We start from the raw sequence: 115,343 nt of genomic DNA, 5'->3' as shown, positions 1-115,343 counted from the left end.
GCTGAACGACGCTCGCAGCCGGGCGAACAGGCCGCTGTTGTGCTCGGACTGCGCCGACATCACCTCGGCGCGTTCACCGGTGCGCATGCCCTTGTACTTGCGCAACAGATCGGTGGTCTTGGCGTCGAGTTTGGTCGGCACCACGATGTCCAGATGCGCGAGCAGATCACCGCGTGCACCGGAGCGCAGCCGCGGCATGCCGTGGCCGCGCAGCACCGAGATCTCACCCGGCTGGGTGCCCGGCGGAATGGTCAGCTCGGTCGGGCCGTCCAGGATGGTGTCGATGACAACGGTGGTGCCGAGTGCGGCATCCACCATCGGCACCCGGACGGTGCAGTGCAGATCATCGCCGTCGCGAACGAAGACATCGTGCGGCTGCTCGACGATCTCCACATATAGATCGCCCGCGTGCCCACCACCGGGACCGACCTCGCCCTGTGCGGCCAGCCGCACCCGCATGCCATTGGCGACACCGGCCGGAATCGGCGCGGCGATCTCGCGACGCGCCCGCACCCGGCCGTCGCCGCCGCACTTGTGGCACGGATCGGGAATGGTCTCACCCGCACCACGACAGGTCGGACACGGACGCGAGGTCAGCACCTGACCGAGGAACGAACGCTGCACCGACTGGACCTCACCCGCACCACCACAGGTTTCACAGCGCACCGCCTTGGACTTGCCGTTGGTGCCGGCGCCGTGGCAGATATCGCAGAGGATGGCGGTGTCGACGGTCAGGTGTTTGGTCACACCGACCGCGCATTCGGCCAAGCTGAGCCGGGTCCGCAGCAGCGAATCCGCGCCGGGCTGCACCCGGCCGCGCGGCTTGCGCGTCCCGCCGGTGCTGCCGCTCATACCGCCGAAGAAGGCCTCGAAGACGTCGCCGAGCCCACCGAAACCGGCGCCGGAGAAGCCCGCTCCGCCACCACCGGATTCCAACGGGTCGCCGCCCATATCGACGACGCGCCGCTTCTCCGGGTCCGACAGCACCTCGTAGGCGGCCGACACGTCCTTGAACTTGGCCTGCGCCGCCTCGTCGGGGTTGACGTCGGGGTGGAGCTCCCGCGCAAGCTTGCGGTAGGCGCGCTTGATCTCCTGGTCGGTCGCGTTCTTCGCGACGCCGAGCAGTCCGTAGTAGTCCCGTGCCACTTGAGTTCTCTAGTCCTTGGTTTGCAACAGCATTAGTCGGATGCACTCAACTTTATCCGCCGAAGAATCGAGCGTATCAGCGGCGGGGGCCCTCAGCGCTCCGCGAGCACCTCACCGATATAACGGGCAACGGCCGCGACCGATGCGATCGTTCCCGGATAGTCCATTCGGGTCGGACCGAGCACGCCCATACCGCCGAGCACCGCACCCGCAGCACCGTAGCCGGTCGACACCACCGAGGTTCCGCGCATCTGCTCGACCTGCGTCTCCTCGCCGATGCGCACCGTGACGGTACCCGGATGCTGTGCGGCGGCGAGCAGCTTCAGCACTATCACCTGCTCTTCCAATGCCTCGAGCACATCACGTAGCGAACCAGGGAAAACGAAGTCGGCGGCATTGCGGGTCAGATTGGCGGTGCCGCCCAGGACCAACCGCTCCTCCGGATGCTCCACCAGGGTCTCGACGAGCACGGTCGAGACGCGCACCAGCACATCCCTCAGGCGCACCGGCGCCCGCTCGGGCAGTTCGGCGACGGCCGCGGAGGCGTCGGACAGGCGCTTGCCATCCATCGCGCCACCGAGCATGCCCCGCAGTGCGGCGAGGTCCTGGTCATCGATGAGCGCGCCGAGTTCCACCAGACGCTGGTCGACGCGACCGGTATCGGTGATCACGACCAGCAGCAACCGAGCCGGATTCAGCGCGACCACCTCGATGTGGCGGACCGTGGAGGCCGACACCGTCGGATACTGAACGACCGCGACCTGGCGGGTCAGCTGAGCAAGCAGCCGGACACCGCGGCGCAGCACGTCGTCGAGATCGACACCGGACTCCAGGAATTCCATGATCGCCCGGCGCTCGGCCGGCGAAAGCGGCTTCACCTCGGAAATGCGGTCGACGAACTGCCGGTAGCCCTTATCGGTCGGAATGCGACCGGAACTGGTGTGCGGCTGGGTGATGTAGCCCTCAGCCTCCAACACCGCCATATCGTTGCGGACCGTCGCGCTGGATACCCCGAGATTGTGCCGCTCCACCAGGGTCTTCGACCCGATCGGCTCCTTGGTCGAGACATAGTCCGCGACGATCGCACGCAGGACCTCGAAGCGCCGATCTTCGGTGCTCGACATGGGCCCCACCTCCTCGCTCGTACTCGGGTAGGTCGTAACGGTCACGTGCGCACCGTCCGCATCGACCCGAATTCGATGCAGGTTACTTGGTACGTCTGTTTATCCAGTCTAATTGCCTACTCGACAATTGCCCGTTCGCACACCATGGACGCTTGTGACCCAGGTCTCCTCGGGGCCGACTGACGTTGCGCCGGAGCGAGATCCGACCGCTACTCTCGCCGCAGGCAGCGTCACAGGGGGATTCGAAAGCCGCGAACAACCTCCCAAATCACCAGATGGATCGACCGCGCGCCCTCCAAAAGCCTCGGAGGAACGGCGCAGCAACACCTGGTAGCGCTCATGCGTGTGCGCCGAGTCGAATCAAGTGGTCGTGGTCAAGGCGGGGGCGAACCACCATGAGACTCGCCTCGATGGCGGAGCCCAGGAGCGGACGCCGGTGCTGAGCAATCTGCGGACGCTTCCGGAGCCGTCAGCGGGCCGCACTCTCTACTACAGCGGCGACCTCGTTGGGATGGGAGACCAAGGAGGCGTGGGAGGCGCCGATCTCCGACATATGCGCACCCATGCGGTTTGCCATGAAGCGTTGGGAGGCAGGGGGAATTACGCGGTCGTCGGCTGAGACGAGATACCAGCTGGGGGTCGAGGACCAGGAGGGGGCGCCCGAGGGTTCGAGGTTGGCGGATACGGCCAGGGAGTGTTGGTGGGCGATCATGTCGGCGGCTACTTCGGGGGATACGTCTTGGGCGAAGACGGAGTTGAAGTATTCGGGGGCCACGTAGCCGTCGAGGTTCCTGCCTGCCACGCCATTTGGATCGTCGACGAGGCGCACCTGGAGCGCCGGGGGCAGCAACTGACTGCCGGGGAAGCTGATGGGGTTGATTTCGAGGAGTGCGGATTCGCCTTGTACCGGCGCGAAGGCCGCAATGTATACCAGCGCTTGAACTTTCGTGTCGTGGATATTGCTGATGACGAAGCCGCCATACGAATGGCCCACCAGGACAACGGGTCCGGAGACGGTGTCGAGGGTTCGCTGGATGGCCGCGGCGTCGTAGGCAGGGCCGCGCAGCGGATTGTCGGGAACCACCACCTGGTAACCGTGGTCGCGCAGCGTCGCGGCTACGCCGTTCCAACTCGTGGTATCGGCGAAGGCGCCGTGCACGAGCACGATCGTCGGGAAGGGTTCGGCGGTCGCGGGCGCGGCCACGAGCACGGGTGTAAAAGCTGAGATGAGCGCCGCGATGCAGGCGCGGAGAATACGGGTGATATTCATCTGAGTCCTGCCTGTCGGTCGTTGATAGCTGTCGGCTCTTGATGTTGTCACCTTTTGCCGAGCACCAACAGATAACCGGACCGCCAGGTCGGTTACACCGCGTGGGGACGAACGCCCACTACGACCATTCGCGACAGATCATCAGCCGCCCGTATTCGGGCGTGTATCAACGCCCGGGAGCAGCCGTCGCTGCGGAATCTCACCCTACGAGCGACGGCACGCCACCGCGACGGACCCGCAGCTACAGCTCGGACCCGGTTCTTGCCATCTTGCCCGCCAGCGCATCGAGGCCGAGCATGGCGAGTAAGGACTCGCAATCAGCCGCGTCCTGGGAGTGACTGGCGACCGTCCGGGCCGCTATCGCGCACTGCCGCGCAGTTTCGGCCTTCTCCGCTGCCCGCGCCTCGGCGAACTCGCTTTGCTCGGAGATAAGGGTGATGTGTCGTGCCGTTGGCATAGGACTCCTTGGGTTGATCCGCAGCCTACGCGTCTTTACCGATCTGTGATAGCGCAACGGGCAGCGTCCTATCGACGCGGCAGTGAAGTGGGAAGAATTCACTATGCCGCGCCGAGCCGGGCCCGGCGATACACCACGCGCGAAGATCGGAATACGCTCAGGTCAGGAGGTCTCGGACGACGCCGTCGGCGAGTAGGCGGCCACGGTCGGTGAGGACCAGACGGTCAGCGGAGCGAACTGCCAGACCGTCGGCGATGATTCGGGTTGCGGCGGCGGATTCCATTGAGGCCAATTCGTTCAGCGGCAGACCGGTGCGCAGGCGGATGGCGAGCATGACACGTTCGGTGTGCTGCTCGTCAGCGGTGAGGACTTCCCAGCCCGCGGCCGGGAAACCGCCGTGCGCGACGGTATCGGCATAGCGCGCAGGGTGTTTGACGTTCCACCAGCGGACCCCGCCGACGTGACTGTGCGCGCCGGGGCCCGCACCGAGCCAGTCACCGCCGTCCCAGTAGCCGAGGTTGTGCCGACAGCGCGCGGAATCGCCTGCGGCCCAATTGGAGACCTCGTACCAGGTGAGGCCCGCGGCATCGAGACGTGAGTCGATGCGTTCGTAGCGGGCGGCCAGCACATCGTCGTCGGGGGCGGGAAGTTCGCCGCGGCGCACGCGGCGGGCCAGTGCGGTGCCATCCTCGACGATGAGCGAATAGGCCGAGACATGGTCGACGCCCGCGTTCAGCACCGCGTCCAGGCTCGCGTCCAGATCGCTGTCACGTTCGCCCGGCGTGCCGTAGATCAGGTCGAGATTCACATGCTCGAATCCGGCAGCGCGTGCTTCTTTCGCAGCGGCCACCGCCCGGCCCGGCGTATGGGTGCGGTCCAATACCTTCAGCACGTGCTGGGCCGCGGATTGCATGCCGAGCGAGACCCGGGTGAACCCGGCCGCGCGAATGCGTTCGAAGAACTGTGATGAAGTCGACTCCGGATTGGATTCGGTAGTCACCTCGGCATCGGCCGCGAGGGTGAAGTTCGCGCGCACCGAGTCCAATACATCCGCCAAGCCGTCACCACCGAGCAGTGACGGCGTGCCACCGCCGACGAAGATCGTCGCCACCTCGGGCGTGGCGGTCGGCAGCGCAGCGAACCGTTCGGCCGCCGTCGCCAACTCACCGCGCAGCGCCGCGAGCCAGGACTGCGGCGACGCCGAGGTGCCCAGCTCACCCGCGGTATAGGTGTTGAAATCGCAATACCCGCAGCGTGTGGCACAGAACGGCACGTGGATGTAAATCCCGAACGGGCCGCCGCCGAAGTCGCGCAGCACCAGGGCAGGCGCTTCGGTTTCGATCGGGGCGATGGAACTCACCCCTCCAGTGTGACCGCCGCTCCCCTCGACCGTTGCGGGCGGGTTCAGTCGGCGACCACGGTGTTCTGGTTGGCGGTGAGCAGCCAGCGGCCGTCTTCCTTGGCCATGACGTACATCGGCGAACCCTGACCGGACAGCTGACCGTCCCCGTCGAAGTACCGCTGGACCACCTTGACCGCGGCGACGTCCGGCCGGATGAAAAGCACGTGCTCGACCTCGTAGGTCGCGGTACCGTCCCGCATCGCACCCGGCAGCACCCGTGCGGTGAACTCTGCGATGGCCGCGCGGCCGAACAGGCGTTTGCCGCCTCCGGTCGTCCAAATCGCATCCTCGCGGAACAGGCCGACGAATTCGTCGACGAGCTCGTTTTGCTGGGAGTGCTGGATGGTGGCGACAACCTCGCGGATGGCGTCGAGATCGGTATCGGTGCTCATGCCCCAGAGCTTGCTACCTGAACCCAACTCGAGGTCAATCCGAGTGACCCGGTTCACCGGCGACGATCTTGACGAATCATGCGACGCATTCAGGCCGCTAAGTATGACAGCCGTCACAATCAGCTCGCATAGTCCAGGGAATTTCCCTCGATTTCGCGGGAAATATGGCCGCGCGGTCGGAAGGGCCACTCTGACGTGGCACAATAGCCGCATGCGCGGATCTGGAGTACGACTTGTGGCACGTCGCCACGTCGACTACAAGCGCGTCTGCAGTGCCTGCTGTCTGCCCGGTTCCCACCGGTAGCTCAGCGGCGCGCATTCCCGGGTTTGCCCGGTGATCTCCCGATTTCGACGGACATCGGCCCGCTGACACCGCAGGCGTGAGTCAGCCCCTCACGTCTTCAGCACGGATGTACCCCCACCCTGCAGGAGCGACCCCATGACGTCGAGCACCGACGCCGGTCCAACGGATCAGCCCCAGCCGGAATCCCGGCCTGGGCAGCACGCGCGGCCGGTCCGCCCGGCCTCCGAACGACGCGTCCGTCCGGATCGTCCCCGGACCGAGGCAGCGACGGGCCCGCGGGTCCGCACGGGTAAGCCGGTGCGCCGCAAGGCCGAGGGCCAGTGGGCGCTCGGCTACCGCGAGCCGCTGAACCCGAACGAGCAGTCCAAAAAGGACGACAACCCGCTCAATGTCCGGGCCCGGATCGAGAACATTTACTCCAAGCAAGGCTTCGACAGCATCGACAAGGGCGATCTGCGCGGCCGGTTCCGCTGGTGGGGTCTCTACACCCAGCGCGAACAGGGCTACGACGGCACCTGGACCGGTGACGAGAACATCGACATTCTCGAAGCCAGGTACTTCATGATGCGAATCCGCTGCGATGGCGGCGCATTGAATGTCGCGCAACTGAAGACCCTCGGCGGGATCTCCACCGAATTCGCCCGCGACACCGCCGACCTGTCCGATCGCGAGAATGTCCAGTACCACTGGATCGAGGTCGAGAACGTCCCCGAGATCTGGAAGCGGATCGAAGGCGTCGGCCTCGAGACCACCGAGGCGTGCGGCGACTGCCCGCGTGTCGTGCTCGGCTCGCCGCTGGCCGGTGAATCGCTGACCGAGGTCATCGACCCGACCCCCGCGATCGACGAGATCGTGCGCCGCTACATCGGCAAGAAGGAATACTCCAATCTGCCGCGCAAGTTCAAGACCGCAATCTCGGGCCAGCAGGATGTGGTGCACGAGATCAACGATGTCGCGTTCGTCGGGGTGAATCACCCGGAGCACGGCCCGGGGCTGGATCTGTGGGTCGGCGGCGGTCTGTCGACGAATCCGATGCTCGCCCAGCGCGTCGGCGTATGGGTGCCGCTGGAGGAGGTTCCCGATGTGTGGGAGGCCGTCGTCTCGGTCTTCCGCGATTACGGCTACCGCCGCCTGCGCACCAAGGCCCGGTTGAAGTTCCTGATCAAGGACTGGGGCATCGAGAAGTTCCGTCAGGTGCTCGAAGACGAGTACCTGAAGCGCAAGCTGATCGACGGTCCGGCGCCGGAGCAGCCCAAGAAGCCGATCGATCACGTCGGCGTGCAGAAGCTGCGCAACGGGCTCAATGCGATCGGGTTCTCCCCCATCGCGGGCCGGGTTTCGGGCACCGTGCTGACCAAGGTCGCCGAGGCGGCCGAGAAGTACGGTTCGGACCGGATCCGGTTCACCCCGTACCAGAAGCTGATCGTTCTCGATATCGCCGACGATAAGGTCGACGCACTGATCGACGAGCTGGAACCCCTTGGGCTGCAGGCACGTCCGTCGCTGTGGCGCCGGAACCTGATGGCTTGCTCCGGAATCGAATTCTGCAAACTGTCCTTCGCCGAGACCCGCAAGCGATCCCAGGCGCTGGTGCCGGAGTTGGAGGAGCGGCTCGCGGATCTCAATGCGCAGTTGGATGTTCCGGTGACCATCAATATCAACGGCTGCCCGAACTCCTGCGCGCGTGCGCAGGTCGCCGATATCGGCTTCAAGGGTCAGCTGATCGATGACGGCTCCGGGAACCATGTCGAGGGTTTCCAGGTTCATCTCGGTGGCAGCCTCGGCTTCGACAGCGCCTTCGGTCGCAAACTGCGTCAGCACAAGGTGACCACCAACGAGCTCGGTGACTACATCGAACGGGTGGTGCGCAACTTCATCAAGCACCGCGAGGACGGCGAACGGTTCGCCCAGTGGGCCGTTCGTGCCGACGAGGCCGACCTTCGGTGAATGGGAGACCAAGCGTGACAACAGATCAAGTAACGGCGGACCTGCCCGCGAAGCTGTCCGAAGACGAGTTGCGGGCGATCGCCGAAAAAGGCGCGGCCGAACTAGGGCCCGATGCCACCGCACTGGATTTGCTGCGATGGACCGAGGACACCTTCGGCACCGGCTACATCGTCGCCTCGAATATGCAGGACGGCGTCCTGGTTCACCTTGCCGCCCAAGTGCATTCGGGTGTGGATGTGTTGTTCCTGGATACCGGCTACCACTTCGCCGAGACCATCGGCACCCGCGATGCGGTTGAGGCCGTATACGGCGTGAATGTGATCAATGTGCGGCCGGAAAACACTGTGGCCGAACAGGATCAGCTGCTCGGCAAGGATTTGTTCGCGCGTGATGCCGGTGAATGCTGCCGGTTGCGCAAGGTTGTGCCGCTGCAGCGCTCGCTCGGCGGCTACAACGCCTGGGTCACCGGCATCCGCCGCGTGGAAGCCCCGACCCGGGCCAATGCCCCGCTCATCTCGTTCGACGAGGCGTTCGGACTGGTGAAGATCAACCCGATCGCCGCCTGGTCCGATGACGAGATGCAGGCCTATATCGAACAGCACGGCATCCTCGTCAATCCCCTGGTGGAAGAGGGATATCCGTCCATCGGCTGCGCTCCGTGCACACGGAAGCCACAGCCGGGTTCCGATCCGCGAAGCGGCCGCTGGGCCGGCCTCGCCAAGACCGAATGCGGGTTGCACACAGCATGACCGAGTCAGGGCCCGGAGGAGGCAGCCTGCGTAACCACGGAGGGCCCCTCGGGCATGCAGAAATGGGACACAGCATGACCGAGTCAGGGCCCGGAGGAGGCAGCCTGCGTAACCACGTAGGGCCCCTCGGGCATGCAAAGAAGGACACAGCATGACCGAAACCATCAGCGCACGTTCCTTGGGCATCACCGATTTCGACACCCTCGCGGCGTTGGAGTCGGAGTCGATCCACATCTTCCGTGAGGTGGCAGGCGAATTCGAGCGGCCGGTGATCCTGTTCTCCGGCGGTAAGGATTCCACGGTGCTGCTGCACTTGGCGCTCAAGGCCTTCTGGCCCGCGCCGCTGCCCTTCGCGCTGCTGCACGTCGACACCGGGCACAACCTGCCCGAGGTTCTCGAATTCCGCGACAAGATAGTCGAAAAGTATGGCCTGCGACTGCATGTCGCGAAGGTCGAGGACTACCTGGCCGACGGTCGGCTCACCGAGCGCCCGGACGGTATCCGCAATCCGCTGCAGACAGTTCCGCTGCTGGACGCCATCACCGAGCACCGCTTCGACGCGGTCTTCGGCGGTGGTCGTCGCGATGAAGAGCGTTCGCGCGCCAAGGAGCGAATCTTCTCGCTGCGCAACGCCTTCGGGCAGTGGGATCCGAAGCGGCAGCGACCCGAGCTGTGGAATCTGTACAACGGCAAGCACGCTCCCGGCGAGCACGTCCGGGTGTTCCCGCTGAGCAACTGGACCGAACTCGATATCTGGCGCTACATCGCGCGTGAGGATATCGATCTGGCGAGCATCTACTACTCGCATGAGCGTCCGGTCTATCAGCGCGACGGCATGTGGATGACGCCCGGTGTCTGGGGCGGCCCGCGCGACGGCGAGGTACTGGAGACCCGTTCGGTGCGCTACCGCACCGTCGGCGACGGATCATCCACCGGCGCAATTCTTTCCGACGCGACCGATAACGAGGCGATTCTCGCCGAGGTGGCCGCGTCCCGATTGACCGAACGCGGCGCCACCCGCGGCGACGACCGAGTGTCCGAGGCCGCCATGGAAGACCGCAAGAGAGAGGGATATTTCTGATATGTCCGACCTACTGAGGCTGGCCACCGCCGGTTCTGTCGACGACGGTAAGTCCACCCTGGTCGGACGGCTGCTCTACGATACGAAATCCGTACTGGCCGACCAGATCGACGCCGTCACCCGCGCGTCGGTGGACAAAGGTCTTGCCACGCCGGATCTTTCGCTGCTCGTGGACGGGCTGCGCGCGGAACGCGAGCAAGGCATCACCATCGATGTCGCCTACCGCTACTTCGCAACGCCCAAGCGGTCTTTCGTGCTCGCGGATACGCCCGGGCATGTGCAGTACACCCGCAATACCGTCTCCGGCGCGTCCACCGCGCAGCTGGTGATCCTGCTCGTCGACGCGCGCAAGGGCGTCATCGAGCAGACCCGTCGGCATGCCGCGGTACTCGCACTGCTCGGCGTGCCCAAGCTGGTGCTCGCGGTGAACAAGATCGACCTGGTCGATGATCCGGCGACCGTATTCGCCGCGATCTCGGCCGAATTCAATACCCTCACCAGCACACTCGGCTGGGCCAGCGAGGATGTGCTGGAGATTCCGGTCTCCGCGCTGCATGGTGACAATATCGCCTCGCGCTCGGCGAACACCGCTTACTACGACGGGCCTTCGCTGATCGAGCACCTCGAATCGGTGCCGGTGGATGCCGACAGTTCGGGTGAGCATGCGCTCGGCCTGCGCTTCCCGGTGCAGTACGTGATTCGTCCGCGCACCGCCGAATACCCGGACTACCGCGGCTACGCGGGCCAGATCGCGGCGGGCTCGGTTTCGCCGGGCGACGAAATCGTGGTGCTGCCCTCGGGCATTCGCTCCACGGTCGAGCGGGTCGATACCCCCGATGGTGAGCTTGCCGTCGCACAGGTCGGCCGCAGCGTCACGCTGATCCTGGCCGACGATGTGGACATCTCGCGCGGTGACATCATCGCCTCTCCCGCCGATGCGCCGGAGCCGATCGACTCCTTCGACGCGACCGTCTGCTGGCTCGGCGATAAGCCGCTGCGTCCCGGCGCGCGACTGCTGCTCAAGCACGGCACCCGCACCACGCAGGCGATCGTCGGCGCGCTCGTCGAGCGGTTCGACGAGCAGAATCTGACCGCGCAGGCGAGCCCGGAGTCGTTGACGCTCAACGATATCGGCCGCATCTCCGTGCGCGTCGCCGAGCCGATCGCGGCCGACGACTACCGCGTCAACCGGCATACCGGCAGCTTCCTGCTCATCGATCCGGCGGGCGGCAATACCCTCGCGGCCGGTCTGGTCGGTGACGTGCTGACCGCGGTCGAGGTCGGAGTCTGAGGTGAATTCGCCCGGCGGTATCGGCTCGGTGGCGTGGCTGCCGGGCGGGTCCATGTGGGCGGAGCTGGAGCGCCTATCGGGTCACCGGCGCGGACCGAATAGACCGATGTTCGGGCCTGTTCGTGTTAGCCCGATCAGCGGATATGCACACCCAAGACCGGCGCTCATCGCGGTGGCGCACGGCAGTCGGGATCCGCGCTCGCCCGCGACCATGTCGGCGGTCGTCGCCGATATCGCCGCCGCCCGGCCGGATATCGATGTGCGGCTCGCATTCCTCGATCTGAATGCGCCATCGGTCGAGCAGGTCGCGAAGGCCGTTGCTGTGCAAGGACATACGCATGCCGTTGTGGCACCGCTGCTGCTGGGCAGCGCTTATCACGCGCGAGTCGATCTCCCCGGATTGCTCGCCGCTGCCCGCACCGACCACCCACAGCTCGTGCTCACCCAAGCCGATGTTCTCGGACCGGACCCGCGGCTCATCACCACCCTCCGCGACCGCACTTCGGCTGCGCTGGAACCGGCGGGTGGCAGGCGGCCGCTCGGAGTCGTCGTAGCGGCGGTTGGGGCGGCATCGGCGGCGGCGAATGCACGGACCAGCGAGGTTGCGCGACAGCTCGCGAGAATGACCGGCTGGCTTACCGAGATCTGCTTCGCGACCGCCGAACCCTCTGTCACCCAAGCGATTTCGCGTTTGCGCGCCAGGGGTGCCGAAGAGGTGCTGGTGGCGCCGTGGTTCCTCGCGCCGGGGCTGCTCACCGATCGCCTGATGGCCGCTGCGCCCGATGTGATGCATGCGCAGGTCATCGGGCCGGATACGGCGCTTACCGAAATTGTTTGGGACCGTTACGACACCGCGCTCAGCGCTACATTGAGCCTGTCCGCCTGATCTTCGAACGGTCTCGGAGCAGTTCCGTTCGGACAATCACTTCTCGTACGACTCAGCGCCGCACGCTAACCCGCCGCTCCGGCCAGCGATCGCTGAATTCGACATACCCGCACGGGACTGCGCACCCGCGAATTCCGGCACACCGCACGCCGGGCCCCGGCGGAACGCGCCCTGCTCGCCGCGCAGGACCACTGCACCGAATATCTACCTCACCGCGGGGCGATCGCGTCCAGATCGGCCGTCGCGGGTCCCGCAGCAATGCGCCGGTCGATGGCGGCAAGCGCAAACTCTCCCCAGCGAATGTTCTCCTGCTCGAAGGAGATTCCGCGCAATAACGTCAGGTAGGGGCCGATGCGCTCGGCCTCGGCCAGGTACGCCTGCTCGCTGCGTCCGTCGAGTAAGCGGGCGCGTAGGCGATCGTAGCGGGCCAATTTCGCCTTCGACCATGCCAGCTTTTCGGCCACCGCAGCGCGCACGGTCGGCGCGTTGTCGGTGTCCATGCCCTGCACCTTGACCATCAATTCGTCGCGAACGGCGGTCGGCTTGGCGGGCTCGGCGATGAAGGTATGCAACGCGGCGCGCCCGGCCGCGGTAATGGCATGCAGACGCTTGTTCGGGCGACGCTCCTGCTGCACCACCCGAGTCTCGATCAGGCCGTCGGCGGCCATCCGCTCGAGTTCCTTGTACAGCTGCTGGGGCGTCGCCATCCAGAAGTTGGCCACCGAGGCGTCGAAGCCCTTGGCCAGGTCATAGCCGGACGCCTCCCCTTCCAGCAGAGCGGCCAGCACCGCGTCACGTAACGCCATCCGCTCACGTTACCACTTTCGATGATTATTCAAATTATTGTCTAATCAACACTGGACAGCGATTCGCGTACGCCGATACTGTCCGAACTTGATAAGCAAATAATTGACTATGACAGGTGGAGTTATGCATCCCTTCCGCGCAGCCGTGGAGGCCCGCGACGAGACCGCTATCGAGGCACTGCTGGCCGATGACGTGGTCTTCACCAGTCCGGTCGCGTTCAAGCCGTATCCGGGCAAGGCGATCACCGCGGCCATTCTGCGCGCCGTCATCCGCGTCTTCGAGGACTTCCGCTACGTGCGCGAGATCGCCGACGCGAACGGCCGCGACCATGCCTTCGTCTTCGAGGCCACCGTCGACGGCAAGCAGCTCACCGGCTGCGACTTCCTGCATTTCGACGAACACGGCAAGATCGATGACTTCATGGTGATGGTGCGTCCACTGTCGGCCGCGCAGGCGTTGGCCGCGCGGATGGGCGAGCAGTTCGAGCGGATCAAGGCCGAGGCCACCGAGCAACTGCAGCGTGCGGCGACCGAAGCCTGAGCGGCTTCGGAGATTCAGGCCGCAGTGTCCGGCAGTGCGTCGATCGGCGGCAGGGGCCGCTGACAGATCTCGCGCGCCTCGTCTGCGGGAATGCCGAACATGCGCAGCAGATCCTCGGTGACCTCGTCCGCGGCCGCGGCATCGTCGCGTTCCGGTTTGTCGTGCAGGAGCTGACCCAGGCATAGCGAGGCACCTGCGACGATGGTCATGGCCAATTCCACATCGCGAACCTGGAACCGTCCCGCGCGAACCGCGGCCTCGATATCGCGGCGCGCGCGGGGCGCGAGGCCCTTCGTGGAACTGACCAGAGCCAGACCGTGATTGAGCAGCACCTTGCTCAACGTGGGACTTCTGCGGTGCAGGCGCCCGGTCAACCGAAAACTCTGCGCGAAGATATGCGCGGGATCGTCCATCCCCTCGGTCAGCATGTCGAGGGTTGAGCCGTGTCGATCGAGCGCCTCCTCGATCGCGGCGCGGAACAAATCCTCGCGACTTTCGAAGTGGTTGTAGAACGACCCCATCCCGACATCAGCCGCCTGGGTGATCTCCAGGATCGGCACATTCGGTTTCCCGGCGGCGAGGAAGGACTGAGCCGCACCGACCAGCGCTGCCCGGGTGCGTGCCTTGCGCCGCTCCAAGCGATTGAGTTCGGTACCGGTTTGCTCGCCCATCGCCTCTCCCTGGTCCATCCCGTCATCCTAGCTCGTCGAGTCAGTAATGACGAATTCCTCAGCACCTCTTGACTGAATATGCACTCGTAAGTGACGATATATTCAGTTAGTGAAGGGAGAGGGCGATGATCGACCAGCATGACCCGCATACGGGTCTGCACAGCGAGTTCGGCGCCGCACCGGGCGAGCATCCGGGGCGGGCCAGGAATCCGATCATCAAGGTGCACGACCTGGCGTGGCTGGAGTTCGAGAAGCCCGACCTGGCTGCCGCCGAAATCTTCGCTTGCGCGTTCGGTTTCACAACCGTGCTGCGCACCGCGGACGAACTGCAGTTGCGTGGCACCGACCCGGGTGCGCCGTGTGTGGTCATCCGCCGGGGCAGCCGGTCGAGGTTCATCGGTCCCGCATTCCAAGCGGCAGGTTCGACGGACCTGTTCCGGCTCGCCCAGGCCAACGGACCCGAGCCGGTACCGCTGCCGGAGAGCATCGGTGGCGTCGCCGTGGACCTGCCGGACCCGAGCGGATTGCGGGTGCGGGTGGTCGCCGATACCCATGTGCTCGCCGCCCTGCCCGCCCAGCAGCCACACACCTTCAATTTCGGCCACGAAACGCCGCGCGCCAACCAGACCCAACGCCCGACGCGCGAACCCGCGAAGGTGCAGCGGCTCGGGCATGTGGTGGTGCAGACGACCCGCTACCGGGAGACGCTCGACTGGTACCTGAAACACCTGGGCCTGATCGTCAGCGATTTCCTCTACTACCCGAAACAACGTGACCGCGGCCCGATCATGAGCTTCATCCGTTGTGACCGCGGCCGCACCCCCGCCGACCATCACACGCTCGCGCTGGTGCTCGGCCCGGTCAACCGGTATGTGCACTCCGCCTATCAGGTCGCCGACCTAGATGCCCTGGCGGCGGGCGGGGAATACCTGCTCGACCACGGGTACCACCGGTCGTGGGGTATCGGCAGGCATATCCAGGGCAGCCAGATATTCGATTACTGGCGCGACCCGGACGGGTTCCTGGTCGAGCACTTCAGCGATGGCGACATGTTCGACTCCACGCTGGAGCCCGGCTGGGCGCCGATGACCGCATCCGGGCTGGCCCAATGGGGACCGCCCGCCACCAAGGACTTCCTCGGCCTCAAACCCGGCCGGGAATCGGTCCGCGAATTGCGCGGCGTATTCGACGCGCTGCGTGCCGACAACGAATTCGATCTGCACCGCCTACGCGGTCTACTGAAAGTTGCCAACTCATGACCATTTCCGTTCTCCGAACCGCCGACGCCTGGTGGGTATCGACGCCGGCTGGGGCCGCGCGGGTGGATACCGCGGCGACCACCACCGGTCAGTTGCTCGCCGACCGGCAGGCGCTGGCGGCGAGTGCATCGAGTACCGAGATCGTCCCTGTCGAGAGCCTCGCGCTGGTGTCACCGGTGACCGCACCGTGCCGGGTGGTCGCACAGATGACGAATTTCGCGTCCCACGTGCGGGATTCGGGCGCAGACCCGGAGACCGTACCGTTGACGTTCTTCCGCAAATCCTCGGGTTCGATCAGCGGCCCGCTCGACGATGTCATCCGGCCCGCGCATGTGCGGCTGCTGGATTACGAGGTGGAGATCGGACTGGTCTTCGGTAAGGTGATGCCGGTCGGGACCGCCATCACCGCCGAAAATATCGGCGATTACGTCGCCGGTCTCGTTGTGACCAATGATGTTTCGGCACGCGATGTGCAATTGCCGAAAACCCAGTTCTACGAGGCGAAGTCGTATCCGACCTTTACACCGGTCGGTCCGGCGCTGGTGCTGCTCGATGCCGACGAGCTGAAGCGATTCACCGATCTGCGGTTGCGGCTGTGGGTCAATGGTGAAGTGCGCCAGGACATGACGGTCGCCGATATGATCTACTCCCCCGTCGAGACACTGCAGGCGCTGACCCGATTCCAGCGACTCGATGCGGGCGATCTGCTGCTAACCGGCACCCCTATCGGCACCGCGATCAGTGCCCCGCCGAAGCCGGTCGAGATCATCGCCTCCCTGCTCCCGGCGGCGACGAAGTGGAAGCTGTTCTTCAAGGGTCAGGCCAAGAACCCTAAGTATCTGCGCGACGGCGATGTCATCGAGGCCACCGTGGCCACCGATGACGGCGCGATCGACCTGGGTCGCCAGCGCACGGTTGTGCGGTACGCACGGTGAACATGACGACAACGGATCTGCTGTGGCCGCGCTACTGCGGCCCCGGCGACCTGGCCGAGATCGAATCCGTGCCACTGGCCGAACGCGGCCTGCCGGAATCGACCTACGCACTGCTGGTCCGGGCCACCGAACTCTGGTCCGATCGAAACGCGCTCACCGTACTGCCGGAGGCGGCTCGGTGGCGAGAACCCGTGCGGCGCAGTTACTCCGAACTCCTTGCCGAGGTGCACCGCTATGCGAATCTGCTGTACCGGTTGGGTATCCGACGCGACGATGCGGTCGCATTGATGTCGCCCAACTGCGCGGAGTTGATTCCCGCGACGCTCGCCGCGCAGCTGGCCGGTATCGCCGCACCCATCAATGGCGCGATGTCCGGTCGGCACATCGTGGAGCTGCTGCGCCGCTCCGGTGCCAGAGTGCTGATCGCGTCCGGGCCCGAACTCGCCACCGAGACATGGGAATCCGCGCTCGCGCTGGCGAATGACGCACTGCTCGACGCCGTATTCGTACTGCGCCCCACCGGCGCCGCCGAGCCGCACCCGCTGCCGGTGATCGACGGTGTACACCTCGGCTATCTGGATGAGCTCGCCGCCGAGGAAGATTCGGACACATTCGCCGGACAGCTCCCGCCTCCGACGATCTAGCCGCGCTGTTCCACACCGGCGGCACCACTGGTGTACCGAAACTGGCCGCCCACACCCACTCCGGTGAGATCGCCAATGCGTGGATGATCGCCGCCAACTCCCTGCTCGACGCGGATGCGACGATCTTCGCCGCACTCCCGCTGTTCCATGTCAATGCCCTGGTGGTGACGCTGCTCGCGCCGCTGTTCAAGGGGCAGCCGGTGGTGTGGGCCGGACCGCTCGGCTACCGCGATCTCGCGCTGTACGGCGAATTCTGGAAGATCGTGGCGCACTATAGTGTGGCCGCGATGAGCGCGGTCCCGACCGTATATGCCGTGCTGGCGCAATGCCCGGTCGACGCCGAGATCAGCAGTCTGCGCTATGCGATGGTCGGCGCGTCACCGCTGCCGCCCGCGACGCGGGCGAACTTCCAGACACACACCGGTGTCACCCTGGTCGAAGGCTACGGACTCACCGAGGCGACCTGCGCGAGCGCGCGCAGTTATCCGGACGTTCCGCGACCGGGTGCGGTCGGGCAGCGGATGCCCTACCAGCAGGTGCGTGTGGTGCGCGCGGGCGACCGGGAGCCGCTGTCCGCCGGCGCGATCGGAGTACTGGAGATCAGTGGCCCAACAGTTTTCGCCGGCTACGTGACCGGCCGCGATGAGCGCGGCCACATTCTCGACGGGCTCGGCACCACGGTCGACGGCTGGCTCGATACCGGCGACCTCGCGCACATCGATGCGGACGGTTTCATCCACCTGCACGGCCGCGCCAAGGATCTCATCATCCGTGGCGGGCACAATATCGACCCGGCGCTGATCGAGGACGCCCTGCTGGCACATCCGCAGGTGACCGCGGCCGGTGCGGTCGGACGTCCCGATGTCCACGCCGGTGAAGTACCTATCGCCTATGTCACGCTCGGAGCCGGTGCCGATATCACCGAATCCGAACTGCTCGCGTGGGCGGGCGAGCGGGTGCCCGAACCGGCGGCGGTGCCGAAATCCGTTGTGATCCTGGACGCTTTGCCCGTTACCGATGTCGGTAAGCCGTACAAGCTCGGGCTGCGCGCGGATGCTACTCGACGGGAACTGCAGGACGCACTCGAGCAGGTCGCCGGCGTGCGGTCCGTCACGGCGGCAGTAGAAGACGGGGCGATCGTCGCGACCGTCGAAGTGGACCCCACCGCCGAAGATGCCGCCGCCGAAGATGCCGCGGCCGAGGTCCTCGGCCGATACGCCATCCGCTGGAAAGTCGTGGTCCGGCAATGAATCTCGTGAGTGGAGCGAGCCGATGAACGCGGTTCCGGTGGTCGTCGTCGGCGCGGGCCCCACGGGGCTCACCGTGGCGACACTACTGGCCGAATACGGTATCGAAACCCTGGTGCTGGAACGGTGGAACGACATATACCCGCAGCCACGGGCGGTCCATCTCGACGGCGAAATCCGCCGGATCCTGGCACGTCTCGGCGTCGGCGACGACTTCGACGCGATCTCGCGCCCCGCGCTCGGCCTGCGGTTGATCGATCCCGATATGCGGGTACTCGCTCAATTCGATCGCGATCGGGCGGGCGGCGCCAATGGGTACCCGGAGGCGAACCTATTCGACCAACCGGAGCTCGAAGCAATCCTGCGCGCGAATGTGCGACGGTATCCCGGCATCACCCTCCGCGGCAATGCCGAGGTCGTCACCGTGACGCAGGAAAATGATTGCGTGCGTGTTGATTTCACCGATCGCGTCATTGGTGCCGTCGAGTCGGTCCTGGCCGGATATGTGCTCGGCTGCGACGGCGCCAACAGCGTGGTCCGCTCCGCCATCGGAGCCACGCTGCGCGACCTGAACTTCGCGCAGCGCTGGCTCGTCATCGATGTCGACACCACTGCCGACTTCGGAGAATGGGAAGGCGTACACCAGGTTTGCGATCCTGTTCGCGCCGCGACCTATATGCGAATCGGAACCACGCGCTACCGCTGGGAATTCCGGCTCGGTCCCGGTGAAACCGCCACAGATTACCGCGATTTGACGAGCCTGCAGCCACTGATCGCGCCGTGGATCGGGAACACCCCGGCCGAGGAACTGCGGCTCGTGCGAGTCGCAGAATACACCTTCCGCGCCCAGCTCGCCGACCGCTGGCGTTGCGGCCGGATCTTCCTGCTCGGCGACGCGGCCCACCTGACCCCACCGTTCATCGGCCAGGGCATGGGCGCTGGGCTACGCGATGCGACCAACCTCGCCTGGAAGCTCGCGGGCGTTCTCAGCGAAGACCTGCCCGCGAGCGTGCTCGATACCTACGAGATCGAGCGAAAGCCGCACGCGCACGCCATGATTCGGCTCGCCAAGTTCATCGGACGTGCCATGACCGACGGCGGCGAATTCGGAAATCTGCTGCGCCGACTCATCGCGCCACGGTTGCACCGGTTGCCCGGCTTCGCCGAGCTGGTCACCAATGGCCAGACGCCGCCGCTACACCGATCCGAACTTGTTGTGGCGCATCGCTTCTACCGAGGTCTGGCGGGCAAACTCGTCCCGAACGCACTGCTCGACGGCCGTCGTTTCGACGATATCGCGGCGGGCCGTTTCGCGATCGTCACCGCTATCCACCCGACACCGGCACAGCGCCGCGAGATCGAACAGCGCGGCGGTGTGGTCGTTATCGCTAGGACCGACCTGCGACGCTGGCTCAGGCGCGGACGCGGTGCTCTGGTCCGTCCGGACGGCACCGTGCTGCGAACCGGCCGTCAGCTGTCCGAACTCATCGCCGATTTGCCGCGATTCACCGCACCTGCTCCAGATCACGCCTACTGAGTCCCGGTGCGTAAGCACGCATCGGTGGATGTCGCAGGGAGCTCAGCTCAGTAGCGCGTTCACGATGGTGTGCGCGGTGGCGACACCGCGCTCATCACCCATCTGTTGGGCGGTATTGGCTGCGCTGATCACCGCGTCGAATTCGAAAGCCATGGCATCGGCGTCGCGGTCGGTGAGATCGCCTTGTTCCTGAGCGCGCCGAATCTGCTTGGCCAAGAAGTCGAGCCATTCGCTGTGATCCTCGGCGATGGCGTCGCGGACGGGTCCGGGCCTGCTGTCGAATTCGGCGATGGTGGCCACCCGGAAGCACCCGCCCGGGAATGTCGGGTCGGTGATGTGGTCGAACCAGCGATCCATGAGGGCGCGCAGGCGCAGTAAGCCGCGCGGTTCGGCGAGGCTCGGCGCGATCACTCGTTCGACGAAGGCCTCGCGAGCCACCTTCACCGCTGCGACCTGCAGTGCTTCCTTGGTGCCGAACAGGGTGGCTATACCGCTTTTGCTGATGCCGAGGTCGGTCGCCAGACGGCCGATGCTCAAGCCCGTCAACCCTTCGATGGAGGCGACGTCGGCGGCATGTCTGGCAATCGAGGCCCGGGAACGAGCGCCTTTGGCGAGGCGCTGATCAGTGCCCTGCGTGGTGGTTATCGACTCTGCCATGTCGTCATTCTTCCACTATCGGGTTGCGAATACGAACGGACGGTCGTACTTTTATTGCACGAACGGTCGTACGTTTAGATTTCGCCTCACCGAAGGATCTCCCCCATGACCGAAGTGTCCGCGCGGACCGACAGTCCGCCGACCTCGAAGGCCGCCGTGCGCACGCTCGTCATCGCCTGTGGCGCAGCGTTCATCGCCTTCCTGGATCTGTCCGTCGTCAATATCGCCTTCCCCTCGATCGCCCGCGACTTTCCCGGTACCGCGACAACCACGCTGACCTGGGTGGTCAGCGGATATGCCATCGCCTTCGCGGCACTGCTCACCCCCGCGGGCCGCTTCGCCGACACCATCGGACGGCGCAGACTGTTCCTGATCGCACTGGTCGGTTTCGCCGTGACATCCTTGCTGTGCGGCCTGGCGCCCACCGCGGGCTGGCTCATCGCCGGACGCCTGCTGCAAGGTGCCACGGCCGCGCTGATGGTGCCATCGGCACTCGGACTCGTCCTCACCGTTACGCCGCGGGAAAAGATTGGCGCGGCCATCGGAGCCTGGTCGGCCGCAGGCGGTTTCGCCGCCGTGGTCGGTCCGGCGATCGGCGGCGCGCTGGTCGAGACATTCGGCTGGCGAGCGGTATTCGTCATCAATATCCCGGTGGCGATCGCGCTGATCGTGCCTGGGCTGCGAGTTCCGGTGCCCGACACCCGCCAACCCGGCAGTGCGCTGCCCGACCCGGTCGGCACAATTGCCATTGCCATGGGACTCGGCGGTGTGGTCGCCGCAGTCACCGAGGGGCAGCGATGGGGTTGGACCGCACCCGGCACACTCGCCGCGCTCGGCGTCGGCGCACTGCTGATCCTGGCCGCGCTGGTTCGCTCCGCGCGTCACCATAATCCGGCCATCGCGGTCGAGTTGTGGCAGAGCAGGCCGTATGCGCTGGCCAATGCCGCCTCGTTCGTGTTCGGTGCGACCATGTTCGCCTGGCTGCTCGCCGGACCGCTGTTCCTCGATGCGATCTGGCAGTATTCGGTGCTCGGTTCGGCGGCCGCATTGACGGTGGGCGCGGTGTCCTCGATGGTGACCGCGACGATCGCCGGTCGCGTCACGGCGGCGAGCACTCGGCGCTGGCTCGGTGTCCTCGGGGCGCTGATGTACACCGGCACCAATGTCTGGATGAGCACCGATGCCTTCGGACCGACACCGGCACTGTGGTCCGCGTGGGTACCGGCCGGGCTATTCGGTGGCGGCGGCGTCGGGATCGTCGTGACGGTGCTCGGCACCGCGGCCGCGAGTTCGATTCCGCCGCAACGCTTTGCGGCTGGAATCGGGATGAATCTGACGGCCAGACAGGTGGGGGGCGCGCTCGGTGTCGCGGTGCTTGCCGCGGTATTCGCCGCCAATGCCGACGATGCGCTGGCCGCCTTCCACACGCTGTTCGCTGTTTGCGCGGGCATCGGTATCGCGTCCGCATTGGTAATCGCGATTCCAGCGCGCGTCCGTGTTGCCGTTCCCGCTCAAAGCTAGGAGTCACCTTGACACACGAAGATATTCGGACCGAAGCCAACGATCCGATGCTGTTGTCGCGCACCGCCGCACTCGAACTGCTCGCCGATGCGACCTGGCAGCGCTACGCGGTACTCGGGGATTCGATCGCCCAGGGCGTCGGCGATCCGTGTCCCGGGTACGACACCACCGGATGGGCAGATCGCGTCGCCACGGTGTTGACGGCGGCCAATCCCGCTCTGGCCTATTTGAATACCGGCCGGATCGGCGCAACATCCGCACAGGTGCGCGCCGACCAACTGCCGCGGGTGCTCGAATTCGCGCCGGACCTGGTGCACATCAGCTGCGGCGGAAACGATCTGTTCGCTCCCGGCGGCAATCTCGACGAGCTGCGCGCGAATCTCGACTCGATCTTCGGCGCGCTGGCCCGCAGCGGAGCGCAGGTGAGCACCTTCACCCTCGCCGATGTGTGGGAAGTGGAGCGGATGGCCGCGATGCGCCCGATGCGGGAACGGATGGCGGCGCTCAACGACATCACCCGCGAGTTGGCCACGCGTTACGACGCCGTGCTGGTGGAGTTATGGGACCATCCGCTGCGGCTGCGGCCGGATGTGATGAGCGCTGATCTCATCCATTTCACGATGAGCGGGCATGCGGTAGTGGCCACTGAGATGGTGCGCGCACTGCACGGACTGCTACCCCAACCGGCACACTGATCGGACCGGACGGGCCGCGTCTACTCGGACGCGGCCCAGCGGTCTTCCTCCTCGGCGTTTGCGTACGCCGAGTGCGCATCTTCTCGGCGTTTGCACCCGCCGAGCCTGATACCTGATCGGCGCTCGCAAACGCCGAACCCCTAGTGAATGCAAGTCAGGGCAGCACCTGCGGGATGGCGTCCGGCGCGCATTGGCCCGACGTCGTATTTATCGACTGGCCGTCCGCGATGAACCGGCTGAAACTATTTATAGCGGACTGCTTTGCAATGGTAAATCCCTGTGACACAAGCGTTTTCATTAGTCGCGAAGCGCATATCGTGATCACTCGCGGTGCACGAATCGATCTGCGAGATTCGATTCGCCGCGCGGTCACTCACGGTATCGATCGACGAGTTCGGCGCCGAGCACGGCCAACTCCGCCTGTACGGATCGCGGTGCCAGCACCTCGATTTCGGCACCCCAGCCCGCCAATTGTTGGGCGATCATGCGCGGGGTCGGCGCGGTAATACGGACCTGAACGCGTCCGTCGGCGACCGGACCGTCCACCGCACAATGTCGCCCCTGCTGCTTGCGCAGAATCGGAAGTAGTTGCGGCGCAATGAGTGCGATGGCCGATGTCGCGGCACGACGTTGTTCGACCTCGCCGACGACCGCCTGCCACGCCGTGGACAGATCAAAATCAACTGGGCGGTGGGCAATTTCGTCTGTTATCGCGGCATCGACGATTCGGTCGACGCGGAAGGTGCGCCTACCACGGTCGGTGCCTGCGATGAGATACCAGGTGGCGTCCTTGTCGACCAGGCCCCACGGGTCGACGACGCGCCGGGTACGCTCCCCCGGCCGCTGATATGTCAGTTGCACCTTGCGGCGCTCGACCACCGCGCGCTGCAACAATTCGACGAGCTTCGGCCGAGCTTGATCGCGCTCACCCCAGCGCGCGGGATCGATCACGATCGCGTCGGCCGCGGCCTGCGCATCGGTGCGGAAGGTCCGCGGGAGGGCACGCACCAGTTTGCGCAGCGCCGATTTAACCTCGGGCACCGCGCTCGCGGACGGTCCGGCCAAAAGGAACAGCGCCCGCGCCTCCGGTTCGGTCAGGCCGCTGAGATCCGTGCGTGCGCCGCCCACCAGCGACCAGCCACCACCGCGGCCCGACTGCGGATAGACCGGAACTCCTGCCGCCGAGAGCGCCTCCAGATCCCGGCGCGCGGTCGCGACCGAAACCTCGAGTTCGGCGGCGATCTCGGCAGCCGTCACGCGCCCACGGGTCTGCATCAGCAACAGGGTCGCCACCAATCGGTCTGCTCGCATGAGCACAATTCTGCCGCTTAAAGTGCTCATTCGGTGAGCACTTTAGGCGCAACTATGGATCACAAGACCCCGATCAGAGGAGACCAAGATGTTGCGAGGAATGGCCACCGTTTCGTTCTATGCCGACGACCTCGAGGCCGCGAAAGACTGGTACACCGACCTGCTCGGCTACGCCCCGTACTACGCAGTGCCCGGCGGATACTACGAATTCCGCATCGGCGACTACCAGCACGAACTGGGAATCATCAACCGCAAATTCGCACCCGCCGGTGCGCAGAACGCACCTGGCGGATCCATCCTGCACTGGCATGTCGACGATGTGCAGGCAAGCTTCGACCGCCTACTCGCCCTCGGAGCCGAGGAGTACGAGCCGATCACCCCACGCGGCAACGGAGATTTCATCACCGCATCAGTGGTCGACCCCTTCGGCAACATCCTCGGCATCATGCAAAACCCCCACTACCTGGCGATACTCAGCCGCCCCTAAAGCGCCTGCCCCAGCTGCCCGAGAATGCAATGGCAGGCGTTCGCGCGGTTTGCCCACCTTCGCGCCAAGGCATACCTTGCCCCGAGAATGCTTGGCAGCCCGGCGCTCTCGCTGGTTGCTCGCCCTTTCGCGACGCCTGCCAAGGTTCACTTGCTCTGAGAATGGCGAAGTTGCTCGCATGATCTACCCACCCAACCACCCCTCCGCGACGCCCCGAAGCATGCCCTGCCCCGAGAATCCTCGGTGGCGGGGCACCCTCGCCGTTCGCCCCTCCGTGACAGCACCCGAGACATGCCCTGCCCCCGATACTGACGGCGGTGACGGGCCTTTCTCAGGCTTTGCCCACTCCTTCACGACGCCACCCTGAGCATGCCGTGCCTCGGAATGCTTGGCAGCCCGGCGCTCTCGAGGTTTTGCCCGCGCTTACCAACCCCGCCCGAGGTTCACTTTGCTCTGAAGAAGGCAACGGTGGCGGCAGTGCTCGCAGATCCGCCCGCCCTCGCAATCCCACCCGAACTCTTCACCACCCCGAGAAGCATTGGTGGTCGCACATTCTCGAGTACCGCCTCTCCACAGGCCCATGGCTCGCCTTGCCTCGAGAATGCTCTGGTTGAGGGGCTCTCTCGATGTTTGCCGCCACCAACGCATGGTGAGCAACGGTCCAGGTCAGTGGACGAACCAGCGTTCCAGGATTTTGGCGACGCCGTCTTCGGCGACATCGTCGGCGATTTCGTCGGCCCAGGTGTGGACCTCGTTCGGGGCATTCGCCATTGCTACGGAATGTCCTGCCCAGTGCAGCATTTCGCGGTCGTTGTAGCCGTCGCCGATGGCGAGGGTGGCGGCGCGGGGGATGCAGAGTGCGGTGCGTAGCCGCTCCAATGCCCACCCCTTGGAGACGCCGCGACGGGAAACGGTAAGCCACGGGCCGAATTCGCCGTGCACCCAGCTGGCACCCGGTACCCGCAGTCGGGTGAGCAGGCGCAGCATCTCTTCCAGGGAACCGTCGGGCCACCAGCCGTTGAGTCGAGGGGTGGGCTCGCTGCTCAATGCGCCGTCATCGACGAGAACGTATTCGCCGATCGAGAATTCACCCGGACTCGCCCCCGTCGCCCAGGTGCCGATGCCGACCTTCTCCACCGCGAAGATCATCTCGGGAAACAGCGCGCGCAAGGCCACGACCGCGGGGGCCGGGTCGAAGGTCTGCACCGCCACCGGCTCCCCCTTCGCCACATCAATGTGCACTGCGCCGTTGGAACACAACGCATGTCCGTCGATCAGCCCGAGCTCCTGCAGCACAGGCCGCGTCGTCATCAATGTCCGCCCGGTCGTCACAACCACATGCGCCCCCGCCTCCACCGCCGCCCGCACCGCACCGATCACCCGTTCACTGACCGGCGATCCCGTCTGCAGCAACGTTCCATCGACATCCAGCGCAATAAGCTGAGGTCCCCCATGTACCACCAACCCATTGTGCATCGCTATGGCACTCGGCGTCACCGGAATTCGACCGGTCCGAATCTCCCCACCCCTCGCCGATACCCCGCACGTCAACAGCAGCACTTCTTCATCGAGACCGCCCCTCTTCCCAGCGCCACAAGATGTGCGACTCCCGACAACAGTGCTGATCAACGCCGTCACGTGACCGTCCGCCGCGCAACCAACAGCCGTCCAGACCAGCGACTTTCACCCAACCGCCGACCCTGCGGCGGTGATATCTTCCTGGCTCGCGCCCCACTGCGTACTTGCGGACTCCAACCTCGGCTAGGCCACATCCACTGGAGCAGCTCCACTCTGATCACCAAAGGATTTCGGCACGAAGTGCCACCGCACCAAAACAGCTGTAAGGCCGCCTATGCACCGACGGCACGAACAGCAGCATCCCATCTCGAGATTCGCGCACTTCTAGCGCCCGTCTCGGCCACCCGCGCGGCGGGACGATCGCGCCTCTTGTGAGGCTGCGCCGCGCAAGCCTAGGCACTGCTGAAACGCCCGAAAGTTAGTGCCGGACGGTCACCCTGCGGGCCACGCCCACAATCGGCCAATGCCCGTTCCGCCGATCGGAGCCATAGCAGGCTCCGACCCCCTCGGGCTCGCTCAGTGGACGATCGCAGTTCGGTGCGTAGAGGCGTTGCGGGTCGCTCGAGCAGTACTACAGCGGACTACCTGCGGGCACCGCCGCCGCCACCGAAGCCGCCCGTACCGTGTGAGGAAATCCCGCCGGACGAGGTGCCACCGGTGCTACCGCCGGAAGTGGTCCCGCCGGAGGACCTTCCGCTGCCCGAGGTGCCTCCGGCCGAACCGACGCTGGTCCCGCCTGAGGTGCCGCCACCGGTCGAACCGCCGAACCTGCCGCCATTGGTCGAGTCGCCCGACATACCACCGCTCGTCGAACCTCCCGAAGCACCACCGCTGGTGGAGCCTCCGGAGGCACCGCCATTCGCCGAACCACCCAAAGCGCCACCTCCAGTCGAGCCCGAGGCACTGCCATTCGCCGAACCACCCGAAGCATCACCACCAGTCGAGCCCGAGGCACCATTGCTCGCCGAACCACCGCCACCAGTCGAGCTCGAAGCACCATTGCTCGCCGAACCACCCGAGGTACTGCCGCCCGTCGAACCACCTGAAGTGCCAGTATTTGTCGCCCCATCGGCGGTACTTTCCGACGAACCGCCGCTCGTGGAATCCCCCGACGTTGCACCGCTGGTGCCCGAAGTCGCACCGCCGGATGCATTACCCGGGCTACCGCCGGACCCGCTGCCGCCCGATGTCGCAGTTTCGGTGGATGTTTCGTTCGTCGTCGAGCCCGGTGCACCGTCAACAGTCGAGGTACCGCCAGTCGCCGGAATTCCGGTACCCGGGGTCGTCGCGGTGCCACCGGGTACCGAATTACCCGGGGCGGGAACCGAGCCCGGAAGGCTAACGCTCGGAATAGGCGTGCCAACAGCGGGCGCGGCTGGGATCGCCCGCGGACTTCGGGTGAAGGGCAGGGGGTTCAGGAACTGCGCCGGGTTGGCGTAGGTGCCACCACCGGAATATGCGGTCCCACCGCGTGGTTCGCTGTGTCGTCCGCCATGTGATTCGGCTACGGAGGGGCCGATCGATGGTCCGAGAGGTGTCGTATGGGCGACGGGCGCGATCCCGTATGCCGGTCGGCCGGAAGAGCCGAAGCCCGCCGCTGTGCTCGCCCAACCAACCGCAGCGGAACCGGCCCCGGCGAGCGCCTCGACATGGGGCTCGAACAGAAAGTTGTCCATCGGGAAGCTGCCCGGCGAGGCATCCACCAGGGACGGCATCTGCGAAATATTCGGGCCGCCGAATACCGTGACGGCCGATACCGCCACTGCGGAAGCCACTGCGGCACTGGAGAATACGGCTATCTTCGGCGCTCGATGCCGACCACCGGTCGCGAGTGGGGCGAAGGTGCGGGCCGCATAGCTGGCGGCCCCGACGGCGACGGTCTGGCCCGGATCGGTCGACATCACCACCGGTCGGCCGAGTTCGGCGAGAGTCCGCGCGACATCGACGGGACGGGTGGCACCGCCGACCAGCAGGATGCAGCTGATATCGGACAGGCACCGCCCCGTCGATTCCACGCATTCGTGCACCACATCGAGGGAATCCCGGATGTGCTGGTCGCGCATACTCGTGATATCGACAATCGAGGTCATCTGCAGCATCGAACCGTTGTCGCCGGGTTCGGCGACCCGGGCATAGCGCGCGATCATCGAACCGAGCGGTCGACCGCCGAAATCGTATGAGCGCACGGACTTTCCGACGATCGGATGATCGTCCCAATCGGGTCCTACCCGCACCATCGACACATCGAGGCTGGACCCACCGAGGTCGTACACCAGCACGAATCCGGACTCCAGCGGTCCGCGTTCCTGTTCGAGCCACTCCGCGGCCGCGACTGGTTCGGGTACGAGCAGCACATCCGCGGCCCCGGCTAGATTCAATGCCTGCTGCAGCAGCGACAGCTGCTTATCGGAATAGCATGCGGGATAGGTGGCCACGGCTCCCGCGGTCGGCGGGAAGGATTCGAGCAGGCCGTTCACCACGGCGGCGACCAGGTTCGCGGGCGACCAGAAGCGACCGCCCACGATGACCGACTCCGGATCTCGCGCCAGATCAGCGAAATCCGTCACCGCCATATCGAATTGGGGGATTCCACCGATTCGGATGCCACCCGCACTGTCGAAGGTCACCGCCGTGCGGCGCGTCCGCACCGACGACAACGGTCGCTCGCCGGTCACCATGGCGGAAACAGAGTTCACTGAACCGATGCTGAAACCCAGACCTGTAGTCATTCGCTATCCCGTCAACGCACCGAGACCACGTCCATCACATAGGAGATCCATGTGGCCGCGGTCGCTTCCCAAACAGCACCCACAGGTTAGCTGCTACCGGATTGATTCGGATGTCGAATTGATATGAAACGTTTGACTTCCGTTGACTCTCCGTCAAATCCCCAGCTAGATCGCACGAGAAAGATTCATTCAGTCCTCTGGACGATCGGCGTTTCGCGACCGAAGGCCCGATTCCACTGCAGTAAGCCAGATTCCGCTACCGCACAGTAACTCGAACCGGGCCCCTCATCTGCCTTAAACAATCGAACCGCCCAGAACCGACAACCCACACCGACTGGTCGGTAACCAAATCATTGCCAACGCTATTGATTTCATAGTGCGAGCATCCCGAACACGGGAGCATGACACATCAAATGTAACGGCTGATTTCCGCTAGCACTACCACTCCCCGCCCAGTTGACTGGATTCAGCGATGAGCGAGCGCACGGACGAAACAACATCCCACGCCATCTCATCGACCATGAAATCATCAGGGCGAGAAGGGAATTCGAAAACGATGTCTACGCGTTTCGCGGACAAGGTGGTGCTCATCACCGGGGCCAGCTCGGGTGTCGGCAAGGCGGTGGCCACGCGAGCGGCGGCCGAGGGTGCGGCGGTGGTACTCGGCGCCCGTGGTAAAGACGCGGGCGAGCAGGTCGCGACCGATATCCGCGCGGCGGGCGGCCGGGCGATCTTCGTACCGACCGATGTCACCATCGAGGACGATGTGGCCCGACTGACGCAGGCGGCAATCACCGAATACGGGCGTCTGGACGCGGCATTCAACAATGCGGGCGCCGTCAACGCCTTCGGCCCGGTCGAGCAGATCGACGAGGCGGGGTGGCGCGCCGACCTCGAACTCAATCTGACCAGCGTGTTCTACGGTCTGCGCCACCAGGTTCCGGCCATTGTCGCCTCGGGCGGCGGCGCGATCCTCAACAACGCCTCGAACCTCGGTGTGGTCGGCATGGGTTCGGTGGCACCGTATGTGGCGGCCAAACACGGTGTCGTCGGGCTGACTCGCGCGGTGGCGCTAGAGGCCGCTGAACAGGGCGTTCGCGTCAACGCGCTGGTCTCCGGCGCGGTCGACACGCCAGCTTTCCGCAACTCGATGGGCGCGACCCCCGAGGGTGAAGCGGCCATCGCCGCACTGCACCCGCTCGGCCGGATCAGCACGCCGGAGGAGATCGCCTCGTTCTGCGCCTACCTGCTCAGCGATGAGGCCAGCTTCATCACCGGCGCGGCACTCGCGATCGACGGTGGATTCACCGCCAAATAGTCGCCAATCGGCACCTCGGCCCGGCACTCGCCCTCATCGCGTCGCCGTGCGCCGAGGTGCCAACCGTCGTCACGGACCCTACCGCGCAACCATCATGTCGACGGGGGGCGAAATCCGTTACACAGCTCGAATGAGACATGGGCGCGCATGCGCCGCTAGGCGCGGGCGAACAGACGGCGCACGATACCGGTTCGTACCGCGATTCGGCGAGCCACGACCGAGGGCCGACGACGATGCACCAGATGGTCGAAATCCGTTGCGCTACTGGCGGGTTCACGCAGCCTACCGGCGTTGAAATCATCGGCCAACTGCCGAACCGTCTCCTGCGCACAGGATTTGTTGGTGCCGATGAATCCGGTGGGACCGCGCTTGATCCAGCCGGTGACATAGATTCCGGGCAGCACCGCACCACCGGACTGTTCCAGCACGCGACCGTTCAGGTTCGGGATCACGGCGGCCTGCTCGTCGAACGGCAAGCCGGGCACAGCAACACCGCGATAACCCACCGAGGTGAGCACCAGCCCGGCATCCAACCGCTCGGTCTCCCCCGTCGCCACCGCACGAACGCGACCATCCGGATCGGTGACGAGTTCGTTGCGGCTCACCTCGATACCGGCTACCTCGTCCGTGCCGAGAATCGCGGTCGGCGCGGCCAGATACCGGAAGACGATCCGCTTGCGCGCGCCGAGCGGCCGCTCGGCCACGCTGTGCAGTAACCGTAGCTTCTGCTCGACCTGATACGGCAGCTCGTCGGTCACCGCAGGCAGTTCGCCCTCGATGACGATATCGACATCTGCACCGAGCAGTCCTACGAATTCCGGTACGGTGAAAGCGGATTCGAGAGGACCGCGCCGACCGAGCACGACCACTTCCTCGACCTTGCTCTCCCGCAGTGCCTTCAGCGCATGCGGTGCAATATCGGTGCCCGCCAATGTCTCCGGATTGCTGGCCAGAATGCGCGCCACATCGAGAGCCACATTGCCATTGCCCACGATGACCGCCCGACGTTGCGACAGATCGAAGGTTCGCTCGGCGTGATCCGGATGTCCGTTGTACCAGGCGACGAAGTCGGTGGCGGATACATTGCCCGCCAACCCTTCTCCTGCAACGCCGAGCTTACGATCCGAGGACGCACCGACCGCGTAGATCACCGCGTGGAAGTGCGCGAGCAGATCCGCATGCGAAATATGTTTGCCCACTTCGATATTCAGATACGACCCGAAACCGGGCTGTGCCGAGATGATATCGAAGAGCTTATTCACCTGCCGGGTCCTGTCATGATCCGGCGCGACGCCGTATCTGGCGAGTCCATGGGGTACCGGAAGTCGATCGAAGACCGTCACAGTGACGTCGGGCTGGGTCAGCAGTTCGTCGGCCGCGTACATGGCCGAGGGGCCGGATCCGACGATCGCCACCCGCAGCGGCTGACGCTCGGTGTGGATCTCGGCCGCGGGCACCGGCTTCGCCAGCAGCGGGCGCAGGCGCGCCTGCCGATAGAAGTCGGCATTGATCTCGATGAACGGCTTCTGCTCGTCGGTCAGCTTCTTCGACGATGTGATGGCATCGACCGGGCACGCACTCGCACACGCGCCGCAGTCCACGCACGCCTGCGGGTCGACATACAGCATCTCCGCCGTCAGAAAATCGGGTTCGTCTGGCGTGGGATGGATACAGTTGACCGGGCAGGCGTAGACGCAGGACGCATCGCTACAGCAGGACTGCGTGACGACGTACGGCACGTCAGCCGGCCTTGGCCGAGCGCAGCGGCTCGGAGCGGTAGCGGGTGGTGTGGCCGTCGATCTTCAGCAACTTCCAGACCGCCTTGCCGATGGGGTTCATCAGGCCGATGTCAGCGGCCAATGTGCGTACATCGCCGAAGAAGTCGCTGAACTCCCGCTTGGCCTGCTCAGAGCCGTAGAACAGCTCCTTGCGCACCTCCTCCGGAATATCGAACTCCTTGAAGAACGACCGGGGCGGGGTGTAAATCGAGCGACCGAGGATGAACATGACGATCGGCATAACGATCGAGAGCACCAGCTTATTGGCCGCATTCTTCTCGGGCACATGCTGCTGGAGGAATTCGTGCGCGAAGGAAATGTGGCGCGCCTCCTCGGCGACGTGAATCGCCATCACGCCCCGCATGATCGGATGCACATCCTCCCCCGAGCGCAGGATCGCCTTCTGAATGTGGTCGATCGGCTCCTCACCCGCGAGCACGGCCATGAAGAAAAGGTTCGGGAACAGCGCGGCCACCGGCGCGCCGATGTACTTGAATTTGCGCACGAGCGGTCCCATACCGGGAACGTCGATGCCGATCCGGTTGACCATCTCCTGGAACATAAGGGTGTGGTTGTGCTCCTCGATCATTTCGTGGGAGCAGTAGCGGAATTCGGGCGAACCGTTGGGCAGGCCGAAGCTGTGCGTGACCATACCGCTGATCAGGATGGATTCGAACTGCAGACCGACCTTGGCGACGTTGGCTTGGCGGTACTTGCCGATCGCGATCTTCCGCTCCAGCGGCAGCGCCTGGTACCAGGGATGGCGACCGAGCGCATCTCCGGATACGGGGAGCACCCAGCGCTCTTCACCGGCATCCGCGGCAAAATCCGGATTGTCCCAGTCGATGTCCTCGAAGGGGTCGAAGTGCTTGTTCACCGAACCTTCGGAGAGCAGCAGCAGCTTGGCGGCATACTCCTGCGCCTTCGCCAGTTCGGGATCGACTGCGGGCGTCACGGCTGCAGACATCGTCGTCACTGCCTCTCCTCGTAAGACACATTTACTGTATCCCATAGTTACACCTACGAGGAGTCACGTCAACCTGGCGCATATTCGGCATCCCCGGCGACGCTGCGGTACGCCGCCGGGTCTGCCTTTACCGCAGCCCGAGTTGCGACAGTCCCGCGACCACCGTGTCGGCGGGCAGCGCCAGCGCGAGCGCCACTCCTGCGGCCGACATCCCTGCCGCGATCGCCACCCGGGTCAAGCGGCGCCTGGTGCGCCGGGAAAGTAAGAGGGCGCGCGTCGTCGCTGCGCGTGCTGTGCGCCGATGATGATGTCCGGTCGCCTCCTTGTCCGCGGCAACGGCGCGACGCGCCAGGATGGCGGCGCCGTCGGCGATCGTGCGTTCCGGATCCGGGGCTGTGATCACCGGACGCGCCAGTTCACCGGCGAGCACCTGGGCCACTTCGACCGGCCGGGCCGCGCCGCCGACCACCAGGACGCAGTCCACATCGGCCATGGTCACATCCGCCATCCGCAGACAGCGATAGATCAACTTCAACGAGGATCGGATATGGATGGCGCGCAATTCGTCGGCGGTGGCCACACCGGAGATAGAGGCGGGCACGGTCCCGTTCCCGGCCCGTGCGGCGACCAGCGCGCCGAACGCCCGCCCGCCGAAGTCCGTCGAGCGGATCGGTACGCCGACAATCGGATTGCGCGGACGGCCCGCGCCGACTCGCACCAGCGTGATATCGAGGCTGGCACCGCCTAGGTCATAAACCAGGGCTAGACCCGGCATCAACGGCCCGCGTTCGGCCTCGAGCCAGGTGGCCGCCGCAACGGGTTCAGCAACCATCGCGACATGAGATAAGCCGATCGCGTCCAGCGCCGCGCGCAACTCCTTCACGTGTCCCTCGGCGTAGCCCGCCGGATGTGTCAGCATGACCCCCGCACCGTCCGCGCGACGATCACGCCGCGCCTCGGCGATCAGGCATTCCGCGACGACAGCGATCAGATCGGCCGCGGTCAGCGCGCGGTGCCCGACCCTGGCCTGCTTGGTCTTGCGTTGACTCAGATCGGCGAATTCGGTGATGGCGCGCCCGTGGCGCGGAATCATGCCGACCCTGGCCATTCCGTTGCTGTCGAAGGTGAGGGTGGTGCGGCGGGTGACGGCGGGCGAGCGTTCGGCGGCGGAGCGGCGACCGGGTGGAGCCTTGGCCGAACCCTCCTCCGCCAGAGCGGAAACCGTGTTCACCGTGCCTATGCTCAAACCGAGACCAACCGCCATCGCAATCCTCTGATCGCCGAGTCGATTTGCTTCGAACCCTTTTCACGCAACCACTCCGCGACCAGCCTGCCAACTACCGGACATACGGTTGTCCGCATGCCGCCGCCATTGACGCGGGCGGCATCGGACCAGCACCGACCCCGCTCACCTGGCACGAAACGTGAACCGCGGATGTCGCGGCCGGATCTCCTTACGGCGTGGCGGAATTCAACGATGACCTCTCGCAGTTTGCCAGCCGGTGACCACCCTGCCGTCTTGGTTGTCGATATACGAGCTCACATGCGAAAACAGCGACAAATCAACTACCCATCGAGGTTGCCGAACAGGCCGCGATGAGCCGACCCGAACCATGTCGATACCGACCAGTCCGCGACCGGCCGGACGAGCCCGATCCAGCAACGAGTTGCGACTCCCCGCACCGGAATTCGCAAGCGATTCCGGTGCGGGAAATCAAAACCATTGCGGCCATCGGCAACTGATCAGCAACATCCCAGCACCGCTTTGGCGCTCGCCGCCCGTCGCACCGGTGCCTGCCGCGGTCCGAGCAACCGCGAGACCATCTGCGCGGCTTGCTCCTGCCACCGCGCGTACGCCGTCGGAAAGCCCGAGCGCTGCGCGGCCTGCGCGGCCTGCCACAGCGGCATCGCCCGGTAGTCCGGCGCGTGGACCAGCAGTGCGTCCAGGAATCGCTCGGTCGCATAACGCAGATCGATGAGCTGCTCGGGCGTACCCCAGCCCGCGGACGGGCGCTGCTGGAACACCCCGAGCGAGTCGTAATCGACCGCCTCGGTCAGATTGCGCAGCAATGATTCCTGCAGTGCGGTGGCCAGCGCGACCACCGCCGCATAGGCGGGCATATCGCGACGCAGGACCACTTCGACAATCGTCCGCGCGTTATCCCATTGCTCCGGATTCGGCGTGAAATGCCGCTGCTCGCCCTCGATTCCGTGCGGTATCAACTGCGCCGGAGTCAGACCGCCATATGAGTTCGGGATCGGCTTCCCCACCGATTCCGGACCGATTGTGGCTACCCCGGGCGAGTCCGCGGGAATCTCGGTGATAACCGGGCCATCCGGTGCCCGCACGGCCGGCGTTCCGGGTGGTGGTGCGGCGATTGCCGGACCGGATTGGATTATCACCGCCGCGCCGGCAGCGGCCAGCGCGAGAAACATCTGTCTTCGAATTGACATGGTGATCGATCAACTTCCCGCCGCCCACATAAGGGCCGCGTTCGACGACCATTGCGAATGCTCACATCGGATTACGTCCCGATAATTCACCGGAACCCACTAGCATGTTTCGCATTCAGCACAATATGAGACGTGGAAACCGGAGTTCGGTTTCGACACGCCATGAATGGCCACGGATTTCACGCATGCGGAATCCGCAGCCATAAAGCGGAGTCGAATTCGCGGCGTGTGCGGCGCGCCCAGAGGCGGTAGCGGAGCGTAACCGCGGACGGCGCCGCGAATCGACAGTGCCCTTATCCCGCAGGCAGTTCCGGAATACGGGTGGCACGCGCGTACACGGTTTCCCCGTCGCTGAGCTGCAGCGCCTCGGCATCACCGCGGGTCACCTGAGCGGCGAACAGATCGCCGGTCGCCGCATTACGCAACTCGACGCGCACCTCGAAACCGAGGTGCACAACGCGTTCCACAGTGGCACGGGTGACGCCCGCCGATTCCGCAGTGCCCTCGTTCTTGGCCAGCGCCATGCTGGCATCGCGGCCGACGCGAATATCGTGCGGACGCACCAGATGTCCATTGAGCCGGGCCACCGCGCCCAGGAAGGACATGACGAATTCGTTGGCGGGCCGGTCGTAGACATCCTCCGGGCTGCCGACCTGTTCGATACGGCCCTTGTTCATCACCGCGATCCGATCGGCGACATCGAGTGCCTCCTCCTGGTCGTGAGTAACCAGCACGGTGGTCACGTGGACCTCCTCGTGCAGCCTGCGCAGCCAGGTGCGCAGATCGGCGCGCACCTTGGCATCGAGCGCGCCGAACGGCTCGTCCAGCAGCAGCACCTGCGGGTCGACCGCGAGCGCGCGAGCCAGTGCCATGCGCTGACGCTGACCGCCGGAAAGCTGGGCCGGGTAACGGTGCTGGAAGCCGTCGAGGCCGACGATGCCGAGCAATTCGTCGACGCGCTTGGCGATTTCGCCCTTGGGGCGCTTGCGGATCTTGAGGCCGAAGGCGACGTTATCGCGCACGGTCATATGTTTGAACGCGGCGTAATGCTGGAATACAAAGCCGATATCGCGCTTCTGCGGCGGCACGTGCGTGACATCGTTGCCCGCGATGGTGACGATGCCCCCGTCCAGCGACTCCAGGCCCGCGATCGAGCGCAGCAGGGTCGACTTGCCCGAACCCGACGGGCCGAGCAACGCGGTCAGCTCCCCCGACGGGATCTCGATGCTGACATCGTTCAGGGCGGCGAAGGAACCATAGTTCTTCTTCGCATTGGTCACGGTGATCACTTGGTGCCCCGCTTACGCTCGAGGAGGGTCATCAACAGGAGGACTACGAGGGCGAGGCCCATCAGCAGAGTCGCGGCGGAATAGGCGCCGAAGATGTTGTGGTCGTTGATGTATCGACCGTGTACGAGCAGAGTCAGCGTCTGCGATTTACCCGGCAGCGCCGAGGACACCATGATCACCGCGCCGAATTCACCGAGTGCACGCGCGACGGTCAACACGACACCGTAGGTCAGACCCCAGCGGATAGCGGGCAGGGTGATCCGCCAGAACGTCTGCCAGCGGGACGCGCCGAGGGTGGCCGCGGCCTGCTCCTGATCGTCGCCGATCTCGTGCAGCACCGGCTCGACCTCGCGCACCACGAACGGCAGCGTGACGAAGATCGTCGCGATCACCATGCCGGGCAGATTGAAGATCACCTTGAAACCGACGTCTTCGAGTCCGCCGAACCAGCCGTCCGCACCCCACAGCAGGATCAGCGCGACGCCCACCACGACCGGCGAGACGGCGAAGGGCAGATCCACAATGCCCTGCACCAGCGTGCGGCCCGGGAACTTGCCGCGCACCAGGGCGATCGCGGTGACTATGCCGAAGATGACATTCACCGGGACCACGATCACCACGATGAGGACCGACAGCTGGAATGCCGAGATCGCCGCGGGCGTGGAGATCGAGTCGATGAACGCGCCGATGCCCTTCTCGAAGGTGCGCCACAGAATGATGACCAGGGGTAGCACCAGCAGGACGAACAGGTAGCCGAGCGCAACCACGCGCAGCGAAATACGGGTCGGCCAGGACAGATTCATCGCGCCTCCTGCTCTTTGCGCGCCGTACGCTCGGCCCACAGCCGCAGTACCAGCAGGGTCGCGAACGAGATGACCAGCAGTGCGACCGAGACCGCAGCCGCATTCACCGGCCGGTCGATCTCGATCTGCTTCTGGATGTACTGCGAGGCCATTTCGGTCTTGCGTGGAATGGCGCCGCCGATCAGCACCACCGAACCGTATTCGCCGATGGCGCGGGCGAAGGCAAGGCCGCCGCCGCTGATGATGGCGGGGGCCAGGGTCGGCAAGACGACGCGGCGGAAGGTGGTCCAGCTGTCCGCACCGAGAGACAGCGCGGCCTGCTCGACCTCCCGGTCCGCCTCGATGAGCACCGGCTGCACCGAGCGGACCACGAACGGAAGCGTGACGAAGGCCAGTGCCACCACGAGGCCGGGCTGGGTGGCGTTGAGGTGGATATCAATCGGACTCTGCGGCCCGTAGAGCGACAGCAGCACGATGCTCGCGACGATCGTCGGTAGCGCGAACGGAAGGTCGATGAGCGCGTTGACGATGCTCTTGCCCGGGAACTCGTCGCGGACCAGCACCCAGGCGATCAGCGTGCCCATCACGACATTGATGATCGCCACCACCACGGAGACGAGCACCGTGATGCGCAGCGAGTCGATGGCCGCAGGTGCGGTGATCGCATCCCAGAACCCGGACCAGCCGTCATCGAATGAGGTGACGGTCAGCGCGGCCAGCGGTAGCAGCACGATGATGCTGAGCCAGAGCACCGCGGTGGCGATGCCGAGCGGACCCACCGAACCGGTTACCCGCAGCCACGACCAGTTCCGGCCTGCTGCCTTGGGTGTGGCGTCTTCGGAGCCGCCGGGAGCGGGCGCATGCCCGATCCCGGCGCTGCTGCTGTCAGTCACGATCGTCCAGTATCCTGCTTCGATTTGCGGTGTGCGCGGGGCCCTTCGTGGTTATGCGAGCTGCTTACTCCGGGCCCGTCGCACACACCGCAGGGTGTTTCGGATCACCGAATTACTTGGTGGCCTTGTCGTAGATGACCGCGACGGAGCCGGTGTTCGGGGTGAACAGGTCCTTGTCGACGGTCTTCCAGCCACCGAGATCGGCGATGGTCCACAGCTTCTGCGGAGTCGGGAAGTCCTTGGCGTAGTCGGCGGCCACCTTCGGGTCGACCGGGCGGAATCCCGCCGAGGCCCAAGCCTTTTGGCCCTCGGTGGTGAACAGGAAGTCGCGGAAGGCGTTCGCCGTGTCCAGATGCTTGCTGTTCTTCAGTACCGCGACCGGGTTCTCGATCTTGAAGGTGGTCGGCGGCACGATGTGCTCGATCGGATCGCCATTGCGCTCGGAGAAGATCGCCTCGTTCTCGTAGCTCAGCAGCACGTCACCGGTGCCCTGCAGGAAGGTCTCGGTGGCCTCACGGCCCGACTTCGGCTGCACCTGCACATGCTCCTTGGAGATGAGCTGGCTCAGGTAATCCAGACCCGCCTGCGGGTTCTTGCCGCCGTCGCTCTTGGCCGCGTACGGCGCGAGCAGATTCCACTTGGCCGAACCCGAGCTGAACGGGTTCGGGGTGACGACCTGGACGCCTGGCTTCAGCAGATCGTCCCAGTCCTTGATGCCCTTCGGGTTGCCCTTGCGCACCACGATCGCGACGACCGAGCCGAACGGAATTCCCTTGGTAGCGTCGGCATTCCAGCTCGGGTCGACCAGACCGGCGTCGACCAGGCGGGTGATATCGGGCTCGACCGAGAAGTTGACGATATCGGCCTCGGCGCCGTCCTTGACCTTGCGGGACTGATCGCCCGACGCGCCGTAGGAGCCGTTGATCTGGACGCCCTTGCCCTTATCGGTCTTGTTGAACTCGGGGACGACCTTGTCGAAACCAGGCTTCGGGACGGCGTAGGCGTACAGGTTGAGGGTGCCGCCGCTACCGTCGGCGCCACCGCCGCCGACGGTGTCACTCGCTCCACCACCGCAGGCGGCGAGCACAACGGCGGCGACGGCCGTTAGTGCCGCGATCACCGGGCGACGGTGCGATCGGGACGATCCGAGGAGCAAGGACCTGGGTGACATGGGTGGAACCTTTCCTATGCGCTCCGCCACGACATGGACTAGTTGTCGCGGCGGTAGAACTGCGGCGCGACTTGTCGACCGAAGGTCGGGGTACGGACACTGCTGCGAAAAGTTTGCGCGCCAGTCTAGAGAAAGATGGGTGCGCAGCAGCGCCCGGAGCCGATCAGCGACAGAGAATGTCCGCGACCGCGAGGTTGCCGACAGCGATCAACGCCAGTTCATGGCGGACCTGCGGGACGGCACTCGAAGACACGGGCAGACTGTAGCAGAGGAAACGTCACCAGTTCGAATCAACGCTAGCTATCCGCTTGCAGGCGGCAAAAACCGACAAAGTTCCTGGAAGAGGGGGGTTTCATCCTATGACTACCAGCCCGGACCGCGTACGCACCCGGTTCCCCGATATCAGCACTCGGGCATGGGAGCATCCCGCCGACCGCACCGCGTTGGTGACGCTGCGCTCGCTCGCCGGGTTCGACACCGTTTTACGAACCTTGTCCGGATTGCTGCAGGAACGCCAGCACCGGCTGCTGTACCTCGCGACCGCGGTCCGGGTGGACGAACGCCAGTTCCGTTCGCTGCACCAGTTGCGTCAGGACTGTGTGGAGGTACTGGACGCGCGCACCACACCCGAGATGTTCGTGCTGCAGAGCCCGCATGTGAACGCCTTCACGATCGGCATGGACCAGCCGTTCATCGTGCTGACGACCGGGCTGATCGATCTGATGGACACCGAGGAGCTGCGCTTCGTCGTCGGTCACGAAATCGGGCACGCGCTGTCCGGACATGCGGTGTACCGCACCATGCTCATGCATCTGCTGCGCATTTCGGCCAACCTGGGCTGGGTGCCGGTGGGTGGCTGGGCACTGCGCGCGATCGTTGCCGCACTGATGGAGTGGAGCCGCAAGTCCGAGTTGTCCGGCGATCGGGCCGGGCTGCTGTGTGGTCAGGATGTCGAGGCGTCGGTGCGGGTGCACATGAAGACCGCGGGCGGCACCTGGATCAAGGAGATGAACCACGGCGCGTTCCTGCAGCAGGCCGATGACTACGAGCGCTCCGGCGATCTGCGCGACGGTGTGCTGAAGCTGCTCAATCTGGAACTGCAGAGTCATCCGTTCTCAGTGCTGCGGGCCGCGGAGCTGCGCCGCTGGATCCAATCCGGCGAATACAACCGCGTGCTCGGCGGCGATTACCCGCGCCGCGAACACGATAAGAACACCAGGATCAGCGATGAGATCAAGGATGCCGCACGCATCTACCGGCAGAACTTCGACCAGTCGGAGGATCCGCTGATCCGCACCGTACGAAATCTCGGGCGTGATGTCGGATCGGCGGTGAGCACGGTCGGTCAGGAGGTCGGCGAAACCGTCTCCAAGATCGGCAAGCGGTTCAACGACTGGCGCACCGGTGCGGACCGGGACGCTAACGAGTAATAAGCCAGGCGATAACCACGAGCACGAGCAGGGCGATCAAGGCGAGCTGAACACGGGAACGCGGCATCAACGCGCCCCGCTCTGCGCGGTCTCGCGCACGGCAACCGGCGGCGCGATCGGCTCGGGCATGAGGACGGGCTCGGTGCCCACGACATCCTGCGCGGTGAGTGCCGTCGAGGCCATGGGATTACGGCCGAGCAGTTGCAGCGAGATCCGCAGCAATCTGTCCAGCAGATAGGCGATGGCGAAGCTGACCGGAACCATGCCGACCAACACCACGACGAACTGCGGGATAAACGGCAATCCCGCGACCCACAGTTCGAAGCCGTCCCACCACCCTGCGATCTGATGCACGGCACCAGCCTAGCCGTGTTGAATTTGCCGCGCCGTCGGCACCGCGTGGTGGTCGGGTTTCGGCGCGCGCGGTGGACGATACGGGCAGACGGACCGAAGATAAGGTATGGCGTCTTCCGATGATCTGACCGTCGACGAACCTGCCGACCTGCCTGTGCTCAGTCAGTTGACCGAGGTGCGCCAGCACGCCACCTATCCGCCGATCGACGATTACGCATTCCTGTCCGACTGTGAGACCAGCTGTCTGATCGCCAGCAATGGCGGCGTCGAGTGGATGTGTGTGCCACGACCCGATTCGCCGAGCATCTTCGGCGCGATGCTCGATCGCAGCGCCGGACATTTCCGGATCGGCCCGTATGGGGTAAATGTGCCCGCATCGCGGCGGTATCTGCCCGGCGGCATGATCCTGGAAACCACCTGGCAGACCGAGACCGGCTGGCTGATCGTGCGGGACGCACTGGTGCTCGGCCCATGGCACAACAATGAGCAGCGCAGCAAGACCCATCGCCGCACGCCAATGGATTGGGATGCCGAGCACGTCCTGCTGCGCACGGTGAAGTGCGTGAACGGCACGGTCGAGCTGGAGATGAGCTGCGAACCCGCCTTCGACTACCACCGCGCCCCGGCCCGCTGGGAGTACACCGGCAAGGTGTACGAGGAGGCCACCGCGGTGCGCACCACCGATCCGAGTGCGGGCCCGACATTGGTGCTGACCACCGACCTGCGGCTCGGACTCGAGGGCCGCGAGGCCCGCGCCAGGACCAGGATGAAGGAGGGCGACGAGGTGTTCGTCGCGCTGACCTGGTCGGAGTTGCCCGCACCGCGCACCTTCGAAGAGGCGGCGCAGAAGATGTGGCAGACCACCGAATGCTGGCGGCAGTGGATCACCCTCGGCGATTTCCCGGATCATCCGTGGCGCAACTACTTGCAGCGCAGCGCACTGACGCTCAAGGGACTCACCTACGCGCCGACCGGTGCGCTGATGGCCGCGGCAACCACCTCACTGCCCGAAACCCCTGGCGGCCAACGCAATTGGGACTACCGCTATACCTGGGTGCGTGATTCCAGTTTCGCGCTGTGGGGTCTGTACACACTCGGTCTGGACCGCGAGGCCAACGACTTCTTCGCCTTCCTGAGGGACGCCACCACCGGTGACAACGGCGAACCCGTTCCGCTGCAGGTGCTCTACGGTATCGGCGGCGAACGCGACCTCACCGAGACCACCCTCGACAACCTGACCGGCTACGACGGCGCCAAACCCGTGCGCATCGGCAACGGAGCGTACAACCAGGACCAGCACGATATCTGGGGCACCATGCTCGATGCGGTGTACCTGCACGTGAAATCCCGCCAACACGTGCCGGAGTCGCTGTGGCCACTGTTGGAGCGCCAGGTCGAGGCAACCATCGCGCGCTGGCGGGAGCCCGACCGCGGCATCTGGGAGGTGCGCGGTGAGCCACAGCATTTCACCTCGTCGAAGGTGATGTGCTGGGTGGCACTGGACCGCGGCGCGAAGCTGGCCGAACTGCACGGCGAATACGAGCGGGCCACCGAGTGGTACACCATCGCCGACCAGATCAAGGCCGATATCCTCACCAACGGCGTGAATGCCGACGGTGTCTTCACCCAGACTTACGGTGGCGACACCCTGGACGCGTCACTGCTGCTGGTGGTGCTGAACCGCTTCCTGCCGCCCACCGACCATCGGGTGCGCGCCACCGTGCTCTCGATCGCCGACCGGCTCACCGAGAACGGTCTGGTGCTGCGCTACCGGACCGAGACCACCGATGACGGATTGACCGGCGCGGAGGGCACCTTCACGATCTGCTCGTTCTGGTTGGTCTCCGCACTGGTGGAAATCGGCGAAGTACAGCGGGCCCGACATCTGTGCGAGCGGCTGCTCGGCTATGCGAGTCCGTTGCGGCTCTACGCCGAGGAAATCGATTCGCGCAGTGGGCGTCATCTCGGCAACTTCCCGCAGGCATTCACCCATCTGGCGCTGATCAATGCGGTAACGCACGTGATCAGGGCCGAGCAGTCACACCACTCCGGCGGGTTCCAGCCAGCGCACACACCGGCGAGCATTCCGACCTGAGGCCGTGAAGCGTACGGTCTTGCCTACGCGGCCGCGCTGACCCCATCGACCTCGGCGCGCAGCCCCCGCAGCCTGGCGAGTTGCACATCGAGGTCGGCGATGCGCTCCTCGCGGTGGTCGCCGTATTTGCCGTAGGCCACCTCCGCGACCCGCAAACGTTCGTCGGCGGTGCGGAGTACGTCGGTGGCGATATCGGTGAAGTGATCGCGCAGGGAGCGTTGCATGGCGCGCAACCGGTTTCGCGATTCCTTGCCGACCTGGAAGATCACATCGTCCATCAGTCTGGCCACCGAAACCCTGGCCTCGGCCTGACGGCGCTGCTTGCGCGCCTTGCGGTCGTCCCACAGGGCGTTGGCGCCGAGCAGCAGGGCGGCGGCGGCCGAGTACCAGTTCACCAGTGGCATTTTCAGGAGGCTGGTGAGTACACCGACCATCAGCAGGCCACCGTAGGACCCGCGCATGACGGTCAGGAATTGGCCGAGCACACCGGCTTTCCCGCTGATCAGCGGATCCAGCGGCGCGACTTGGTCGAGCACTTCACCGGGATTCTCCAGGCGTAGGTCCGGTAGCGGCGGGGTGCGGTGATCGGCGGGGAATTTGGCCGCAACCTGTTCGGACAGCTCAACCGCCCGGTAGTGCGCCACCACGAAATTCTCTTCGACGGCCTCGCAGATGCGCGCATCCAGATCCGCGCCGAAATCCTGCCAGCCGCGGGCCGGATCGGTCTGGGCGATCTCGGCCTCGGCATCGCGCACCAGACTGCGCAGCCGGTGCCGCAAATCGTGTTCGATATCGGCCATCAGCTCGGTGCTGCCGTCACCGAGGGTGACCTGCCAGTTGGCCGAACGTTGTCGCAGCTGATCGGCCCGGTCGCGGGCGGCGACCAGTTGTTCGGTGATTTCCACCCGGCGGCGCGGATCGCGCAGCGCCTCGGCCTCGGTCCGCAGGGTCACGGCCAAGTGGTCGGCGACCAACCGGATGTCGTTGGCCGCGGCTTCCAGCACCAGGCTGTCGGCCCGTGCCAGCACGTAGTCGCGCAGGTGGTCGACCAGTTGGGGCACGCCGGACTCCATATCGCGCTGATAATCGCCCGCCTGCAGATGCAGCAGCGCGGACACCGGTGCCACCGCGAAGCCGAGACCGGCCGCGTCCAATAGCTCGCGATTGCGTTGCTGGGTGTGCTGCCAATGCGGGTGCAGGTCGATCTTGTTCAGCGCGCAGATGACCGTCGGACAGAGCTGCTGGATGCGCTCGAGGTAACCGATCTGTTCCGCGCTGAATTCGATTCCGGCGTCACCGACGTAGAGCACCGCATCCGCGGCGGCGATCATCGACCAGGTGGTGTGGTCGTCGCCGTTGGAACCCGGTGCATCCATCAGGACGAGGCCCTCGGCCAGCAGGGGGCTCGGCTCGGTGAATTCGGCGCGGATCACCCCGTCGGCGGCCAGCGCAGGCCCGGGGTCCAGCGGATCGACAGCCTGACGTTCGATCTGGCCCGCGCCCAGCGATTTCACCAGCACGGCGCTCGGCTCCGGTCCGAACTCCACGATCACCGGCACACTCAGCGCACTCTCGGTGGCGCTCACCCGCGCCCCGATCAGACCGTTGACCAGGGTGCTCATACCGTTCTTCGCGGCACCTACGACCACCAGGCGCAGCCGTGTGTCACCGACCCGGGCCCGGACCATACTCAGTCGGCCACCCAGGTCTTGCCGGCCCGCGGAGCGAGTCATCTCCTGCAGTTGATCGAGGATTCCGATGACCGGCGCCATCGCCTCCGGATGTTTCACCGTGGCGGCCTCCAGCCCGGCTGCGGCAGACAACCGCTCCTCCTAACTGTCGTGCGGATATCGCGTTCGACGATGACATGCGCCAGCGCGACGGGTGCGCGCGACCCCCATGCGGCTTCCTAGATCAGGGTGATATCCAAGCCCGGCACGAGGTGGTGGCCGTCGTCGACACCCGGATCGGGCAGCAGCGGGGTAGACAGCCCGGCGGCCATGAGGCTCAGCGCCGCATGATCGGGCTCGTACACCGGGTGCGCGAAACCGGCCGGATCGCTGATTTCGGCGGCGATCGGGTGCGTCGGCGGCTTGATCGGGGTGACCGGGGCGGGCATCGTCGGCGCAGGCACGTGCGGCTGCTGAGTCGGGATCGGCGCCGGGGAGTTCGCGGTCGGGATATCGATATCCGGGGTCGGTGCGACCGTCGGTGCGGAGTGGGTGACCGTCGGCACCGAGACGGTCGGGACATCCACGGTCGGGTCGTCGACTTCCGGCTGGGTGGTGTGTGTATTCGGGATGGAGTTGCCGCCGTTTACGGTGCTCGGAGTGGTCCCGCCGTTGTGGCCGGTGCTGGTTCCACCACCGTTGCCGGTGCTCGGGAGTGTCACATCGTCGTCGTCCGGTGTCGTCGGCGTAGCGGTGTGGGTCGGTACCTGCGTGGTGGGGGCCTGTGTGGTCGGCGCGTGGGTGGCGGTCGGGATCTTCGTCGTCCCGCTGATATCCGGATCCGGAACCGTGGTGTGGCCGGGCCTGGTGCTGCCCGTATCGGGCGCCTTGGTCGGATGCCCGGTGGTGTTGTCGGCGGGGATCGGCACCGTCTTGGTGACAGTGGTCGGGATGCTGGTCACCGGCGTGGTGGTCGAATGCGAATCATCGACCACGACCGGATGCTTCGCCGGAACCGGCCGCGGCTCGAATAGCGCGGGCACCGTCGCGGCGGGTGCGGTCAGCGGCGACGGCCCCTGCGGCGCGACAAGGACATTGGCGACCGGGGTGCTCGCCACATCCGGCTGAATCGTGGTCTGCAGCGGGGTGGCCGCGACCGGCGCTGCCACCGCCGCGGGCGCGACGACCGCGGGGGCCACCGCCGCGGGCGCGACGGCCGGTGCGATCGGGGCGGGCAGCGGCGCCGCGAACGGCTGCACAGGCTGCACCGCGACGGGCTGCACGGCCGAGTACGGGGATCCGCCCACAGGCTGGGCGCCGACCGGGTTGACCGTGCCATGCGTGCCGGAATTGTCGAGTCCGGAACGTCCGGTGGTGCCGGGGGTTTGGCCGAGCCAATCGGAGAACCTGTCGATATTGTCACCGACTCGGCCCGCGCCCACCTCGATCTTCAGCGCGCCGTCGACCTCGACCTTGGACTGCGTGGCCAGGTACATCCCGTTCGGGCCGACGCTGAAGTCGACTTCGAGCTCGGTATGCACGCTGAACGCGGCCTCTGCATTGATGAATACGCCGACGGCATCCGGATTACCGACACCGTGGAACATATCGGCGCCGTGGAAGGCGTCATTGCCGTGGTACGCGTCGTCACCGTGGAACAGCGCACCACTGCCCCCGGTCGCGCCGCTGTGGAACATGTTTCCGCCGTAGAACGGAACGTTGCTCGCGACCGCATCGCCGTCGTCGGCGCTTTCGGCATCGCTGCTCACCGACTCGCTGATCGCCGTGTTGTGGGCCGTCGCCGACGTCGGAACACGGGGCAGGGTAAAGGGATTCGAACCCGGAGCGAGGAAGCTGTTCGGGTCGGGGAGGTGGAAACCATGGTCGCCCTGACCGAGGTCGAATCCGGGCAGTTTGCCGAAGCCGCCGGGCACGTGTCCGGTACCGAGATCGAGCCCGGACTGCGGTGAATCGCTGTGCAGATCGAGTCCGGACCGTTCGCTTTCGGTTCCGAGACCGAGTCCGGGCTGATAACTGTTGCCGTACCCGGTGTTCTGCCACGGCTGTACTGAATGCTGCTGCGGCACAGGCCCGATGTACACGCCGGAATTGGGCACATTCGGGATGGTGAACGGCGCGTTGACGCTGACATCGCGCGGGGTGGGCGTCGACGAATGCACTGGCGCGGACGGTGTCGAATTCGGGTCCGGATCCGGGAAGGTGACCACCGGACTCGGCGCGCCAGCATCGGGGTCGCGGGTGTAGGCCGAAGTCCAACTGTCGAGCCGTTGCCCGCCGGGATGGACAGGTGCGGGACCGCCATTGGTGGCGACCAGCGCGCCGCCGGTGACGTACGCGCCCGCCCGCGCTACCCGCGCGACGCCGGTGGCAACGCGATAGGCGGTATCGCCCGCACGATCGTCAGCTTCGGTGGCATCGCTGTCGAAGGGCAGGTCACTCGTCATGCAAGCTCCACTCTCAGGTTTCCAGCATCCTCACCACGCCGGGCAGACCGAGTGAAGATCACCTAACGATATTCCGGAAAACCCAACTGTCACATTCTGCAGGTCCGCAGAGCATACGACTGTGACGAGCAACATAACCTTGCCATTGCGGAAACCAGAACGGAAGCCCTGTTTCTGCGGGCATCACGAACGGGGGCAGGTATCACCATCCGACCTGCTCGAGCGCTCCGGGCCCACGACCCGAAACCGTGTCGACGAGACTAACTCGGCGGCGGCCAGGCGTACAGCCCGAAGTTCGATGCGCCGCAAGAGATCTCTAATGATTGCTCAAGAGATGGTGAAGTTCGGCTCTCTAGCGTCGGTCTCGCCGGGACAACCCGGTATCGACGCGAAGGAGATCGCATCATGACCGCACCTTTCGGACGCGGCCGAGCCCGTATTCTCACCATCGTCACCGGTACCGCATTCGCCGCCACCGCGGCCGCGCTGGTCGCGGGTACCGCCTCGGCCCGGCCGCCGCTGCCTGCGCCGGGCGGCCCGAGCGTGACGTGTGTGCTGGACGGTCCGGGCGATACACATGTCCTGATCCAGCGCAGGCCGGGTCAGGAACTCGCCGTTCCGGCCACACCGCTGCCGCCGGGTGCCGCGCTGCCCGACTGCCCGGATATCGATCCATCCGGACCGGTCATCGTCGGACCCGGTGGTCCGCAGGTGATGATCGAACCTGGCGGGCCCGGCGTCGTGCATGTCCATCCCGCGCATCCGGCTCATACCGGCAGCAGCGGCAGCTGACCGAGCAACGGTTCTATCGTGACCCCATGACGGAAGCGTCGGGCAGCGATTGGGCGAGGGGTGCCGGGTGACGGGTGGACAGCGCATCTTGGTCGTGGACGATGAGGTTCGAGTTCTCGCGTCGCTGCGGCGCGGACTCGAACTCTCGGACTTCGAAGTGGTCACCGCGGGGGACGGTGCCGAGGCGCTGTCGATGGTCCACAGCGCCGAACCGGACGCCATGGTGCTCGATGTGAATATGCCGAATCTCGATGGGGCCGGCGTGGTTACGGCATTGCGCGCGATGGGCAACGACATTCCGATCTGCGTGCTCAGTGCGCGAACCGCGGTCAGCGATCGCATCGCGGCTCTGGAGCGCGGTGCCGACGATTACCTGACCAAACCTTTCGACCTCGGTGAACTGGTTGCCCGGCTGCATGCGCTGTTGCGCCGTCGGCCCGGGACGATCCGGCCGCACGGCAACGATCAACGCCACGTCGGACAGGTGCGGGTCGATCGGGCCGGACATCGGGTCTTCGCGAGCGGACAGCAGGTGGAGCTGACCAAACGGGAATTCGAGGTGCTCGCACTGCTGGCCGAGAACATCGGCATCGTCCTCAGCCGCGAGCAGATCCTTTCCGCTGTCTGGGGTTACGACTTCACCACCGACACCAATGTGGTGGATGTGTTCGTCTCGTATCTGCGACGGAAGTTGGAGGCGCACGGTGCGGCGCGAGTGATCCACACCGTGCGCGGAGTGGGTTTTGTACTGCGGGAGGAAGCGTGAGCGAGGGTCGGAGCCAGCGCTGGGCATCGCGAAAACGGCGGTCGTGGTGAATGACTGCCGAGGGAAAGCGCGTCCTCGCGCACGGCGGAATCGACCGCTGATGAAGTGGGAGCCATGCGTGAGCTTCAGCTAGGTGAACCAACGTCGCAGTGCGCCCGCACGCACAGCGAAGCCCAACATCGACGAGCCGGAGCCATGAATGAGCCTCGGCAAGAGCACCCAACAACACCGTGCACCCTCGCACACAGCGAAGCCCAACATCGACGAGCCGGAGCCATGAATGAGCTCCGGCGAGAGCACCCAACGACACGGTGCGCCTTGGCGCACAGCGGAATCGAGCGGCAACGAAGTGGAGTTATGAACGAGTACGCATCCCCGTGTGGAGCCGGACGGTGAGGGCGACGACGGTGTCATTATCGTTGCGCGCCCGGGTCGCACTGGTATCGGGCGTCGTGGCCGCGCTGGTGGCGGTCACGCTCGGCATCGCCTACACCGCCCTGCTCGACGCCACCGGATCTCGACAGTTCGACGAGACCGTGTCGACGATGGGCGTCGCGGTCGTGCAACGGTTCGATGTGCCACCGCACGCGGGGATTCCGGCACTTCCGCCACTTCCGCCGCCGCCACTGCCGGGACCCGCGGTGTCCGGGCCGGTGCTCGTCGGTCCCGACGGCGTCCGCACCACCGTGGCGGGTGCGCCCGGATTGGTGGTGCGGCTCGATCCCGATCGCGCACTGGTTGATTCGGCCATCCGCCGCAGCCAGCTGATCGGCGTCGGGATCGGCATCGCCGGCGTGCTGCTCGCCGCAGTGCTCGGCTGGTTCCTGGCCGGTTACGCCGCGCGGCCACTGCGCAGACTGGCCGCCGCGACGCACGGCATCGATACCCTCGAACAGCTCCCGCCGCTGAGCGGCCGCGGAGCCCGTGAGGCGGAGGAACTTTCCGACGCGATCACCCGCATGCTCGCACGACTGGAGGCGGCACACGGTGCCACCAACCGCGCACTCGCCAGTGCCAGGGACTTCGCCGCGGTCTGCGCTCATGAGTTGCGCACACCGCTCACCGCGATGCGCACCGACCTGGAAGTCCTGGCCACCAAGAAATTACCCGCCGACCAGCAGCGCGCGGTACTCGCCGATGTCCTGCTCGCCGAACGCCAGATCGAGAACACCCTGACCGATCTGGAACAACTCGCCGTCGGCGAACTCACCGAATCCGACGCCTTCGAACCCTTCGAACTCTGCGAAACCCTGGACCGCGCAGTGCAAGACGCCCGCCGCCGACACCCCGAAGTCCGCATCGATCTCACCGAATGCACCCCGACAACGCTGACCGGCCTACCAGGCGGACTGATGCTGATCGTCACCAATGCGGTCGCCAACGCCGTCCAGCACGGTCACGCGCGCACCATCACGATCGCCGCCCGTCGCTGCAATCCGAGCACCACCGCGACGAACCCAACCGATCCGCGCGTGGCTGGTCCAGGCCCCGCTGGCGTGAGCACCGCCGCTGCGAACACCCCGAATCCGAGCGTGGCCGTCGCAACCCCTACCGATTCAAGCTCTGACTGTCCGAGCACCGCAGGTACAACCCCTGCCGAAGCGAACCCGGCTGATCCGAGCATGGCCGGTCCAACCCCCACCGAGCCGAACACCGCCGGTACAAGCCCGGCTGAGGTGAACGCCGCGGATCCGAACGCCTATGTGCCCCCGGCCAATTCGAATGCACTCCACCACAACGTCGCCGACGCAACCTTGGGAGTCGAGATCATCATCGACGACGACGGCACCGGCATCCCCGAAACCCTGCGCCGCACCGCCTTCGACCGCTTCGTCAAAGGTCCCGGCTCGCCCGGCTCCGGCCTCGGCCTGGCCCTGGTCCGCCAGCAAGCCGAACTCCACTCCGGCACAGCAGAACTCGGCCCCAGCCCGTTAGGCGGCGTTCGCTTGCACGTGCGGATCGCGCTCCCGCGACCAAGCTGAAGCTCAGTCGCCCATGTCTTTGAGCGACTCGGTATCGAGCGTGATGCCCACCGGCTCTGGGAGGCTCACCGCCCGCCCGAATGCATAGCTGTGCACGTCCTGGTAGCCATCCTCATCAGGCTGGCTGTGCACGACTACCTTGCCGGTCTGGCGATCGATGAGCAGATAGATCGGGATCCCAGCTCGCGCATAGGCGATCGGCTTGTCGACTCGATCGCGCCGGTTGGTGTCCGGATCATGAGACGTGACTTCCACCGTCATCACCACGGCATCAGGTGAGGCCCACTCACCCGCGCCGGCGAAGGCATCCGGTGGCGCCAGAATGCCGTCGGGACGAGCTCGCCCCTAGCCGTACGACCCAACTGCCAAACCCTGCCCGATGACATGCAGAAACAGCCCCGGATTCAACGGCACCAGCAGCAAGAGCAGCCAGTTGAGTATCCGGCCATGGTCGCCATCGGGCACTCGTTTGACGACCAGTCGTCCGCCGATGAGTTCAACCTGCACGCCTGCGGTCTCACGCTCGACGGCCCGAGCGATCGACTCGAACTCGGTCGTGAGGATGGGCCCCTCTTCCGACACACGAGTCGGGTCTTCGTGCACCGCAGTCACAGCCCGCCGCCTCGGTTTCTGCCCACCTGACAACGGATCCTGCCTCATAGTCCCTCCCTATGAGACAGGATCCCGCATTTTGCCGACCGCCGCCGGAGTGGCGAACCTACTTCTGGCCCTTCGGCTTATCGGAGGCGGCATCAGAGGAGAGGGCGGCTACGAAGGCTTCCTGAGGGACATCGACGCGGCCGATGGTCTTCATGCGCTTCTTGCCCTCCTTCTGCTTCTCGAGCAGTTTGCGCTTGCGGCTGATGTCACCGCCGTAGCACTTGGCGAGCACGTCCTTGCGGATAGCGCGGATATTCTCGCGGGCAATGATTTTCGAGCCGATGGCGGCCTGGATGGGCACCTCGAACTGTTGGCGCGGGATGAGTTCGCGCAGTTTGGTGGTCATCTTGTTGCCATAGGCCTGGGCAGCGTCGCGGTGCACGATCGCGCTGAACGCGTCCACCGCCTCGCCCTGCAGCAGAATGTCCACCTTGACCAGATGCGACTCCTGCACGCCCGACTCCTCGTAGTCGAGGCTGGCATAGCCGCGGGTGCGCGACTTCAGCGAGTCGAAGAAGTCGAAGATGATCTCCGCCATCGGCATGGTGTAGCGCAGCTCGACCCGGGTCTCGGACAGATAGTCCATGCCGCCGAGTTCGCCGCGGCGACCCTGGCACAGCTCCATGATCGAACCGATGAATTCGCTCGGCGAGATGACGGTGCACTTGACCACCGGCTCGTACACATGGCGCACCTTGCCCTCCGGCCAGTAGGACGGATTGGTGACAACGTGCTCGCTGCCGTCCTCCATCTCCACCTTGTAGACCACGTTGGGCGCGGTGGAGATCAGGTCCAGATCGAATTCGCGCTGCAGACGCTCGCGGGTGATCTCCATATGCAGCAGGCCGAGGAAGCCACAGCGGAACCCGAAACCGAGCGCCACCGAGGTCTCCGGCTCATAGGTCAGCGCGGCGTCGTTGAGCTGGAGCTTGTCGAGCGCATCGCGCAGGTCCGGGTAGTCCGAACCGTCGACCGGGTACAGCCCGGAGTACACCATCGGGCGCGGCTCGCGATAGCCGGTGAGCGGTTCGGTGGCACCGCCACGCGCGGAGGTCACGGTATCGCCGACCTTCGACTGGCGCACATCCTTCACGCCGGTGATCAGATAACCGACCTCGCCCACGCCGAGACCCTGGGTGGGCTTGGGCTCCGGCGAGACGATGCCGACCTCGAGCAACTCGTGAGTCGCACCGGTGGACATCATCTTGATCTTCTCGCGCGGAACGATCCTGCCGTCCACCACACGGACATAGGTGACCACGCCGCGATAGGTGTCGTAGACCGAGTCGAAGATCATGGCGCGCGCGGGTGCGTCCGGATCGCCGACGGGCGGGGGCACCTGCTTGATGACCTCGTTCAGCAACTCGACCACGCCCACGCCGGTCTTACCGGAGACCCGCAGCACATCATCGGGTTCGCAGCCGACGATATGCGCGATCTCGGCGGCGTAGCGGTCCGGATCGGCGGCGGGCAGGTCGATCTTGTTCAGCACCGGGATGATCGTCAGATCCTTGTCCAGCGCCAGGTACAGATTCGCCAGCGTCTGCGCCTCGATGCCCTGCGCCGCATCGACCAGTAGCACCGCACCCTCGCACGCCTCGAGCGCACGCGACACTTCGTAGGTGAAGTCGACGTGGCCGGGCGTATCGATCAGATGCAGTACGTAGTCGGTGCCGTCGACCTGCCAGGGCAGCCGCACATTCTGCGCCTTGATGGTGATGCCGCGCTCGCGCTCGATGTCCATCCGGTCCAGGTACTGGGCGCGCATCGCCCGCTCCTCGACCACACCGGTGAGCTGCAGCATGCGGTCGGCCAGCGTCGACTTGCCGTGGTCGATGTGCGCGATGATGCAGAAGTTCCGGATCCGGGCGGGATCGGTGAACGTCGTGTCGGCGAAGCTGGCGGGCACTCCACTCCTCATGGGTATCGGCAAACTGCTATCCATCGTCCCATGCGCGAGGTAGCGGCACTGTCAGCGGTTCACTGTTCAGGGTTCCGTACCACTTTTCAGCCGCGATAGCCGGTGCCGGGGATGCGGTGCGCGTAGTCGGTGCACAGGTAGGTCTCGGGTACCTGCTCGGTCACCGGTACCTCGAAATAGTCGTCCTTGGTGCGGACCGCGAGGTACTGGTCCTTGGCATCGCGATGACACCACATGCCGGTGAGGCCGTGGCCGTACGGCGAGTAATCGGAGAACAGGCATGTTATGCAGGACAGCAGGCGGATGTCGTCCGGGAACTGCTGTCCGAGTCGGAACAACGCGTCCTCGAAGTATCTATCGGTGCCCTGGTAGGTCAGTCCGTCGATGTCGATGGCGAGTTCGAGTGACTCCCCCGCCCCGCCGGGGGGCAGGATCAGCCGGAAGTGGATCACGCCGGGGTGTCGCTGGTCGTGCGCCTGCACCGAGCAGGGCAGTTCGCCGGAGAAGACGCAGCCCGAGATGGCGTCCCACTCGTCGACAGGCAGTCCGGCCCGAAGCGCGGCGCTCTTGTCATAGGGACCGAGCGCGTCGAAGTCCGGACCCGCCACCGGAACGCCACGGATCACCGTGCGGATATCGAACCGGTTCGGACCCCAGTGCCGCGATGGCCCGATCCGCCACATGATGCGATCGGTACCGTGATCGTCGGTGTAGGTTCCCGGAAAAACCTGCGGTTGCACAGCTGGATCCTTCTCCCGCGACGAATTGCCCGACTCTAACCGAGAATTCGACGTATTTTCGGCGGGTGGAGAAAATGGTCTTCGTCCTGCGCCGATCCGATGCCGAGGCAACCGAGTCGTGGTGTGAATCGCTGCGCACCACCGTGGCCGCGCAACTGGTCGACCTGGGGGTTGCGGGTGTCACTGTCTATGTACGTGATGCGGCGGTCCAGGCCGCATTGATGCGGATGGTCACGCTGGATCCGCCGATCGCCGCGGCGGTCACGGTCTGGGTCGAGCAGAGCTATGGTCCCGAGGCCACGGCCGCGGCGGAGATTCTCGCCGAATTCGCTACCGCGGCACACGGCTATCTGGTGACCGAGTCGGTGCCGATGCGGCTCGACGATTCGGTCCCGACCCGCACCGAGGGCTTCGGCAACCTCGCCTTTCTGCGCAAGCCCGCCGAACTCACGCGGGCGGAATGGCTGAGTGACTGGCAGGGACGGCATACCGCGGTGGCCATCGAGACGCAGTCGACGTTCGGCTATTCCCAGAACGTCGTGGTACGGGCGATCACACCGGACGCGCCCGCCATCGATGCCATTGTCGAGGAACAGTTTCCGGCGGCGGCGCTCACCGATCCATTGGTCTGGTACGGCGCGCGCGACGCGGCCGAGTTCCAGGACCGGGTGCGGCGCATGCTCGACTCGGTCACCCGGATCGGCGCCGATCGCGACCTCGATACCGTCTCCGCCAGCAGATATCCGGTGCTGCAACCGTTTTCGACACGGACATATCAGCGTACCGACGCATAGTGCGCGAACTCTCGCTACCGGGCGGTAGGCAGCGCTGATGAGAACACGAGATCGCGCCGTTACCATCCAAGGATGGCCCGAACTTGGAACACGATCGGCAAGCAGCTAGGCCTCATCGCGAAGCAGCAGGGTCCCAAGATCGTCAAGCAGCAGGGACCGAAGCTGGTCGACAAGCTGCAGCGCTCATCGCTGCTCGAGCGCGCGGTCGGGTCGCTGGCGACGCGTAAGGCGCCCCCGGTCGCGATCCGGCCGACCGCTTCGACCCCGGTGCCGACTGTCGAGCGGGCCAGGCAGGTCGTCTACTGCCCGCAGCTGGACGGTCGCGCCGATCCGGGCGAGATCGTGTGGACCTGGGTGCCCTTCGAGGAGGACCCGGCTAACGGCAAGGACCGCCCGGTGCTCGTCGTCGGCCGCGACCGCAGGACCCTGCTCGGGCTGATGCTGTCGTCGAATCCGGAACGCGCCCACGATCGCGACTGGGTCGGAATCGGCAGTGGCAGTTGGGATCACGAGGGCAGGCCGAGCTGGGTTCGCCTCGATCGAGTACTCGATGTCCCGGAGGACGGCATCCGTCGCGAAGGCGCGATCCTGGCCCGCAAGACCTTCGACCTGGTCGCCCACCGCCTGTGCGCCGAATACAGCTGGCACTGACCGTGAATCGCGCCCCGAAGCTACGAGAGGCGGTCAGGCGATCATTTCCCGGGAGCGGCCGAACAGCAGACCGTAGATCAGTGCGCCGAGTACGCCGCCGATGAGCGGGAACACCACGAACACCCAGACCTGCGGTCCCGCGCCGTCCTGGTAGAAGGCGACGGCGAGGCTGCGGGCCGGATTCACCGAGGTGTTGTCCACCGGGATGGAGATCAGGTGGATGACCGTCAGGGTGACACCGATCGACAGACCGGCCAGCGGAATATCGGAGATCTGGTCGGTGGAGGCCAGCACCACGAATACCAGCAGCGCGGTCAGCATGACCTCGATGATGATCGTCGCGGACAGGCCGTATCCGTTCTCGATCACCACCTGTCCGAGCGGACCGCGCACCGCGGACGGACTGTGCTTACCCCAGCCGTTCGCACCGAGCCCGTTGACCGCGCGGTCGTAGGAGGGCAGATTCTTGGCGATTGCGAACAGCACGAGTCCGGCCAGGAATCCACCGATCAGCTGCGCGATCACATAGCCGACCGCGGAGATCACCGAAAGCCTGCCGAGCAGCAACTGCCCGACGGTCACGGCCGGATTCACATGGCAGCCGGAGATCGGCCCGATCGCGTAGACCAGGAACAGCAGGGAAAGACCGAAGGCCAGTGCCACGCCGAGCGCACCGACGCGCTCACCGGCCAGTACCGCGGTACCTACACCGCTCATGACCAGCACGAATGTGCCGAGCGCCTCGGCGGCCCACTTCTTGGCCTCCGGCGTCGGCTCCAGTTCGGTGACTTCCTCGACGACTTCCTGAGCAGTGGGAGACATACGCGCCACCTTCCGAGAGGATCTTCCCCGTATGCACGGGGTTGTGCCTTGGACCTGCTACGAAAATCACGGCTGATGTGAAACTGGACGTTACGCGAGACGGGTGAGCACTACAACGCTAACCCTTCGAGCGATCCGCAAGGGATCGCTACGGTGCGGGGCTAGGCGAGCCGGGTGATCTCTACGACGACCTCCAGATCGGTCGAACCGCCGCCGGAGAAGATGCCCTTGAGCGGCGGCACATCGGCGTAGTCGCGGCCGACACCGACGGAAATGTGCTGTTCGTTGATGGCGATATTGTTGGTCGGGTCGTAGCCCCACCACGCGCCGGTCCACGCCTCGATCCAGGCGTGCGACTGCCCCGCGACCGTCGTATTGATCTCGGCGGCCGGATTGGGGTGCAGATATCCGGAGACGTAGCGGCTCGGAATCCCCATGCTGCGCAATAGCACCAGGGTCAGGTGCGCGTAATCCTGGCATACGCCTTGACGTTCGGCGAAAGCCTGCACGGCCGATGTGTGCACCGATGTGGTACCCGCTATGTAATTCATTTCGTCGTGCACCCATTCAGCCACTCGTACAACGGCTTTCGCGGGCGGAACGCCAAGCGCCAGCTGTTTCGCGATCGCGGCCAGCTTCTTGTCCTGCGGCACATAGGCGGTGGGCGAAAGCATTTCGTCGTAACGGTCACCGATGTGTTCGGAAAGCAATTCCTCCCAGGACAACTCCTCGACCGGACCGGCGAACGGTTCGGTCTCCACCACGGATGATCCGGTGACCTCCAATTCGGTATGCGGGGCGTGCAGATCGAAGGAAGTGACCGCGGTACCCCAGTAGTCGGTATACCGATAGGATCGGGTGGCGGGCACCGTCTCGACCCGATTCAGGATGACGTTCTGCCTGCTGTCCGCGCGCGGAGTGAGCCGAGCCTCGTTGAACGATCGGGTGACCGGGGCGTCATAAACATAACCGGTGGTGTGCACCACCCTGATCCGCCAGCTCACAGCTCTCCCTCCACCTGCGCATGGTTATCCTGACTGCTGCGCAGATCGGTCCAGGCCACCCATGGCGCGGCGTGGAAGTACTGCAGTGCGATCGCCTCGCTGACCTCGCGACAGGTCTTCTGAAGCGAAAGCAGGCGATTCTGCAGATCCTCCAGAAGCGCACCGGGCGGCAGGAATTCGAGTTCGCTGCGGGCCCGGCCGAGTAACCGCTGCGCCTCGTGGCGTGCACCGACCCGGCTGCTCGGGCGCTGATCGAGTTCGGTGAGGCAGGCCTCGGCCACCCGCACCGAATGGAAGACCGAACGCGGGAAAAGCCGGTCGAGCAGAATGAATTCGGCGACCAAATTGGCATCGAGCGCGCCGCGATGGGTGCGCAGATAGGTGTCGTGCGCACCGGCCGAGCGCAATACGGTCACCCACGCCGGTGACGAGGTGCGATCACCCGCGCGCGAAAGCAACAGGCGCACGGTCATATCCACGCGTTCGATGGCGCGACCGAGCAGCAGGAAGCGGTAACCATCGTCGCGGCTGAGGGTGGAGTCGGAGAGTCCGGCGAACATCGCCGCGCGCCCCTTGATGTAGTGGAAGAACTCGTGCGGGCCGAGACTGCGCGCGGCCTTCTCGGTGGCCGTGAGCCCGATATAGGTGGCGTTCAGGCACTCCCACATCTCGCTGGAGGTGACTTCGCGTGCGCCCCTGGCATTTTCGCGGGCATTGGCGATCGAGTCGACAATGGAATTGCCGTGGGCATGGCTGAAGGCGACCAGGTCGGTGACCGACCAGACATCGAGTTCGATCTCGGGCGGTTCGATACCCAACACCCGCAACAGAACTCGCGAGGTTCGGTCCGGATCCACCGTGGCGTCCTCGAGCAACTGATGCACCGCGACGTCGAGGATGCGGGCGGTGTCGTCGGCCCGTTCGACGTACCGTCCGATCCAGTACAGGGATTCGGCGTTGCGAGCCAGCATCAGCGCATCACCCCGCCTTGTCGTTGGTCTTGCCCGGGGACGGACTGCTGCCGGATTCGGCGAGGTGCTGGATTTGTCCGGGCACACCGACCTGTTGTCGGTCGGACCCGGGACCACCGAACTGGTGCTGACTCCGCCGCATCGATTCCAGCCGCTGCTCCTGCTGTTGTTGCTGCTGTTGCCGATTCGACTGCGTCGAGGTCGATTCCCGGCCGAGCTCACGCTGATCGGATTGCGGCGGATCGCTCACCAGCTCCTCGCCCGCGAGCTCACGGTCGGCGGGCGAGGCGCGCCCGGCCAGCACCCAGGTGTCTTTACTGCCGCCGCCTTGACTGGAGTTGACGACCAGCGACCCCTCCGGCAGCGCCACTCGCGTCAAACCGCCCGGCAGCACCCAGATGTCGTCACCATCATTGACCGCGAATGGCCGCAGGTCGACATGGCGTGGGACAAGTTCGTTGCCGATCTTGGTCGGCACGGTGGACAGCTGCACCACCGGCTGGGCGATCCAGCCCCGCGGATCCGACTTGATCTTGCGCCGGATCGTGTCCAATTCTCGTGGCGTGGCCACCGGGCCGATGACGATGCCGTATCCACCGGACCCCTCGACCGGTTTGATCACGAGTTCGGCGATGCGGTCGAGCACCTCTTCGCGTTCGTCGTCGAGCCAGCAGCGGTAGGTATCGACGTTGGGCAGTACCGGTTTTTCGGCGAGATAGTACTCGATGATCGTCGGCACATACGCGTAGGTCAGTTTGTCATCGCCGACGCCGTTGCCGATCGCGCTGGAAATGACCACATTGCCCGCCCGCGCGGCGTTCACCAGTCCGGCAACGCCGAGCACCGAATCGGGCCGGAAGTGCATGGGGTCGAGGAAGATGTCATCGATGCGGCGGTAGATGACGTCGACCTGACGCTCCCCCGCCGTGGTGCGCATGTAGACGACATTGTCGCGGCAGAACAGGTCGCGCCCCTCGACCAGTTCCACCCCCATCTGCCTGGCCAGCAGCGAATGTTCGAAGTAGGCCGAGTTGTAGACGCCGGGCGTGAGCACGACGACCGTCGGATCGGCCTCGTTCGGCGCGGCCGCTGCGCGCAGGGCGGCCAATAGATGGGTCGGATAGTCGCCGACCGCGCGCACCCGGTGCGAGGAGAACAGATCCGGGAAGACCCGCGCCATGGTGCGCCGGTTCTCCATGACATAGGACACCCCGGACGGTGCGCGCAGATTGTCCTCGAGCACTCGGAAATCGCCGCGCTCGTCACGGATCAGATCGATGCCGGCCACATGGATGCGCACTCCGTTCGGCGGCACCAGTCCGGCGGCCTCGCGGTGGAAGTGCTGGCATGAGGTGACCAGCCGCTTCGGGATGACCTCGTCGCGCAGGATGTTCTGCTCGCCGTAGATATCGGCGAGGAACAGCTCCAGCGCCGTGACCCGCTGCTTGATCCCGCGCTCCAGCTTGGCCCACTCGGCGGCCGCGATCACCCGAGGCACCAGATCGAGTGGGAAGGGACGCTCCTGTCCGGATAGCGAGAAGGTGATGCCCTGATCGATGAAGGCGCGGTCGAGTGCGTCCGAACGGGCAGCGAGATCGGCCACGTCGATGGGCGCGAGCGCCGAGAAGATTCCCTTATACGGCTGACGCACCCGACCCTGGCTGTCGAACATTTCGTCGAAGGCGTCCGCGTACCGGCCAGGTTGGTAGCCCTCGAATAGTCCGGATGTGGTTGCTCTACCGTTGCCGTTCGCATGCCCGTTCGACCGGACGCGATTCGGCGCAGATCGTGCCGAACGTGGCGGCGAGCCGGGAGTCATGCGAAAATCGTGCTACAGCAGCATCGATGCCGTGTGAGACGCAAGTAAATTTCTTGCATCACTCCGGATTTTACGCCCCTTACGCGGTCGGTAGCGTTGCCGGCCGAGCCGTTCGCGCGGTAGCGATTTCGCGTGCCGGGGCGGTGGTGATTTCGTGTGCGACGCGGGGGCTGGTACCCTCGATCTTCGGCGTCGCGTTACCTGATTACTCCGGTTTCCAACGCGCGCTCGCGAACTTTTCAGCACAGTCCACCAGCGACAGGAACACGAGGAAACAGGCGTGGCCAACATCAAGTCCCAGATGAAGCGGATCCGCACCAACGAGGCGGCGCGCTTGCGCAATCAGTCGGTCAAGTCCGAGCTGCGCACCGAGATCCGCAAGGTCCGGGAGGCCTTCGCGGCCGGTGACAAGGAGAAGGCCGCCGGTCTGGTCGTGAACGCCAGCCGCAAGCTGGACAAGGCCGCTTCCAAGGGCGTCATCCACGCCAACCAGGCCGCAAACAAGAAGTCGGCTCTCGCGGTGGCGCTGAACAAGCTCTGATCGCAACAGTACCGTCCATACGTTGACGCAGCCGCCGTGGCCACGATGACCACGGCGGCTTTTGTCGCCCCCATCAACTATTGCGAGGGTCACTTTTTCGGTCCGGCGGCATGGATTCGGATATTTCTTCAGCAATAGTTCAGCAATCTTCCGTCACGGTAGCGATGCCGCTGCCTGGGCGTTGAGCGGAACCGTCCCGGCAGGTGCCGCGTCATCGAGACTTTCCTGGCAAATCGGCAGGAAAGTGCTGGCCCTGCCAGCATCCGCAGGTCATCGCCGCATCCCACTCCTCGAGCCGTATTCGGATCGGGCAGCCACATGTCGGAGGTTCCCGCTACGATTCGGCGCATGGTTACCGTCTACGCCAATCAGACGCCGGTCCGCTCCGAAGATCTGCCGGACATCATCCGCGCAGCCGAGGTCCTAGGCATCGGCCTGAAGATCGAGAACGTCATGGTCCCCGATGAGGAAGGCGGCTACTCGCTCGAGTGGATCGTCACCCGGGACGAGGAAATTCCGGCCTACGAGGAGTGGGAGGGCCGGTACGAGGAGTCCGAAGACGACATCGAGCTGGTTCTCAGCTCGGTCGAATAGATCCCCGCGAATCCGCACCCGCACCGAGCGGGTGCGGATCTCTGGGTACTCAATCCAGATCGCCGTTCAACCGATCCAGCGCGGCTTGGGAGTCCGCATCGGCCGCGCGATAGATGATGATGCGCTGGTCCGGATCCTGTAGCGGCATGAGTACTTCGAAATTGACCACCAGCGGCCCGACTTCCGGGTGTCGCAGCGGCTTCTCCCCGCGCCCCTGCACCCGGACGTCGTGCCTGGCCCACCCCTGCGCGAACTCCTCGCTGCGTGCGGTGAACTCAGCGACCAGATCGGCGAGTTCCTGATCGTCCGGATGGGCCGCCCACGCGGCGCGCAGATCGGCGACGCCCTCGCGAATGATCCGATCCCGGTCGCAGTAGAAATCGCGCATCGCGGGATCCAACAGGCACAGCCACATGGAATTGCGCTGCCGCGGCGGCAGGGCGCCGAAGTCGACGACCAACCGCGCCATTTCCGGATTCCACGCCAGGATGTCGTAGCGGTGGTTGATCAGCATCGCGGGCAGCGGCGACAGATCGTGCACCAGCAGCTCTAGAGCGGCCGCGGGGACGGTGCTCGGTTTCCCGGCATTCGGCTGGCGCTGCTGGGCCAGATCGAAGAGGTAGGCGCGCTCGTCGGTATCCAGACGCAGGGCGCGGGCGAGCGCCTCCAGGACATCCGCGGATGGGCGCAGGCCGCGTCCCTGTTCCAGTCGCACGATGTAGTCGGTGCTCACACCCGCCAGCTCGGCGACTTCCTCCCGGCGCAGGCCCGGGGTGCGCCGAGCCTGTTTGCGCGGAGGCAGCCCCAGATCGCCGGGATTCAAGCGCTCGCGCCGAGCGCGCAGGAAGGTCGCGAGTGCTTGTGCCCAATTCGCGGAGCTCCCTGACCCTTCGTGGTCACGCAAGCTACCGCCTCCGGACCTGAGCTCGCTCCGCTGTGTCGCATTCACCGTGCTCGTCATCGCCCTCGATCTTACGGCTGACTAGGACTGGCTTTCCCAGGAAAGACCTTCCCTTACCCAAGCTCTCGCACCGTTCCAGACTCGATGACACCGGAAACGAAGTACTAACGACAGGAGCACGACATGTCCGGAGCCCGCACCCTCGATACCTACCGGTTGCTCGGCCGTTCGGGTCTTCGGGTGTCTCCGCTGTCCCTCGGGACAATGACGTTCGGCGCCGATTGGGGTTGGGGCGCCGATAAGGACGAGGCCCGCAAGATCTTCGACACCTATGTCGAGCGCGGCGGCAACTTCATCGATACCGCGAGCCAGTACACCAACGGCACCTCCGAGCAGCTGCTCGGCGAATTCAGCGCCGCCAATCGCGAAAGTCTGGTGCTGGCAACGAAATACACGATGCTGCGGCGGCCGACCGACCCCAACTCCGGCGGCAATCACCGCAAGAGCATGGTCGGTTCGGTGGAGGCCAGCCTGCGTCGGCTGAACACCGACTACATCGACCTGCTGTATCTGCACGCCTGGGACTTCCTGACCCCGGTCGAGGAAATCCTGCGCGCCATGGACGATCTGGTCCGCGCCGGCAAGGTGCTCTATGTCGGCATCTCCGACGCACCGGCCTGGCAGGTCGCACGCATGCAGACCATCGCCGACCTGCGCGGCTGGTCGCCACTGATCGCGTTGCAGATCGAATACAGCCTGATCGAGCGGACCGTCGAACGCGATCTCATTCCGATGGCGAGGGAACTCGGCCTCGGTGTGGTGCCGTGGTCGCCGCTGGCCAGCGGTGTGCTCACCGGCAAGTACAGCCGCGCCGACCTGACACACGACGCGGAGAGCTCACCCGAGGGCACCCGCAAGAACGTGGCCGCCGCCAACGGCTCGCTCACCGAACGCGGCCTGGTAATCGCCGACGTGGTGAAAGATGTTGCGGCACAACTGGGCAAGACTCCATCGCAAGTAGCGCTCGCCTGGACACTGCAGAACCCAGGCGTCACGGCACCGATCATCGGTGCGCGGACGGCGGCACAGTTGGAGGACAACCTCGGTGCGCTCGAGGTGGAATTCGATGCCGCCCAGCTGGACCGGCTGGAACAAGCCAGCGCGATCGAACTGGGCTTCCCGCACGACATGCTGGCGCGTCCGATGACCCGCGGAGTGACGTTCGGCGACCTGAAAATCGAAGGCCGCGAGTGAGTTTCCCCTTTGCGGTGGGTGCGAGCCCTATTCGCACCCACCGCATCGGTGTGTCGGACAGCGAGCAGGTTCAGCGCTATCTCAGCTTGCGGAGTGCAGGTCCAGGATCTGCGTGAGGGCGTGTTCCAAGGCGTAGGTGGCGTCGGCGGCACCACCCTTGACGTCGGCATTCAGCGTGGCGACCACTTGCAGGGCCGTGCCGATGCTGGCCTGGTTCCAACCTCGCGCTTGGGCCTGGGCTTTCTTCACCTTCCACGGCGGCATGCCCAACTGCTGGGCCAGCTTGAACGGGTCGCCGCGGCCCGCGGAGCCGACACGGGCGATGGTATGGACGGAGTCGGCGAGTGCGTCGGCGAGCAGTACATGCGGTACACCGCGGTCGGTGGCCCAGCGCAATGCCTCCATGGCACCGGGGCGATCCCCCGCGACCGCGAGTTCGGCGACATCGAAACCGGAAATCTCGGCCTTGCCGGAGTAGTAGCGGCGCACGGCGGCGATATCGATCTTGCCGCCGGTATCGGCGACCAATTGCGAACAGGCCGCGGACAATTCCCGCAGATCCGAGCCGACCGCCTCCAGCATCACCTGCACGACCTCGCTCGAAACCCGCGCCCCGGCGTTGCGAAATTCGCCGCGTACGAACTCCACCCGCTCGGCCGCCTTGGTCAGCTTGGCGCAATCGTGCACCTGCGCACCCGACTTCTGCAGCGCAGGGGCCAGTGCCTTGGCCCGACCGCCCCCGGAATGCAGCACCACGAGCACCACACCTTCGGGCGGATCCCCGGCGGCAGCGGTGATCACCGCGACCGCCTCCTTACCGGCCTCCGCCGCCGACTCGAGCACGATCACCCGATCCTCGGCGAAAAGGGAAGGACTCAGCAGCTCTGCTAGCTCAGCGGTGCTGGCATCCCCGGCCCGCAGCCGATCAACAGGCACCGCATCGGGCTCGGGCGCATTCGCCCGCACCTGCGCCGTAATCCCCGCGATGGCCCGTTCGACCAACAGCTCTTCATCACCGAGCACCAGGTGCACTGCCGCAGTCCGTTCGCTCACGCGAGCATCCTACGGTTCGTCACCGACACCTCCTCACACCTCGCAGGCTCCTCCGCCTTTTCACCATCCGTGTTCGAAACTCGGGCCTCCCGGTCGTCTAGCTATTCCGTCCGTCATCCACGCGCTGCACTCCAGCAGGTACCGGTCCCGACTTCGGCCGGACGGATCCAACGGCGAGCCTGCGCTCCGAAGCTCCGGGGTCCAGCAGCTTGTCCAGATCGGCGCGCAGACTATCGGGACAGCTATCTGGCTCTTCGGGTGGTCAGGGTTCGCAGCTGACGGCCCTCACCCAGGACCAGTACGTCGCCCTGTTGATCGGTCCGCGCGACGGCGACACCCAGGTCGGCGAGATCCGCGAGCACACCCGGATTCGGGTGGCCGAAGGTGTTGTCGGCACCGACGCTGACCAAGGCGAGTCGCGGGTGGACGGCGGCAATGAATTCCTTCGTGGTCGTTCGCGATCCGTGGTGCGGCAGCTTCAGGACGTCGGCTTGCACAGGAGCACCCGAGTGGAGCAGTCGTTGTTGCGCTGGGGCCTCGATATCGCCGGTGAGCAGGATTCGGCCCTCAGGTGTGGTGGCGGCGATGACGATCGAGCGGTCATTGGCATCATCGGTGCTAGGCGGGCTGGTCGGGCGGTGTTGGAGTGGGGCCGGGGCGAGTACGTTCAATTCGACAGCGCCGAAACGCAATACCTGTCCCGAAGACAACTCCAGCACCGGGATGTGTTCCTGTGCCGCGAGACCAGCGACTTGTTCCGGTCCGCTGACCGATGCGCGCCGATGTCGTGGCGAATGCGGTTCGGGGGAAGAGTCCGTCGACGCATCCGAATCCGCCTCCGATCTGGTCGAATTCGATATTCGACGGTCGCCGGTGATTGCGGATTCGACATTTCCCGCTGTTCCGGAGAGCTCGCCGGGCCCGACTGCCAGGGCGTCGACCGCACGGCCTTGTAAGGCACCAGCCAATCCGGCGATGTGGTCGGCGTGCGGATGTGTCAGCACGAGCAGCGAGATCCGGTTGATGCGCAGGCGATTCAGACAGGTGCGCATGATGCGCGGGTCCGGTCCGACATCGATGACCACCGCCGTGTGGTCACCGACGGACAATGCGAGTCCGTCTCCCTGACCAACATCACAAACAGCCAATACCCAGCCAGCGGGTGGCCAGCCCGGATGCCAGACCCGCACCGGAATCAGCACGCCCGCGACGCCGAGGAGCACGGCAGCTGCGAGGCGGCGCATCATCGCCGACCGCAATGCGAGCACAGCGAAAACTACTGCCGCACAAGCGATAGCCCCGCCGGTGAGACCACCGCGCACTGAGATCTCCGCGCCCGGCACGTTCGCCGCATGTTCGGCCACGAACAGCAACCACCACAGTGGCGGTTGCGTGCAGCGCAGTATCAGTTCGGCCAGCGGCGGCCAGGCCGCAGCAAGTACGGTGCCGACCGCACCGAGCACCGTGACCGGTGCGATTACGGGTTCGACCAGGATGTTCGCGAGAATCGCGACCAGACTGAGCCGCCCGGTCAACGCGACCACGACCGGTGTCGTCACCACGAATGCGGCGGCCGATACGGCGACGATCTCGGCTGGCACCCGCCACCAGCCGCGATCGCGCAACCAATCCGCCCAACTGGGTGCCAATAGGATCAGTCCGGCGGTCGCCAGTACCGACAGTCCGAATCCGGCTCGCACGGCAAGTTCTGGCCACAGTGCGAGCAAACCGATGACCGCGGTGCAGAGCGCGGGCAATGCTTGCTTGCGACGTCCGGTTATCAAGGCGAGCAGAGTAATCGCGCCCATTGCCCCTGCCCGCAGCACACTCGGATCCGGACGTGCCACAACAATGAACATCAGCAGTGCCGCAGCCGCGACCGCGGCACCGGCGCGCGGCCCAAGGGTGAGCAGCCGCACAGCACCGAGCACGACCGCCAACAAAATCGTGAAATTGGCCCCGCTGACCACGCAAATATGTTCCAGTCCAGCGATTTCGAACTCCTCGCGGACTTCGTCGGGCAGCGCGGAAGTGTCTCCCACCACCAGCGCGGGCAGCAGCCCCGCCTGCTGTTCGGGTAGTATGCGTGCCGCCTGCGCGAGGTCGGTGCGCACCGCCGCCGCGACCCGTTGCCACCAGGGCAAGGCACTGACCACGACCGGCGGTCCCTGAGCCCGCAGCGTGGCGACGGTGAGGTCGCGGTGCCACGGCCGTTCCGGCTTGGCCCGAAACTCCACCGCTCGCCCGGGCAATAGCTCGCCCCAGTCCATGCCGGACCCGAGGATCACCACGGTGCCACCCACCCGTACCGTCACACCGCCTTGCCGATACTCGCGCAACCGAGCCTGCACCTTCCATCGCTGCTCACCCCCGAATGCGCTGGACCGCACCGGTTTCGGATCATCGGTGGGTATCACGACCACACGCACCGAAGCGGCCGTGTTCCGCAACGGATGCGTCGCCACCCGATGCTCGCGCCATGCCCCGGCCACCGCGAACCCGGCACCCATCAGCAGCGCGGCGAGTGCGGCGACGGCGACCACCCGCCACCGCGCGCTGGGATGGGCCACCGCGCGCAAAAGCACCACCCAGAGGCCGATCGCCAGCAGCACCAGCGCCGACGCCAGCACCAAACCGGCCACCCATCCCACCGTCAGCACGACAATCGTCGCGCCCCAACAACTCAACGCGGCGGGCAGCAACCGCGCGTCGAGCACCCGTGCTGCCTGCACCGATGGCTCACCATCCTCGGCAGCCCGTCGATCGATATCGCCCTGCCCATCTGTCCCACCGTCGAATGCGGTCATACCGTCACCAGATCGCGCAGGCGGGCGAGCCGGGCCGGGCCGATGCCGTCGACCTCGCCGAGTTGGGCGACATCGGTGAATCGTCCATTCGTGGTGCGCCAGGTGACGATTGCGCGAGCAGTGACCGGGCCGATGCCCGGGAGGGCATCGAGTTCGGCTTCGGTCGCGGTATTGAGGTCGATCTTGCTCGACGGGCGTTGCGCCGCAGTGGAATTCGGTGCAGATCCGCCCGGCGGCCGTCCACCTGCACCGATCGTGGCACTGCCGAGCTGCGGCCCCGCGTTCGGACCGCTCGGACCAACGAGAACCTGGTCGCCGTCCTGGAGACGCTGCGCGAGGTTGAGCCCGCTCAGATCCGCACCGTCCTTCGCACCGCCCGCAGCGGTGAGCGCGTCGGCGACTCGCGACCCGGCGGGCAATCGCACCAGGCCCCCGCGATGGACGAGACCGACCACGCTGATCACCAATTCCGTTGTGGGACTCGTAGTTACCGGCAGGGCAGACGATGCCGCGCCGGATGATGCCGCGCCGGACGATGCCGCCATGCTTGCGGCGGACAGCCCAGCCGGTGCCGTACCGGTGCTGACGCGCACCGCGGACGGCAGCGGCACCGCCTGCGCGACCGGTCGCTCACGCAACACCACGACAGCCGCGACTACCACTGCTGCCAGTCCGACCGCGACGAGCGTCACCAGTCCCCGCCACCCCGGATCCAGTCGAGTACCCCGAAACCGTTCCGGCACAAGATGTTCCCGCCATGCCGAGCGGTGCCGCGGCTCATCCAGCCAACCCGGTGCCCGCACCTCGCCGACCGCGTCCGCCCAGTCCTCCTCATCATCGAGATCGGACCGGGCGTCCTTGGTAGACGAAAAATCGGTATCGGACTCCACAGCGTCGGATAACTCCTGGTCATCCCAGCGTCCACCGCGGACCAGCGGCGCACTTCGCCCCGATCGTTTTCCGGACTTCGACGAACGTGGCGAACTTCGACAGAGCTCAGCGCCTCGGCGGTCGTTACGCGCCGGACTCCCGGCACCGATCGTTCGGCTGGCACCGACCCGCTCGGTCAGCACGGTCAGTCGTCGGCGAATCCGCTCGCGCTCGTCATGTCGGGACATGGCGGCGACGCTAGTCCCACCGCACGGCCGAGAATCGGTGCCGACCAGGCGAAATAAAAAGTCTGTTGATAACTCCGTGCCTGTGGATAACCCCGCTCGCGAAGGCGCGAATGCCTGTCCGACAACAGCGTCGGCGGGCGCACGTTACGGGGCTCGAACTGAGGCATAGGTCAGTTCCGCAGTGCTGTCAATACCGTCGTGGTGAACTGCACCGGGAAGGAACCACCAGCCGCGTCGATGGCGACCCCGACGCCTGCCAGCACCTCTTCCTGTGTGGCAGAAGAGAATTGAGCATGACCGCCGGTCGTGGGCAGTTGATCCAGCCACTCGTCCCGGGTGTAGGTCCGCTCCCAATCGAACGTCCACTGCTCGGGATCACCGAAGCCATCCGCCGCCTGAATCCCCTCGCTCGCCTTGATCGACGGCGACGAAGACGCCGTCGTCGCCCCCGCTGCCCAACGAGCAGCAAGCGAGTCGGGCACGACCCGTTGATAGACCGCGGCGAAGCCTTGGGCCAACTCTGTTGGCGGCTGGCCCGAATTCCAGAACACGGCCAGCCGTCCACCGGGTCGCAGCACTTCGGCGGCCTTTGCGGCACCCGCGAGAGGGTGCACCCAGTGCCAGCTCTGGCCGGAGATGACGGCGTCGAAGGTTCGGCCAGCGGGGTCCCAGGATTCGAAGGCCGACACTTCGACCTCGAAGCCGTGCTTGCGCGCCCACTCGGCCATCCGCGCATCGACCTCCACACCAAGGACGCGACAACCGGCGGCCCGGAACTGCCGAGCCGCTATGCCGGTACCGATGCCGACATCGACGATCTCGAGGCCCGGGCTGGCGGCGACGATCGCATCCACCATGGCAGCCGGATAGCTGGGTCGGGCCCGGTCGTAGCGTTGCGGATCCGAGCCGAACGATTCGGCCAGCTCACGGGCTCGATGGGATTCGCGTTGGTCGGAGGCGGTGCGCTCCGGAGGTAGAGTGGGCATGCGCCCACCATAGTGGGCATGCGCCCACTTGCCAACGGGTGCGCCCGAGAAAAGGAGATACCGTGCCGACAGGGGTGGCCATGCGCGATCCGCGCGAGCAGCTATTCGCTGCCGCCGAGCGAATCCTGTTGCGAGACGGTCCGAATGCGCTGAACAGTCGCGCGGTCACCACCGAGGCAGGCTGCGCCAAGGGCGTCCTGCACCGGCACTTCGCCGACTTCGACGCGTTCCTCGCCGAACTCGTCCTCGACCGCATCGGCCGAATCGATCAGCAGTCCGCCGCCCTGCGCGAATCCGCAGGCACCCGCACGGTCACCGACAATCTCACCGAAGCCCTGACCACCGTCTTCGAATCGGTCGCGGTAGCCATAGTCAGCCTCGTCACCTTCCGAGACGAACTCCGCGCCCGCCTGCGCCCCGTCCGCCCCTCCGGCGTCCCGGTACTCACCGAAGCAACCACGATGCTCGCCACCTACCTCACCGCCGAACAGGCCCTGGGCCGCATAACCCCCGAAGCCGACACCCACACCCTCGCCCTGACCCTCATCGGCAGCGCCCACCTCCTCTTCGCCGACCGAACCACCGCCCCACCCACCCCCGAAGCCACCCGCAAAGTCGTAACCACCGTCATCACAAGCGCTCTCGGCTGAGATGGCGAGTGTCACCAAGCCTGACGACCTGGCGGTTGTGAAAGTAGTCATCCTCACGCAACTCGGTAATACTTCCCGGAGCAGCGTGAAACCGGGCGTAACCGAGTGCTTCGATCGGCAACATAGTCCACGCCGCAACCACGAAAGTGATTGCGCCACCGTGGGTCACCACGATCTGATGATCGCAGTCGCGCTGCCGAATCGCATCCATCGCCGCGTAGACCCGCTGTGCGAATGCGGCAATGGTCTCCGATCCCGATATGCCTTCATCGTGGCGCATTCGCTCCCCGAGCACCGGCGGCCGCACGAATCTCCGATCCAGCCACTCCCGGGGCTTGCCCTCGGCCTCGCCATAGGACTTCTCGCGCAATCTCGGATCGAGAACCGGCGGTACCTGCAGAACGTTGCCGATCACGGTCGCGGTACGCGCAGCACGTCGCAGATCCGATGCGAACAACTCCACGTCGACCTGCATTGCAATCCTCGCCCGAAGCGCATCGGCGATGGCATCCGCAGCGCGCAAACCCGCAGACGTGAGCTGCGAGTCATACCACCCGCCCACGAGGCACTCGACATGGTGTGTCGACTCCGGATGGGCGATGACATAGACGGTTCGCATGAGCCGATCCTCGTCGACGCGGGACCTACGCTGCGGACTCGACTGCCTCCGAAGAGTTCACCTGGTCAGCGTGACCGCAGCCAGTCCCGGAAGTGGGTGGTAGCGAGGTGGGTGCCTTTGGGCGCCGTGAGCACATCTCCTTTGACGGCTGCGAATAGGCCGGCGGTCTCGTCGGTGATGACGCGGCGGTTGTCGCCGGTGATCTCCAGTGCGATTCGGCCCAGTTCGTCGAGTCGGAAGACTTCGGGGCCGCCGATATTGCGGATGCCTCGCAGCGGAGCGCCTGCGGCGACCTCGGCGACGGCGGCAGCGACCTCGGCGGAGCTGATGGGCTGAATCGGGGTGGACGGCAGCCGCACGACATCACCGTCGGTTGTCCAGTCCAGCGCCGCCACAACGAATTCCATGAACTGAGTCGCGCGGACGATCGAGTACGGGATCGGTCCGGCCTCGACCAGGTCCTGCTGCAGTGTCTTGGCCCGGTAGTAGACGAGGTCGGGCACCTGGTCGACGCCGACGATCGAGAGCGTCACGATGTGGCGCACGCCCGCCGCCTGCGCGGCGGCCAAGAGGTGGGGCACCGAGGTGCGGAAGAAGTCGAGCGAGGCCTCGTCGAAGGTCGGCGAGTTGGCCACGTCGACGACCACCTCGGCACCGCGCAGCGCCTGGTCGAGTCCGTCGCCGGTGAGGAGATCGATGCCGGTCGAGCGCGAGTGCCCGGTCGCATCGTGTCCCGCCGCGGTGAGCTTCTCCACCACCTGGGAGCCGATGAGTCCGGTGCCGATGACTGCGATCTTCATGAGCTTGCCTCCTGTTCGCTATCGGGGCGGATCGCCCCGTAGAGCACTGTGTCGACGGTCCGCACGCTGTCGAGCCCACGCGTCTAATCCGATAATGGCGCCTTCACTTCCGTCGGGGATTTGTCGGGACGCAGGCCGCGCCAGGAGGGATGGCGGAGGCGGCCGTCGCTGGTCCATTCGGTGAAAGTCACTTCGCCGACGAGGGTTGGGGTTGTCCAGATAGCGTCGGGCACGTCGGCGGTTACGGTGGGGCTATTGCGTTGTAGGTGTTGGAGTTCGGATTGGAGGTCGGCGAGGGCGGATTGCGTGAAGCCGGTACCGACGTTGCCGATGTAGACGAGGTTTCCGGAGTCGTCGTGCACTGCCATCAGGAGGGAGCCGATGGTCCGTGCGCGTCTGCCGGTTCCCGGTCGCCAGCCGACGATGATGACCTCCTGGTCGCGCATATTTTTGACCTTGGTCCACAATGGGCTGCGCCGGCCGGGGAGGTAGGGACTGTCGAGGCGTTTGCAGAGAATGCCTTCGAGGCCAAGGTGTTTCGATTCGGCGAGTACATCTGCGCCGGTGCCGTGTAAGCGCGGTGGAACCTGCCAATGCGGGCCGCGTAGGCCGAGTTGTTCCAACAGTTGGCGACGCTGCTGATAGGGCAGGTCGATCAGGGATCGGTCGCCGATGTGGAGCAGGTCGAAGATCAGGTACGTCGCGGGAATGGACTTCCGCAACGCGCGGATCATGGCGGGATTGCGCTGGTGCATGCGTGGCTGCAGTGCTTCGAAGGAGGTCCGGCCGTCGGCGGCGAAGGTGACGACCTCGCCGTCGACGACGAATCTCGGATTCCCGGGTGCGATATCCGCGAGTTCCGGCCAGGCCGCGGAGATGTCCTTATCGTTGCGCGAAATCAGCCGCAGGTCGTTATCGACGTACCCGATGGCGCGAATGCCATCGAATTTGACCTCGTAGCCCCAGCGGTCACCGTCGCCGGGGAGAGCACCCGCCAGCGCCAGCATCGCCGCATAGTGCGGCAGCCTCGTCACACCCGCCTCGTCGCCATCGCCGGTCCCCTTGCGAACTCGAACGCTGCTGACAATTAGCTGAATGATACCGACTGGTCTGGCAGGCGAGGGTTATCGAACGATTCCTCTCCGGATGAGCGGGTCCGGACCGATTCCGGGCCTGCTCAACCGGAGAGGAATCCTGAGCATCCAGAGTTCTGTTGAGTGTCGGCACATGGCATCTACCTCCATTTCATTGCTGGGACCGAATCGACGGATCTAGGTGAACAGCCTGGTGACGAAGGCGTTCATGTTGTCCCGGACTCGCTCGATCTTGGTCTCCTCGGTGATCAGATCTTCCCGGTACCGATTGCCGAGCGCGGGCGTTCGTTTACCGCGCGCGTACAGCGAACACGCCAGATCGGTGCACATATAGGTACCGATCGAGTTGCCCCGGCGTCCGGATTCGCCCGCCTTGTGCGCGGTCATCAGCGAGACGCCGCGACCGGTATGCGAGGTCAGGCAGATCGCGCACATTTGGGTACGGCCGGATCCACCGGTTTCGTAGCGCAGCGCGATGCCGAGGATGCGATCGTCGCGCGGCACAACGAGATAGCCGCGACCGGGCAGTGATGGATCGCTCCAGCCCAGGAAGTCCAGGTCATCCCACGGTCGCTTGTCCAGGTCCCGGGGCACCGGCAACTTCTTGGCGGTCGTCTTGGAACAGTTGATGAACGACGACCTGATGTCGCGTTCGGTGACGGCTTTCATGACGGCATCGACTCCTTCGATCGATCGGTGGACAAACCGAAGGAACGCTACAGCTGGTCATTAGCCCGGGCAACGGAATTTCCAGGCTCACACGCGGCGCATCACCGACACGACCTTCCCGAGCACCACCGCCTCATCACCGTCGATCACGTCGTAGGCCGGATTGCGCGGTTCCAGATAGACATGCCCGTTGCGACGCCGATACACCTTCACCGTCGCCTCCCCATCGATCATCGCGGCGACGATGTCACCGGAATGCGCCTCGTACTGTTTGCGGATGACCACCAGATCGCCGTCGCAGATCGCCGCATCGATCATGGAATCGCCGCGCACGCGCAGCCCGAAAACCGTTCCGCGACCGACGAGTTCACGCGGCAGCGTCATCACGTCGTCGGCGTGTTCCTCGGCGAGGATGGGCGTGCCCGCAGCGATATCACCGACGACCGGAACCGCGACCGAATCATCGGCCTGCTCCGCAACCACCGACGCCTGCAGGAACATCCGCACATCGATCGGCCGTGACATGGTCTCGCTGCGGCGCAGAAACCCCCTGTCCTCCAAGGACTTCAGATGCTTGGAGACCGAGGACGAGGACCGCAGGCCGACAGCATCGCCGATCTCCCTGGTATTCGGCGCGTACCCGTACCGCAGCACCCAGTCCCGGATCGTGGCGAGGATCCGCTGCTGACGCGGCGGCAGGGTCGAGGTGTCGAGGTGGTCGAAGGCATCGTGGTCGTATCCGGTCACCCGCGAATCTTAGAGGTGCGCGCGGACAATTCCGGCTTTGTCACACCGGGCCCGCCTGCGTCGTCATCCCGGTAACGACCAGCACATGCGAACCCTGGAGGAACCATGACGACCATCCTGCTGACCGGCGGCACCGGCACTCTGGGCCGCCACGTCACACCGCTGCTGGTAGAAGCCGGTTTCAAGATCCGGATGCTCAGCCGCAATGCCCACGAATCGACCGACGGCATCGAATTCGTGACCGGAGATCTGCTTGCCGGCACCGGCGTCGAGGCCGCGGTCGACGGCGCGGAGATCATCCTGCACCTCGCTGGCGGCCCCAAGGGCGACGACATCGCGACCCGGCACCTGGTCGACGCCGCCGCCAAGGCCGGTGTGCAGCACATCGTCTACATCGGCGTGGTCGGCGCCGAAAAGCTGCCGATCGGTTACTTCCGAGCCAAGTTCGCGGCCGAACAGGCCATTATCGAATCGGGCGTCCCGTACACCATCCTGCGCGCGGCCCAGTTCGACGACCTCGCCCTGAAGACCGCACAAGCCATGGCGAAGAGCCCGGTCGTCCCCGCGCCCGGCGCGGTGCTGTGGCAGCCGGTCGATTCGCGGGAGGTGGCCGCCCGGCTCGTGGAGCTGACGCGCGGCGCACCGGCCGGGCGGGTACCCGATCTGGTCGGGCCGACGGTGTACACGATGGCCGAGCTGATCCGCGGCTACCTGAAGGCCGAGGGTAAGCGGCGGTTGTTCCTACCGGTTCCGGTGCCGGGCAAGGTCGGGCGCGCGTATCGCGGGAAGGAGAATCTGACCCTCGATGGTGCGACCGTCGGCAAGCTCACCTGGGAGAACTTCCTCGCCGAGCAGGTGTGAATCTCCTTGCACAACGCAGGAATAATTGATGTGCCAGCGCCATGACCGTTCTGCTACCGTGGCGCATATGAAGCGCGCTGCTGTGACGACGACGCCGGAGACTGTCCCGGCGCGCTGATCGTTGTCCTGATCGAAAGCCCCGGGCGAGTGCCCGGGGCTTCGTCTTGTGGTCACTCGCCCGCTGTCCGCGAGGAGACCCCGTGCACGACCACCGCAAACTCGGCCGCGAACTCGGCCTGTTCGATACCGACCCACTGATCGGATCCGGCCTGCCGTACTGGCTGCCCGACGGCGCCACTGTGCGCCACGCACTCGAGGAATTCATCCGTACCGCGGAACGTCGGGCCGGGTACCGGCACGTGTACTCACCGGCACTCGGAAAGCGGGAGCTCTACGAAATATCCGGGCACTGGTCGCATTACCGCGACGACATGTTCCCGCCGATGGAGTTGAGCGGCGAACAGGTGGTGCTGCGCCCGAGCCTGTGCCCGCATCACGCGGTGATGTTCCGTTCCCGCTCGCACAGCTATCGCGAATTACCTTTGCGGATGGCCGAATTGGGCGGGATGTATCGATCCGAACTCTCCGGCGTACTCGGCGGACTGACCCGGGTCCGCGCGATCCAGCTCAATGACGCACACATCTTCTGCACCGTAGATCAGGTCGCCGACGAGGTCGCGGGCGCGCTGGACCTGATCCGATCGGCGCACGCGGCCATGGGCATCCGCCCCACTCGATACCGGCTGTCCTTGCCCGGTCCGGGCGGGAAATACGTTGCGGCCCCGGAACTCTGGCAGCAATCGACCGCCATGCTCACCGACGTTCTCGACCGCTCCGGCCTGCCGTATGAAGCAGCCGAGGGCGAGGCCGCGTTCTATGGTCCCAAGATCGATATCCAGTTCACCGACAGCGCCGGCCGCGAATTCACCCTCTCCACCGTGCAGGTCGACTTCCACCAAGCGGAGCAATTCGACCTGCACTACATCGGTGCGGACGGCGCCGAACACCGCCCGGTCATGGTGCACCGCAGCATTATCGGCAGCGTCGAGCGGGCCGTCGCGCACCTGATCGAGGTGCACGGCGGTGCGTTCCCGGCTTGGCTGGCCCCGACCCAGGTGATTGTCCTGCCGATTTCGGCGGCCGAGGCGGCGCCCGCCGAAGCGCTCGTCGAACGCTGTCTCGGGCTAGGACTGCGCGCCGAAACCGCCGATCAGGGCAGTCTCGGCGCGCGCATTCGCGAAGCTCGCCTGGTCCCCTACCAAATTGTGATAGGTCCGAATGAGGTCGCGAATGACCTTGTCGCGGTGCGGCTTCGGGACGGACAGCGCCTCGATCCGCTACCTGCTGACGAATTGCTTCGCCGCATAACCGAACTCATCGCCGCGCACAGCATCGAGCTGTGACCCTCAGTGCTCGGTGACGAAGTGGATCGCCAAGCGATCGCATAGTTCACCGAGTGCGCACGCATCGATGTGTGGCGCGTCCGGCCACGCATCGGCGTTCGTCCACGGCACCGAGGCGGGGGTGCCGTGCGGGCGAGCGAATACATGCTGGTGGAAGTGCGCGACGCTCAGTCCGGTGATCGCGGAGAATACGAATTCCGGTGCCAGCTCGACATATAACGCGTGCGCGGCGCGCCGAGCGGCCCAGCCAACCGCCCGCGCCTCGGCGTCGGTCAAGGTCGATAACGTCGGTGCGTGCCGCCGGGTCTCCACGAAGAGGTAGCCCGGCACCGGCATGCCCTCGGTGAGCGGCCGATGCGTCACCAACACCAGGTCGTCCGCGTAGATCACCGGGCCGACCAGCGCGCCGATCCCTCGATGCTTATCGCAGATCGGACATTCGTCGCCCACATCCTCACCGTAGCTTCCGTGCATCGCCTCGATATCGAAGCTGCGCCATCCCACTCGATATCGCCGAGCGCCCTTGCGGCACTTGATGTTATCCCGCTGCCGAGGTCGGGTCGGGCGGTGTCGCCGGGCGGCGCCGCCGCACATTGCGGATCGTGGCATCGGCGATCAGTTCAGAGCCTCGGAGGCCATCTCATCGCGCAGGATCACCGCGTCCGGATGCTCCCACTCGACCGATTCGACGGTCAGCGGCGGATTGATCGGAGTTACGGAACTCGTCATGCCGCGACGTTAGTCACCTCCGGTGCCGACCGAAGGGGTTGCGATCACGCAGAAATTATTACGCCCACCACGCCATTCGACCGGACATGCGGCACGTCCGCGAGTGCTGGACCGTAGCCGATCAGGCGCAGCCACCCGGGACGACCAACACACCGACCGCACCGACGCCGAGGTGAACGCCCAGCGTCGGCCCGAATTCCGCGACAATCAGTTCACGGATACCGGGCAGTAGCTCCCGCAGTTGGCTGGCGACGGTATTCGCGGCGTCCTCGGCACCCAGGTGTTGTACGGCGACGGCGGCGCCATCGTCACCCGCCGCATCAACCGCAGCCGCAACGAGTTTGGCGTAGGCCTTGGAGCGAGTACGCACCTTTTCGCGCAGTTCCAAACGGCCCTCGACGATCTGCAGCAGCGGTTTGCTGACCAGTTCGCTGCCGAAAAATGCTGCGGCGCTACTCAATCGACCGCCGCGGCGCAATTGTTCGGTGCGGTTCACCAGAACGAAGGTGCGTGATCGGCTGGCCGCGGCGACGGCGGTGTCGTAGACGATATTCAATGTCGCGCCACTGCGCGCGCGGCGGGCGGCGGCGAGCACCGGCAGACCGGTAGCCAGACCAGCGCCGAGTGAATCGACCAGCCGTATCTGATCGGCGGCGTCCATATCGCGGACCGCCTGCCGTCCCGCTTCCCAGGTACCGGAGAGTTGGCGCGAAAGATGTACCGCGACAACACCGTCCCCGTTGCTGCGCTCCAGTGCCTGCTCGTAGACCGCGCGCAGCTCACCGGGTGAGGCCGCCGAGGTCGTCACGGTATCCGAGCCGTAGTCGATATCGATGGCGTCGACGCCTTCGCGGATGGCACGGTCGCCGACCAGAACATGCAGCGGGACAACGGCAATGTCCAACTCACCGACGAGTTCAGCAGGGAGGCTGGCGGACGAATCGGTGACCACCACAACGGCCACGGACTACCGAACCTCCTGCAAGGTCTTCACCATCGCGTTCGCCACCGCGGTATGTCCGGCCCAGCCCCAGTGGATGCCATCGGGATTCGCATCGCCGGAGAAGACGTCCTCGCGCACCGCTTCACCGAGATCGACCAGCGGGACGGAGGTCTTGGCCGACCATGCTCGCAGCGCCTTGACGGCACGCTCCCGGCCACTGTGCACATGCCCGTAGGCGGCACAGTTGTGCACTGACGGCAGCACCGCCACGACCGGCAGATCCGGACGCAGCTGGGCCAGGGCCTCGCGCGACTGCTCCAGGTAGTCCACGCTCACCTTCGGCGGCAATGCCACCGGGCGACCGAGTTTCGACAGCTTGGGCTGCAGCCAGTTGTAGGTGCCGCGGACCCCGCGACGCAGCACCGGCGGGCGCACATAGCGGATCAACTCGCGCAGCGCGGTCGGCAGCGGCGACGGCAGGGTGTCCATGCCGCCGACGGCGAAGACGACCGCACCCGCGCGCGGCACCGCGGCCCAGACCCGGGGATCGCCGATCAACGCCCAGTAGGCGTCGCGGCAGGTCCAGCCGATCCGCCCGATCAGCTCGACATCCCAATCGAGTTCGGCGCCGACCAGGTTCGGCCAGATTTTCGGATGGTCCGCGGGCAGGCCGCCCTTGGGACCGAAATAGGACAGCGAGTCCGCGATCACCAGCAGCACCGGGCGATCCGATTCATCGGTCGAGGCCGGTTCGGCCGCACCGGCCGAAACCTCGTCGCCGATAATCGTTTCGAGCGCGGATACCGATTCGGGATCGTCGACACCCGAATCCACTGTGGACTCGTCACCGCTTGTCGAAACCGCGGCCATGACCTCGGGCGCGGATTCCGCTGCGGGAGCTAGGGACTCGTCTGTGGGAGCAGCGTCGGTCAACGACTCGTCGGTGACCGAGGCCACGATATCCGTATCGGAAACTGCCGCAACACCTTCCGGTGGTTCACTCGCAGGTTCGGCCGGCTCCGCACCAGTTGTGAATTCGGGCGCGGATGCGGCGGGCTCCTCGTTACCTTCCCCGGAGTCGGCGGCGACCGATTCGTCGCTGTCGGACTCGGCCGGTTCCCGCGCCTCGCCGTTCTGCACCGGGGGAGGTCCGAATAGCGCGTCCGGGATCGCCCGTTCGGGTTTCGCCGAAACCCGACGGAACAATTCATCCGGTACCTGACGAACCGGTTCTTCAGAGGACATCCGGGGCCACCTTCGCCGCTGCGTTCCACACATCCAGGCGCCAACCGGGCTGATCGATGCTCGGACCGTGACTGCTCAGCTGCACCCAGCTGGTATTGGCCAAACCCCCCAGGGCAGGCCAGTTCCGCGGCGGCAGGTCGAGCAGCGCGGCCGTGAGGGCGGCGATCAGCCCGCCGTGCGCCACCAGGATGATAGTCCGGCCCGGCCAATCCTGCCGCTCGGCGAACAATTCCCGAACAACCGGTAGTGACCGTGCGCCCACCTCGAGTTTGCTCTCACCGCCGGGCGGGGTGTAGGCCGCGTCCAAGCGCCAGGCCACCCGCGCGCCCGGGTAGTCGGCGTCGACCTCCAGGTGGGTCAACCCCTCCCAGTCGCCGAGGTTGGTCTCACGCAGCCGCGGATCCGGAACCACCGGAAGATCGGTGTGGTCGGCCAGTGCCGAAGCGGTATCGAAGGCGCGCCGCAGATCGGAGGAGACGATGGCGATCGCATTGCGCGAAACCAGTTCGCGCGCGGCCTCTTTCGCCTGACGACGACCCAGCTCGGTGAGATCGGTGTCGATCTGCCCCTGCATCCGGTCGGCAGCATTCCATTCGGTCTGCCCGTGCCGCAGCAGGATCAGCGTGCGGACGCCGGCATACTTACTCACTCGCGTTCTTCCCCCGCTTCACCACGCACCGCCACACCCTCGGACTCGGTGTGCTTGAACACCTCGGTCCCGGCCGCGAGCCCGTCCACCGGAACCACCGGACAATCCTTCCAGAGCCGTTCCAGCGCATAGAAATTGCGTTCGTCATTGTGTTGGATGTGCACGACGACGTCGACGTAATCCAGTAGCGCCCACCGACCCTCGCGGGTGCCCTCGCGCCGGACCGGCTTATGCCCGGCCGCGCGCAGCTTCTCCTCGACATTATCGACGATGGCATTGACCTGACGCTCGTTCGGCGCGGAGGCGATCACGAAGCAGTCGGTAATCACCAACTGTTCGGACACGTCGAGCACCACGACATCGGTGGCCAGCTTCTCGTCCGCCGCGCGCGCGGCGACCTGCGCCATCTCCACCGACTCGACAGATGCGCTCAATTATCTACCTTCCACTCCTACGGGCACATATAAATGCCGCTTCGATATGTACTGCACGACGCCGTCGGGCACGAGGTACCACACCGGCCGATTCTCGGCGGCGCGGCGACGGCATTCACTCGATGAGATCGCCAACGCCGGGATCTCGATCATGGTCACCGCATCGACCGGTAGGTCACGTAGATGCTCCTCGAGATGATCGATGTTCAGCTCATACCCCGGTCGGCTCACCCCGACGAATTTCGCCAGTTCGAACAACTCCGCCCAATCCTGCCACGTCAGGATGTTGGCGAGCGCGTCAGCTCCGGTGATGAAGTACAGCTCGGCTTCGGGATGCTTGGTGCGCATCTCGCGCAGGGTGTCGACGGTATAGGTGACCTTGCCCCGGTCGATATCGGCCCGGCTGACCGAGAATCGGGGGTTGGAAGCGGTCGCGATCACGGTCATGAGGTAGCGATCCTCGGCCGGGCTGACCTGCCTGTCGGCCTTCTGCCACGGCTGTCCGGTTGGGACGAAGATCACCTCGTCCAGTTCGAATCGGTTCGCGACCTCGCTGGCGGCGACGAGGTGGCCGTGGTGGATGGGGTCGAAGGTGCCACCCATCACCCCCAGCTTGCGTCGACGGCGCCCGTTCTCCTGCATGAGAGCCGAGCTTAACCGGTCGGTTCGGTCCGAGCCGGGGCCGGACGGTCAACTGCTGACGACTGCCCGCAGATCCGGCTTCAGCACTGCGTCCAGTTCAGACCATGGGATCGTGATGTCGATATAGCCCACCGCATGCGAGGCGATCTCCCCGAGGTAGACGCGCAGACCATCGGGCATGGCCAGCCAGTCCTTGAAGTTCTCCACCGCCGGTGCGATGCGCTGCTTGTCGTAGGGGTTCGTGCCGACGCGGGTCTTCGGGATCTGCACCTCGGCCTGTGCCGAGAGCCGATCGAGGGCTTTCGGCACATCGGTGAACAGTTCCGGCAGGGTGAGCGCCTTGCCGGTGTCGATATCGGTCACATGCGTGCGTTTGAAGGTGGTCGGATGCAGATAGCCGTCGTCGACCTCGATGCCCAGCACACCGCTGAGCACATGGCGCCCGATATGGGCGACCTCGCTGTGGAATCCGCTCACCTTCCGGGTCTGCGCCGCATCCCGCAGGAACGGCTCCACCTCGGCGCGCAAGCCTTCGTTGAAGTCGGTGCGCGCATCGTCGGTTCCGCCGTCGACCTGCGGCAGGTCGAAGGAGTACCAGGTCCCCTCGAGTCGAATCGAGGTCGCGGTGAAGGCCGGTGCCGCTGGTGCCTCGGCCCGGTCGGCGGACCCACACGCCGTGAGTACGGCGAACAGGACGCTGACCAGGACAGCGGCAGCGGTCTTCCTCATTACGCCTCCCCGAATAGCTCGCGTTCGTGCCCGAGAAGCTACCACCGCAAGCTATGGCAGGTTCATCAGCTGCTGAGGATCGCGCGCATCCCCGGCTTCAGCACGCCGTCCAGCGCGGACCACGGCACGATGACATCGATATTGCCCGCGGCGTGCGAAGCAATTTCACCGAGATAGATCCGCATGCCCTCGGGCGTGGCCACCCAGGTCTGGAAATGCTCGGCGACCGGAGTGAGCAGGCTGTTGCTATAGCCGGTCGCCCTCGGGTTCTGCTGTACCTGGGCCTCGGCCTGAGTCGAGAGCGTGTTCAGGCCCTGTTGCAGGTCGGTGAACAGATCGGGCAGGGTGATGGCCTTGCCGGTATCGATATTGGTGACGTGCGCGGCGTCGAAGCTGTTCGGGTGCGCGGCGCCTTCGGAGTACATAACGACAACCAGATGCCCGCTGAGCACCTGCGAACCGATGCGGAGGACCTGACTGTCACCGCCGGTGACCGAATCGCCCGGCCGGTTTATCCGATCGATCCATTCCTGTGCACCGGCCCGCATCGCCTCATTGAATTCGGCTCTGGCATTGGCCTTTCCACCTCTCACCTGAGGCACGTCGATCTTGTAGCCCGTGCCCTCGAGATGAAGTGTTGTCGCGGTGAAGGTTTCGGCTCGAGGCGATCCGGCGACGGTCGTCGACGCTCCCGCCGCGGCCGAGGTCGCGGGCACCGACGATCCGCCCCCGGTCGTCGGAGAGTCGTCCGGCCCGCAGGCCGTGAGTACTGCGGCGCTGGCCAGCGCACCGATAACAGCGGCGGTCTTCTTCATCCGGAGCTCCGAATCGACGTCGCACCGAGCCGATCTCGGTGTCCCCCGCAACAATGCCCATGCCACCTAACAGTTTTCTTATCATCCGCAAACGTCGGCGAGCCCGAGCCAGCAGGGTCATTCCGGTGCGTGCCGCGTAGGTCGGAGGCAATCGCAGATCAACGTTGCTAACCGCTGTGGGTCGCGAATTCCGTTGCGGCAAACAGCAACCGCTGCGATCGCGAGACAACCGGGGCGGCCGCCCCGTATATTAACCGGGGTGATAACCCCGGTTAATTGTCGAATAGGAGTATGCCATGTCCACCACCCCTCGTGAGACCATTGAACGCCTGCTTTCCTTGACCGCTGACGGCCCGACGCCGGAGATGGCCGATGTGTATGCCGACGATGCGGTGTTCGAATTGCCGTTTCTGCCGCCGGGTGCCGAGCATCCCGAGGTCGGGCGCGAGGCGTTTCGCGCTCATCTGGTGGAGGGTGCTCGGATTCAGCGCTTCGATTCCGTCGACGACGTCCGCATTCACGAGACGGCCGACCCTGAGGTCGTCATCGCCGAGTATCGGATCAACGGAACCGTGTTGGCCACCGGCAAGCGGTTCGACCTGCTGATCATCAACGTCTCCCGGGTGCGTGACGGGTTGATCGTCTCGACTCGCAGCTACTCGAATCCGCTCGCTGGTGCCATCGCTTTCGACCAGGTCGAGGCACTGCTCGGTGGGCTGGTCGCCAGGTGATCAGCGGTCCTCGTCGCGCTGCATGTCGGCGAGTTGGGTGCGGGTGTTGAGGAGTTCGGTGGTCAGCTCGGGTGATGGGGACGTTTCGGCCAGGCTCTCCAGTTCCCTGAGCAGGTCGCGCATGGTCGTGAGCCATGGACGGTCGGATTCCATACCGGCGCCGTAGAGCTGTAGCCAGGCCGCGGAGCGTAGACATTTGGCCCGGGGGCCGATGCGGTCGAGGGCGCCCCAGAGGTGGGCGGCGCGGAGAAAGGCCACGACCGCTTGTTCGTCTTCGCCGCAGTAGTCCAAGACCGCGGCCGCCGACCAGGCGAGCTCGGCTTCGAGTTCGACGCGGTCAGGATCGTTGTGCACGAGACGGGCCGCCTCGACGAATTGCTTTGCCGCATCACGAAATCGGTTCAGCTTGCGCAGGGATTCGCCGTATTGCCTGCGCACTATCGCCATTTCGGCGGGCGGGTACGGCTGCTCTCCACTGGCCAGTGGCTGTTCGAACAGGGCGGCCGCCTCCCCGTGCCGTCCGGCCCGGTGGCAGGCGCGCGCGGCGACGAAGGTGAGGTGTATCGCATCCGCGGTCGAGATCGGTTCCCAGCGTGCGGCGGCGGTGAGCGCGGCATCGGCCAGTTCGTATTCGCGGCCCGGCTGTCCGGAGAGCACCATCACGAGCTGGGAACTCAGGCGGGCGAGGTGTTCGGCGGGCAGCGCGGTCGCGCCGATCGAAAGCGCCCGGCGCAGATACTGTTCGGCATCCTTCGGGTAGTCGACGAGGCGTACCGCGGCCAGTTCGGCCAGCTGCAGTGCGTCCTCGGCTTGTTCGTCGACCGTGGTGGAAGTCGCGGGGGCCACGGCGGCAACCTTGCGCGGCAAGGTATTTCGCATACCGAGCGGAAGATGGCCAACCAGCGGTCCTTGCGCGAGCCGTGCCGCGACCCGATCGCTGACCACCGTATTACCATTACGCGCGTCATACTTCGCGGTCAGCTCGCCGATTTCGACGCTCAACTCGGTGCGTACCGAATCCACCGTCCCCGCCCCGACTGCGAGTGCACCGAGATCCAACTCGCTCAGCCGCCGCAACAGCACGCACACTCCCGATATGAAGGCCAGCCGAATGGCGACGTCCGCGCCGGGATCGGTCAGCCACGCCGCGTGTTCGGCCAGCATCTCCAGACCACGCGCCTCGTTTCCGGTCAACGCGCAGAACTCGATGTGCTCGCCGACCGAACGCCGCAAATCCGGAAGGTGGCGCACTAGCGGATAACCCGTCAAATGCGCACTGCGCGCCTCGACGGTGCGCCCGGTGCGCAGCATCGGCAGCAACGCCTGCCCGAGCACCCGATGCGGCTCCTCGGCACAGCTGCGCGCACCGTCGATGACCGGACGCCAGCTCTCCAGCGCGGACTCATCGTCACCGGCCTGCGCGTAGTTCGCACCCCATTGGTTGCGTTCGCAGGCATCGCAATCGGACATGCTGTCCCGTGCTGCGGCACACGCCGCGTCCAGCAGTTCGGCGGCCATATCGTGCTGACCCAGTTCCCGCGCCAGGTCCGAGCGCAATGCGAGCACCGGGCGCACACTGTATCCCCGCTGCCGATAACGACTTTCGAGCTCGTCGAGCCAGCGGTAGGTAGTCTGCAACGGCACCGCGGGGTTCTCGATCAGCCCCCAGGTCAGCCATTTCAGATACCAGTGCACCGAATGCGCAAGCGGACCGAGCTCGGCCGGGAAGTCGTCATAGATCCGCAGCAACCTGCCGTAGGCGACCGGCGCCAGATCGCGTTCGCCCGCATAGGCATACGCCTGGGCCAGTTCCAACAGGACACTCCCCTCCAGTGCCCGGTCCGGACCCGACTTCGCCGCGGCGGCAAGCGTTTCCAGGCGTTCGGTGCGGCCACGTCCGTGCGGCAGCGAACGGCTCTGCGCCAGGGCCGATTGGATCTCGGAGGTTTCCATTTCAGGCCTCCTCCGCGGTCTCGCCCGCCGCACGTCGGGTCGCCCAGCTGAGGAATTCGCCGAATGCGCGACTGAGCAGCGCGGTATCGGCCGGTCGCAACGGTCGGTGTGTCATCAATAACGCTTGGCCGTAGAGCGATTCGACCGCGGTTCGCAGGAAGGCGGGGTCGTCGATCCGGCTCAATCGTCGGACCACCGGGCTGTTGTGGTTCAACACCAGTTGCGCTCGGGGCGCACTCGCCTCCAGCGCGCCGAGGATTTCGGTCCAGATCTCATCCGCGCCCACGGTGGTCTCGACGCGTGCTCGTTCATTGCGCGCGCCCCGACTGTCCAGATGCAGTGCGGGCACCGAAACCGGATGGAACGCACGCAGAATCACATCGCAGGACAGCGGATCCAGTGCGGTGCGCGCGGCGGCGAGCACCGGGGCCAGTACCAGTTCCTCGGCCGGATCCACCAGGTCGAGGGCGGCGGTGACGGCAGCCGCGTCCAGCTCGGTCACCGTGACTCCGGGCAGGATCGTGGGCAGCAGCGCGACGAGTTCCGCATCGTAGGTATATCCGCCGTTGACGACGCCGATGCCCTGCGCAGCAGCCGTGGCTGCCACCTGACGGAATTCCTCCACCGTCGCCGTCATCCGCACGGTCGGATGGTTGCGCGCGAATTCGGTCAGTGGAACCCGGCCGTCGGTCGTCTCGAACAGCAAGTGCGGCACCATGATCCGCAGCATGTCCGGTGAATGCCGCGCCATTGCCTTGACGCCGAGTGCGTGCACGGATAGGAACGCGGCGAGCCGCTCGGGCTGTTCGGCGGCGATTTCGGTGAGCCAGTCACGGATTCGGTCGCCGAGGCTGTCGCGGACGATGGCGAGGCGTTCGTCTTCGTAGAGGCCCTCACGCGAGGCGGTCGGACGCAGGCTGTCGGTGTCGATGACACATCGCACGAAGAAGGCCCAGTCCGGCAGCAGTCCGCGCACGGCGTCACCGAGCAACATGCCCTTGAGATACACCCGGTGCGCACTGCTTTCGGCGGGATTGCCCGGCTGCGACAGCACGAAGGCAATCCCGCTGACCCCCGCTAATTCGGCATCGAGATCGATCACATCAAGCGGGGTGAAACCGAGGACGCGCTCGCCGTATTCGAACAGCGCCGCGCGTCGCTGCGCCGCAGATGCGTAGCTGCGCCGCCATACCGGTGGACCATCGGTGCCGCGCAGTCCGGCACCATTCGCCTCGACCGTCACTTCGTAGGGCAGTAGCGATCCATAATCGCGGACCAGGTCCAGCACCCGCCCAGGTGTGAACCACTCCTGCGCACCGGCTCGCGGTGTGAGATGCACCGTAGTTCCCGGCTCTTGCCGCACTGCCGGATCGAGCTGACGCAGCGAGTAGGTGCCATCGGCTGCGGCCAGCCATTCGACGGGCGAGGCGTCCGGGTCGAGGGCCGAGCGGGTGACCACACGGATCGTCTCGGCCACGGTGAAGCACGCCAGCAGCCCGATGCCGAACTGCCCGAGGAACTCTCGACGCGCGCCCTCGATATCGTCTCGCTTGGACGATTGCCCGATGGTGGCGAGGAAACGGTGCACATCCGTCTCGGTGAGACCGATACCGTGATCTGTTATCCGCAGACCTGATTCGTCGATGAGCAGCCGAATCGCGGTGGGCGCCAATGTATCACGCTGCCTGCGCGCCGTGACGGCATCAACCGCGTTCTGCAGTAGCTCACGGAGGTAGACACGGGGGCTCGAATACAAGTGATGCGAGAGCAGATCGACGATTCCACGCAGATCGACCTGGAACGAATAATCCCCACTACCGCTGCGGCCAGACCCATCCGGCGCGTTGTTCACCATGGAGCGAATCCTGGTGCGCAGCGCCAATAGTTCTCTTAACGAATGCTGATGGTGTTAACGCAGACCGATAATGACTTCGGTCACAATCGCGTCACACCGGTAGCAGCCGCGACACCACCGCGGTCAGCTGTTTGGCCGAGCGGCACTCGTGCATCTCGATCACTTCGCGGTATCTGTTGGCGGCGGAATCGCCTGTGCCCCAGTTGCTTTGCTTCTCCGGATTCAGCCAATGCGCGTGCTTGGCGGTGCGCACCAGCTCGTGCAGCGTATTCAGATCCGGATCACGGTAATTGGTGCGGGCATCGCCGAGGATCAGCAGCGAGCTGCGGGAGGTCACCGCATCGGGCCACTGCTCGACGAAGGTCGACAGCGCATGGCCGTAGTCGGAGTGCCCGTCCAGGCCGACCACCTTGCCCTCGGTGAAGATGCGGGCCATGGACTGGTCCAGCTGGGTGTGCGGATCGAAGAACCGAGTCACCTCATCGGTCCGGTCCACGAACGCGAATATCCGCACCCGGGAGAACTGTTCGCGCAGCGAATTGACGAGCAAGAGGGTGAAGTTGCTGAATCCGGCCACTGAGCCGGACACATCGCAGAGCAGCACCAGTTCGGGGCGACCCGGTCGCGGTTTGCGATTGACAAGGTCGATCGGCACACCGCCGGTCGACATGGATTTGCGCAGTGTCTTGCGCAGATCGATCTCACCGCGACGAGCGTGCCTGCGCCGCACGGCAAGTCGGGACGCCAGGATTCGGGCCAGTCGCTGCGTGCTGCGCCGCATCTCCGCGAGCTCGGTTTCCGAGGCCCTCAAGAAGTCGACGTCCTCGACCTGCCGGGAGACGGCATAGCTCGCGACGCGTTCCCTGCCGATATTCTCGGCCACCCGCCTATGCGTTTCTGCCTCCACGATGGCGCGGAATCCGGCGATGCGCTGCCGACCGGTGCGGCGGGCGACCTCGGCATCGAATTCGCTGGTATCCGGTCCGACAGCCAAACCCTGCAGGATCCTGGCCAGCAGCGTTTCCGGCTGCACCTCGCGCAACGTTCGGTACGCCGAGAAGGACGGACCGCGCGAGGATTCGTACTGCCCGAGTTGTTCGACCAGTTGCGCAGCGATCATTTCTTGCTGCTGCGTCGAATCCTCCCTGCTCAGCAGGGCCGCGAGCAGTCCGCGCAACGCGGGAATATCGATCTCGCCGGACGGCGTGCGCGGAAGTTCGAGATCATCCGGAGTGCTGCTGCGCGCACCGATGGCCGCCGGGAACCACAGGTCGAACAGGCCGTCGAAGGTGCTGCGATGAGTGGTGCGGCGCAGTAGCGAACAGGCCAGACCTTCGCGCACGACGTCACGGTCCATCAGATCCAGCACGGACATCACACGGCCCGCGTCCACCGTCTCCGAGGGACCGACCGGGATGCCGCGCGCCCGCAATGCCTCGACGAAACCGACGAGATGTCCCGAAATCCCGTGCGGCGCATCGAGTGTGGGCTGCGATCCGGCCGCCATGGCTCAGGCCAGCTTCAGCTCGGCCAGCGCACGCTGGTGGTCGGCTTGGTGCTTGAGCACGACACCGAGGGTGGCGCGCACGGTCGTGTCGTCGAGATCTTGCAGACCCAGCGCGAGCAAGGTGCGTCCCCAGTCGATCGACTCCGCGACGCTCGGCAGCTTCTTCAGCTGCATGCCGCGCAGCACGTGCACGATCCGAACCAACTGGGCGGCGACCGAGGCGGACAGCTCCGGAACCCGGCTGGCCAGGATGCGGCGCTCGAGTTCCTCATCCGGGAAGTCCAGGTGCAGGTAGAGGCAGCGGCGCTTGAGCGCTTCGGAGAGCTCGCGCGTCGCATTGGAGGTCAGCACCACGAACGGCTTGCGGCTCGCGGTAATCGTGCCGAGTTCGGGGACCGTGACCGCGAAATCACTGAGCACCTCGAGCAGCAAACCCTCGATCTCGACATCGGCCTTATCGGTCTCATCGATGAGCAGCACGGTCGGATCGGCGCGACGGATCGCCGTCAACAGCGGGCGCGACAGCAGGAATTCCTCGGTGAAGACGTCGGCCTTGGTCTCTTCCCAGTCGTTCTCGCTGGAGGCCTGGATCCGCAGAATCTGCTTGGCGTGATTCCATTCGTACAGCGCGCGGGCCTCGTCGACGCCCTCGTAGCACTGCAGGCGCACCAGCTCCGCATCCGCCGTCTGCGCGACCGCCCTGGCGAGTTCGGTCTTGCCGACACCGGCCGGGCCCTCGATCAGCAGCGGCTTGCCGAGCCGATCGGCCAGGAATACCGAGGTCGCGGTCGCCTTATCGGCCAGGTACCCGGTCGTGGCCAGCCGTTCGATCACATCGTCGACCGAGGTGAAGATCGGCTCCTGCACTGCGCTTTCGGTACCCACGTAGCGTCCTTCCATTGAAACCCACCCCCAACGCTACGGGAGTGCCCGAAGCAAGCGCTCGGCGGTTCTTACACCGAACGAAATCTAGACCGGCCGGATCTGGCCGTCGCCCCAAACGATCCACTTGGTCGAAGTCAGTTCCGGCAGCGCCATCGGACCGCGGGCGTGCAACTTCTGGGTGGAGATGCCGATCTCCGCCCCGAAGCCGAACTGCTCACCGTCGGTGAAGGCGGTCGACGCGTTCACCATGACGGCGGCGGCATCGACCCGGTTGGTGAATTCGCGGGCCGCGGCCAGTTCACCGGTGACGATGGCCTCGGTGTGGCCGGTGCCCCAAGTGTTGATGTGCTCGACGGCCTCGTCGAGATCCTTGACGACCTTGAGCGCGATATCGAGGGTCAGGTACTCCTCGCCCCAATCCTGATCGTTGGCGGGCACCAGTCCGGGCAGGTCACCGTGCACGGTGACGCCGTTGCGTTCCAGCGCCTCGATCAGCCGGGGCACCGCGGTGGTGGCGATCGCGTCATCGATGAGCACCGTCTCGGCGGTATTGCACACGCTGGGACGACGGGTTTTGGCGTTGATCAGGATCTGCTCGGCCATCTCCAGATCGGCGGCTTCGTGCACGTAGACGTGGCAGTTGCCGGTACCGGTCTCGATGGTGGGCACCCGTGCATCGCGGACCACCGCATTGATCAGGCCCGCGCCGCCGCGTGGGATGACCACGTCGACCAGGCCGCGGGCCTGGATCAGATGGGTCACGCTGGAGCGATCGTGGCTGGGCAGCAGCTGTACCGCATCCGCCGGAATGTCCAGTGCGACAAGGGCTTCCCGCAGCACGGCGACGAGTGCAGCATTGGAGTGCGCGGCCGAGGAGGAACCGCGCAGCAGCGCCGCATTGCCGGACTTGAGCGTGAGGCCGAATGCGTCGACGGTGACATTCGGGCGGGCCTCGTAGACCATGCCCACCACGCCGAGCGGCACCCGCACCTGACGGATCTCCAGCCCATTCGGCAACGTCGACCCACGCACGACCACACCGACCGGATCGGGCAGGCCGGCCACCTGGCGCAGCCCGGACGCGATGCCGTCGATGCGCGCCTTCGTCAGCCGCAGCCGGTCCAGCAGTGACTCCTCGGTCCCCGCTGCCTGCGCGGTCGCGATGTCCTCGGCGTTGGCGGCGAGCACGGTATCGGCCGCCGCTAGTAAGGCGTCGGCCGCCGCATGCAGCGCCTCGTTCTTCTGCGCCGTGGTCAGCTGTGCGAGCGCCCGCGAAGCGACCCGAGCCTTGCGCGCGGCATCGTGCACCGTCTCGCGGATATCCTGCTCGGTCGTGGTTCCAGCCGTCATGGGTAACAGCCTACTGACCGGTGCGAAAGCGGTTCCAGCCACGGCCCGGACCGACGGCCTCTCAATACTTGCCGCACGGAGCTCCTGCTGCTCTTGATCGTGGCACTGGTGGTCGTCGGAGTGGGCGTCGGGCTCGTCCTGCTCATCGTGCAGTCCGGATCTCGCAGACCGAGCCACCCCGCGCAATCGATGACACCGGGGTGGTATCCGGATCCGGCGAATCCCGGCGTAGTGCGCTGGTTCGACGGACAGCAGTCGACGCCGCATACGCACTGACACTGCCCCAACGCGTCTTCCCGGATCCACGCCGCATGCTGAACCGGCACATCGGCCTCAGTCCGGTCTGAATTCTCAGCTTTGACAAGCCGATACCTTGCAGATCGGGCCGTCCAGTGCCTGGTCCCGATGGATCCATGAAGGAGACCTCCGAGTGAACAACGCTGCAAAATGGCTCATCGATCAGCGGAGGATCTGGATCACGGTGCTGGTCGTGGCTGTGGTGGCGGGTATCGCTGTGGTCGTGTGGGTGAACCGATCGCCGGTACGGCCGCAGGAGGTATCCACGGCTGCCGGTGGCCGGTTCCGGATTTCGCCCCGGCTCGACTCCACTCCGGTGCCGCAGTGGACATTGCGCGCGGCCGACTTGTCCGAGGAGCCCGGTGCGGTTTTGCTGGCCGCGCCGCAGACCCTGAGTCGCTACTACGGTTATGGCTCGCCGATGGACACCGGGACGATGATCGTCGCGGCAACCGCGGTGCCCGGCGGGGCTGCGCCGGGCGAAAGTGCTGGGTTAACCGTCGGTCCAGTGCGGATGCACGGCATCGATCCGGACACCGGCCAGGTGCGATGGACGACCGATGTCGGCGAACTCCTCGGCTGCCGTGAGCAGGTGTTCGACGGAAAGATCGCCTGCCACGGCACGAATCGGGTGTTGATCGTCGAGGCTGCCACGGGCTCGGTACTCGAAGACCATGCGACGGACTTCGAGGTCATGGACGTGGCGGTGCACGACGGCGTCGTTTCGGTAACCGGCCGAACCGCGGACTGGATGACCGCCGTCGTCACGCGAGGGACCGTTTCCGCTATCGACGCCATCTGGCGGCGGACGTATCCGACGCCCGTTCCCGGCGACCCGGTCAGGCCCAGGATCGTGCAGGACTACTTCATGGACGGGCACGACCATGGCGTTCGCGTCTACGATCTGTCCACCGGCGAGTTGCTATTCACCGCCCCCGTTGGCTATACGTTCGACGGCGGCATTGTCGCTTCGCAGGTGTTCGACCGCGGCTGGAGCGCGGGACGAGTCACGCTTCTCGATCGCAATGGCCACTCGATCACCGAGGTCAGCAACGCGAGCTTCCTCCTCGAGTGGTACCCGACCGCGACCACGACGCCGCCGCCGATCCTCACCGGAGAAAGTGCCTACGAGCGAACGACCGGCCGAGTCCTCTGGACCAATGCGCAGATCGGTATCGACGAGCACACAGGACGTATGACCGCCGTAGAAGGAGTAGTCGATAACACTGTGATCGTCCGATCGCTCGATGGATCAGAGCTGGCGGGCCTCGATCTCACTGATGGACACCGGATCTGGCAGCAGCCGACGCCGTTCGCGAACACTGCCCGCTACGACGGCATAACCGACGCACGCCACCTCATCCTGACCGACGGCACCACCGTGCACGCGATCGACGCTGGAGACGGTTCGAGCGCGTGGTCGATGCCGTTACCGCCCAGTGGCAGACCCAACTTTCGCACGGCGGTGAAGGCAATGGGTGGGCGCATGGTCACCGTGACCGCGCAGGAATTCACCGGATACGCTGCGGCATAACGTGACTGCATCGCAAGGAAACCGCTGAGCAGTTGCGAGAGACGCTTCGATCGCTCCGGAAAGGTCGCCCCTGAGGTCACGCCCGAATCACGACTTCGCCGAGCCCGGGGCACCGCTCCCGACGCGCTCGCTGTCCTCCGACGGAGCATCGAACGCCGCCAACAGGCCGCGCTTCTTGTACTTGGGTCGAAGCATCCGTCCGACCATGTCGGTCGGGGACAACCAGGAAATGACTGCGCCGTGTTCCTGGTTCGTGAGCAGCCGTGGAACGAGTTCTGCCGCAATGGTTTCGGGGAGATCGGCAAAAGCCGAGTAGAGGTCGCGTCTGCGGAGTGAGGCGGCTCGGTATTGTTCGGCCAGCATGTCGCTGACGACGATCCCGGGGATGATGGTGCCGACGCGGATCGGACCACCTGCGACCTCTTTGATGACGGACCGGGTGAAATAGCGAATCGCCTGCTTGGTGGCACCGTAGATCGCCATGCCGTTGCGCTTCATGCCGTTACTTCCGAAACCCTCGGTGTTGAAGATCTGACCGGCTGTCTGCTGCTTGCGCATTCCGGCGAGCGCGACGATGCAGCCGTTCATAGTGCCGGTGAGATTCGCGGCAACCACGTCGGCTATCTCCGTCGCCGTCAGTTCGATCAAAGGTGCGGGGTGTCCGCCGAGTCCGGCATTGTTTATCCACAGGTCAACGTGGCCGAAAGTGGCTGTGGCGGCGGCGAATAGGCCCTCGACGTCCTCGATACGGCCGACGTCGGCCGCGACGCCCGTGACACTTGCGTTCGGGTGTGTCGAGCGCAGCTTCTCGATGCATTCGCCGACCGCGCGCTCGGTTCGCCCTGACACCACCACCGCGCAGCCCGCCGCGAGAAACGCATCGGCCAAAGCGAATCCGAGACCGCGGGTACTTCCGGTGACAACGACGCAATGCTTGTCCATGCGCGCTCCTCTCGAGTGGATGCGTTCCGGGACGGAATAGTGGTGGTTGACCACCATTTTATGAGCGCATGTCTACCACAGCAAAATATGGTGGTCAACCACCACCACTACTCGTGACACCGCTACGGTGAGAAATATGAGTCAGCAACCAACCGGCGCCGACCACAACCCCAGCAACGCCGAGCTGGTCCAAGCCCTTCAGCAGGCGGCGGGGCTTGTGCGTGCCCACTTCGCGGCAGCCACCGCACAGGCCGGTGTGACGCCGGTGCAGGCGAAGGTGCTCCGTGAACTTTCCGAACCAATCACCCTCAAGGATCTGTCGGCACGATTGGGCGCCGACCTGTCCAACACCTCGGGAACTGTCGATCGCCTGGAGTCGCAGGGCCTACTTCGCAAGCAGCCGCACCAAACCGATCGGCGAGCACGTCTGCTCACCCTGACCGACACCGGAATGCGCATCCGACAAACCCTGGAAGACCTCGCCTTCAGCACCGTGCCCCCGCTCGACGTACTCAGCCCACGCCAGCGTCACGACCTGAACACACTGCTCCGACTGATCACCTCGACACACACCACACCCGCAGATGCCGAATCACCGTAGCGAATGACCACCCCGCGGGTCCGTCGACTCACACTGCGTGAGCAAACTAAATCCCCTGTGGCGGAAGCGAAGTCGAATGCAGCTTCCGGCAGCGCGCGGAATCGACCGAAAGCAGGTGAAAGCGCCATAGTCACAAGCCGACGCCTTATTCGTGATATGTCCGCTCGCTGATTCCATCGATCTCTTTCAGGATCTGTTGCAGGAAAGGCCGGGGAGGCCGGTCGGGTGCCTGCGGGGCGGCGAGCAGGGTTTCCACGACGGGCGCGATCGCGGGGGCACTGTCCACGGCCACTCGGACGAGACCGAGTTCGGCGCACCGAGAAAGCGCCGGAGCCAGGCAGGCGATCGCCTGTTCGCTACGTCCGGCGACGGAAAGGCAACCGCCGTATAGCAATCGAGCCTGCAGAAGCGCGCGGGGGCGAGGCTGGGTGCGGATCTCGGCGACGATCTGTTCGGCGGCGGCGACGCCGCGCTCGGTGGCGGACGGTGACTGTTGGGCAAGCAGGAGACGAATGGCCGACTCGTGGGTGAGTTCGGCGGTGACCGCGAGCGGGTGGTTCGGTTGCCGCTGGTAGCTGGGCAGGTGCTCCAGCGTCTGCCGGTCTTCGTCGGTGATCGGCAGACCCAGTCGTACCCGCTCGTTCACAATGCGGGCGGTCAGCCGTGGCAGGGCGATATGCTCCGCGACCGTTTGCCCCTCGTCCAACCGTCGTCGCGCGGCATCGAGGTCGCCGCGCACTGCCGCCAGCCTAGCACCGGTCCCGTAGGTAGCGACCAGGAATTCCACGGCGCCGGTCGTGAGGCCGGGGCCGAGTGCCAGCAGCTCCGCGGCTTCGGCGTATTCCCCTTTCTGGTAAAGCAATTCGCCGAGCAGGCCGCTGGCCATCCGGATCGCGTGGGATTGGCTGCCGGTACTCCGGGCGAGGGTGAACGCGGAGCGGAAGAGCTCCTCGGCTCCGGCGATATCGAGTTGTTCGGCGGCAGCTTCGCCGGCGATGCAGGCGCCGTACACCACGCCGGCCGGACCGTTGATGCGAGTCCGGTAGGGCTTGGCCCATGCGTGCCAGCGACGGGCACCCGCGAAGTCGAAACGATAGTAGGCGGCCGCTTCCGCGGTGGTGGCCGCGACGCTGGCGAGGAACGGCCGCACCGGCTGCCGCAGCCATGCCTCGGCGGCATCCGGGAAATCCTTGAACCGGTCCGTCACAAGGTATTCCGCGGCTCGCGTCACATCGGCCTGGACGCGCAGGTCCGCGGTCCCGGGATCGTCCGGTGCGGCGGTTGCCAGTGCCGCGTCCACGCGATCCAGCGCGGTCTGGGTGGCGATAGGGCGCTGGAGCGAGATGTTGGCCCAGGCCACCGACAGTTGCAGCCGTGGATCGGTAACCGCGATCGCGGCGGGCAGCTTCTTTACCAGGCCCAGGAAGGTGGCCATGCGGGAATCTTCGATCAGCGTGTCGGCGTGTTCTTGCACCAGCTGTTTCGCCTGCTCGGCGGCGCCGGCCGCGAGTGCGTGATCCACGGCTTCGGTGAGCATTTCGTGCCCGGCGAACCAGTTCGACGCGATCAGATGCAGCTCTTCGAGCAAGCCGGGATGCTGCCGGACCAGTCTGCGGCGCAAGAAGTCCGCGAAGAGCGCGTGATAGCGGAACCATTGCAGCTCGTCATCGATGCTGCGCAGGAACAGATCTCGGCGCCGCACCTCCTCGAGCTGTTGCTGCCCTGACAGCACGCCGGTCAGCGCCTCCGCGAGATCTCCGCAGATGGTGTCGGTGACCGCGGTCCGAATGACGAAGTCGAGCATCGTCGGTTCGAGCGCGCCGACGACGTTTTCCATCAAATATTCGCCGATGGCGTAGTGCTGCCCGGTGATCTGGTCCAGGTAGCCCCCGGGATCCTCCTTGCCGCGCAGCGACAGTGAGGCGAGCTGCAGCGCCGCCACCCAGCCCTCCGTCGACTCGCGCAGCCGGTCGACATCGGCGTCGGAAAGGTGCAATCTCTTCGCGCCGACCAGGAAGTTCGTCGTTTCCCCAGAATCGAAACGCAGTGCGCTCTGATCGATTTCCACCAGTTCGTCCTGGACGCTCATGCGCCCCAATGGAAGACCGGTGCGACTGCGGCTGGTCACAATCAATCGCAGGTGGTCGGACCCGTTGTCGAGTAGGAACTCCATCGCGGCGAGGGTCGCCGGACTGGTCACTTGGTGCCAATCGTCGATCACGACGGCGACGGGCTCCGCGCTGTCGTGGATCTCGTTGATCAGGGCCGCCATCACCTGCTGCGCCGCGCCGGCGGAACCCTCCTCGAGAATCTGCGTCAGTTCGCTGGCCAGCGTGGGACGAACCTGCCGAATCGCCTCCACCAAGTGGCTCAGGAACCACACCACATTGTTGTCGTCCTCCGCGATCGCCAACCAGGCCACCCGGACGCCTTCCGCGGCGAGGGCGTGCGCCCACTGTGCGGCCAGGCTGCTCTTGCCGAAACCGGCCGGGCCGTGAATGAGGACCAGTCGCCTGGATTGCCCCTCCCGTAAAGTCTCCAGCAACCGCGGGCGGTTGATCAGCCGACGCAGCGTCGTCGGTGGGCGGAACCGGGTCTTCGGGGCCGATTCCAGCGGCAATACGGCGCTCGAGGTTGTCTGCGAGAGCGGCCGAACGCCCGCGACCGATCCCGTTGCGCCGGATCCGTCGTGCGCCGGGGCGGCCATCGTGTCCACCGGCAGCCCGCAGGAGAACTGCGCGGTACGCAACCGCTCACCGAAGTCCCTTGCTGATGCCGGGCGGTCGGCCGGATCGGTGGCCATCGCGGCTTCCAGGGCGGCGCACACCATTGCCGGTACACCGGCGGATCGCAGGTCCGGGACGGGTTCTGAGGTGATGCGCACGAACTGCGCCACCATCGACTCCCCTGCTTGGCGCTCGAACGCGGCGTGGCCGGTGAGAGCGGTGAACAGCGTCGAGCCGAGCCCGTAGATATCGGAGAGAACCGTCGGAGGTTCGCCGCGGATCACCTCCGGAGCCGTGTAGGCCGGAGTACCCGCGACCGTGCCTGGCGCCGTCTCGAACGCGCCGCCCACCCGCGCGATACCGAAGTCCGCCAACTGCGGTTCACCGTAGTCACTGATCAACACGTTGCCGGGATTGACATCGCGATGGATGACGCCTGAGGCGTGGGCGGTCGCCAGTGCGCCCGCCAGCTTCACGCCCACACCCAATACCTCCTGCCACGGCAAGGGCCCGTCCGCGCGAATCCGGGTGGCCAGCGAGCCTCTGGGGTGCAGGGGCATCACGATGAACGGCCGCCCGGTCGCGGTGACATCGGTCGTCAGCACCTGGACGATGTTCGGGTGGTTCGAGAACTTCCCCAGCGCCCGCTGTTCGCGCAGGAATCGGGTCCGGTCCTCATCGTCGACCGTGGAGCCCAGAACCTTGACCGCCACGTCCCGCTCGATTGCGGACTCGGTGCACCGGTACACGATGCCGAATGTGCCTCGGCCGATCTCTTGGGCGTCGGCGAACCCGGCCGCAGCCAGTTCCGCTGCGATACCGAAAGTCAGGTCGCGTTGCGTCCCCTCGGAATTGCGCTCGGACACCGACCGCTCACCCGATCATCGGCGCAGACTTCCCGGAAATTCGCGCGTTTGCGGCGGCCTGCCATCCCGACCGCACCACGAGCGACTCATGTATTTACCTCTCGAGGCGAAAACCAGCTGGTCCCGACAGGTCGATCATAAGCCGCGACGACGAGAGCAGTGTGCCGTCCAACGAACTGGCCGCGCAGCGACGAGCTAGCCCGAGTCCGTCCCGAAGCGGGCGAGGGCGGATTATCTTGGGACTCATGCCCACCATGCCGGATCGGATACCGGCCGAGGGTGCCCATGATGCGTTGATCGGGCACCTCGAGGCCCATATGGTTGCTCTGACTTTTGTGGATAATGCCGGGATAACCAGGGTGAAGACGGTCCCGAAGGCGCGGTTGGCGCAGGCCGCCAGGTTCGGGATCGGGGTTTCGCCTTGTTTCGAGACCTTCACCTTCGACGATCTGATGTCCGTCGGGCGATATCTGGGCGGCCCCGATGGTGATCTGCGGCTGATTCCCGATCTGACGCGATTGACCGAACTCGCTTGTCAGCCGGGGTGGGCCTGGGCGCCCGCCGATAAGTTCAGCCAGGACGGCACTCGCTTCGTCGGCTGTCAGCGCGCCTTCGCGACTCGGCAGGCCCAGGCGGCCGAGAATGCCGGACTGCGGCTGTCGATGGCGTTCGAGACGGAGTGGTCGGTCGGGCGCGGGGATATCGAAAACGATTTCGTCCCAGTAATATACGGGCCCGCCTACAGCATGATCCGATTGAGCCAGGTGGGCGAGTACGCCAGCGATCTCGTCGCGGCCCTGGAGCGACAGGAGGTCGCCGTCGATCAATTCCATCCGGAATACGCACTTTCGCAACTGGAATTGTCGGTCGCACCCAATGATCCGGTCGCGGCGGCCGATGACGCGATCCTGGTCCGGCACACCATCCGGCAGGTGAGCGCGCAATACGGTTGGCGCGCGCTGCTCGCGCCGTGTATCGAGCGGGGTGGAGCGGGTTCCGGTGCGCACCTGCATTTTTCGCTACACGACGACGAAGGACCGCTGTTGGCCCAGGGCGAGGGCCCCTATGGCATGCGCCGCGCTGGCGAGGCGTTCCTGGCCGGTGTGCTGCGGGAACTGCCCGCGCTGGTCGCGGTCGGCGCGGGCAATCCGGCGAGCTTCCTCCGGCTGCAACCTTCGCGATGGGCAGGGATCTGGCAATGCTGGGGTAGGGAGACGCGGGAGGCGGCACTGCGCTTCATCACCGGCGTGCGGGGCACCGAGGACTGGGCGGCCAATGCCGAGGTCAAGTGTTTCGACGCGACCGGTAATCCGTATCTGACCGTCGGTACGGTCATTGCCGCCGGACTCGCCGGTGTCGCCGAAGAACTGCGGTTGCCCGCCGAAATCACTGGCGACCCAATGGGATTCGATGCCGAACAACTCATGCTCTCGGGTGTGCGGCGGTTGCCGACAAGTTCGATGGAGGCCGCCGACGCACTCGCGGAATCCAAGGTGCTCGCCGATGCACTCGGCGTCGAATTGCACGATGCGCTGCTCACCGTGCGCCGCGCCGAGGCAGAACGCTATCGGGATATCAGCCCGGCCAAGGTGGTCGAGATGACCCGATGGCGGTTCTAGCGTGCTCACCGATGGTGTCGCGCTGACCGATCACCATTGTCACGGCGTCGTCGCCGCGGATCTGGACCGCCCTGGCTTCGAGCGACTGCTCGGTGAAGGGCAGCGCGGCAGCTTCGATTCGGCGATCGGTCTTGCGGTAAGGCGTTGGTGCGCACCGGTTCTCGACCTGGAGCCGCATGTCGATCCGGAGCGTTACATCTCCCGCAGGGCCGAGCTCGGTTGGCGGGCAGCGACCACCCGACTGCTGCGCGCCTCCGGCACCACCCGATGGTTTCTCGATACCGGATTCGGCGGTGGCCGAGCGGAATTCGCCGCCCTCGCCCCTGGTAAGGTGCGTGAGATCATCCGGCTCGAACAGATAGCCGAACAGGTGATTACCGAAGTCAGCACCGTGGCAATGCCTTTCGAGGATATCGAAACCACATTGCGTAGTCGGGCCCGAAATGCCGTCGGCCTCAAGACAATCGTGGCCTATCGTTATGGTCTGAACTTTCCCGTCACCGATACCCTGCCGTCGACGGTCATCCACGAACTGCGCCTCACCGATCCGGCAACGCTCGGCTGGCTGGTCGGACTCGGCGCGCGCATCGGCGCGGAGCTCGGCCTGCCGTTGCAGTTCCACACCGGATTCGGCGACACCGATCTGCGTCTCCAGCACGCCGATCCGCTGCTGCTCACCGACTTCCTGCACGCCACCGCGGGCTCCGGACTATCGGTCATGCTGCTGCACTGCTGGCCGTTCCACCGCAACGCCGCCTACCTCGCGCACGCCTTCGACCATGTGCACCTCGACCTCGGCCTGACAATTCCCTACGTGGGACAACGCGCCGCGGCGGTACTCGGCGAAGCGCTCGAACTCGCACCGTTCCGGTCGATGCTCTACTCCTCCGACGGCTACGGACTCCCCGAGCTGCACTACCTGGGCGCACTGCTGTGGCGGCGCGGCCTCGGCCGCCTGCTGGACGAATGGATCGCTGAGGACGCCATCACTCTGGCTGATGCCGAAGGGCTGGTCATAGCGATCGCCCACGGAAACGCCGCGCGCACCTACCCCTAGCGCGCGGCCGCGATGGCGGCCTCGAGTCCGTTCGACAGCTGGCTGGAATCGAGTTTCTTACCGTTGACGAAGACGGTCGGGGTGGCATTGACATCGCCGTTGAGCACCCGCTCGGTCTTGTCATGGACATAGCTGTCGTAATTGCGATCGGTAATGCACTGAGCGACCGACGGGTCGGTGTAGCCCGCGTTCTTGGCGATCTCGACGAGTTTGCTGTCGGACAGGCCACTGCCGCCCTCGGCGGGCTGCTGTTCGAACATCGCGGCGAACCAGCCTTGATACTTCGAATGGTCTTGTCCGGCGACACAAAACGATGCGTTCGCGGCGCGCGAGGAGTACTCGGTGCTCGACGCACGGTCCAAGAATGCGATGACGTCGTATTCGACGATCGCCGTTCCGTTCTCGGCGGCGTCCTCGAGGGTCTTGGCGTTGCGTTTCTCGAATTGTTTACATGCGGGGCACTGCAGGTCCGCGACCACGCGAACGACGACCTTCGCATTCGAATCGCCGACGCGCACGGTGCCGGCGGCGGTCACGCCCGCCGGGGTATTCCCGGCGGTGGCGGCTGTCGCGACACCGGTAATGACGCCGCTCTTCTGCACCGTAACCACGCCGACCACGCCCACGACGACGAACAGCAATGCGGCGACCACCACCAGAATGACGACAGTGCGGTTGCCGGACCGCGACGCCGGCGGTGGACCCGACCATCCACCCTGAGGGATGCTCACCGTGCTTCACCACGCTTTCACTCGTCGAACTTTCCGCCCCGCACGATAGCGGTTGTGGAGCGCGGCGTCCTCGTCCGGTAATGGCCAACCGATAATGAAGTGCGCATGGACCTGCGGGAATCTAGCGTTGATGGGGAACAGACCGAAACGAGAAAGGAACCTTCCCATGTTTCCCGTCGAGCTGCGCGGTACCAGGGCGCAGACGCTCATGTGGGCCAACGAGCACGAAATCGAGCAGGCCGCGCTGCGGCAGCTGCGGAATATCGCGCAACTGCCATGGGTCCACGGCGTCCGCGTCATGCCCGACGTGCACCTCGGGAAAGGTGCGACGGTCGGCTCGGTGATCGCTATGCGCGATGCGGTCGCGCCCGCGGCCGTCGGAGTGGATATCGGCTGCGGCATGGAGAGCGTGAAGACCGACCTCACCGCCGCCGACCTGCCGGACAATCTGCATTCGCTGCGCTCACACATCGAGGCTGCGGTGCCGGTGGGGTTCCAGGCGCATAAGGATGCGGTCGATGTCGCGAAGCTGGGCGCGCAGTTCGCCGCCTCACATGGCGAGCTGGCAAAGCACGTCAGCGGCTGGGGGCGTTTCTGGTCCGAGTTCGGCTCACTGAATCCGGGCGTACAGGCGCTGGAGTCCAAGGCGCACAAGCAGATCGGCTCGCTGGGCGGCGGCAATCACTTCATCGAAGTGTGTCTGGACGAGCACGATTCGGTGTGGATCCTGCTGCACTCCGGTAGCCGCAATATCGGCAAGGAACTCGCCGAACGGCATATGACCGTCGCGCGCGCACTGCCGCACAACAAGGACCTGCCCGATCGCGATCTGGCGGTATTCCTTTCCGGCACACCGGAAATGGAAGCCTACCGGCGCGATCTGACCTGGGCGCAGGAATACGCCGCACGCAACCGCGCGGTCATGCTGTCACTGGTATGCGGTGCCGTGCGCGCGGAATTCGCCGGACGCGAGGTGCGTTTCGAGGAGCCGATCAGTTGCCACCACAATTATGTGGCGGAGGAGGAGATCGACGGCGTGCCGATGCTGGTGACCCGTAAGGGCGCGGTGCGGGCCGGCGCAGGTGATCTGGCGTTGATTCCGGGTTCGATGGGCACGCGCTCATATGTGGTGCGCGGCAAGGGAAATCCCGCCTCTTTCCAGTCCGCATCGCACGGTGCCGGTCGGCGGATGAGCCGGAATGCGGCGAAGCGGCAGTTCACCGTCGCGGATCTGATCGCGCAGACCGAGGGCGTGGAATCGCGCAAGGATGCGGGTGTGGTCGACGAGATCCCGGCCGCGTACAAGGACATCGACGAGATCATTGCCGCGCAGAGTGATCTGGTGGATATCGTCGCGACGTTGCGTCAGGTGCTGTGCGTGAAGGGCTGAGACCTGGCCGAATTGCGGTGAGCACTACCGTAATTCGGCCTGGACGTATTCAGCGCCGCCGCATCGTGCCCGCGACGCCCGCACCGAGTAGCAGCACGCCGAGGATGAAGGGGAAACCGCTGGTCACCCAGGTGATCAGCGCTTGTCGCATCTCATCGGACAACAGCGGTAGGTCGTCATGAATGATTCGCCAGGTATCATCCGGGAACAGGAAATACACGAAGCCCGGCACCACACCCCAGACCAGTCCGGCCAGCACCGTCCCGGCCGGTGAGTACGCGGCAAGGGCGGCCACCAGAAGTAGCAACAGCGCCCCACCGACGATCTGGAATGTCGATCCGGCCCGATTTGCCGCGGACCCGAGGATGACCCACTGCCGGGTATCCAGCGCCGCGTGCGCGGCGAGTCCGATCCCGACCGGCGTCACCACCAGGCCGACCAGAATGCCGAAAACGGTGCGCCCGAATCCACCGGTACTGCGGAATTGGGCGCCGGGCGGAGACCAACCCGGCGGCGGATCGTAGTTGGTCATCGCTACCTCCTGCGGGGTCCCACGGTGCGGAGCAATCGTCTCACCCGATTGCCCGTTGCCCAGCGATATTTCGTCTTTTCGGCCGCTGTGCCCGCAGGTGTCACCGGCGAGCTGTATGCCCACCGCTATCACGGGCGTGTCGCCGCGCCGTCGGAACGTTTCGTCGCGAATCCGTGCGGTGCGCCGACCCGGCGGCGCTGGAGGTGTCTACCGGTAGAGCCTTTCGTCGAACGGATACCGTGCGGCACGGCCGTTGCTGTCGATGTCGGTGGCATCAGGCACGATGGAGCGCATGACCACCGCGGCCGGTACTTCAGCGATCGACCTCACCGCACCTGACCTGCGGGAACGGGCCGAGGAGTTACTGCGCGACCTCGCTGGCCCCCAGGCGGAACTGCGCGAGGATCAGTGGACGGCGATCGAGGCGCTGATTGTGCAGCGGCGGCGGGCTCTGGTGGTACAGCGCACCGGCTGGGGTAAGTCGGCGGTGTATTTCATCGCGGCCAAGTTGCTGCGGCGGGCGGGGCGCGGGCCGACGGTGATCGTGTCGCCGCTGCTGGCGCTGATGCGCAACCAGGTCGCGGCCGCCGAACGAGCGGGCGTCGTCGCGGCGACCATCAACTCCGGCAATGTCACCGAATGGGATGAGATCCACGATCGGGTAGCCGCGGGCGAGGTGGATGTGCTGCTGGTCAGCCCGGAGCGGCTGAACAATCCGGACTTCCGCGACCAGGTATTGCCCAAGCTGGCCGCCGACGCCGGACTGGTCGTGATCGACGAGGCGCATTGCGTCTCGGACTGGGGTCACGACTTCCGACCCGATTACCGCCGCATTCGCACCCTGATCGCCGATCTCGGCTCCGATGTGCCGGTACTCGCCACCACCGCGACCGCCAACGATCGGGTGGTCACCGATGTCGCCACCCAGATCGGCACCGACTCTGCGTCCGCCGACTCCGTCGGCCTACCACCCCCATTGGTGCTGCGCGGCACCCTGGATCGCGAATCACTGCACCTGTCGGTGGTGCACTTCGACGACGCCGTCGAGCGCACCGCATGGCTCAGCGGACACCTCGACAAACTGACCGGTTCCGGCATCGTCTACACCCTCACCGTCGCCGCCGCGCACGACCTCGCCGATGTGCTGAATTCGCACGGACATAATGTCGCCGCCTACACCGGGCAAACCGATACCGCCGAACGCGAGGCACTGGAGGCGGCGCTGCTGAACAACGAGGTGAAGGCACTCATCGCGACCTCGGCGCTCGGCATGGGTTTCGATAAACCCGATTTGGGTTTCGTGGTGCACGTCGGCGCACCGTCCTCCCCCATCGCCTACTACCAGCAGGTGGGTCGCGCCGGTCGTGGCACCGATCGTGCCGAGGTGGTGCTGCTGCCCGGTCCGGAGGACGCCAGGATCTGGAGCTACTTTGCCTCCGTTGCCTTTCCGCGCGAACACATCGTGCGCTCGGTACTCGACGCACTGGATTTCGACCGGGCCATGTCGACCGTCGCACTAGAGCCCATGGTGGAGCTGAACCGCTCGCGACTGGAAATGGTGCTCAAGGTGCTCGATGTGGACGGCGCCGTGCGGCGGGTCCGCGGCGGCTGGATCGCCACCGGACAGCCGTGGGTCTATGACACCGAGCGCTATGCACGTCTCGCGGCTGCCCGCGAGGTCGAACAGCAGGCGATGATCGACTATCAGCGCACCACCGGCTGCCGGATGCAATTCCTGCGCCGCCAACTCGACGATCCCGGCTTGCCCGCACTCGAGGCCAACGCCCCCGGCTGCGGCCGCTGCGACAACTGCACCGGCACCCGCCTCGATACCACCATCGACTCCTCGGCCATCGCCGCGACCCGCGCCCGACTCGACCGTCCCGGCCTAGATCTCGCCCCGCGTAAGCAGTGGCCCACCGGGATGGCCAAACTCGGTATTCCGTTGTCCGGCAAGATTACCAACGGCGCCGAGACCGGACGTGCGCTCGGTCGGCTCACCGATCTCGGCTGGGGTCAGCGCCTGCGCGCCCTGCTGGACGCGCCCGATGATCCGGTTCCGGATGCGGTCTTCGACGCCTGCATCGCGGTGCTGCGCGAATGGAATTGGACGACCCGCCCGACCTCGGTGATGGCCCTCGAATCACATCGCTATCCGGTGCTCAATGCCACCCTCGCCGCCCGCCTCGCCGAGGTCGGCCGCCTGCGTGACCTCGGTACCTTGCAACTGCGTCCGGACCGGCCGCCGGTCTCCGCCGCGAACTCGGCCCACCGGGTAGCGGGGCTGTTCGACTCCTGGCTGATCCCGGATCTGGGTTCGGCGGACGGTCCGATCCTGCTCGTCGACGCGCTCTCCGATACCGGCTGGACGCTGACTGTGGCCGCTCATGCACTGCGCAACGCGGGTGCACCGGCGGTCTTGCCGTTCGCACTCGCCACACAGACCTAGTGCCCCTCCGGATACGTTGCCGCGCATTCAGGTCCGGCTAGCTCGCCGAGCGCAGTCGAAACGCTGCACGACACGCCCCGCGGCACAGCCATGTGACTGCACTCGACGGATCTCGATACCTCAGGAGCTATCTGGACAGCACTGGTACCTCGCACCGGCTACGTCCGGGAGCGTGGTGTTCGCCGATCGACAACTAACAAACTGGCGAATATTTAGCTAACCGACGTTTCGGACCGGAATTATCGGTCACGATATGCCCATGTACTCGAACCTGCCCGCAAAAAGGCTGTTGGAAGAGGTCAAAGCGCGGTACGGCTCGGCCGAGGCATTCTTCGAATCCTTGGACAACCTGCGCATCGACCCGATAGCCGACACCATCGAGCTACCACCTATGCCGGAGCTGCGCGAGCCCGACTGAGCCTGCGTGGGTGGTCACCGGCCGCGCCCTACTGACGTGCGTCCGGTAGTCGAAGCGTGGGCGGGTCCGGCTCGATCCGTTTGGTGTCGCTCAGTCGGTCGTCCGGCGGTATGGGCCGGCGCGGCTCGCGGACGCCCGCGGCGCCGCCACCGGCCCCGCCCGGACCCCGGCCACCGCCCGCGGGCACCGCGCCCCGACCGAATAGTCGCCGAATCGCTCGCATCAGCTTGGTCATCATCTCGCCAGTGTGCGCCCGTTCGCCCCGAATGGCATCGGTGTTCACAACCGGCGAAGCCGCGGATCAGCGGGTCGCGGCGAGCAGTTCGATGATCTCGGCGGTACTGCCGGTTTCGCCGAGGCGCGGGAAGATCTTGCCGACGCTGTGCCGATGGGCCTCGGCATCGGAGTCGGTCATGGCGTCGGTGGCCAGGGTGACAGGTAGCCGTGCTCGTGGGCAGCGCGGGCGGTGGATTCGACGCCGATGCTGGTGGCGATTCCGGCGAGCACGATCTGGGTGATGCCGCGTCGACGCAGTTGCAGATCGAGGTCTGTGCCGTAGAACGCACCCCAGTTGCGCTTGGTGACGTGGATATCCTCCGGATGACCGGTGAGGTCGTCCACGATCCGGTCCCAACCCGCGGGCGGATTTCCGCCAGGGAACGTAAATTCGTTGCGCCCCTTGACTTGATCGGCACCATCGGGCGCGAACGAGACGCGAACAAGTACGACCGGCAGGCCGTGCTCGCGGAAGGCGTGGGCAAGCGCGGCGGAATTCTCGATTACCGCGGCGGCAGAATGTGGTTGGCGCGGTGCGGAGACGATGCCGTGCTGAAGGTCGATGACGACCAGGGCGGTGCGTTCGTCGAGCGTAGTAACCGGCATGGGCAACCCTTTCTGAGCTGAATTACGTTCGTATCCGACCGCGGCGCACCGAACGCCCGATCGGCACCAGCGCCACCGCGGGCATGGAGAAGTTGATCGGATTCAGGATCGAGCCGAGGATCATCGGCTCGATCCGCCGGTGATCGAATCCTTTTGCGTCAGCGGCTGATTCGGAGTGCTCTTCGACAGCCGTCATGATTGCGCCACATCGTCGAGCAGTGCCAGGGCCTCGAGGATGGTGCGCCGCTGCGCCTCGGTATACCGCTCGTGCAGTGTGCGCGCCAACCACTCCTGACGCACCTGTCGATCGCCCTTCAGTCGCTCAACGCCCGCATCGGTCAACGACAGCAATTGTCTGCGCCCGTCCGTGGGATCCGGACGACGCTCGACGAATCCGTAGCGATCCAGCGCCGCGACGGTGATTGCCATCGACTGCGGCCGCACCCGTTCGGCCGCCGCCAGATCACTGGTGGATGCCGCACCGTCTCGATCCAAGCGACTCAATACCGCCGTCTGCGACGGTGTGAGGTCGTCATCGGCGGCCAGTTCGCGCATGCGCCGCCACAGTCGGCCGAGGACAATCCGCACCTCACTGGCGGCTCGGACGGCCGATTCGGAAATCTTCTCGTCCATGTCATCGACCCTAGTTTATTCAGTCTCACCTGTACAGTTCCACCTGCATAGTTTGGCTGTATATCACCCCGGATATCACTCGGGATACCCACGCCGGACCTACCGAGCCGTTATCGTCGGACGGGTGGCCAGTAAGTCCGCGTCGCCCGCTGTCGAACTCGATGTCGGCGACCGCACCGTCCGCATCTCCAACCCGGACCGGATCTACTTCCCGGAGTCCGGCGCGACCAAGCTCGACCTGGTGCAGTACTACCTGAGCGTCGGCGACGGCATCGTCCGCGCGCTGCGGGACCGGCCCTGCATGCTGCATCGGTTCCCCAAGGGGCTGGCGGGTGACAAGGTGCATCAAAAGCGGCTGCCCGCTGGCGCGCCGGACTGGATCCCGACCGTGCGCGTCTTCTTTCCGCGCTATGGCCGACACGCGGACGAACTCTGCGTCGACAAGCTGGCCGATGTCATCTGGGCGGTGCAGATGTCCACGGTCGAGTTCCATCCGTGGAACTCGCGGCGCGATGACACCGAGCGACCCGACGAATGGCGCATCGACCTCGATCCGATGCCGGATTGCCCGTGGTCACGGGTGCAGCGAGTCGCGGGCGTCGCGCAGGAAGTGCTCGACGAGTTGGGCGCGGTCGGCTGGCCGAAAACCTCCGGCGGCAAGGGTTTGCACATCTATGTGCGCCTCGCGCCGGAGTGGGGCTTCGCCGATGTACGCCGGGCGGCACTGGCCTTCGCGCAGGAGGTCGAGCGCCGCGCACCCGACGATGTGACCACTACCTGGTGGCGCAAGGATCGCGATCCGAAAATGCTGTTCGTCGACTACAACCAGAACGCTCGCGACCACACCATCGCCGCGGCCTATTCGGTCCGTGGCGTCCCGGAGGCGACGGTGTCCACGCCGATTCGCTGGGATGAGATACCCGACATCGACCCGCGCGACTTCACCATGAAAACGGTCCCTACGCGCTTCGCCGAATTCGGCGATCTGCACGAGGGCATCGACGAGGCGGTGTTCCGCATCGACCAACTGCTGGAGTGGGCCGACCGCGACAATCTGGACGTCGATCTCGACGAGGACTGACCGCCCACACACCATTTGTCGCGGCTACACATCCGGTGTACAGGGCTGTTTGCGAGCTCGGGGTGCGCGGGTCAGGCGGGCACATGGTGTTACGGTTCGCTAAGGAGCATCCGCAGGCGCCGTGCCAGTGGTTTTGCCCGGGACAGGAGGTCGTCCATGAGCCCCGCCGAGGTTCCGGTGCCGGTTGCGATCGGACCGTCGATGCCCGCGCCGACGCTATTGCGCAAGGCGGTGGTCGAGGGTGGCGCGACCGTCGCGGATCTAGCTCAGGCCAGGGCCTTGATCTGGGCGGGCGGTCCCGGTGAATTCCCGGACGAGTTGCCAGCGTCCATCGAATGGGTGCAGTTGCCCGCGGCCGGTGTCGAGGACTGGTTCACCGCGGGCATTCTCGCGCGGCATCCGGAGGTTCGATTCACTTCCGCCGCAGGCGCTTTCGCCGCGAGTGTGGCCGAACACGCGCTGATGTTGCTGCTCGCCGGGGTCCGGTACCTGCCGGAACACCTGCGGGCAGGCAGTTGGCGACAATACGATTTCTTCCCGCATGTCGGCACACTGCACGGTAAGACGGTGACCATCGTCGGTGCGGGCGGAATCGGGCGCGCACTGATTCCCATGCTCGTCCCGCTCGGCGCGCACATCGTCGCCGTCAACCGCTCCGGCCGCCAGGTGACCGGGCCCGGAATTCCAGATACCGTCGAAACACTTCCGGCCGAACATCTCGCGCGCATCTGGCCGCGCACCGATCACGTAGTGATCGCCGCCCCCGCGACGCCCGAGACGAAACACCTGGTCGGAGCCGAGGAACTGGCCCGATTGAAGCCATCGTCCTGGGTGATCAATGTGGCGCGCGGCAGCCTCATCGATACCGACGCACTGGTGGCCGCACTGGCCTCCGGCGCGATCGGCGGCGCCGGCCTCGATGTCACCGATCCCGAACCGCTGCCGGACGGTCACCCGCTCTGGGTGCTGCCGAATGCCATTGTCACACCACATGATTCGAATCCACCGCAGCTGCGACTCGCGGCTTTCGCGGACCACGTCGGCGCGAATGTGCAGCGCTTCACCACCGGACGCGCTCTGCTCGCGCCGATCGATACCGAACGAGGTTACTGACCATTGCGGATCGGAGCCGATTGGTGTCGGCTTCGGCGACAGCACTGGTGAGCCGCGGCGCGGCTCCCACTGATCCCCGCCCACCGCGGCAGCGTTGAGGGACGAAACGCCATGCCGCCAGTGAGCCCTTGGTGTGGATCTTCAGGAGACAACTGCCACGCACCGACAAGAAGCCTGCCTTAAATGTGCCATTGACAACTGGCACATTCATGCCTGACGCTTAGCTCATGACAAGGTCAACGAGGACCTCGGTCCCCGACGTTGCGACGGTGCCCTCGGCACGGTCCAGACTCGCTGCCGCGGCATGCGAGATCGGGCTGCGGCCGCTGAACAATGCGGTACCTCTGAACGCGCCGGGAGTGTGGTTCGCACGCAAACTGATCGCGACGATCATGGCCACGGCGGGTCCGCCGCCGCGTGGCATATCCGTCGTCCAGGTCAGGTCCGGAGCTGTCCGCGGTGAATGGGTCCGCGCACCCGGCGTGGATTTCGGACAGCGCGCCATCTACTACATCCACGGCAGCGGCTACGTCCTCTGCTCGGCTCGCACCCACCGCGGCCTGGCCGCACAACTGTCCGAGAAGACCGGACTGCCGGTCTTCCTCACCGACTACCGGCTCGCGCCGGAGCATCGGTTTCCGGCCGCCGCCGATGATGTCGAGGCCGGATACCGCTGGCTGCTCGACCGCGGTTTCGCGGCACAAGACCTGGTGATCGCCTGCGATTCGGCGGGCGGGCATCTGGCACTGGATCTGCTGATCGAGAACGACCGCCACGCCCGGCCGCAACCCGCCGCCGTCGCGATGTTCTCCCCGCTGATCGATCTCACCTTCGGTTTGGCCACCGAACAGGAACGGCGGCAACGAGATCCGGTGATCTCAGCCCGCGCGGCCAGCCGACTTCCCCATGCTTACACTCGCGACCTACCTGCCGACGAACCGCGCCTGCGGCTACAAATTCCGCCAGGTATGGCCATGCCGCCGCTGCTGATCCAGGCGGGCGGGGCCGAAATGCTCGTTGCCGACGCCCGACATCTGCACGCGATGGTGCGCGATGCGGGCGGCGACTGCGCACTCGAGATCTGGCCGGGCCAGGTGCACGTCTTCCAGGCGCTGCCGCTACTGGTGCCGGAGGCGGACAAGGCATTGGATCGGGCCGCCGAATTCCTGCGTACCGCACTGATTTCCCAGACCGTCACGAAGAAGGTGAGCTGACATGTTCGGACTGGAAAGGCTCATCCCCGTGGGGATCCGACCGCGCCGCAGCTATGGCGCCCGCGCGGTGGTTACCGGAGCGGGCAGCGGCATCGGCCGGGCCTTCGCACTCGAAATCGCCGAGCGAGGTGGACAGGTGATCTGCGCCGATATCGATGAATCCCGCGCCGACGAGACCGTCGCCCTCATCGAGCGCGACCATCCCGGTGCCGCGCATGCGTTCCGCTGCGATGTTTCGCGACGTGAAGACGTGGAAGTCCTTGCGCGCTTTGCCGAAACGCTCTTCGAGCGCCCGGTCACGCTGGTGGTCAACAATGCCGGTGTCGGCATCGGCGGAAAGCCGGTCGGCGAAATCGGTTTCGACGACTGGGAGTGGGCACTCGGCATAAACCTGTGGGGTGTGGTGCACGGATGCGAGATCTTCGCACCGCAACTGCGCGCCGCCTGTGGTGGCGGGAGCGACGGGCCCGGCGGCGGTAGCTCGCGCGGACGCCCCCATCAACACAGCAGCGGAATCATCAATGTCGCCTCGGCGGCCGCCTTCGCCGCCGCACCATCAATGGCGGTCTACAACGCGTCCAAGGCCGCGGTGCTGTCGCTTTCGGAGACCATGGCCGCCGAAATGAGCGGCACCGGAGTCGCGGTCACCGTGCTGTGTCCGACCTTCGTCAAGACGAATGTCGCTCGCGACGGCCGCATTACGCCGCAATCAGCCCGACTGGCCGACACCCTCATGCGCCTGACCGGCTTCTCCCCCGACAGCGTCGCACGCACCACCCTCGACGCCCACGACCGCGGCCAACTGTATGTGCTACCGCAACTGGACGCGCACCTCATCTGGCGGCTCAAGCGCTATTTCCCCGCCCAGTACACCTTTGCCCTCGGTCTCCTGGATCGGCTACTGCCACAGGAGGACTCGACCATCACGGACCGGTCTTCGGTCTCCGATAAGACGGGAGTCTGATCATGGCCAACGCTGACCGTTTCGAGCGAACCGCAAGCGATCGCCACGCTATGGATTTCGACGATATGCTCCGCAAGATCAAGGATCGCCAGTGGGCGCTGGCCGATATCGACTGGGATGCGCCCGGCGCGGAAACGATTTCACCCGATCTGCACGCCAAACTCAAACCGTTCATGGCCGATCTGATGTGGATCGAGAATGTCGGTGCGCGCGGCTTCGCCGCCATGGCGAAGAAGGCGCCCAATGAGACGCTGCGCGAGATCTACCGCTATTTCCACGCCGAGGAGCAAAAGCACGCCAACGCCGAACTCGCGCTCATGCGGCGCTGGGGCATGCTCGACGGCGACGAGATTCCGCAGCCGAATGTCAACGTCAAACTGGTCATCGACTTCCTGGACCAGTACTCCGACGATATGTCGCTGTCGTTCCTCGGCACGGTGATCCCGATGCTGGAGGTGGCGCTGGATGGTGCGCTGATCAAGTTCATCATGGACGAGATCGAGGATCCGATCTGTCAGGAGGCCTTCAAGAAGATCAATGCCGATGAATCCCGGCATCTGGCCGTGGATTTCGCGGTAATGGATCTGCTGGGGCACGGGCAGATGCGCAAGCTGCTCATTGATCTGGTCGGCGGCTGGACCAAGCCGTCGCTCATCATCGGCGTGCTGAGCTATGTGCCGCTGCTGAACAAGATGCGCGACAACATTGTCGAAATGGGCGTCGACGAGGAGAAGCTGTACGCGGCGATGAAGCGCTACGCGAATGTCGGCGAGCGCAGCGAGTTCGCGCGCAGGCTGCCGATGTATCAGATCGTGAAGAGGCACGCCTTCTGGGTGGTCAATCGCGGCCACCCCTATCACCTGCTGGCCGACGCACTGGTCAAGATCACCGCCCGGGTGCCCGAGCGGTTGTTGCGCCCGCAGCCGACCTGGTCCAAGGAACTCACCTACGAGCCCGCGGCATGAACAAGGAACAGATGGATATGGCATCGCGCAGCGATTCGATGAGGGGCGAGGGGCATACCCTGGATGTCGCCGTTATCGGCGGCGGTTTCGCCGGTATCGGTGCCGCGATTCGCCTGAAACAAAAGGGAATCGGTGATTTCGCGATCTTCGAACGTGGGACCGAGATCGGCGGAACCTGGCGTGACAACACCTATCCGGGTGCGGCATGCGATATTCCGTCGCGGCTGTACTCCTACAGTTTCGCCCCGAACCCGAATTGGTCGCACACCTACTCGGGTAGTAGAGAAATCCTCGGCTATATCGAGTCGATGGCCGCAAAGTTCGGACTGCACAAGCACTTCCGCTTCAGTCACAACGTCACCGGGATCGCTTTCGACGAGGACGCCGGGTGCTGGGACATCGCGATCGAAGACCGCGCGGAGACCGTCCGCGCCAGAGCAGTGGTGTTGGCATCCGGCCCACTGGCCAATGCGAGTCTGCCGAACATCCCCGGCATCGAGGACTACCGGGGCCACAAGATCCACAGTGCCCGTTGGGATCACGACTACGACTTCACCGGTAAGAAGGTAGCGGTCGTCGGCACCGGAGCCAGTGCGGTGCAGATCATTCCGGAACTGGTGGAGCAGGCGGCCTCGGTCAAAGTGTTCCAGCGGACGCCGGGCTGGGTACTGCCCCGGGTCAATCGGCGCACCACCCCGCTGACCAAGCAGCTCTACCGCCGGGTGCCCGCGGCCGAATCCCTCTCGCGCCTGGCCTGGTTCTACGGGCACGAATCCGTCGCGCTCGGTGTGGTCTGGAATACCCCGCTGACCAGGGTGGTCGAACTCGTCGGGCGGGCTCAGCTGCGCAGGCAGGTCAAGGATCCGTGGCTGCGCCGCCAGCTCACCCCGGACTTCCGTGCCGGATGCAAGCGGCTGCTGATGACCGACGATTACTATCCGGCGCTGCAGCGCGAGAATTGCAAGCTGATCACCTGGCCGATCGCCCGCATCGCCGAATACGGCATTCGCACTGCGGAAGGTATTGAGCACCAGGCCGATTGCATCGTCTTCGCCACCGGATTCGATGTCTCCAAGACCGGCACGCCCATCCCGGTCGTCGGCCGGGATGGGCGGGTACTCGCCGAGGAGTGGCGCCGCGGCGCGTATGCCTACAAGAGCATCGCGGTATCCGGGTACCCGAATCTGTTCTTCACCTTCGGGCCGAATTCGGGACCGGGACACAATTCGGCGCTTGTGTACATGCAGGCCCAGATCGACTATCTGGTGAGCGCGATCGGCACCATCCTGGACCGTAATCTGCGCATGCTCGATGTGCGCCTGGACCGGCAGGATCGGTACAACGCGGCGATCCAGCGGCGCCTCGGCAGCACCACGTGGAACTCCGGCTGCCGCAGTTGGTATCTCACGGAGGACGGTTTCAACGCGACCATGTACCCGGGTTTCGCCACCCAGTACGTGGGCCAGCTGCGGGCCGTAGACCTCGATGACTATCACGTCGTACCCGCAGCGCGCACGACGCAGCAGCGGATCGCGGCGATTTCCTGAGTGACGGGCACCGGTGGCCGGGACGCTAGACTCCCCTCGACCGCATTCTGGCCGCCGGTGCAGCGTGCCCTAGTCGCTATGGGAGGTGATATCGGTGCCGGAGTACCGGATCGATGATCTGGCCCGCGCCGCGGGCACCACGAGCCGGAATGTGCGCGCCTACCAGGAACGCGGGCTGCTACCGCCGCCGATCGGCAAGGACGGACGCGCCAGCATCTACGACGATTCGCATCTGGAGCGACTGCGACTCATCGATGCGCTGCTGCAGCGCGGCTTCACCACCGCCCATATCGCCGATTTCATCACCAGCTGGGAAACCGGCAAAGATCTCACCGAGGTCCTCGGTCTGCAACACGCGGTGACCGCCAGCTGGGCCAAGGACGAAACCTTCGAGGTGCCCCGCGAACTGATCGGGACGATCCTCGGCACCGATACCGACGAACTCGTCGACCGGCTCGCGGAGATGAAGCTGGTACGGATCGAGGGCGATACCGTCGCCTTCACCGATACCGCACTGCTCACCTCATTCGCCGAATTGCACGAATACGGCCTGGAACTGCGCACGCTCATCGAGATCTACGCCAAGGTGGCCGACCACATCGATGACATCACCCACATCATGATCACGGCCGCCAAACAGCACATCGTCGACGAACACGGGGCCGGCTGGATGCCGGAGACCAGCAGCGAAATCGCCGACACCACAACGATGCTCAACAAAATGCGCGAACTGGCCGTCGCCTCGGTGCACGCCACCCTTGCCCGGTCGCTCGATGTCACGCTGCGGCGCGAGTTGGGCGATTACCTCGCCACCGCCGCGGAGCGCGAACGCGGACGTACCGGTTCATAGCCCGACGCGCCTTGATCGCCAGCGAAATTCGCTGGGAGGCGCGTAAATTTCGGGGATTCACGCCGCCGATTGTCCGGCCTCGGGCCCACCGA

The 115,343-nt window shown here is 65.5% G+C and carries 103 protein-coding genes and 3 pseudogenes (1 of these 106 cut by a window edge); 43 read left to right on the top strand and 63 right to left on the bottom strand.

The annotated features are described in order from the left end of the window. The 6 genes from dnaJ to AB0J47_RS01580 form a co-directional block, all read right to left on the bottom strand. Window positions 1–1,146, bottom strand: partial view of a molecular chaperone DnaJ gene (gene dnaJ, locus AB0J47_RS01605; RefSeq protein ID WP_364339258.1) — the 5' portion only. The gene continues 9 nt to the left of window position 1, outside the view; only the first 1,146 of its 1,155 coding nucleotides appear in the window; its start codon is at window positions 1,144–1,146; its stop codon lies beyond the left edge, outside the window. A 92-nt stretch (window positions 1,147–1,238) separates the two neighbouring features. Beyond that, entirely contained in the window at window positions 1,239–2,270 is a 1,032-nt protein-coding gene (gene hrcA, locus AB0J47_RS01600; protein ID WP_364339256.1) for a heat-inducible transcriptional repressor HrcA, read from the bottom strand. 469 nt (window positions 2,271–2,739) lie between these two features. Next, the gene (locus AB0J47_RS01595) at window positions 2,740–3,540 is read right to left on the bottom strand and encodes an alpha/beta hydrolase (RefSeq protein ID WP_364339254.1); all 801 of its coding nucleotides are present in this window, start codon (window positions 3,538–3,540) and stop codon (window positions 2,740–2,742) included. 241 nt (window positions 3,541–3,781) lie between these two features. Then, window positions 3,782–3,997 (bottom strand): hypothetical protein, encoded by a 216-nt coding sequence (locus tag AB0J47_RS01590; protein WP_364339252.1) that lies wholly within the window; start codon window positions 3,995–3,997, stop codon window positions 3,782–3,784. 157 nt (window positions 3,998–4,154) lie between these two features. Then, window positions 4,155–5,348, bottom strand: a complete 1,194-nt coding sequence (gene hemW, locus AB0J47_RS01585; protein ID WP_364339785.1) for a radical SAM family heme chaperone HemW — start codon at window positions 5,346–5,348, stop codon at window positions 4,155–4,157. Window positions 5,349–5,401: 53 nt separating this feature from the next. Continuing rightward, window positions 5,402–5,791 (bottom strand): SgcJ/EcaC family oxidoreductase, encoded by a 390-nt coding sequence (locus AB0J47_RS01580; protein ID WP_364339250.1) that lies wholly within the window; start codon window positions 5,789–5,791, stop codon window positions 5,402–5,404. A gap of 439 nt (window positions 5,792–6,230) precedes the next feature. Here AB0J47_RS01580 and AB0J47_RS01575 point away from each other — a divergent pair, with 439 nt between their 5' ends. The 5 genes from AB0J47_RS01575 (at window position 6,231) to AB0J47_RS01555 (ending at window position 12,049) form a co-directional block, all read left to right on the top strand. Further along, entirely contained in the window at window positions 6,231–8,042 is a 1,812-nt protein-coding gene (locus AB0J47_RS01575; protein ID WP_364339247.1) for a nitrite/sulfite reductase, read from the top strand. 14 nt (window positions 8,043–8,056) lie between these two features. After that, the gene (locus tag AB0J47_RS01570) at window positions 8,057–8,791 is read left to right on the top strand and encodes a phosphoadenylyl-sulfate reductase (RefSeq protein ID WP_364339245.1); all 735 of its coding nucleotides are present in this window, start codon (window positions 8,057–8,059) and stop codon (window positions 8,789–8,791) included. 151 nt (window positions 8,792–8,942) lie between these two features. Then, window positions 8,943–9,872, top strand: coding sequence for a sulfate adenylyltransferase subunit CysD (gene cysD / locus AB0J47_RS01565; protein ID WP_364339243.1), 930 nt, complete (start codon window positions 8,943–8,945; stop codon window positions 9,870–9,872). Window position 9,873: 1 nt separating this feature from the next. Continuing rightward, a complete protein-coding gene (locus tag AB0J47_RS01560; RefSeq protein WP_364339241.1) occupies window positions 9,874–11,163 on the top strand; it encodes a GTP-binding protein in 1,290 nt (429 codons plus the stop codon). Window positions 11,164–11,269: 106 nt separating this feature from the next. Then, a complete protein-coding gene (locus AB0J47_RS01555; RefSeq protein ID WP_364339783.1) occupies window positions 11,270–12,049 on the top strand; it encodes a sirohydrochlorin chelatase in 780 nt (259 codons plus the stop codon). A gap of 209 nt (window positions 12,050–12,258) precedes the next feature. Here AB0J47_RS01555 and AB0J47_RS01550 read toward each other — a convergent pair whose 3' ends face one another. Continuing rightward, window positions 12,259–12,855, bottom strand: coding sequence for a PadR family transcriptional regulator (locus AB0J47_RS01550; protein WP_364339239.1), 597 nt, complete (start codon window positions 12,853–12,855; stop codon window positions 12,259–12,261). A gap of 124 nt (window positions 12,856–12,979) precedes the next feature. Between AB0J47_RS01550 and AB0J47_RS01545 the strand changes: the two genes are divergently transcribed. After that, a complete protein-coding gene (locus AB0J47_RS01545) occupies window positions 12,980–13,396 on the top strand; it encodes a nuclear transport factor 2 family protein (RefSeq protein ID WP_364339236.1) in 417 nt (138 codons plus the stop codon). A 14-nt stretch (window positions 13,397–13,410) separates the two neighbouring features. Here the strand turns inward: AB0J47_RS01545 and AB0J47_RS01540 are convergent, their stop codons facing one another. After that, the gene (locus AB0J47_RS01540; RefSeq protein ID WP_364339234.1) at window positions 13,411–14,085 is read right to left on the bottom strand and encodes a TetR/AcrR family transcriptional regulator; all 675 of its coding nucleotides are present in this window, start codon (window positions 14,083–14,085) and stop codon (window positions 13,411–13,413) included. Window positions 14,086–14,192: 107 nt separating this feature from the next. Between AB0J47_RS01540 and AB0J47_RS01535 the strand changes: the two genes are divergently transcribed. From AB0J47_RS01535 to AB0J47_RS01520, 4 genes and pseudogenes are all read left to right on the top strand, one after another. Next, window positions 14,193–15,326: a VOC family protein gene (locus AB0J47_RS01535; protein WP_364339232.1), complete on the top strand. Its 1,134-nt coding sequence runs from the start codon at window positions 14,193–14,195 to the stop codon at window positions 15,324–15,326. Next, window positions 15,323–16,261, top strand: a complete 939-nt coding sequence (locus AB0J47_RS01530; RefSeq protein WP_364339230.1) for a fumarylacetoacetate hydrolase family protein — start codon at window positions 15,323–15,325, stop codon at window positions 16,259–16,261. The genes AB0J47_RS01535 and AB0J47_RS01530 overlap by 4 nt, the downstream gene beginning before the upstream one ends. A 2-nt stretch (window positions 16,262–16,263) precedes the next feature. Further along, window positions 16,264–18,155, top strand: a pseudogene (locus tag AB0J47_RS01525) (acyl-CoA synthetase). A 22-nt stretch (window positions 18,156–18,177) separates the two neighbouring features. After that, the gene (locus AB0J47_RS01520; RefSeq protein WP_364339228.1) at window positions 18,178–19,689 is read left to right on the top strand and encodes a bifunctional 3-(3-hydroxy-phenyl)propionate/3-hydroxycinnamic acid hydroxylase; all 1,512 of its coding nucleotides are present in this window, start codon (window positions 18,178–18,180) and stop codon (window positions 19,687–19,689) included. A 42-nt stretch (window positions 19,690–19,731) separates the two neighbouring features. Here AB0J47_RS01520 and AB0J47_RS01515 read toward each other — a convergent pair whose 3' ends face one another. Next, the gene (locus tag AB0J47_RS01515) at window positions 19,732–20,346 is read right to left on the bottom strand and encodes a TetR/AcrR family transcriptional regulator (RefSeq protein ID WP_364339226.1); all 615 of its coding nucleotides are present in this window, start codon (window positions 20,344–20,346) and stop codon (window positions 19,732–19,734) included. A gap of 105 nt (window positions 20,347–20,451) precedes the next feature. Between AB0J47_RS01515 and AB0J47_RS01510 the strand changes: the two genes are divergently transcribed. Together AB0J47_RS01510 and AB0J47_RS01505 are read left to right on the top strand one after the other, a co-directional pair. Next, the gene (locus AB0J47_RS01510) at window positions 20,452–21,867 is read left to right on the top strand and encodes an MFS transporter (RefSeq protein ID WP_364339223.1); all 1,416 of its coding nucleotides are present in this window, start codon (window positions 20,452–20,454) and stop codon (window positions 21,865–21,867) included. A gap of 8 nt (window positions 21,868–21,875) precedes the next feature. Continuing rightward, window positions 21,876–22,562 carry an SGNH/GDSL hydrolase family protein gene (locus AB0J47_RS01505; RefSeq protein ID WP_364339221.1) on the top strand — a complete coding sequence of 229 codons (687 nt, stop codon included), beginning with the start codon at window positions 21,876–21,878 and terminating at the stop codon, window positions 22,560–22,562. Window positions 22,563–22,931: 369 nt separating this feature from the next. Here AB0J47_RS01505 and AB0J47_RS01500 read toward each other — a convergent pair whose 3' ends face one another. After that, window positions 22,932–23,873: a YafY family protein gene (locus tag AB0J47_RS01500; protein WP_364339219.1), complete on the bottom strand. Its 942-nt coding sequence runs from the start codon at window positions 23,871–23,873 to the stop codon at window positions 22,932–22,934. 88 nt (window positions 23,874–23,961) lie between these two features. On the opposite strand from AB0J47_RS01500, the gene AB0J47_RS01495 reads away from it, so the two are divergent. Continuing rightward, window positions 23,962–24,360 (top strand): VOC family protein, encoded by a 399-nt coding sequence (locus AB0J47_RS01495; protein WP_364339217.1) that lies wholly within the window; start codon window positions 23,962–23,964, stop codon window positions 24,358–24,360. A 666-nt stretch (window positions 24,361–25,026) separates the two neighbouring features. Here AB0J47_RS01495 and AB0J47_RS01490 read toward each other — a convergent pair. Together AB0J47_RS01490 and AB0J47_RS01485 are read right to left on the bottom strand one after the other, a co-directional pair. Next, window positions 25,027–25,836, bottom strand: coding sequence for an HAD family hydrolase (locus AB0J47_RS01490; RefSeq protein WP_364339781.1), 810 nt, complete (start codon window positions 25,834–25,836; stop codon window positions 25,027–25,029). Between the two features lie 683 nt (window positions 25,837–26,519). After that, entirely contained in the window at window positions 26,520–28,634 is a 2,115-nt protein-coding gene (locus tag AB0J47_RS01485) for an Hsp70 family protein (RefSeq protein WP_364339215.1), read from the bottom strand. A 589-nt stretch (window positions 28,635–29,223) separates the two neighbouring features. Here AB0J47_RS01485 and AB0J47_RS01480 point away from each other — a divergent pair. Further along, window positions 29,224–29,985, top strand: a complete 762-nt coding sequence (locus AB0J47_RS01480; RefSeq protein WP_364339213.1) for a glucose 1-dehydrogenase — start codon at window positions 29,224–29,226, stop codon at window positions 29,983–29,985. A gap of 155 nt (window positions 29,986–30,140) precedes the next feature. On the opposite strand, the gene AB0J47_RS01475 is transcribed toward AB0J47_RS01480, so the two are convergent. From AB0J47_RS01475 to AB0J47_RS01435, 9 genes are all read right to left on the bottom strand, one after another. Next, entirely contained in the window at window positions 30,141–31,724 is a 1,584-nt protein-coding gene (locus AB0J47_RS01475) for an FAD-dependent oxidoreductase (RefSeq protein WP_364339211.1), read from the bottom strand. Between the two features lies 1 nt (window position 31,725). Next, window positions 31,726–32,730 (bottom strand): diiron oxygenase, encoded by a 1,005-nt coding sequence (locus AB0J47_RS01470; protein WP_364339778.1) that lies wholly within the window; start codon window positions 32,728–32,730, stop codon window positions 31,726–31,728. A 127-nt stretch (window positions 32,731–32,857) separates the two neighbouring features. After that, the gene (locus AB0J47_RS01465) at window positions 32,858–33,961 is read right to left on the bottom strand and encodes an Hsp70 family protein (protein WP_364339209.1); all 1,104 of its coding nucleotides are present in this window, start codon (window positions 33,959–33,961) and stop codon (window positions 32,858–32,860) included. Between the two features lie 512 nt (window positions 33,962–34,473). Beyond that, window positions 34,474–35,184 carry a hypothetical protein gene (locus tag AB0J47_RS01460; RefSeq protein WP_364339206.1) on the bottom strand — a complete coding sequence of 237 codons (711 nt, stop codon included), beginning with the start codon at window positions 35,182–35,184 and terminating at the stop codon, window positions 34,474–34,476. A 293-nt stretch (window positions 35,185–35,477) separates the two neighbouring features. Beyond that, on the bottom strand, window positions 35,478–36,473 hold the full coding sequence (locus AB0J47_RS01455; RefSeq protein ID WP_364339204.1) for a sulfate ABC transporter ATP-binding protein: 996 nt from the start codon (window positions 36,471–36,473) through the stop codon (window positions 35,478–35,480). After that, window positions 36,470–37,276, bottom strand: coding sequence for a sulfate ABC transporter permease subunit CysW (gene cysW, locus AB0J47_RS01450; RefSeq protein WP_364339202.1), 807 nt, complete (start codon window positions 37,274–37,276; stop codon window positions 36,470–36,472). Before cysW ends, AB0J47_RS01455 begins: the two co-directional genes overlap by 4 nt. Then, complete coding sequence (gene cysT, locus AB0J47_RS01445) at window positions 37,273–38,073, bottom strand: sulfate ABC transporter permease subunit CysT (RefSeq protein WP_364339776.1); 801 nt, start codon at window positions 38,071–38,073, stop codon at window positions 37,273–37,275. The genes cysW and cysT overlap by 4 nt, the downstream gene beginning before the upstream one ends. Before the next feature lie 208 nt (window positions 38,074–38,281). Next, on the bottom strand, window positions 38,282–39,340 hold the full coding sequence (locus AB0J47_RS01440) for a sulfate ABC transporter substrate-binding protein (protein WP_364339200.1): 1,059 nt from the start codon (window positions 39,338–39,340) through the stop codon (window positions 38,282–38,284). 163 nt (window positions 39,341–39,503) lie between these two features. Further along, window positions 39,504–39,593 carry an Ms4533A family Cys-rich leader peptide gene (locus AB0J47_RS01435; RefSeq protein ID WP_309546086.1) on the bottom strand — a complete coding sequence of 30 codons (90 nt, stop codon included), beginning with the start codon at window positions 39,591–39,593 and terminating at the stop codon, window positions 39,504–39,506. Between the two features lie 106 nt (window positions 39,594–39,699). Here AB0J47_RS01435 and AB0J47_RS01430 point away from each other — a divergent pair, with 106 nt between their 5' ends. Further along, window positions 39,700–40,770, top strand: coding sequence for a M48 family metallopeptidase (locus AB0J47_RS01430; RefSeq protein ID WP_364339196.1), 1,071 nt, complete (start codon window positions 39,700–39,702; stop codon window positions 40,768–40,770). A 66-nt stretch (window positions 40,771–40,836) separates the two neighbouring features. On the opposite strand, the gene AB0J47_RS01425 is transcribed toward AB0J47_RS01430, so the two are convergent. Beyond that, a complete protein-coding gene (locus AB0J47_RS01425; RefSeq protein ID WP_364339194.1) occupies window positions 40,837–41,124 on the bottom strand; it encodes a hypothetical protein in 288 nt (95 codons plus the stop codon). A gap of 106 nt (window positions 41,125–41,230) precedes the next feature. Between AB0J47_RS01425 and AB0J47_RS01420 the strand changes: the two genes are divergently transcribed. Continuing rightward, window positions 41,231–43,219: a glycoside hydrolase family 15 protein gene (locus tag AB0J47_RS01420; protein ID WP_364339192.1), complete on the top strand. Its 1,989-nt coding sequence runs from the start codon at window positions 41,231–41,233 to the stop codon at window positions 43,217–43,219. A 23-nt stretch (window positions 43,220–43,242) separates the two neighbouring features. Here the strand turns inward: AB0J47_RS01420 and AB0J47_RS01415 are convergent, their stop codons facing one another. Together AB0J47_RS01415 and AB0J47_RS01410 are read right to left on the bottom strand one after the other, a co-directional pair. Beyond that, window positions 43,243–45,042: a hypothetical protein gene (locus tag AB0J47_RS01415; protein WP_364339190.1), complete on the bottom strand. Its 1,800-nt coding sequence runs from the start codon at window positions 45,040–45,042 to the stop codon at window positions 43,243–43,245. An 86-nt stretch (window positions 45,043–45,128) separates the two neighbouring features. Continuing rightward, a complete protein-coding gene (locus AB0J47_RS01410; RefSeq protein WP_364339188.1) occupies window positions 45,129–47,354 on the bottom strand; it encodes a hypothetical protein in 2,226 nt (741 codons plus the stop codon). 405 nt (window positions 47,355–47,759) lie between these two features. Here AB0J47_RS01410 and AB0J47_RS01405 point away from each other — a divergent pair, with 405 nt between their 5' ends. The 3 genes from AB0J47_RS01405 (at window position 47,760) to AB0J47_RS01395 (ending at window position 50,894) form a co-directional block, all read left to right on the top strand. Beyond that, complete coding sequence (locus AB0J47_RS01405) at window positions 47,760–48,146, top strand: hypothetical protein (RefSeq protein WP_364339186.1); 387 nt, start codon at window positions 47,760–47,762, stop codon at window positions 48,144–48,146. A gap of 67 nt (window positions 48,147–48,213) precedes the next feature. Next, window positions 48,214–48,912 carry a response regulator transcription factor gene (locus AB0J47_RS01400; protein ID WP_364339184.1) on the top strand — a complete coding sequence of 233 codons (699 nt, stop codon included), beginning with the start codon at window positions 48,214–48,216 and terminating at the stop codon, window positions 48,910–48,912. A gap of 407 nt (window positions 48,913–49,319) precedes the next feature. Then, window positions 49,320–50,894: an ATP-binding protein gene (locus tag AB0J47_RS01395; protein WP_364339182.1), complete on the top strand. Its 1,575-nt coding sequence runs from the start codon at window positions 49,320–49,322 to the stop codon at window positions 50,892–50,894. Window positions 50,895–50,897: 3 nt separating this feature from the next. On the opposite strand, the pseudogene AB0J47_RS01390 reads toward AB0J47_RS01395, so the two are convergent. The 4 genes and pseudogenes from AB0J47_RS01390 to AB0J47_RS01375 form a co-directional block, all read right to left on the bottom strand. Continuing rightward, window positions 50,898–51,221: pseudogene (locus tag AB0J47_RS01390) on the bottom strand (Uma2 family endonuclease); the annotation flags it as partial. Window positions 51,222–51,239: 18 nt separating this feature from the next. After that, window positions 51,240–51,506: a hypothetical protein gene (locus AB0J47_RS01385; RefSeq protein WP_364339180.1), complete on the bottom strand. Its 267-nt coding sequence runs from the start codon at window positions 51,504–51,506 to the stop codon at window positions 51,240–51,242. Window positions 51,507–51,612: 106 nt separating this feature from the next. Further along, on the bottom strand, window positions 51,613–53,475 hold the full coding sequence (gene lepA, locus AB0J47_RS01380) for a translation elongation factor 4 (protein WP_364339178.1): 1,863 nt from the start codon (window positions 53,473–53,475) through the stop codon (window positions 51,613–51,615). Window positions 53,476–53,561: 86 nt separating this feature from the next. Continuing rightward, window positions 53,562–54,215 carry a DUF6304 family protein gene (locus AB0J47_RS01375; RefSeq protein ID WP_364339176.1) on the bottom strand — a complete coding sequence of 218 codons (654 nt, stop codon included), beginning with the start codon at window positions 54,213–54,215 and terminating at the stop codon, window positions 53,562–53,564. A gap of 65 nt (window positions 54,216–54,280) precedes the next feature. Between AB0J47_RS01375 and AB0J47_RS01370 the strand changes: the two genes are divergently transcribed. Next, on the top strand, window positions 54,281–55,009 hold the full coding sequence (locus AB0J47_RS01370) for a hypothetical protein (RefSeq protein WP_364339174.1): 729 nt from the start codon (window positions 54,281–54,283) through the stop codon (window positions 55,007–55,009). Window positions 55,010–55,081: 72 nt separating this feature from the next. Then, entirely contained in the window at window positions 55,082–55,660 is a 579-nt protein-coding gene (locus tag AB0J47_RS01365; protein WP_364339172.1) for a type II toxin-antitoxin system PemK/MazF family toxin, read from the top strand. Between the two features lie 33 nt (window positions 55,661–55,693). On the opposite strand, the gene AB0J47_RS01360 is transcribed toward AB0J47_RS01365, so the two are convergent. From AB0J47_RS01360 to AB0J47_RS01345, 4 genes are all read right to left on the bottom strand, one after another. Further along, a complete protein-coding gene (locus AB0J47_RS01360) occupies window positions 55,694–56,482 on the bottom strand; it encodes an aquaporin (RefSeq protein WP_364339170.1) in 789 nt (262 codons plus the stop codon). A 161-nt stretch (window positions 56,483–56,643) separates the two neighbouring features. Continuing rightward, entirely contained in the window at window positions 56,644–57,486 is an 843-nt protein-coding gene (locus AB0J47_RS01355) for a transglutaminase family protein (RefSeq protein ID WP_364339168.1), read from the bottom strand. Further along, entirely contained in the window at window positions 57,483–58,457 is a 975-nt protein-coding gene (locus tag AB0J47_RS01350; protein ID WP_364339166.1) for an alpha-E domain-containing protein, read from the bottom strand. Before AB0J47_RS01350 ends, AB0J47_RS01355 begins: the two co-directional genes overlap by 4 nt. Window positions 58,458–58,464: 7 nt before the next feature. After that, window positions 58,465–60,129 (bottom strand): circularly permuted type 2 ATP-grasp protein, encoded by a 1,665-nt coding sequence (locus tag AB0J47_RS01345; RefSeq protein WP_364339774.1) that lies wholly within the window; start codon window positions 60,127–60,129, stop codon window positions 58,465–58,467. A gap of 427 nt (window positions 60,130–60,556) precedes the next feature. Between AB0J47_RS01345 and rpsT the strand changes: the two genes are divergently transcribed. After that, window positions 60,557–60,817, top strand: a complete 261-nt coding sequence (gene rpsT / locus AB0J47_RS01340) for a 30S ribosomal protein S20 (RefSeq protein ID WP_364339163.1) — start codon at window positions 60,557–60,559, stop codon at window positions 60,815–60,817. Window positions 60,818–61,165: 348 nt separating this feature from the next. Continuing rightward, complete coding sequence (locus AB0J47_RS01335; RefSeq protein WP_364339161.1) at window positions 61,166–61,411, top strand: hypothetical protein; 246 nt, start codon at window positions 61,166–61,168, stop codon at window positions 61,409–61,411. A 49-nt stretch (window positions 61,412–61,460) separates the two neighbouring features. Here AB0J47_RS01335 and AB0J47_RS01330 read toward each other — a convergent pair whose 3' ends face one another. Beyond that, on the bottom strand, window positions 61,461–62,315 hold the full coding sequence (locus AB0J47_RS01330; RefSeq protein ID WP_364339158.1) for a helix-turn-helix transcriptional regulator: 855 nt from the start codon (window positions 62,313–62,315) through the stop codon (window positions 61,461–61,463). 180 nt (window positions 62,316–62,495) lie between these two features. Between AB0J47_RS01330 and AB0J47_RS01325 the strand changes: the two genes are divergently transcribed. Then, window positions 62,496–63,566, top strand: coding sequence for an aldo/keto reductase (locus tag AB0J47_RS01325; protein ID WP_364339156.1), 1,071 nt, complete (start codon window positions 62,496–62,498; stop codon window positions 63,564–63,566). An 81-nt stretch (window positions 63,567–63,647) separates the two neighbouring features. On the opposite strand, the gene holA is transcribed toward AB0J47_RS01325, so the two are convergent. The 4 genes from holA to AB0J47_RS01305 all read right to left on the bottom strand — a co-directional run bounded on the left by holA (window position 63,648) and on the right by AB0J47_RS01305 (window position 69,530). After that, complete coding sequence (gene holA / locus AB0J47_RS01320; RefSeq protein ID WP_364339154.1) at window positions 63,648–64,619, bottom strand: DNA polymerase III subunit delta; 972 nt, start codon at window positions 64,617–64,619, stop codon at window positions 63,648–63,650. A 242-nt stretch (window positions 64,620–64,861) separates the two neighbouring features. Beyond that, on the bottom strand, window positions 64,862–67,426 hold the full coding sequence (locus AB0J47_RS01315; protein WP_364339152.1) for a ComEC/Rec2 family competence protein: 2,565 nt from the start codon (window positions 67,424–67,426) through the stop codon (window positions 64,862–64,864). Beyond that, window positions 67,423–68,544, bottom strand: coding sequence for a ComEA family DNA-binding protein (locus AB0J47_RS01310; protein ID WP_364339150.1), 1,122 nt, complete (start codon window positions 68,542–68,544; stop codon window positions 67,423–67,425). The genes AB0J47_RS01315 and AB0J47_RS01310 overlap by 4 nt, the downstream gene beginning before the upstream one ends. 170 nt (window positions 68,545–68,714) lie before the next feature. Further along, window positions 68,715–69,530: a class I SAM-dependent methyltransferase gene (locus AB0J47_RS01305; RefSeq protein ID WP_364339147.1), complete on the bottom strand. Its 816-nt coding sequence runs from the start codon at window positions 69,528–69,530 to the stop codon at window positions 68,715–68,717. Between the two features lie 62 nt (window positions 69,531–69,592). On the opposite strand from AB0J47_RS01305, the gene AB0J47_RS01300 reads away from it, so the two are divergent. Beyond that, window positions 69,593–70,180, top strand: coding sequence for a TetR/AcrR family transcriptional regulator (locus AB0J47_RS01300; RefSeq protein WP_364339145.1), 588 nt, complete (start codon window positions 69,593–69,595; stop codon window positions 70,178–70,180). Here the strand turns inward: AB0J47_RS01300 and AB0J47_RS01295 are convergent. The 5 genes from AB0J47_RS01295 to lexA all read right to left on the bottom strand — a co-directional run bounded on the left by AB0J47_RS01295 (window position 70,161) and on the right by lexA (window position 74,109). Further along, complete coding sequence (locus AB0J47_RS01295) at window positions 70,161–70,799, bottom strand: histidine phosphatase family protein (protein ID WP_364339143.1); 639 nt, start codon at window positions 70,797–70,799, stop codon at window positions 70,161–70,163. The genes AB0J47_RS01300 and AB0J47_RS01295 overlap by 20 nt on opposite strands. 65 nt (window positions 70,800–70,864) lie before the next feature. Next, the gene (locus AB0J47_RS01290; protein ID WP_364339141.1) at window positions 70,865–71,599 is read right to left on the bottom strand and encodes an NAD(P)H-binding protein; all 735 of its coding nucleotides are present in this window, start codon (window positions 71,597–71,599) and stop codon (window positions 70,865–70,867) included. Between the two features lie 83 nt (window positions 71,600–71,682). Next, window positions 71,683–72,633: a non-homologous end-joining DNA ligase gene (gene ligD, locus AB0J47_RS01285; protein ID WP_364339139.1), complete on the bottom strand. Its 951-nt coding sequence runs from the start codon at window positions 72,631–72,633 to the stop codon at window positions 71,683–71,685. A 237-nt stretch (window positions 72,634–72,870) separates the two neighbouring features. Continuing rightward, a complete protein-coding gene (locus AB0J47_RS01280; protein WP_364339137.1) occupies window positions 72,871–73,362 on the bottom strand; it encodes an FBP domain-containing protein in 492 nt (163 codons plus the stop codon). 87 nt (window positions 73,363–73,449) lie between these two features. Beyond that, a complete protein-coding gene (lexA, locus tag AB0J47_RS01275; RefSeq protein ID WP_364339135.1) occupies window positions 73,450–74,109 on the bottom strand; it encodes a transcriptional repressor LexA in 660 nt (219 codons plus the stop codon). Between the two features lie 105 nt (window positions 74,110–74,214). On the opposite strand from lexA, the gene AB0J47_RS01270 reads away from it, so the two are divergent. Continuing rightward, window positions 74,215–74,970 carry an NAD(P)H-binding protein gene (locus tag AB0J47_RS01270; protein WP_364339133.1) on the top strand — a complete coding sequence of 252 codons (756 nt, stop codon included), beginning with the start codon at window positions 74,215–74,217 and terminating at the stop codon, window positions 74,968–74,970. Window positions 74,971–75,170: 200 nt separating this feature from the next. Then, the gene (thrS, locus tag AB0J47_RS01265) at window positions 75,171–76,373 is read left to right on the top strand and encodes a threonine--tRNA ligase (RefSeq protein ID WP_364339131.1); all 1,203 of its coding nucleotides are present in this window, start codon (window positions 75,171–75,173) and stop codon (window positions 76,371–76,373) included. A 3-nt stretch (window positions 76,374–76,376) separates the two neighbouring features. Here thrS and AB0J47_RS01260 read toward each other — a convergent pair whose 3' ends face one another. The 8 genes from AB0J47_RS01260 to AB0J47_RS01225 form a co-directional block, all read right to left on the bottom strand. Next, window positions 76,377–76,877, bottom strand: a complete 501-nt coding sequence (locus AB0J47_RS01260) for a hypothetical protein (RefSeq protein WP_364339129.1) — start codon at window positions 76,875–76,877, stop codon at window positions 76,377–76,379. A gap of 346 nt (window positions 76,878–77,223) precedes the next feature. Beyond that, a complete protein-coding gene (locus tag AB0J47_RS01255) occupies window positions 77,224–78,066 on the bottom strand; it encodes a DegV family protein (RefSeq protein ID WP_364339127.1) in 843 nt (280 codons plus the stop codon). 3 nt (window positions 78,067–78,069) lie between these two features. After that, window positions 78,070–78,828, bottom strand: coding sequence for a diglucosylglycerate octanoyltransferase (octT, locus tag AB0J47_RS01250; RefSeq protein ID WP_364339772.1), 759 nt, complete (start codon window positions 78,826–78,828; stop codon window positions 78,070–78,072). 451 nt (window positions 78,829–79,279) lie between these two features. Next, complete coding sequence (locus AB0J47_RS01245; RefSeq protein WP_062993388.1) at window positions 79,280–79,939, bottom strand: histidine phosphatase family protein; 660 nt, start codon at window positions 79,937–79,939, stop codon at window positions 79,280–79,282. Beyond that, entirely contained in the window at window positions 79,936–80,373 is a 438-nt protein-coding gene (gene rsfS / locus AB0J47_RS01240) for a ribosome silencing factor (protein ID WP_364339124.1), read from the bottom strand. The genes AB0J47_RS01245 and rsfS overlap by 4 nt, the downstream gene beginning before the upstream one ends. Then, a complete protein-coding gene (gene nadD, locus AB0J47_RS01235) occupies window positions 80,374–81,015 on the bottom strand; it encodes a nicotinate-nucleotide adenylyltransferase (RefSeq protein WP_364339122.1) in 642 nt (213 codons plus the stop codon). A 48-nt stretch (window positions 81,016–81,063) separates the two neighbouring features. Continuing rightward, window positions 81,064–81,744, bottom strand: coding sequence for an RsiV family protein (locus AB0J47_RS01230; protein WP_364339120.1), 681 nt, complete (start codon window positions 81,742–81,744; stop codon window positions 81,064–81,066). A 65-nt stretch (window positions 81,745–81,809) separates the two neighbouring features. Next, window positions 81,810–82,559, bottom strand: a complete 750-nt coding sequence (locus AB0J47_RS01225; protein ID WP_364339118.1) for an RsiV family protein — start codon at window positions 82,557–82,559, stop codon at window positions 81,810–81,812. A 296-nt stretch (window positions 82,560–82,855) separates the two neighbouring features. On the opposite strand from AB0J47_RS01225, the gene AB0J47_RS01220 reads away from it, so the two are divergent. Continuing rightward, window positions 82,856–83,290: a nuclear transport factor 2 family protein gene (locus tag AB0J47_RS01220; RefSeq protein WP_364339116.1), complete on the top strand. Its 435-nt coding sequence runs from the start codon at window positions 82,856–82,858 to the stop codon at window positions 83,288–83,290. On the opposite strand, the gene AB0J47_RS01215 is transcribed toward AB0J47_RS01220, so the two are convergent. The 5 genes from AB0J47_RS01215 to AB0J47_RS01195 all read right to left on the bottom strand — a co-directional run bounded on the left by AB0J47_RS01215 (window position 83,291) and on the right by AB0J47_RS01195 (window position 90,840). After that, window positions 83,291–85,243: a hypothetical protein gene (locus tag AB0J47_RS01215; protein ID WP_364339114.1), complete on the bottom strand. Its 1,953-nt coding sequence runs from the start codon at window positions 85,241–85,243 to the stop codon at window positions 83,291–83,293. 1 nt (window position 85,244) lies between these two features. After that, window positions 85,245–87,098, bottom strand: a complete 1,854-nt coding sequence (locus AB0J47_RS01210) for an HSP90 family protein (RefSeq protein WP_364339112.1) — start codon at window positions 87,096–87,098, stop codon at window positions 85,245–85,247. Between the two features lie 91 nt (window positions 87,099–87,189). Next, the gene (locus AB0J47_RS01205) at window positions 87,190–88,605 is read right to left on the bottom strand and encodes a VWA domain-containing protein (RefSeq protein WP_364339110.1); all 1,416 of its coding nucleotides are present in this window, start codon (window positions 88,603–88,605) and stop codon (window positions 87,190–87,192) included. Window positions 88,606–88,608: 3 nt separating this feature from the next. Next, complete coding sequence (locus AB0J47_RS01200; RefSeq protein WP_051181768.1) at window positions 88,609–89,505, bottom strand: MoxR family ATPase; 897 nt, start codon at window positions 89,503–89,505, stop codon at window positions 88,609–88,611. A gap of 69 nt (window positions 89,506–89,574) precedes the next feature. Continuing rightward, window positions 89,575–90,840 (bottom strand): glutamate-5-semialdehyde dehydrogenase, encoded by a 1,266-nt coding sequence (locus AB0J47_RS01195; RefSeq protein WP_364339107.1) that lies wholly within the window; start codon window positions 90,838–90,840, stop codon window positions 89,575–89,577. 99 nt (window positions 90,841–90,939) lie between these two features. On the opposite strand from AB0J47_RS01195, the gene AB0J47_RS01190 reads away from it, so the two are divergent. Next, a complete protein-coding gene (locus AB0J47_RS01190; protein WP_364339770.1) occupies window positions 90,940–91,116 on the top strand; it encodes a DUF2510 domain-containing protein in 177 nt (58 codons plus the stop codon). A 154-nt stretch (window positions 91,117–91,270) separates the two neighbouring features. Further along, window positions 91,271–92,671 (top strand): PQQ-binding-like beta-propeller repeat protein, encoded by a 1,401-nt coding sequence (locus AB0J47_RS01185; protein ID WP_364339105.1) that lies wholly within the window; start codon window positions 91,271–91,273, stop codon window positions 92,669–92,671. A gap of 87 nt (window positions 92,672–92,758) precedes the next feature. Here the strand turns inward: AB0J47_RS01185 and AB0J47_RS01180 are convergent, their stop codons facing one another. Next, window positions 92,759–93,613, bottom strand: coding sequence for an SDR family oxidoreductase (locus tag AB0J47_RS01180; RefSeq protein ID WP_364339103.1), 855 nt, complete (start codon window positions 93,611–93,613; stop codon window positions 92,759–92,761). Window positions 93,614–93,749: 136 nt separating this feature from the next. Here AB0J47_RS01180 and AB0J47_RS01175 point away from each other — a divergent pair, with 136 nt between their 5' ends. Beyond that, complete coding sequence (locus AB0J47_RS01175; protein ID WP_364339100.1) at window positions 93,750–94,214, top strand: MarR family transcriptional regulator; 465 nt, start codon at window positions 93,750–93,752, stop codon at window positions 94,212–94,214. Between the two features lie 145 nt (window positions 94,215–94,359). Here the strand turns inward: AB0J47_RS01175 and AB0J47_RS01170 are convergent, their stop codons facing one another. Continuing rightward, window positions 94,360–97,806, bottom strand: a complete 3,447-nt coding sequence (locus tag AB0J47_RS01170) for a protein kinase (RefSeq protein ID WP_364339098.1) — start codon at window positions 97,804–97,806, stop codon at window positions 94,360–94,362. Window positions 97,807–98,051: 245 nt separating this feature from the next. On the opposite strand from AB0J47_RS01170, the gene AB0J47_RS01165 reads away from it, so the two are divergent. Both AB0J47_RS01165 and AB0J47_RS01160 read left to right on the top strand, forming a co-directional pair. Next, a complete protein-coding gene (locus AB0J47_RS01165; protein WP_364339096.1) occupies window positions 98,052–99,425 on the top strand; it encodes a glutamine synthetase family protein in 1,374 nt (457 codons plus the stop codon). Between the two features lies 1 nt (window position 99,426). Next, complete coding sequence (locus AB0J47_RS01160) at window positions 99,427–100,482, top strand: amidohydrolase family protein (RefSeq protein ID WP_364339094.1); 1,056 nt, start codon at window positions 99,427–99,429, stop codon at window positions 100,480–100,482. Here the strand turns inward: AB0J47_RS01160 and AB0J47_RS01155 are convergent. Further along, window positions 100,479–101,213, bottom strand: a complete 735-nt coding sequence (locus AB0J47_RS01155) for a thioredoxin domain-containing protein (protein ID WP_364339091.1) — start codon at window positions 101,211–101,213, stop codon at window positions 100,479–100,481. The genes AB0J47_RS01160 and AB0J47_RS01155 overlap by 4 nt on opposite strands. Before the next feature lie 166 nt (window positions 101,214–101,379). Here AB0J47_RS01155 and AB0J47_RS01150 point away from each other — a divergent pair, with 166 nt between their 5' ends. Continuing rightward, window positions 101,380–102,603, top strand: a complete 1,224-nt coding sequence (locus AB0J47_RS01150) for an RtcB family protein (protein WP_364339088.1) — start codon at window positions 101,380–101,382, stop codon at window positions 102,601–102,603. Window positions 102,604–102,652: 49 nt separating this feature from the next. Here AB0J47_RS01150 and AB0J47_RS01145 read toward each other — a convergent pair whose 3' ends face one another. Then, window positions 102,653–103,135 (bottom strand): hypothetical protein, encoded by a 483-nt coding sequence (locus AB0J47_RS01145; RefSeq protein WP_364339086.1) that lies wholly within the window; start codon window positions 103,133–103,135, stop codon window positions 102,653–102,655. 292 nt (window positions 103,136–103,427) lie between these two features. Between AB0J47_RS01145 and AB0J47_RS01140 the strand changes: the two genes are divergently transcribed. After that, entirely contained in the window at window positions 103,428–105,584 is a 2,157-nt protein-coding gene (locus AB0J47_RS01140; RefSeq protein ID WP_364339084.1) for an ATP-dependent DNA helicase RecQ, read from the top strand. A gap of 259 nt (window positions 105,585–105,843) precedes the next feature. Continuing rightward, on the top strand, window positions 105,844–106,002 hold the full coding sequence (locus AB0J47_RS01135) for a hypothetical protein (protein ID WP_364339082.1): 159 nt from the start codon (window positions 105,844–105,846) through the stop codon (window positions 106,000–106,002). A 28-nt stretch (window positions 106,003–106,030) separates the two neighbouring features. On the opposite strand, the gene AB0J47_RS01130 is transcribed toward AB0J47_RS01135, so the two are convergent. The 4 genes and pseudogenes from AB0J47_RS01130 to AB0J47_RS01115 form a co-directional block, all read right to left on the bottom strand. Continuing rightward, on the bottom strand, window positions 106,031–106,240 hold the full coding sequence (locus AB0J47_RS01130; protein ID WP_364339080.1) for a hypothetical protein: 210 nt from the start codon (window positions 106,238–106,240) through the stop codon (window positions 106,031–106,033). 63 nt (window positions 106,241–106,303) lie between these two features. After that, window positions 106,304–106,884 (bottom strand): annotated as a pseudogene (locus tag AB0J47_RS01125) (hydrolase). A gap of 22 nt (window positions 106,885–106,906) precedes the next feature. Continuing rightward, the gene (locus AB0J47_RS01120; RefSeq protein WP_364339078.1) at window positions 106,907–107,080 is read right to left on the bottom strand and encodes a hypothetical protein; all 174 of its coding nucleotides are present in this window, start codon (window positions 107,078–107,080) and stop codon (window positions 106,907–106,909) included. Then, complete coding sequence (locus AB0J47_RS01115) at window positions 107,077–107,517, bottom strand: MarR family transcriptional regulator (RefSeq protein ID WP_364339076.1); 441 nt, start codon at window positions 107,515–107,517, stop codon at window positions 107,077–107,079. Before AB0J47_RS01115 ends, AB0J47_RS01120 begins: the two co-directional genes overlap by 4 nt. A 124-nt stretch (window positions 107,518–107,641) precedes the next feature. Here AB0J47_RS01115 and ligD (AB0J47_RS01110) point away from each other — a divergent pair, with 124 nt between their 5' ends. The 7 genes from ligD (AB0J47_RS01110) (at window position 107,642) to AB0J47_RS01080 (ending at window position 115,251) form a co-directional block, all read left to right on the top strand. Beyond that, window positions 107,642–108,598, top strand: coding sequence for a non-homologous end-joining DNA ligase (gene ligD / locus AB0J47_RS01110; RefSeq protein ID WP_364339074.1), 957 nt, complete (start codon window positions 107,642–107,644; stop codon window positions 108,596–108,598). Window positions 108,599–108,754: 156 nt separating this feature from the next. Then, a complete protein-coding gene (locus AB0J47_RS01105; RefSeq protein WP_364339071.1) occupies window positions 108,755–109,711 on the top strand; it encodes a D-isomer specific 2-hydroxyacid dehydrogenase family protein in 957 nt (318 codons plus the stop codon). A 227-nt stretch (window positions 109,712–109,938) separates the two neighbouring features. Further along, entirely contained in the window at window positions 109,939–110,925 is a 987-nt protein-coding gene (locus AB0J47_RS01100; RefSeq protein WP_364339069.1) for an alpha/beta hydrolase, read from the top strand. 1 nt (window position 110,926) lies between these two features. Beyond that, window positions 110,927–111,889, top strand: coding sequence for an SDR family NAD(P)-dependent oxidoreductase (locus AB0J47_RS01095; RefSeq protein ID WP_364339066.1), 963 nt, complete (start codon window positions 110,927–110,929; stop codon window positions 111,887–111,889). 2 nt (window positions 111,890–111,891) lie between these two features. Beyond that, a complete protein-coding gene (locus AB0J47_RS01090) occupies window positions 111,892–112,854 on the top strand; it encodes a ferritin-like domain-containing protein (protein WP_364339063.1) in 963 nt (320 codons plus the stop codon). Window positions 112,855–112,892: 38 nt separating this feature from the next. Next, a complete protein-coding gene (locus tag AB0J47_RS01085; protein ID WP_364339768.1) occupies window positions 112,893–114,401 on the top strand; it encodes an NAD(P)/FAD-dependent oxidoreductase in 1,509 nt (502 codons plus the stop codon). 94 nt (window positions 114,402–114,495) lie between these two features. Continuing rightward, window positions 114,496–115,251, top strand: coding sequence for a MerR family transcriptional regulator (locus tag AB0J47_RS01080; protein WP_364339061.1), 756 nt, complete (start codon window positions 114,496–114,498; stop codon window positions 115,249–115,251). Window positions 115,252–115,343: the final 92 nt, after the last annotated feature.

The organism is Nocardia sp. NPDC049737 (assembly GCF_040674755.1).
In the GTDB taxonomy this organism is placed as follows: Bacteria; Actinomycetota; Actinomycetes; order Mycobacteriales; family Mycobacteriaceae; genus Nocardia.
This window is presented reverse-complemented; position numbering and strand designations above follow the sequence as displayed.

What these genes read in the sequence shown, in the direction of transcription:
- AB0J47_RS01295 (WP_364339143.1), bottom strand. Translation starts at nt 70,799, where the DNA reads ATGCGAACCGTCTATGTCATCGCCCATCCGGAGTCGACACACCATGTC.
- AB0J47_RS01290 (WP_364339141.1), bottom strand. Translation starts at nt 71,599, where the DNA reads ATGAAGATCGCAGTCATCGGCACCGGACTCATCGGCTCCCAGGTGGTG.
- AB0J47_RS01145 (WP_364339086.1), bottom strand. Translation starts at nt 103,135, where the DNA reads ATGACCAACTACGATCCGCCGCCGGGTTGGTCTCCGCCCGGCGCCCAA.
- AB0J47_RS01495 (WP_364339217.1), top strand. Translation starts at nt 23,962, where the DNA reads ATGTTGCGAGGAATGGCCACCGTTTCGTTCTATGCCGACGACCTCGAG.
- AB0J47_RS01470 (WP_364339778.1), bottom strand. Translation starts at nt 32,730, where the DNA reads ATGTCTGCAGCCGTGACGCCCGCAGTCGATCCCGAACTGGCGAAGGCG.
- AB0J47_RS01200 (WP_051181768.1), bottom strand. Translation starts at nt 89,505, where the DNA reads ATGGAAGGACGCTACGTGGGTACCGAAAGCGCAGTGCAGGAGCCGATC.
- AB0J47_RS01310 (WP_364339150.1), bottom strand. Translation starts at nt 68,544, where the DNA reads ATGTCCCGACATGACGAGCGCGAGCGGATTCGCCGACGACTGACCGTG.
- AB0J47_RS01580 (WP_364339250.1), bottom strand. Translation starts at nt 5,791, where the DNA reads ATGAGCACCGATACCGATCTCGACGCCATCCGCGAGGTTGTCGCCACC.
- AB0J47_RS01490 (WP_364339781.1), bottom strand. Translation starts at nt 25,836, where the DNA reads ATGCACAATGGGTTGGTGGTACATGGGGGACCTCAGCTTATTGCGCTG.
- hrcA (WP_364339256.1), bottom strand. Translation starts at nt 2,270, where the DNA reads ATGTCGAGCACCGAAGATCGGCGCTTCGAGGTCCTGCGTGCGATCGTC.
- AB0J47_RS01085 (WP_364339768.1), top strand. Translation starts at nt 112,893, where the DNA reads ATGAGGGGCGAGGGGCATACCCTGGATGTCGCCGTTATCGGCGGCGGT.
- AB0J47_RS01590 (WP_364339252.1), bottom strand. Translation starts at nt 3,997, where the DNA reads ATGCCAACGGCACGACACATCACCCTTATCTCCGAGCAAAGCGAGTTC.
- AB0J47_RS01520 (WP_364339228.1), top strand. Translation starts at nt 18,178, where the DNA reads ATGAACGCGGTTCCGGTGGTCGTCGTCGGCGCGGGCCCCACGGGGCTC.
- AB0J47_RS01510 (WP_364339223.1), top strand. Translation starts at nt 20,452, where the DNA reads ATGACCGAAGTGTCCGCGCGGACCGACAGTCCGCCGACCTCGAAGGCC.
- AB0J47_RS01595 (WP_364339254.1), bottom strand. Translation starts at nt 3,540, where the DNA reads ATGAATATCACCCGTATTCTCCGCGCCTGCATCGCGGCGCTCATCTCA.
- cysW (WP_364339202.1), bottom strand. Translation starts at nt 37,276, where the DNA reads ATGAATCTGTCCTGGCCGACCCGTATTTCGCTGCGCGTGGTTGCGCTC.
- AB0J47_RS01280 (WP_364339137.1), bottom strand. Translation starts at nt 73,362, where the DNA reads ATGAAAGCCGTCACCGAACGCGACATCAGGTCGTCGTTCATCAACTGT.
- cysD (WP_364339243.1), top strand. Translation starts at nt 8,943, where the DNA reads ATGACCGAAACCATCAGCGCACGTTCCTTGGGCATCACCGATTTCGAC.
- AB0J47_RS01440 (WP_364339200.1), bottom strand. Translation starts at nt 39,340, where the DNA reads ATGTCACCCAGGTCCTTGCTCCTCGGATCGTCCCGATCGCACCGTCGC.
- AB0J47_RS01130 (WP_364339080.1), bottom strand. Translation starts at nt 106,240, where the DNA reads ATGATGACCAAGCTGATGCGAGCGATTCGGCGACTATTCGGTCGGGGC.
- AB0J47_RS01460 (WP_364339206.1), bottom strand. Translation starts at nt 35,184, where the DNA reads ATGTCAATTCGAAGACAGATGTTTCTCGCGCTGGCCGCTGCCGGCGCG.
- AB0J47_RS01180 (WP_364339103.1), bottom strand. Translation starts at nt 93,613, where the DNA reads ATGGACAAGCATTGCGTCGTTGTCACCGGAAGTACCCGCGGTCTCGGA.
- AB0J47_RS01350 (WP_364339166.1), bottom strand. Translation starts at nt 58,457, where the DNA reads ATGCTGGCTCGCAACGCCGAATCCCTGTACTGGATCGGACGGTACGTC.
- AB0J47_RS01225 (WP_364339118.1), bottom strand. Translation starts at nt 82,559, where the DNA reads ATGAAGAAGACCGCCGCTGTTATCGGTGCGCTGGCCAGCGCCGCAGTA.
- AB0J47_RS01555 (WP_364339783.1), top strand. Translation starts at nt 11,270, where the DNA reads ATGTTCGGGCCTGTTCGTGTTAGCCCGATCAGCGGATATGCACACCCA.
- AB0J47_RS01305 (WP_364339147.1), bottom strand. Translation starts at nt 69,530, where the DNA reads ATGCCCACTCTACCTCCGGAGCGCACCGCCTCCGACCAACGCGAATCC.
- AB0J47_RS01560 (WP_364339241.1), top strand. Translation starts at nt 9,874, where the DNA reads ATGTCCGACCTACTGAGGCTGGCCACCGCCGGTTCTGTCGACGACGGT.
- AB0J47_RS01150 (WP_364339088.1), top strand. Translation starts at nt 101,380, where the DNA reads ATGTTTCCCGTCGAGCTGCGCGGTACCAGGGCGCAGACGCTCATGTGG.
- AB0J47_RS01205 (WP_364339110.1), bottom strand. Translation starts at nt 88,605, where the DNA reads ATGGCGGCCGGATCGCAGCCCACACTCGATGCGCCGCACGGGATTTCG.
- AB0J47_RS01545 (WP_364339236.1), top strand. Translation starts at nt 12,980, where the DNA reads ATGCATCCCTTCCGCGCAGCCGTGGAGGCCCGCGACGAGACCGCTATC.
- AB0J47_RS01480 (WP_364339213.1), top strand. Translation starts at nt 29,224, where the DNA reads ATGTCTACGCGTTTCGCGGACAAGGTGGTGCTCATCACCGGGGCCAGC.
- AB0J47_RS01345 (WP_364339774.1), bottom strand. Translation starts at nt 60,129, where the DNA reads ATGTTCGACAGCCAGGGTCGGGTGCGTCAGCCGTATAAGGGAATCTTC.
- AB0J47_RS01090 (WP_364339063.1), top strand. Translation starts at nt 111,892, where the DNA reads ATGGCCAACGCTGACCGTTTCGAGCGAACCGCAAGCGATCGCCACGCT.
- AB0J47_RS01420 (WP_364339192.1), top strand. Translation starts at nt 41,231, where the DNA reads ATGGCGTCTTCCGATGATCTGACCGTCGACGAACCTGCCGACCTGCCT.
- AB0J47_RS01540 (WP_364339234.1), bottom strand. Translation starts at nt 14,085, where the DNA reads ATGGACCAGGGAGAGGCGATGGGCGAGCAAACCGGTACCGAACTCAAT.
- AB0J47_RS01500 (WP_364339219.1), bottom strand. Translation starts at nt 23,873, where the DNA reads ATGCGAGCAGACCGATTGGTGGCGACCCTGTTGCTGATGCAGACCCGT.
- AB0J47_RS01165 (WP_364339096.1), top strand. Translation starts at nt 98,052, where the DNA reads ATGCCCACCATGCCGGATCGGATACCGGCCGAGGGTGCCCATGATGCG.
- lepA (WP_364339178.1), bottom strand. Translation starts at nt 53,475, where the DNA reads ATGAGGAGTGGAGTGCCCGCCAGCTTCGCCGACACGACGTTCACCGAT.
- AB0J47_RS01095 (WP_364339066.1), top strand. Translation starts at nt 110,927, where the DNA reads ATGTTCGGACTGGAAAGGCTCATCCCCGTGGGGATCCGACCGCGCCGC.
- AB0J47_RS01220 (WP_364339116.1), top strand. Translation starts at nt 82,856, where the DNA reads ATGTCCACCACCCCTCGTGAGACCATTGAACGCCTGCTTTCCTTGACC.
- AB0J47_RS01140 (WP_364339084.1), top strand. Translation starts at nt 103,428, where the DNA reads ATGACCACCGCGGCCGGTACTTCAGCGATCGACCTCACCGCACCTGAC.
- AB0J47_RS01325 (WP_364339156.1), top strand. Translation starts at nt 62,496, where the DNA reads ATGTCCGGAGCCCGCACCCTCGATACCTACCGGTTGCTCGGCCGTTCG.
- AB0J47_RS01575 (WP_364339247.1), top strand. Translation starts at nt 6,231, where the DNA reads ATGACGTCGAGCACCGACGCCGGTCCAACGGATCAGCCCCAGCCGGAA.
- AB0J47_RS01535 (WP_364339232.1), top strand. Translation starts at nt 14,193, where the DNA reads ATGATCGACCAGCATGACCCGCATACGGGTCTGCACAGCGAGTTCGGC.
- AB0J47_RS01335 (WP_364339161.1), top strand. Translation starts at nt 61,166, where the DNA reads ATGGTTACCGTCTACGCCAATCAGACGCCGGTCCGCTCCGAAGATCTG.
- AB0J47_RS01115 (WP_364339076.1), bottom strand. Translation starts at nt 107,517, where the DNA reads ATGGACGAGAAGATTTCCGAATCGGCCGTCCGAGCCGCCAGTGAGGTG.
- AB0J47_RS01175 (WP_364339100.1), top strand. Translation starts at nt 93,750, where the DNA reads ATGAGTCAGCAACCAACCGGCGCCGACCACAACCCCAGCAACGCCGAG.
- AB0J47_RS01360 (WP_364339170.1), bottom strand. Translation starts at nt 56,482, where the DNA reads ATGTCTCCCACTGCTCAGGAAGTCGTCGAGGAAGTCACCGAACTGGAG.
- AB0J47_RS01100 (WP_364339069.1), top strand. Translation starts at nt 109,939, where the DNA reads ATGACAAGGTCAACGAGGACCTCGGTCCCCGACGTTGCGACGGTGCCC.
- AB0J47_RS01550 (WP_364339239.1), bottom strand. Translation starts at nt 12,855, where the DNA reads ATGGCGTTACGTGACGCGGTGCTGGCCGCTCTGCTGGAAGGGGAGGCG.
- AB0J47_RS01405 (WP_364339186.1), top strand. Translation starts at nt 47,760, where the DNA reads ATGACCGCACCTTTCGGACGCGGCCGAGCCCGTATTCTCACCATCGTC.
- AB0J47_RS01105 (WP_364339071.1), top strand. Translation starts at nt 108,755, where the DNA reads ATGAGCCCCGCCGAGGTTCCGGTGCCGGTTGCGATCGGACCGTCGATG.
- AB0J47_RS01135 (WP_364339082.1), top strand. Translation starts at nt 105,844, where the DNA reads ATGTACTCGAACCTGCCCGCAAAAAGGCTGTTGGAAGAGGTCAAAGCG.
- AB0J47_RS01270 (WP_364339133.1), top strand. Translation starts at nt 74,215, where the DNA reads ATGACGACCATCCTGCTGACCGGCGGCACCGGCACTCTGGGCCGCCAC.
- AB0J47_RS01365 (WP_364339172.1), top strand. Translation starts at nt 55,082, where the DNA reads ATGGCCCGAACTTGGAACACGATCGGCAAGCAGCTAGGCCTCATCGCG.
- AB0J47_RS01515 (WP_364339226.1), bottom strand. Translation starts at nt 20,346, where the DNA reads ATGGCAGAGTCGATAACCACCACGCAGGGCACTGATCAGCGCCTCGCC.
- AB0J47_RS01430 (WP_364339196.1), top strand. Translation starts at nt 39,700, where the DNA reads ATGACTACCAGCCCGGACCGCGTACGCACCCGGTTCCCCGATATCAGC.
- AB0J47_RS01210 (WP_364339112.1), bottom strand. Translation starts at nt 87,098, where the DNA reads ATGGTGAACAACGCGCCGGATGGGTCTGGCCGCAGCGGTAGTGGGGAT.
- nadD (WP_364339122.1), bottom strand. Translation starts at nt 81,015, where the DNA reads ATGCAGGAGAACGGGCGCCGTCGACGCAAGCTGGGGGTGATGGGTGGC.
- AB0J47_RS01315 (WP_364339152.1), bottom strand. Translation starts at nt 67,426, where the DNA reads ATGACCGCATTCGACGGTGGGACAGATGGGCAGGGCGATATCGATCGA.
- AB0J47_RS01410 (WP_364339188.1), bottom strand. Translation starts at nt 47,354, where the DNA reads ATGACGAGTGACCTGCCCTTCGACAGCGATGCCACCGAAGCTGACGAT.
- AB0J47_RS01530 (WP_364339230.1), top strand. Translation starts at nt 15,323, where the DNA reads ATGACCATTTCCGTTCTCCGAACCGCCGACGCCTGGTGGGTATCGACG.
- AB0J47_RS01215 (WP_364339114.1), bottom strand. Translation starts at nt 85,243, where the DNA reads ATGGAAACCTCCGAGATCCAATCGGCCCTGGCGCAGAGCCGTTCGCTG.
- AB0J47_RS01120 (WP_364339078.1), bottom strand. Translation starts at nt 107,080, where the DNA reads ATGACGGCTGTCGAAGAGCACTCCGAATCAGCCGCTGACGCAAAAGGA.
- AB0J47_RS01195 (WP_364339107.1), bottom strand. Translation starts at nt 90,840, where the DNA reads ATGACGGCTGGAACCACGACCGAGCAGGATATCCGCGAGACGGTGCAC.
- AB0J47_RS01230 (WP_364339120.1), bottom strand. Translation starts at nt 81,744, where the DNA reads ATGAGGAAGACCGCTGCCGCTGTCCTGGTCAGCGTCCTGTTCGCCGTA.